Genomic DNA, 114,143 nt, shown 5'->3' with positions numbered 1-114,143 from the left:
ACGCCGATGGACGGTCGCCGGTCGTCGGGCCGCACCTGCGCCAGGGTGGCCCAGACGGTGGCCTCGGTGGGGCCGTAGGCGTTGAACATGCGCCGGCCGGGCGCCCAGCGCCGCACCAGCGCGGCGGGGAGCGCCTCCCCGGCGCAGACCAGCACGGCCAGGTCGGGCAGGGGCTCGTCGGGCAGGGTGGCCAGCACCGACGGGGGCAGCGTGAGGTGACTGATCCGCCGAGTACGCAGGGTGGCGAACAGGTCCGGCCCCGGGGCGGTGGTGGCCCGGTCCGCCAGCACCAGGGTGGCGCCCGTGGCCAGTGCCATGGCGGTCTCGAACACCGAGGCGTCGAAGCTGGACGGGGCGAACTGGAGCACCCGGTCACCGGGGCGCACCCCGAAGGCGTCGGCCTGGGCACGGACGAGGTTGGCCAGGCCGGCGTGGCTGAGCAGGGCACCCTTGGGACGTCCGGTGGACCCCGAGGTGTAGATCACGTAGGCGAGGTGTCGACCGGTCGGTGCCGGTGGCAGCGGGTCGGGTGCCGGCCCGGACTCCGCGGCGGCCCCGGCGGGGTCGATGCGGCGGACCCGCCCGGCCGGCAGCCGGTCCATGGTGTGCGCCTCGGCGACGATTAGGTCCACGCCGGAGTCGGCGAGCATGTAGGACAGCCGATCGGTGGGGTAGGACGGGTCGAGCGGTACCCAGGCGCCGCCGGCCAGCAGGGTGCCGAGAACCGCGACGACGGACTCGGTCGAGCGGTCCAGGGCGATCGCGACCGGCACGTCGGGTCCGACGCCGTGGCGGCGCAGGTGGAGCGCCACCCGGTGGGCACGGGCGGCCAGCTCGGCGTAGCTCAGCGACCGATCGGCGGACTCCACCGCGACCGCGTCGGGGTCACGGGCGGCGTGTGCGAGGACCGCCTCGTGGAACAGCACGGATTCGCCGGGCATCGACGCACCTATCCTCATCAGGCCGGTGGGGTGAACGTCCAGTGGGCGGTGCCGTTTTGCCGCAGGACCAGCCGCGAGGTGCCGCCGAAGACGAACTCCTGGTGCTGCCGCGGCGTCTCGTGCAGGTCCGTGGTGATGTCGAGGACACCCTCGGGCGCGGTGGCCGAGCCGACGAGTCCGATGTCGACACCCGGACCGGTGATCCGGTACGTCGGCGCCGCACCGGCGGCGGGATCGCCGGTGTGCTCAGGTGGGGTGGTGGTGGCCCGGTAGCCCAGCGCGGTGAGCGCGGCGGCCATCCGGGTCGCCCGTTGCGGGCGTACTCGGAGGGTGACGGCGGTGATGTCGCGCAGCCACCGCCGCCCGCCGGTCCCGAACGCCGCGTCGAGGTAGCCGCTGCGCAGCAACTCGCCGTCGGGGCCCCGGCGGGCGGACACCGAGTCGTAGTACTCGGGGGTGACCTCGTTGAGGAACATCAACAGTGGGCTGTCCTCGCCGAGGTCGGTACGCAGCATGTGGTACCAGGGGTGGAACTCGCCGGTGTCGGAGTTGGTGCGCTGGACCAGCTCGTAGTGGCCGCCGATGCCGGGGCCGGTGTCGAGCAGCTCCCGGGCGCGTTGCACGGAGCCGGGGTGTTCGAAGGAGAACACCAGGCCACCGGTGAGTCGACGCGGGCCGGGTAGCGCGCCGTCGAACAACTCCAGCAGGGTGTTCTCGCCGGCCAGCCCGAGCGCCGAGTACTGCCCGGCGATCGAGCTGGTGACATTCTTCGGCTTCACCCGGGCAAATTGTTCCCGCAGCATGGCGCAGGCACATATATCGCGGAAGGCGGCCCCGTCGAGCAGTACCACAACGTGGTCCAGAAGTGGAAAGGGGATGGTGCGCGAATTCCCCTGCGTGAATGGCACGTCGATTTCCTCTCGTCGCTTTCTGGACGTTCCACCAGGGGATGTATGCGAGATCAGCCTAATTTCGCTGCCGCGCGTCCGAGTATTGGGGGAAACCCCAACGGGCGGAACCTAGGGGGCGCGGGGCGGGTGTCGCGGTGTTAACTGGTTGCTGGTTCGGGCTCAAAGAGATGCAAGGGACTCAATATGAACCTACCCATTCGGCGGGTACCGTGACGGCCCGGTCGGCAGTGCTCGCCGGGGTAGGCGGCTGGGTGCCGCCGCGCGTGGTCACCAACGCGGACCTTTCCGCCGGACTGGACACCTCGGACGAGTGGATCCGGTCCCGCACCGGCATCGCGCAGCGCCATTTCGTCGATCCCGGCATGTCCACCTCAGACCTCGCGGTCGAGGCCGCCCGGCGCGCCCTGGTCTCCGCCGGGACGCCGGGGGTCGACGCCGTCGTGGTGGCCACCATGACGCCGGACCGGTCCTGTCCGGCCGTCGCACCCGAGGTGGCCTCCCGGCTGGGCCTGACCGGAGTGGCCGCCTACGACCTGGGTGCCGTCTGCACCGGGTTCGTCTACTCGCTGGCCACCGCAGCCGGCCTGATCGCCACCGAACTCGCCGACCGGGTCCTGGTGATCGGTGCCGACGCGCTCTCCAGCGTGACCAACCCGGCCGACCGCACCACCGCTGTGGTCCTGGCCGACGGGGCGGGGGCGGTCGTCCTGCGCGCCGGCCGACGCGACGAGCCCGGCGCGCTCGGCTCCTTCGACCTCGGCAGCGACGGGGGCGGGAGCGACCTGATCCAGGTGGCCGCCGGCGGGGCCCGGCAGCGGTTGTCCGGCCGGACGCCCGACCCGGCCGATTTCTACTTCACGATGGACGGACGCGAGGTGTTCCGCAACGCCGTCGTGCGGATGGCCGCCTCGTCCCGTACGGTCGTGCGGCGCGTCGGCTGGCAGCTCGCCGACGTCGACCGGGTCGTCAGCCACCAGGCCAACATTCGCATCCTCAACGCCCTCGCCGACGAACTCGACCTGGCCCGAGACCGGGTGGTGGCCAACATCGACCGGGTCGGCAACACCGGTGCCGCCTCCATCCCGTTGGCCCTCGCCGACGCCGGCGCCACCGGTGTGGTCGCCGCCGGTGACCGGGTCCTGATCACCGCCTTCGGTGGGGGCCTGACCTGGGGATCGACCGTACTCGTCTGGCCACGGTTGCGACCAGCCGAACGGCCGGGCGACCCGATGGGATCCGCCGCCGGAACAGCCCCGGCCACCGCTGAGCCGGTCCCGGCCCCCGCCGGGACGGAGCCCGCCCCGCTGCCGCACCACCCGATGTCCGAGCCACCGGCCACCGGTCCGGCCACGCGGTGACCGACGAACCACGAGGAGCGTGTGAGATGACCGACGTCTACCAGCGGGTCGTGCAGATCCTCACCACCCGCTTCGAGGTGGAACCGGACGAGATCGGTCCGGACGTGACCTTCGAGGAACTGGAACTGGACTCACTGTTCATGGTGGAGCTGGCCCTGGTGCTGCAGAAGGAGTTCGACCTGAAGATCGCCGACGAGGACGCCACACCACGCACCACCATCGCGGCGCTCGCCGGCGTCATCGAAGCCTCGTTGGCCCGCGCGGCGTGACCGGGATGGAGACCGCCATCACCGGCCTGGGGCTGGTCACCCCGGGCGGGATCGGCGTGGCACGGACCTGGCAGACGGTCTGCGCCGGGGTCTCCACGGCAACCCACGATCCCGACCTGGCCGGCATACCCGTCGACCTCTCCTGCCGGGTACCCGATTTCGACCCGCGTGCCGCCGTCGGCCGCCGCCACTGGCAGTACGACCGTCTCGTGCAGTTCGCGCTGGTCGCGGCCCGGGAGGCGGTGGCCGACGCCGGCCTCGACCCGGCGACCTGGGACGGCGCCAGGGTCGGCGTGGTGATCGGCTGCGGCATGTGGGGGGTGTCCACCACGGCCGCCCAGCACGCCGTCCTGGCCGCCGAGGGGGCGCAGGCGGTCTCCGCGTTGTTGCTGCCGATGATGCTGTCCAACATGGCCGCCGGCCAGGTCGGCATGGACCTGCGCGCCGGTGGGCCCAACCTGGTCACCGCCACGGCCTGCGCCTCCGGCAGCACCGCCATCGGACTGGCCCACGACCTGCTGCGCAGCCGGGCCTGCGACGTGGTGGTGGCCGGTGGTACCGAGGCCGGCGTCACCCCGCTCGCCGTCGCCGGGTTCGCGCAGATGGGGGCACTGTCGCGGCGCGCCGACCCGACCGCGTCCCGGCCGTTCGACGTCGGCCGGGACGGTTTCGTCCTCGGCGAGGGGTGCGGCCTGCTGGTCCTGGAACGCGCCGAGGACGCCGCCGCCCGCGGTGCCCGGGTGCGGGCGCGACTGCTCGGCTTCGGGGCCAGCGCCGACGCGTACCACCCCACCACCCCCGACCCGGAGGGCCGTGGTGTCCAGCGGGCCGTGCAGGCCGCGCTGAGTGGAGCGGGTCTCGTCCCGGCCGACGTGGACCACGTCAACGCACACGCCACCGGCACGCCCGCCGGCGACCTGGCCGAGGCGCGGGTGCTCAGCCGCCTGTTCGGCCCGCTGCCGGTGGTGACCGCGAGCAAGGGCTGCCTCGGCCACGCCCTCGGGGCCGCCGGTGGGATCGAGGCGGCCCTGACCGTGCTGGCGTTGCAGCACGGCCTCGTCCCACCGACCGCCAACCTCGACGAACAGGACAGCGCCATCGACCTGGACGTGGTCACCAAGGCGTCCCGAAAACAGCGCATCGAGGTGGCCCTGAGCAACTCGTTCGGCTTCGGTGGCCAGAACGCCGTCCTGGTGCTGGCCGCCACCTGACACCGCACGCCCCCCGAGCGGACACCGCACCGGGGGACATCGCACGTCGCCCGCGTGGGTGCGCCGCGTTGGGCCGAAAGGGGGCAATACACGTGGCAGCGACACCTGCCGGCACCGACGTGGTCGTCGTCGGCGCCGGCTCCGCCGGCTGCGCCCTGGCCCGCCGGCTGGTCGAACGCGGATTGCGCGTGGTCGTCCTGGAGGCCGGCGGCGAGGACACCAACCCCGACATCGGTACGCCCGGACGCCTGGCCCACCTCTGGTTCGCCAAGGAGGACTGGGCGTACCACACCACGGCGCAACCGTATGCCGGGCACCGGCGGCTGCACTGGCCACGCGGACGGGTGCTCGGCGGCTCCAGCGCGCTCAACGGCATGATCTGGGCCCGTGGCGCCGCCGCCGACTACGACCACTGGGCGTACCTCGGTAACGACGGCTGGTCGTGGGCCGACGTCCTGCCCGTGCACCGGCGCATGGAGGACCTCGACGCGGTGGCCCCGCTGCGCGGCACCGGCGGACCGATCCACGTGATGTCCCAGTACCGCCCGGATCCGATCTTCGAGTCCTGCGTCAAGGCGGCGCAGGAGATCGGGGTCGGGATCAACCCCGACTACAACTCCGGCGAACTGGACGGGGTGTCGCTCACCCAGTTGACCATCCGCGACGGCCGGCGGCAGAGCGCAGCCGGCGGATACCTGCGCCCCATCCTCGGCCACCCGGGGCTCACCGTCGTCACCCGCGCGCACGCCCGTCGGCTGCTGTTCACCGCTGACCGCTGCACCGGAGTGGAGTGGGAACGCGACGGAGCCGTCCACACCACCCGCGCCGACGTCGAGGTGATCGTGTCCGCCGGCACCATCGAGTCCCCCCGCCTGCTGATGCTCTCCGGCATCGGCGACGCCACCGAGCTGCGCCGGCACGGCATCGACGTCCGGGCGCACCTGCCCGGCGTGGGCCGCAACCTGCACGACCACCTGCTCACCCCGGTCATCTTCAGCACCAACCGCCCGGTCGGCCGCTCGCCCGACCTGTCGCCGATGCAGAGCCACCTGTTCTGGCGCAGCCGGCCCGGCCTGCCGGTCCCCGACGCGCAGACGCTGCACTTCCCGGTCCCGATGTACCAGCCCGGGATGTCGGGCCCGTCCGACGGGTTCACCCTCCAGGCCGGCCTGGTCCGCCCGGTGAGCCGGGGACGCATCCGTCTCGTCGCCGGTGACCCGCACGCCGGGCTCGACATCGACCCCGCGACGCTGGCCTGCGCGCAGGACGCCGATGTGCTCGTCGACGCGGTGATCCTGGCCCGGGAGATGGGTGCCGGTTCGGCCCTGGCCGACGAGTGGGGTGCTCGGGAGATCTACCCGGGTCCGCAGGTCCGCAGCCGTGACGACCTGCGCGCCTACGTACGCGCCACCGCCGGTACCTTCCACCACCAGGTCGGCACCTGCAAGATGGGCGCCGATGATCAAGCGGTGGTCGATGCCCGGCTACGGGTGCACGGAGTACGGGGACTACGCGTCGCCGACGCGTCGATCATGCCGGCGGTGACCACCGCCAACACCAACGCCCCGGCGATCCTCGTCGGTGAACTGGCCGCCGACTTCGTCACCGCCGAGCACACCCGGCAGGACCAGCCGTGACCCCGGCGCCGGTCGACCTGAGACAGCCCCACCCGCACCGGTGCGGCAGAGGCTGCGCACTTTGTAGAAGAAGCTCAGGTAGGTGGCGTGGTACGAGGCGCTGGTGATGCGCAGCAGCGCCTGGTCCGACGAGCGCAGCGACGAGCCGTCAAGGTTCGGGCTGCCGGTGTACACGCGCGGGGTGAGGTCGCCGTTGTAGTCGCCGTCGATCAGCATGAACTTGTTGTGCGGGCGGATGTCGATGCCTGGTGCCACGTTGACCATGCAGTGCAGCCGTTGGATGCCGGCGCCGTCCAGCATGCCCTCCACGGTCGGGTCGCTCTCCGCGTAGATGACGTCGATCCAGCACCCCTCGGCGCGCAACGCGGCGAGCTTGGTCGCGACCTGCTTGCGTGACTTGAGGAAGTGCAGCACCACGATGCGGATGTCGGTCTGGTGCTTCTTTCCGTCGGCGCCGGTGTAGCCGCAGGCGACTTCGTCCAGCGCGTTGACGATGGTGTCGCTGGTGGGGTCGTTGTACGAGGAGTCTGCACGCGGGAAGAAGTAGGCGCGGTATGTGGTGCCGGTCGGGGTGCTGCGGTAGTAGCCGTTGTCGCCGGTGCTGGAGTACCGCAGCCGCCGCTGGTCCTCGTGGTGTCTCGCGTACGCGTCGTAGACCGTCGCGTCGGTGAAGGTCACCGCATCGTTGTACGACTCCACCTTGTACCAGTCGGTGAGGTTCGACGAGGTCTGGAACACCACCTTCTGGTACGTGGTGCCGTCGTCGAACGGGCCGACCTTGGAGAACAGGAAGAACTTGTTGTGGTTGTAGGCCGGGCCGGGCGGCGCGGTGGCGATGCAGCCGCGGCTGACGTCGTCGACGCCGTCGTTGTCCTCGAACTGGTCGTCGCAGACCACCACCCACGACGGCTTGCTGTCATCCGTGCCGAGCCCGGTTGTCGGGTTGCTCAGCGTGTTCCAGGCGGGGCTGTTCTTGGGGCTGCCGTTGGCGTCGAGATACGACGAGTCGTCGAGGATCACCTTCACCCGCACGCCGCGGCGAGCAGCCGCGTTGAGCGCGTCGGCCACGGCCGCGTCGCTGAATTCGAACACGGAAGCCCGGATCTCCTCGCCCGAGGGCGTCGCGTTGACCAGCGCGATGATCTGCGTGAAGATGGCGCTCTGCTGCCCCGGCGTGCCGACCGGGTCGTTGAACACGGCGCCGTTGATCACCGGCTTGGTCGCCGCGGTCGCCGGGGTGGCGCGGCTCAGGTCGGCGACCATCAGCGCGGCGAGGATGAGCATCGTGGCGAGACAGGCTGAGGATTTGCGCATCATGTGGCGGTCCTCTCGGTGGGGGATCGGCTGCGGCGGCAACGGAGGCACGGATCGCGGCTACCGGCGTGGTCGCCGGGCCGGCCGGTGCAGCCGGCCCGCTGAACCCGAAGTACGCCTCGCTGTGCCGAGTGGCCCAGTTGGAGGCGACAACGGCGCGAGCCCGGGCCGTGTTCAGCTGACGCATGACGGGTGAGCTGCCGGCGTCCACAGTGTCCCCGACACCGCATGACCGCGCTACCTTCCCTGGGGCGTCCGTGTGTGTGGACCCTCCAGCATCGATCCCGACGCCCGCCCGGGCCGTGGCCCGGACACCACGTGAATGAGGGGCGATACCCGTCGGTCCTGACGGATACCGGTGTTCGCCCTGGTGGCCCTGCCCGGCTGGCCGGACAGCCCGATCAGCCGGTTCGGGCCCGCCGGGTGGCGAGTTCGGTGCGGTTGCGGACGCCGAGTTTGCGGAAGATGTTGCCGAGGTGGAACTCGATCGTCTTGACCGAGAGGAACAGGCGCTGGGCCGCCTCCCGGTTGCTGAGCCCGTCGGCGATCGCGGCGGCGACCCGTGCCTCGGCGCCGGTCAGCGAGGGCTGGCCGGTCCGGCTCGCGAACCTCGGCACCGCGTCGAGAGCCGGCGGCCCGTCGGCGCGGGCCGGGCCTACGGCCGAGGGTGTGGTGGTCGGCGGACCGCCGAGCAGCCGCAGGTCGTTCAGAACCAGCGCGAGCATGCCGGCGGCACCGGTTCGGGCGTACCCCGCGCACGCCTGTTCCAGCAGCCGGGCTGCCTCGCCGCGCCGGCCGGACCGTCCGTGGTGGGCGCCGAGCAGCCAGGCGATGCGGGCCGTCAGTAGCTGCTCGGCGGGCCGGGTCAGCTCGCCGAGCGAGGCCGCCAGCGCGTCCGTGGTCGCCGGCGAGTCCGGGGCGAGGATCCAGGCCCGCCATGCCGGCAGCGCCGGTCCGCCCGGCCACGACGGAGGTGGGTCGTCGACGGCGGCGAGCAGGCCGGCGGCCACCCGTGGCCGGCCGGCCAGGGCGTGGTGGGTGGCCAGTTCCCAGCGGTGCTCGTAGTGCAGGCCGGCGGTCACGCCGGTGTCGGTGGCGACCACGAGTTCGAGCAGTCCCGCCCAGGCATCCAGGTCGCCCCGGGCGAACGCCAGAGCGGCCGTGCACTCGGGGAGGTGGCGGGCGACCCAGGCGGAACCGACCCGCGCGGCCAACTCCCGGGCCTGGTCGAGGTGGGCCGTCGCCAGGTCCAGGTCGCCATGGAGCGCATCGCACTTGGCCAGCCACGATGTTGCCTCGGCCTGCACGTCGAGGCTGCCGGAGAGCATGGCGAGCCGGGCCGCCTCCCGTAGCTCGGCCTGCCCCCGAACCAGGTTGCCGGCCCACGCGTCACCGACGCCGATCATCGCGAGCATTCGCGCCCGGTCCACCGGGGCGAGGTCGAGGGCGTCAACCAGCGGGGCGAAGCGCCGCGCCTCATGCGGGCGCATCAGTGTCATCACGGCCGTCAGCGCGCACTCGACCAGAACCGGATCGTCTCCGAAGGCGTTCTCGTCGAAGATCCGTACAACGGTGTCGAGGTACTCCGGGCCGTCGGCGAGGCGGGCCCGGGTGGCCACGATCCCCACCAGCGTGCAGTAGATCAGTTCCGTCCGCGCCGAACGGCTTGCGTCACGTGCCTTCTGGACGCGGGCCACGAGCGGGAACATCTGGTGGCTGTCGGCGGTGCGGGACAGCGCGACGAACGCCTGGAACACCAGGCGCGCGGCCCGGTCCGGGTCGGCGCCGTCAGCCGCCGACAGGATGCGCTCGGCCACGATTTCGGTAGACACCGTGGAAGCGTAGAACCGGGGTCCAAGCCCAGGGATCACCCTGGTGCCCGCCGCCGCCCGCCGGCCCACACTGCTTCCTACCCGGCCGGCCGATGTCCGGTCGGCGTACCGATGTGGATAGAGGTAGGACCATGAGGCGCAAGACCGTGCGGATCGACACCATCCCCGCCGACGGGGTGGAGTTGGCCGACGAACAGCTCGCCCGGATGCTCGGCGGCCTGCCGCCGGCCAACGGGGCCGGCTCGTCGAAGACCATCGACGACATCCCCGGCGGGGGACGGCCGGACACCGACACCGACTTCTGATCAACTGTCGTCGACGGTCCGGCCGTACCGGTGTCCGGGCCGTCGACGGCGACCCGCCCGGAGTGCACATGATCCTCATCCTCACCGCCCCCGACGACGTGCACGCCGACGCGGCCGAGGCCGAGCTGCGCCGGCGTGGCGCCGCCTGGATCCGTTTCGACCCGGCCGACGTGCCGTCCCGTGCGTCGCTGTCGATCACCATCCGAGACGGGCGGCTGACCCGCACTCTCGGGTGGCACCCCGGCGCCTGCGGCACCGGCTTGGGCGGGAGCCACCGGGACGCCGCCGGCCGCCGGGTCGTCGATCTCGACGCGGTCACCGCCATCTGGTTCCGCCGCCCCGGCGTGCCGGTCGCGCCTGCCCACCTCGGCGAACCGTATGCCAGGTTCGTGGTCGAGGAGAGCCGGCAGTTCGTCGGCGACGTCTGGGAGACCCTCGACGTGCCGACCCTGCCCGCGGCCCGACCGGTGGTACTGCGGGCGCAACAGAAGGTCCGCCAGCTCCAGCTCGCCCTGCGCCTCGGCTTCGACCTGCCCGCGACAGTGGTCGGCAACGATCCGGACGCCGTGCTCGACCTGTTCGGCCACACCGGCGGCCAGTTGATCGCCAAGCAGGTCGGCCACTCCAGCATCGGTGACGAGCTGATGCGCTACACCGAGCCGGTCAGCCACCGCGACATCGGGCACGTCGACGGGGTACGGCACTGCCCGTTCATCGCGCAGGCCCGGGTGCCCAAGCAGGTCGAGCTGCGGGTCACCGTCGTCGGCGACCGGGTGTTCACCGCGGCCATCGACTCGCAGCGGTCCAACCACGCCCGCTACGACTGGCGTCGGCAGGACGACCGGAACACGCCGATGAGCACGTACGACCTGCCCGGCGACGTCGCGGCGCGCTGCGTGGCGCTGACCCGCCTGCTCGGTCTGCGCTACGGCGCCCTCGACCTGATCGTCACCCCCGACGGCCGGTACGTGTACATCGAGATCAACCCCAGCGGCCAGTACCTGTGGGTCGAGGAGGAGACCGGGCTGCCCATCACGGCCGCCGTGGTCGACCTGCTCACCGACGCCGTGCCCACCCCCGGAGCTGCCACATGACCACCCTGGAACCCGCCCTGCTCGACGAGGCCCTCGCGCTGGTACGTGAGCTGACCACCGGGCGCGCCAGCCTGCTCGACGCCAGGGACCGGCTCGCGCCCCTGCGGGAGCGCTGGCCACAGGCCGATCTCGCGGTCGTGCGTGACGAGGAGACCAGCGACGGGTCGGTCTCCTTCGACGTGCTGCTCCGCGAGCCCGCCGGCACCGTATCCGTCGCGTACAGCCCGGCGCCGGCACTGCCGTGGCCGCTGCGCGGGGCGATCCGGCATTCCGACCACCATCTCGCCCGGGTCGGCACCAGGACGCTTCGGGTGGGGGAGGCCCTGACCGCGCTCGACTTTCTCTGGTACGACCACGACGTGCTCACCCGCCTGGTCGACACCTGCCTGATCGCCGCCGAACTGGAACTCCACCCCGTCGAGATGACCGACGAGGAACTCCAGGCGGCGGCGGACGCGTACCGCCGGGCGAAGGGTCTGCTCGACCCGGCGTCGACCGCGCGGTGGCTCGCGGAGCGGGGCCTGTCCGCCGAGGACTTCGCAGACCTGGTCGCCGACACGGTGGCGGTCGGCCGGCTGCGCGAGCGGGTGGTGGGCGACCGGGTGGCGGCCTGGTTCGCGCGGCGCCGGTCCTCGTTCGACACCCTCGTCGTCGCCTGGACCGCCGAGGGCGCCCTGCCCACCAGCCGTGAGGCGGCACTCGCGGCGGTGGCCGCCGCCGTCCGCGACGGCCGGGCGGCCGGGGTGCTGCGGACGGTCGCCGCCGCAGCGGCACCCGAGGTACGCGACGCCACCGGGCCGGTGTCGACGGTGGTCGCCGGGACGCCGGTGACGGCCGTGGTGGTGGCACGGGAACCGGCCGAGCTGGACACTGCCACCCGGTCACTGGTCGAGCAGGCCGTTTTCGACGAGTGGCTGGCCGGGCGGCGGGCCGCCACCGACATCGAGTGGTTCTGGCTGCCCCGTGACCGGACGGCACCGACCAGGTGATCCGCCGGCGGCGGGTGCCGGTGGTCCTCCAGGTCACCGCCACCGACTGCGGCCCCAGCGCGCTCGCCATGCTGCTGGCCGCGTCGGGTCGGGCGGTGCCCGTGTCGCACCTGCGGGCCCGGCTCGATGTCGGCCGCGACGGGCTGAGCCTGCGCGACCTGAGGGACGCGGCGCAGGAGTTCGGGCTGCGTTGCCGGGCGATCGCGTTGCCGGCGCTGCGGGAGGACGCGACCCGCCTGCGGGAATTGGCGCTGCCCCTGGTGGCGCACTGGAACGGCGACCACTACGTGGTGGTGCAACGGATCGGCCGGCGCGGCATCGAGGTCGTCGATCCGGCCGTCGGCCGTCGGCGGCTGTCTCCCGCGCAGTTCTCGGCCGGCACGACCGGGGTGGTGCTGCTGGCCGAGCCCGCCGGCCCGGCACCGCCGCCCACGCCGACTCCCGCACCGGGGTGGGGGCTGCTCGTGCCGGTGCTGCGCCGGCACGCGGGGCTGCTCGCGGTGCTGGCGGCGGCGTCCCTGCTGATCACCGTGGCGGGGCTGGCCGTGCCGTGGGCGACGGCCGCCATCATCGACGACGCCGCGCCCCCGCAGGCGTCGTGGCTCGTCGCCGCAGCCGCACTGGCGTTGGTGACCGGAACGCTGTCGCTGGTGCGCGGGCTGGCCGTGACGGCCCTGCAACGACGGATCGGCATCCGGCTCGGCACCGACACGGTGAGTCGGCTCTTCGAGGTGGTCTACCGGTACTTCCACCGGCGGTCGGCCGGTGACCTGATCGACCGGGTCCGCGCGGTGGACTCCGTGCGGGACCTGCTGGCGTCGTCGCTGGTGGCCACGGCGCTCGACGCGCTGCTGGCCGTCGGCTACCTGACCGTGGTGTCCGTGCTGGCGCCGGTGCTGGGCCTGGTGGCCGCCGGTGTCGTCACCGTGCAGGTCGTCACGGCGCTGTGGGTCGGCAACCGATCCGGCGCCCTGCAACGGGAGGCGCTGCTGGCCTCGGGCGAGGAGTCGGCCCGGCTGGCCGACGCGTTGCAGGGCATGGCGGCGATCCGGGTCGCCGGGGCGCAGCGGCGGGTGCTGCGACGGTGGCAGGAGTCGTTCCAGCGGGGGATCTCCGCGTCGCACCGGCTGGCCCGGCTCTCGGCGGTCTCGGACGCCGTCCTCGCCGCCTGGTCGGTTGCCAGCCCGGTACTCGTACTCCTGGTGGCGGCCCGGCGGGCCGACTCGCCGGGGCAGGCAGTTGGCCTGGCGGCGCTCGCGGTCTCCGCGATCACCCCGGCGGTGGCCCTGGCGCAGCGACTGCCGTCGTTCACGTTGCTGCCGCCCACGGTGGACCGGCTGGCCGACATCGCGCAGGCGCCGGTCGAACAGCCCACGCCGGGACGGCCCGCGCCCGCGCTGACCGGGCTGGTCAGCCTGGCGGGCCTGGGCTTCCGGTACGACCGGCGTTCCCCCTGGGCACTGCGCGGGGTGACCGCCGAGTTCCGGCCGGGTACGAAGGTGGCGGTGGTCGGCGGCTCCGGCAGCGGCAAGAGCACCCTGGTCGGTCTGCTGACCGGGCTGTACGCGCCGACCGAGGGACAGATCCACTTCGACGGCCTCGACCTGGCCACGCTGGATCTGTCCTCGGTGCGCCAGCAGATCGGGGTGGTGTTGCAGGAGACCTACGTCGGAGCGGGCACCCTGCGCGAGGCGCTGACCCTCTCCCGTCCCGACGCCCCCGACGCCGCGATCGCGCGAGCGATCCGCCTGGCCGCGTTGCACCACGACGTGGCGGCCATGCCGATGGGGCTGCAGACCCGGATCGGCGACGGCGGGGCCGGCCTGTCCGGCGGGCAACGCCAGCGGGTCGCCCTCGCCCGGGCACTGCTGGCCGATCCGGCGCTACTGATCCTGGACGAGGCGACGAGCGCGTTGGACACCGTGACCGAGGCGACGGTCGAGGCCGGGCTGCGGGAGCTACCCATGACCCGGTTGGTCATCGCGCACCGGCTCTCCACGGTCGCCGACGCCGACCTGGTGCTGGTGCTCGACGGCGGCCGGCTGGTGGAGTGGGGGCCGCCCGCCGTCCTGCTGGCCGCCGGCGGCCCGTTCGCCCGGCTGGCGGGCCCGGCCACCGCATTCCACCACCCCCGTCCCCATCCGGTGAAAGGCAGTCACGACGTTGGCGATCGGGAGGCATGACCGGCGGGAAAACGGTAGCGGCGCAGCGGAACGCGGGATCTGCTTCGGAGATGCCGCAGCCGTGGTGGATCAGGCCGGGGCGCAGCGGTCGCGGAGCACCGCGACACCGTCGCCCCTGAGCTCGTCGCAGTACGTCGTACGCCCGGTCATCGCCATGGTCAGTGCCAGGGTGGTGCCGGACACGAGTGGCCCGGAGCCGATGGAGAAGGGGCCGTCGCTCGCGACGAGGCGCAGGTCACGGACCCGGCCTTTGGCCAGGACGACCTGGTCGGAGCCCTGGTAGTACCGGGCGACCTGGGTGATGGTCTCGATCGGGTAGGTCCGGCGGATGTTCAGCGGGCGGCGGATGTCCGCCCCGTGCACGATCGTTTCACCGAGCATCGCCATGGTCGGCAGTGGCGGTTTGGTCCTGCTCATGACGATGCCCCGGAATCGTTCCAGTGTCTCGGCGGCGGTCGCGCCCAATTGCTCGTTCAGCCGCATGGTCACCTGCTTGTCGAAGTCGAATCCGCAGCGGATCACGCCCGTCAGCCATTGCCAGGAGTTCAGGCTGGCCGCCGCGGTGAGGTGCGCGAGCACCTCGCGTACCGTCAGACCGGTGCACAACGACGGCGTCGCGAACTGCTGATCCGTCAGGCCCGCGAGGTCGGCTGCCAGCGCCGCGCGTTCTGCGTGGATCCGAGACCAGGTGTCGCTCCCACGATCGATGCGGGCACTTGCATGTCTCTCGGTCATGTCGAGGTCTCCTGTGGTGCTCGAAGCGTCGGCGCTCAGCAGGGCGGATCGGCGGCTGTCCGGCGGTCACCTGCCTTGCTGAGGTGTGTCGGAGTGGAGACCGCCGCTGCGGGGGAGAATCGTCGCTCATGGGCAAGGAATATTTCGGGTTGGCTGGAGATCCGGCTGCGGTGACCGCCGAGGACGCCGATCTTGGCCGGGCGCGCCAGGGTGACGACGGCGCATTCACCCGCCTGGTCCAGCCGCTGCGCCGGGAGTTGCACGCCCACTGCTACCGCATGCTCGGCTCGACCCACGATGCCGACGACGCTGTGCAGGACACCCTGCTGCGGGCTTGGCGAGGACTCGCAAGCTTCGAGGGACGCGGCTCGCTGCGCTCGTGGCTCTACACCGTGGCCACCCGGGTCTGTCTGAATGTCGTGGAGTCCCGTGGTAGGCGGGCGATGCCCGTCGACCTCGGCCCCTCCAGTGACCGTGCGGTGATCGAGGACAGGCCACTGACGGAGTTCGCCTGGCTGGGCCCCTACCCCGACGCCGGCCTCGGCGACGGTCCAGCCGGTCCAAGCTCACGGTACGAGCAGCGTGAAGCCGTCGAACTGGCCTTCGCCGCCGCGTTGCAACACCTGCCCGGCAACCAGCGAGCGGTACTGCTGCTCTTCGAGGTTCTCGGCTTCTCCGCGGCCGAGATCGCCGACACGATGAACACCTCGACCACATCGGTGAACTCCGCCCTCGCCCGTGCCCGCCGGGTCATCGCGGCGAAGGTACCGTCCCGGTCCCAGCAGCAGACCCTACGAAAGATCGACGACACCCGCGTACGGCAGATCGTCGCCGAGTTCTCCACCGCCTTCGAACGCGGTGACGCCGACGCCCTCGTTGCGCTGCTCACCGAGGATGTCACGTGGTCGATGCCCCCGATGACGCACTGGTACCGCGGGATCGAGGCCGTCGCCGACTTCGCCGTTCAGGTCCCACTGACCCGCTGCCCGAGTTGGCGGCATCGTCCGACGACCGCGAACGGTCAGCCCGCCGTCGCGTTCTACCTCGGCGACGACCAATCAGGTCCGCACCTTGCCTGGTCGATCACAGTGCTGACCTTGCGTGACGAGCAGATCGCGGAGATCACCTCGTTCCTCGGCGCGGAACACTTCCCGGCCTTCGCCCTGCCGACGTCACTACCCTGACCTGGCCAGCCGCCCCTGCTCGAGCGGCAGCCTCGATCACCCCCGAGGGTGAACACGGGAATCAGGACACTTCCGGGACCAGTTCCCGCCGGCGGTCAACCTTTCTCGCCTGTTCAGGGTCATCTTCTCGGCAAAGATGCCCAGGTGGGGCTGGAGGGTGCACGTGACGGATGATGGCTTCCGCGAGTTCGTCGAGATCCGGTATGCGGATCTGCTGCGGACCGCGTACCTGCTGACGGGCTCACGGCACGCGGCCGAAGACCTGGTGCAGAACGCGCTGATGCAGGCGATGCGCCGGTGGCGGCAGGTGGACGAACCGATGGCATACGTCCGCCGGATCATGGTGAACGAGCGGGTCAGCCTGTGGCACCGGTTCGGTTCCCGGGAGTTCCTGGCCGGCGTGACCGGTGCGTGGCGGCTGCACGCCGACCGGGGCCGGAGCCGGGACGTGGCGGACGACGTCGTGGTACGCGAAGAGGTGCGCGACGCCTTGCGCGGACTGCCGGCCCGGACGCGGGCCGTCCTGGTGCTGCGCTACTGGGAGGACCTCACCGAGGCGCAGACCGCCCAGACGCTGGGTTGCTCGGTCGGCACGGTGAAGAGTCTCGCGTCCCGCGGGATCGGCCGGCTACGCGCGGCGCTGCTGGCCTCGTCGGCACGATCACCGCTGCCGGACGAGCCGGTGCCGCTGCCGGACGACCGGCCACCGATGGTCGTGCCGCCCGCCGTGACTAGCTGGAGAGGTGCAAACGATGGCCGATGAGATCAAGGAAGCGTTGACCCGGCTCGCCGAGCCGGTGCTGCCGCGCCCCGACCCGTATCACCGGTTGCTGGTCCGCGTCCGGCGACGCCGACAGCGACGCATGGCGTTGGCTGGCGTGGTCGGTCTGGCGGCAGTGGCGGCGGTGCTGCCGGTCTTCGGTGCGACCGGCCTACCGGGGGCTAACGACGCGGCGGAGTCACCCCCACCCGCGATCGGGACGTACCAGCCGGCGAGCCGGATCGACAAGCCGATGGTACGGCGGTTGTTGGACTCGCCGACCCGGGGCAACCTCGCCGGCGACGAGGCGCTGATCGCGGACATCAAGCGGCAATACCGCGCGGCCCGCGATCAACTGCTGATCGACCCGGCGCTGGACGAGGTGAAGGTACTGCTCGCACACGACGTACCAGGCGCCCGGGCGGTCGTGGTGGCATTCCTGAACGACTCGCACGCGTCGCTCCGACACGGGCTCGGTGCTGCCGGAGCGTCCGTGCCGGAATTGCTGAAGAAGACCGGCACCCCGGACGAACCGCAACCGCTGGAACCGTACGTCTTCCTCGGCCGGCAGTCTCCGGTCGCCGGCCTCTACGTCGCCACCCTCGCGGTCGGGCTGGCACCGGCCGGCTGTCGTGTCGAGACCTCCGCCGATGGCCGGATCCAGCCGGACGGAACGATCACCCGGAGCTGGCGGGCGGTCAGCGACGACGGTTTCGTGGTCCGGGGGGCGGGCCAGGTGGCCGAACGGTGGCGGTTCACCTGCGACGGCGTCCTGCGGTACGCCGGGCCGGGGGGCGGTGGGCTGGGCGCGGTCAGGCCGGTGGGGAGGACGCCGTCGGCTTCCACCACCGGTGCACCCGGCTCAGGGGACGCCACTTTCGCCGCCGCCGCTGTGCACGAACTGCAAGGCATGCTCGAGAGCCACGGGCTCACGGGGCCGGTGCCCCAGGTGATCTGGAGCGGACGGTTGCCCGGCTGGGTGTCCGGCTCGACGGCGGCCGTGCTGGTGAGATCCTGCTCCACTGCCGGCGGCTGCGCCGCCCTGCTCATGGCCAATGCCGATTCGCCGCGGCAACCAGGGTCCGCGCCACCGGTTGACTACGTGACCGTCGCCACGGGGCAGCCTGACCTGATAGCCGTCCAGGTACGAGGCGCGACGCCCGGCGTTCTGGTCGTCGGGCCGGAGTCGGCGGTCCGCGCCGAGTTGCTCGACGGCACGGGGCGGACGATCGCCAGCGGCCGACTGGAAGCCGGTGCGGGCGCCATTCGCGCCGATCCCCGCCAGGTCAGCAGAATCAAGATCCTCGACAGGGACGGCCGGATCCTGCGAACCGAAGCCACGCCGAGCCTCAGCGCCGGCTCCAGCCAGATCGGTGAACCGACCGTCTGGGCCTGGTGACGACGGCACGTTGACCGCGTGCCCGGTCCGACCCGGCCGGGGACGGGCCGGGCACGCGGTCCCCGGCGTCGGAATTGCTGTCGGCCGGCAACGCCGATCCACCTTGTCAAATATTTACGCAGCCGTATATCGTGCCGGTGATAAGTTCCGGACCCGGACGAAGGGCGGTCGCATGGCAGCCAGAGGGGCGCCGGTGACACATCGGGCAGTCGACCGAGGTCGGTTCCAGCTCGATGGTTCACTCGATCTCAGCGCACCGTTCACGTCCGTGGCCGAGGTGACGATCGGCGGCCGACTGCACGAGTTCACGGCCGGTTCGATCGGGCTCGCAGACGACGTGGCCCGGACGCTCGGCGTCGAGAAGTTCGACGAGGAACTCACCTACCAGGGCGGAACGCTGCTGACCGCGCGCATCCGATCCTACGACCCGCAGATCCAGCTGGCCGAGGACCGGCTCGTGGCGGTCTGGCGGGGGCGGCGACACTGCTTCTTCACCGAGATGTACGGTGCGACGACCATCGATCTGCTCGGGGCGTTGCGGACCCTGCGCATCGAGGAGCACGACGACGGCCTGACCCTGCGCCCGACCCCGAAGACCGGCACCGAGTTCGCCGAACCCGCCACCGTGCTCAAAGAGGTTCCCGGGCTCGGTCTGCTGGAGATCGCACCGCTCACCAAGCAGCGTGCTGGGCAACTGCCCTCCTGGCGTGGTTTGCAGACGCAGGCGGGCGAGCTGTTCAGGGACGTGCTCCCCGACGGGCAGCCCTACTTCGTACTGGCCGCGGCGGACGTCTGGCTCAGCCTGGTGCCGTTCGCCGACACGGCCGTGGAGCAGGTGCCCGCCCTGGTGAACCAGCTCCACGTCCAGAGGGCCGGGTAGGCCGGATGTCCGGACTGCTGAGCAGCGTGGCCGCGTACACCGTCCTGTTCACCCTGCTCGTCAGCACCGCCGAGCACCTGTCGCGACCGGCGGCGCTCGCCGAGGCGTTGGCCGGGCACCGGGTGCTACCGGCTCCGGTCGCGGTCGCCGCTCTCGCCATCGCGAGCGAAGGCCTGCTCGCCGGCGCCGGGATCGTGGCGTTACTCCTCGACAGCGGGGCAGGCCTGCTCATCGCGGTCCTCGTCGGCGGCGCCGTGCTACTCGGCCTGTACGCCGGCTACGGCCTGTACCTGATGTCGACCGGGCGCACCGGGTCGTGCGGGTGCTCCCGGGTGGAACTGCCGATGACCGGTTGGGTGGTGGCCCGAGCGTCCGTCCTCGCCGGGCTGGCACTGGTCGCACTGTTCCTGTCCGGCTCGATCGTGCCGGCGAATCGGATCGACGCCTCACTCGCCGTCGTGCTGCTGGCCTCCGCCACGTTCACCGCGCTGCTGTGGCATCTGCCCGCCGCGATGTACGAGCCGGCCACGGCGCCGGCCGAGCGGCTCACGAACGCCCGGTCCATCGGCATGACAAAGGGGGGCCTGCCCGGATGAGCTTTCAGACCAGCGCACTGATCCTGAGCTGGATCGCGATCCTCCTGCTGGCTCTCACGGTCTCGGGCCTGGTACGCCAGGTGCACGCGCTGTCGAGCGGGACAGTCCAGCGTCGTCGTGAGTCGGTCGGCCTGCGGCCGGGAGCAGCGGCCCCCGGATTCGCCCGGTTGGCGCCGGCGGCACCGGAGGTTCCGCTGGTGCTGCTCTTCCTGGAGCCCGACTGCGGGACCTGCACCGAGGTGCTGGCCGAGGCCAACGGCCACGTCGACCGCCCTGGCCTGGAGTTCCGGGTCCTCTACCGGGACACCCCCTCGGGGCAGGCGGCGGGACTGCCGATCACCGTGCTCGACGGGCAGGCGGAGCTGTTCGAGCGGTACGACGTCCTCGCCACCCCGTTCGCCACCGTTGTCGACCGGGCCGGACGGGTGCTCCGCGCCGAGCCGCTCGGCTCCCGCGCGGCACTGCGCCGCCTGCTCGACGAAATCGACAGCCCAGCCGGCGGCTCCGGGCCGGCGGTCGTCACGAATCAGGGAGGTCGGGCATGACTGATCTCGATACCGTGCCCTGGCTGCGCGGAACCGACCCGGGGACCGGGCCCGCCGTCCGGCGGGTGCCGGTTCATCCGGGCGGCCGCAAGCGCGCGGGCTGGGAGCTGTCTCGACGCACCCTGCTCCGGGTGGGCACCGCGGTGGGTATGGCAGCGCTCAGCGTGTTTCCGGCAGCCCGCCGCGCGTACGCCGACGGTTACACGATCTATGCCGGGTGCCCGACGTACGCCAGCGATCACAACTGCTCGCCGGGGTGTGGCCCGAGCACGATCTTCGCCGACTCCTGCAACACCAGCGGAACGAACACCGGATTCCACAAGAACGACGGCGTCACCTGGATCCTGCGACCGAACCAGTGCTACGGCGGGACGTACGACGGCTGGCTGTGGGCCTACAACGGGGCGTGCGGCGCCTGTACCTGCTCGGTCGAACGCCGATGCCACGACGGGTACAAGAAGACCAGCTCGGGCTGGGTGAAGTCGATCTGCCGCTGGAACACCAAGTGCGGATGCCTGGGCACGGTCAGCTGGCCCACCACCCAGCGGACCAACACCGGGGTGAATGTCTACACCGTGCAGCACCTGCTGACCGCTCGGGGCCAGGCGACCGAGATCGACGGGATCTTCGGTAGCGACACCGAGGCGAAGGTGAAGAGCTTCCAGAAGGCGGCCGGTATCGGGGTGACCGGTGTGGTCAACGCGACCACCTGGCCGGCGCTCGTGGTCACGGTCCGCTCCGGGGTCACCAGTGACGCCGTCCGCGCCGCGCAGCGCCAGTTGAACAGGCGCGGTTACGTGCTGGTGGTCGACGGGGTCTTCGGCCCGGGGACCGACGGCGCGGCGCGCGACTTCCAGCGGCAGAACGGGCTGACGGTCGACGGGATCATCGGGGTCAACTCCTGGCGGACTCTGACCGGTGCCGCTGTATGACCCGAACGCTGCCGGACCCTGTGCGGGCAGTACGTCGCTGGGGCGGTGATCCTCTCGCACCCTTCCTGCTGCTCGCCGTCGGTGCGCTCGCCGCCGCCGCGTACGGGAACGTGCTCACCTGGGCGATGGTCGGAGGGCTCGCCGGTTACACGCTCTCCGGCTCGGTTTGAACGCACAACAGCGCTCACGCGCTGGCCTCGCCCGGGTGGCGAGATAGAGATCGGCAGAGCGTCGTCCTCGCACTGTTCGTCACCGGGTTGATCGTCGGTGGCTCGCTCAGCGGGCTGGTGTTGGGGTTGCTCTCCGGGCTGTCGGCTCCCCTGCCCGGCCCGTGGCGGTACGCCGGCATCGTGGCGGTGGCGGTGCTGGGGCTGCTCCGCGAGCTGGGCCTGGTACCGATCCGGCTACCGCAGAACGCCCGGCAGGTACCGCAGGACGTGCTTCAGCGCAGCCTGCGGCGCGGGGCGCTGCAGTTCGGCTTCGAACTCGGCACCGGGGTCCGCACCTACGTCTCGGCGAGTGCTCCGTACGTGTTGGCCGCCGCACTTCTCCTCGGCGGTCAGCGCCTGCACGTCGCGATGCTCGCCGGGGTCGGATTCGGTGTCGGGCGCGCGTTGACCCCGCTGGCCCGCCGTGCCGCTGGCACCGGCGACAGGTGGGACGCCGACCTCCGGGTCCGGATTCGGACGATCACCGTCGGGGCGGGCTTCGTGCTCGTGGTTGCCCTCAGCCTGCTGGCCGTGCGGCAGATCTGAGGGCGGCGCGAGGTCCCTCGGCCGCCTCGCTGAGCCGAGGCCTGTCACGCCTGGTCGAACCGATCGCGGGCCCTCAGTCGCTGGTGGGCCTGGTCGAGGAACGCACCACCTGCCTTGGTGCTGGAGGACCTGACGCAGTCGGCCTTCGTCGACGAGCGGGTCGATTGGAACGCGGAGCTTGTGCGCGGGGACTTGGGCAAGGCTGTTGAGCAGCTCAAGCGGGAGCCGGGCAAGGGGCTGTTCGTGTCAGGCGTGCAGCTTCCGCTGGCGTTGGCAGAGCTGGGTCTGATCAATGAGTACGAGTTCGTGGTGCATCCCCGGATAGCGGGTCACGGGCCGACACTGTTCGCGGGTCTGTCGAAGCATGTCGACTTGAAGCTCGTGAGCCGGCTGGAGTTCGCCTCGGGGGCGGTGGTGATGCGGTACGAGCCGATCAGGTAGCCATCGGGGTCGTCAGCCCGAGCCGGCCGCATCGTGGAACCCAGGTTCGCGGCTCTCAAACGGTCAGCGTTGCGTGAGTTGGCAGTGGATGCGGGAGATGATGCGTCCAGTCCAGCGACTGAGCTGGCTGCATTCGCGATGGCCTCGTTCACGTCGGCTGTGGCGCGGTCGTCGGTGACGCGGATGGACAGCGTTTCTGTCGACCGGAGACACATAGGTGCGGCGACGCCGACATCATTGGCCCCTGTCGGGTCGGCCCACCCTCCGTTGGCTCCTTTGGAGCTGCCCCGTTTGTGCTATCGATAGAGCGGGAGCGGGAGCGGTAGCGTGGACGGGGCAGCTCCAAAGGGGCCGAAGGGTAGGTCCCCGACCGGGTGCGGGGCGCATTTGTCAGGCCGCCACCCGACTGCCCGGCGTACGGGTTGGCATGGAGCGGCATGGGGCGGCGTGGCGGCGACCTTCCGGGGCATTCGCGGGAGGTCGGACATGGCTGAGGACGGGTGGCCCGCCGGCGTCAGCCGACGGGCCAGCATCGTGCTCGTCGGTCGGTTCAGCCCTTCAGGGGGCTGGACCAGTCCGCCGGCTTATCGACCAGCTTCAGGCCCTGGTGCGTGGTCAGCACGCCGTTCGGGCCGAGCTGTCCAGGCAGTGAGCCGGTGGCGGTCGCGTCGACCAGCACGCCTCCGCTCTTGCCGACCCGAACCGTCGTGGCGGGTCCGTCAAGGGGAAACCTGTACGCCGGCTGACCGTCGATGGTCGTGTTCGGTGCCGGGGCGAGCTTTTCCTTCTCGGTCTTGTCCTCTTCCTTCTTGTACGGAGAGACGCTGACGTCCAGCGTGTTCGTGAAGGGCTGCGCCGGGTCGATCGCCGTGCTCAGCGTGATGGATCCGCTGCTGGTAGAAGGTCGCCTTCTGGCGTCCGGGGCCGGGCTCCACCAGGTAGCTGCCGGCCATTGCCAGGGACAGGGCCAGGACGGGAACCGACCCGCGCCGAACTGTCCGTTTCCATCTCGTCATTCGTCTCTCCCTACCGAACCGATGGGGTGTTCGAGAGGGAGTCGATGTCGGGACCGGGTCGCGTTGCCCGGCGCGTCGATGATCTTTTACCGGACCGGACCGCGCGATTGGTTCGGCGAACCGCCGACCGCCAGGACCTAACCGATCCTGCGGTGTTCCAGGTGGGCGCGCAGGCCGAGGTCAGCGCCGTAGACGTCGTCCCCGGTCACCCAGCCGACCGGGTGCGCCGGCGTCCAGTGCGACGGTGATCATCTACCGGGCCAGGGCCGGGCTTCGAGTACCCCGGTGGGGTGGCCGAGCCGCCCACACCGCCGTACGCGGCAGCCGCTGCATCGCCTGCGGATCGGCGTGACCAGCCTGCTCGGCCAGGGACCAGCAGGCCCGCGGGTCGGCGACGACGAGAGCGTCGGAGTTCCCGCCCCGCCCCCTGGGGTGGGACGGACTTCATGATCGTCTGCTGATTCTGGAGAACTCGCCCGGCGTGTTGTCTCACAAATCAGCAGACGATCACGCCACGACAGGCCGCCCTGCACCCCGACGCCACCGCGCACATCGTCGCCACCAAAGGGCGGCTGCGTCGATGACTTCGACGCCGGCCCTAGCGCGCTGCGCCGCCCGGTCGACCTGGACCGGTCCCGGAGCGCCGGTGACCGACGCGGGGGGCCTGTATCACCGGGGAGTTACCGGCCGCCGGGCGGGAATCCCGCGCCGCGTCGGCCACCATCTCGTCGGGATCGCGGCCGAGGGCCTGCCGGATGTGCGGCGGGATGAACTCGGATGTCGCCATCGCCAGTCGGACCTGCACCGAACGGTCGTTGACCAGCTGTTCCAGATCCGCCTCGGCCAGTTCGACCGAGCGGACCAGTGCGACGCGGACGTCGACCACGGGATCCTGGGCGAGCGCGCTGCGCTGCTCGGCGGTGGTCCGCGGATTGCGGGCGACCCCCTTGCGAACCCGTGCGGTGCGGTCGGCCATCAGGGCGGTGATCACGTCGGGGTCGTGGGTGTGGGTGGCGAGTCGTTCCCGTACCTCGGGTGAGACGTCGTCGATCAGCCTGGCGGCCAGCTCAGGCTCCAACTCCCGCATCTCCGCGAGGAGACCACGAAGCTCCTTGTCGGATGCCTCGGACATCACCCGGCGAATCGACTCGTCACAAGCCGGGTTGCCGGCGACCGCCCACCGGACCCACCGGTCGTCGTCCTTGACGAGACGCAGGAGGTTACCGACCGAGGCCGAAGGGTTCCTCGCGACGGCCTCCCGGACCTGACGATCGTAGTCCCGGGTCAGCGGTCGCAGTGCCTGCGCGGGTGCGTCGGCCCGGGCCGCCACGGCCTTACGGACCACGGCCGACGGGTCGGACGCCAACTCGAAGAGGGCCATCTGTGGTGTTGCGGGGTCCTGCGCGAGGGCGAGCCGCGCGTCGACGCTGTCACCGGTCGTACGGTGGGCGGTGGTATCTGACCCGCTGTGACCGTCGGGCCCGCCGACGTCCTGCTGCTTCCCCATGGGCGCAATCATGTCACGGGCCCACCGGGCAGCTACCACGGCCAGCAGTAACCGTCAGTAGCGCTCGGCGACGTAGGCGTGGTCGGACCAGGGGGTCGCCGTTTCGCGTGTGTGGCCAGCCGTCATGTTTGACCTCGCCCCAGGGGCAGGGGACAGAGTCCCGATATGCCACGGTGGTTGACGAGCGGTGAGTTCCTGATTCAGTCACGACTGAGTCCGAAGGCGTTGCGCCTCTACGACGGACGGAAACTCCTGACCCCGGCGCACATCGACCCCCACACCGGTTACCGGTACTACGGTCCCGACGAGCTCGACCGCGCTCGCCGTATCACTCTGCTCCGCGCGATCGGCATGCCGCTGGCGGACATCGCCGACGTGCTCAGCGTCTCCGGCCCGCAGTCGGTCAGCAGGGTGGAGTCGTACTGGCGTGACGCCGAGACCAGCCACTCCGCCCGCCGGCCGCTGGTGAGCCACCTGTTGGAACTCCTCAACGATCAAGGAACTCCCATGGCCTACAAGGTGCATAATCGTGACGTACCCGCCCAAAAGGTGATCTTCACCCAGCGACACGTGACCGCCGATCGGCTTCCCGACTTTCTGCCCGAGGTCACGCAGTTGCTGTTCGACCACCTCACCGCTGCCCGCGGCGTGCTGTCCGGCCCGGTGTTCGTCGCCTACCACGGGCTGGTCAGCGAGGACTCCGACGGGCCCGTCGAGGTGTGTGTCCCGACGGGCGACCCGGTGGAGCCTGAAGGGCCGGTCGGGGTCCGGATCGAGCGAGCACACCGGCAGGCGTACGTGTCGCTCACGAAAGCGCAGGCGACGTACCCGGCGATCCTGCAGGCCTACGACGCGATCGGTACGTGGCTTCGCGATCACGACCAGGTGCTGAGTGCGTCAGCACGGGAGGTCTACCTCCCGAACTGGGCCACCGCCGCAGACGATGAGCATTGCGTCGACGTCGGATTCCCCTACCGACCCGCCGCGCGGGCCGTTGCGGGTCCAGACGAACGGTGAGCCACGTAGACCCCTGCGGCTGTACGACTTCTGCGCGGGAGCCGGTAGCGGGCTAGCCTACTGATGGAGATCACTAAGGAGTTGGCCATGCTGAACCTGTTGATCCGCCCCACGTCTGTCCTTCGTGCCGCTGCCGCGGCGGTGCTGACCGCCGGTGTCGCCGCATCCATGCAGGCCTGCACCACACCGGCCCCCGAGGCCGGGAGTTCCGCCGCCTCGCCGACGACATCGGCACCCACCACCGACGGCGGCGCGACCGGGAACGTGCCCTCGCCCACCGGCGGCTCAGGGTCGGAAGGCGGGTCGCAGGCGGGCAGCGCCGACCCGATCCTGCGGGGTGAACGGCAGGTCGTGTTGCGGCCGGTCGGGTCGTTCGAGTCGATCCTGGCGGTCGACGCCAAGGGTCGGCTGAACCTGACCGACGGCGACACGGACAAGAGTCTGTTCGTGTTGCTGCCGGCCAGCGGGAACAAGTACCAGATCAGGACCGCGAAGGCACACAGCGGCGGTGAGCCCGACTGTATGGGCCTGCGCGACAACGGCAGCGCCCCGGCGACGGTCGTGGCGGCCGCCTGCGACTCCAGCCGGGCCGGTCAGCTGTTCGCCATCGAGAAGACGCAGGAGAGGAACCAGGGTCGCCCGACGTACACCATCGGCGGCGAGGGCAAGGTCTACCTGCGCGCGGTGGACGGGCAGGGCCTGACCGCCCAACGGGTGGGCGAGGGCGATGCGGGTGAGGGCCGGACCTTCGACTTCGTCGACAACGGGGTCGCCCCCGCAGGCCCGGGCGAGTGAGCCCTTGACCGGTCGTACGGCCCGGACCGCCGTCGGCAGCGGATCCCGGGGTTCGGTGGGTGGGCGTCGACGTATCAGGCGGGTCGAGTTGTGTGGTCGTAGGCGTCGCGGGCGGCCAGGAGGGTGCCCATGTGCTCGTGTGCCCAGTGTCGGCAGGCTGCGACGAGGTCGAGCAGCGTGCGTCCCAGTGGCGTCAGTTCGTATTCCACTCGTGGCGGCACCTCGGCGTAGACGGTGCGGGTGATCATGCCGTCGCGTTCGAGTGCGCGCAGGGTCTGGGTGAGCACCTTGGGGGTGACGCCGTGGATGGGGACGCGAAGCTCGGAGAACCGGCGTGGGCCTTGCTCAAGGCAGACGATGATCAAGGCTGACCATTTGTCGCCGATGCGGATCGGCATGACGCTGCTGGGGCACCCGGGGTGGAACATGTCGGGGTCAAGCGGATCCATCAGTACCCTTACGGTAGTTAGATACCTTTGAAGTAACCAATATCTCATGGATACCTTCGCAATCGGCGACCCGTGCTTCGGGCCGCTGGCTTCTTACGATCGCCGAGAGCGAGGGCAGAGAGAATGCGTGCTGTTCGGTTCCATGAGTACGGTCCGCCTGACGTGTTACGTGTCGACGAGGTGCCCGACGCACGACCGGGTCCCGGGCAGCTGCTGGTCCGGGTCACGGCCGCGGGCATCGGGTTTGCCGACGTGCAGATCAGGGCCGGCCTGATGCGCTCGGTAATGCCGGATCTTCCGCTGCCGTTCGCGCCGGGATTCGAGATCGCGGGCACCGTCGTCGCGGTCGGATCCGGGGTGGATGCCACGGCGGTCGGCGGGCAGGTGGTCGGCGCGACGTCCGGCGGCGGCTACGCGGAGCTGGCGATCCTGCCAGCGGCGTCGGCGGTGCCGCTGCCCGAGGGGCTCGATGACCGGACGGCGGTGGCGTTGCTGGGCCAAGGGGCGACCGCGGTCGGCGTGGCCGAGGCTGCTGGCCTCACGTCGGCAGACACGGTCCTGGTCGAAGCAGCCGCCGGAGGCGTGGGCAGCCTTCTGGTGCAGTTGGCCAAACGCGCCGGCGCCACGGTGATCGCCGCTGCCCGAGGTGAGACGAAACTCGCGGTGGCCAAGCAACTCGGCGCCGACATCGTGATCGACTACACCGCACCCGACTGGCCCCAACTCGTCCGAGACGCGGTGGGCGGCAGCGTTTCGGTGGTCCTGGAGAGCACCGGCGGTGCTGTGTCCGAGGCCGCCTTCGACCTGCTGACACCCACGATCGGCCGAATGGTGGTCTACGGAACGACCAGCGGGCAGCCGCCGCGCTTCGACCCGCTCGCCGTCTACCAGCGGGCCGTGTCGGTCACCGGCTTCGCGTCCGTGGCCCTCCCCGCGCACCATCTGGCCCGGCTGCGCGACCACGCGTTCGCGCTGGCTGACTCTGGCGAACTACGGCCCATCATCGGCACGGTCATGCCGCTGGCTCAAGCCGCCGCAGCTCACCAGGCGTTCGAAGAACGGGCGACGGTCGGCAAGACCATCCTCACGCCCTGATCGCCCTGCACGACAGGGCCGGCCGGCGGCTCACAGGGACCAGGTCGTGAAACCGCAATTATCACCGGCCCAGCCGGCGCCGCGTACGAATGGACGCGGCGCCGGTCTGTTCCCCCGACGGGAGGGAGGCTGATTTCCCCGCACCAGGACACGGCCCGCACCCATCCGATGGCCGACCGGGCCGGGGCCACCGACCATCGAGCACCGGTTCGGAACTCATCGTGACCGGGGCGGACCCCGTTCTCGCAGGCGGCGAACGTGGTTCATCATGTGCTGACCATCGAGGAGGTCGCCATGTCCGTCCCGCATCCGGTGCCGCCCCCCGCCCCGCCGCGCGTCGACGACCGCGGCGCCGCTGACGCGCCCACCGGCGATCCCGTACGGCTGCGCTCGCGTACCTGGGTCGCGGTGGTGCTGCTCGGCATGGTGGGCCAGATGGCCTGGACGGTCGAGAACATCTATCTGAACCTCTTCGTCTACGACACGGTCACCGCCGACCCGACCGTGATCGCCACGATGGTCGCCGCCAGCGCCGCCACCGCGACGCTCGCCACGCTGCTGCTGGGCGCGCTCTCCGACCGCCTCGGGCGGCGCCGGGCGTTCGTCGCGGGCGGCTACCTGCTCTGGGGCGTCTGCACCGCCGCGTTCGGCTTCCTCACCGTGGGCGCGACGGGTGACATCGCGCCGGTGGCGAACGTCGTCCTGCTCACCGTGCTCGCGGTGATCGCGCTGGACTGCCTGATGTCGTTCCTCGGCTCGGGCGCCAACGACGCGGCGTTCCAGGCGTGGGTCACCGACGTGACCCGGCCGGCCAACCGTGGCCGGGTCGAGGCGGTGCTGGCGATCATGCCGCTGCTCGCCATGTTGGTGATCTTCGGTGGCTTCGACGGGCTGGCCCGCGCCGGTGACTGGCGGACCTTCTTCCTGATCATCGGGGCGGTGATGGCCGGGGCCGGCGTCGCCGCCTGGTTCCTGGTCGAGGACAGCCCCACCCTGGTACGCAACGACGCCGGTTACCTGCGCTCGGTGTTCCACGGCCTGCGGCCGTCCGCGATGCGCGCCAACCCGGGCCTCTACCTGGCCCTGACCGCGTGGTCGGTCTGGGGCATCTCGACGCAGGTCTTCCTGCCGTACCTGGTCATCTACCTGCAGCGTTACCTGAAGGTCGAGGGGTACGCCGTGGTGCTCGCCGCCGTGCTGGTGACCGCGTCGGTGGTCAGCGTGCTCGCCGGCCGGGTGATCGACCGGGTCGGCAAGGTCCGGTTCGTGCTGCCGGCCGCGGCCGTCTACGGCACCGGCCTGCTGCTGATGTTCCTGGCCCGGGGCACGCTGCCGGTGATCGGCGCCGGGATCGTGATGATGTCCGGTTTCATGCTGGTGCTGGCGCCGCTGGGCGCGCTGGTACGGGACCACTCGCCGCCGGAGCGGGCCGGTCACGTGCAGGGGCTGCGGATGGTCTTCGCCATCCTGATCCCGATGCTGATCGGCCCGTACCTGGGCGCGGCGGTGATCAGCAACGCCGACGGGACGTACCAGGACCTGGGGGTGGTCAAACAGGTGCCGACGCCGGGCATCTTCCTGATGGCGCTGGCCGTGCTGACCCTCATCGTCGTGCCGGTGCTGGCGCTGCGCCGCCACCGGGCCGGGAGGGAGGACGCGTGACGCTGACGACCGAGTGGGGCGAGGCGCTCGACCCCGACCAGGTGCTGCCCGAGTATCCGCGTCCGCAGTTGGTCCGGGACAGCTACCTCAACCTCAACGGCCGGTGGGCGTACGCGATCACCGACGACGCCCGGGAGCCGGCGCGCTACGACGGTGAGATCCTGGTGCCCTTCTCCCCGGAGGCGCCGCTGTCCGGGGTGGGGCGGCAGCTGCTGCCCGGCCAGACCCTCTGGTACCGCCGCACGTTGCGGCTGCCCGACGGCTTCCACCGGCCCGGCCACCGGGTGCTGCTGCACTTCGGCGCGGTGGACCAGACCTGCTCCGTCCTGCTCAACGGGGTGCCCGTCGGCGGGCGCACCGGCGGCTACCTGCCGGTGCGCTGCGACGTCACCGACGCGCTGCGCGACGGCGAGAACGTGCTGGTCGTCGCGGTGCGCGACGACAGCGACACGAGCTGGCACGCGCGGGGCAAGCAGAAGCTGCGCCGCGGCGGCATCTGGTACACCGCCCAGTCCGGGATCTGGCAGACCGTCTGGGCCGAGTGCGTCCCCGAGGCCCACGTCGAGCGGCTCACCCTCACGCCCCACCTGGCGCGGGGCTGTGTCGAGGTGACCGTGCACGCGAGCGCGGCCGTGGGCGACGCGGAGATCCGGATCCTGGCCGGCGGCGTCGTGGTCGCCGAGGCGAGCGCCGCCGCCGGGACCGCCGTGCGCCTGCCGCTGCCCAAGGTGCGCCCCTGGACACCCGAGGACCCGTTCCTGTACGACGTGACCGTCGGCTACGGCGACGACCGGGTCAGCGGCTACGTGGGCATGCGCTCGTTCGGTGTCGGGCCGGACGCGAACGGGGTGCCCCGGCTGCTGCTCAACGGGGAGCCGTACTTCCACGCCGGGGTGCTCGACCAGGGCTACTGGCCGGACGGCCTCTACACCGCGCCGTCGGACGCGGCGATGGTCGCCGACATCGCCGCGATGAAGCGGCTCGGCTTCACCATGCTGCGTAAACACATCAAGATCGAGCCGCTGCGCTGGTACCACCACTGCGACCGGCTCGGCATCCTGGTCTGGCAGGACATGGTCAACGGCGGCAGCGCGTACCGTCCGCTGGTGATCACCGCGCCGGTGCTGACGCCGCTGCGGCTGCCCGACCGGGGCGGGTGGCGGCGCTGGTTCGGCCGCGCCGACGCGGCCGGGCGCGACGAGTTCCGCGCCGAGGTGCGCGAGACCGTCGAGCACCTGCGCAACGTGGTGAGCATCGCCGTCTGGGTGCCGTTCAACGAGGGCTGGGGGCAGTTCGACGCAGCCGAGGTCGCCCGGGAGGTGAGCGCCCTCGACCCGACCCGTACCGTCGACCACGCCAGCGGCTGGCACGATCAGGGCGGCGGCGACCTGCGCAGCCTGCACGTCTACTTCCGCCGCTTCCGCGCGTCGCGGCGTCGACCACGCCGCGACGCCGCGCCGGGCGGGGGAGCGGTCCGCGTCGGCGCTGCGCCGGGCCGGGACCGCCGGGCCCTGGTGCTCTCCGAGTACGGCGGCTACCACCTGCGCGTCGACGGGCACACCTTCGGGCCGGCCGAGTTCGGGTACAAGCGCTACCGCACCGGCGCCGAACTGGCCGGGGCGTTCACCCGGCTGCACGAGGAACAGATCGTGCCCGCGATCCCGGACGGTCTCACCGCCACCGTCTACACCCAACTGTCCGACGTGGAGGACGAACTGAACGGCCTGTTCAGCTACGACCGGCGGGTGCTCAAGCTGCCCGAGGAGGTGGTCCGGCAGGTCAACGCCCGGCTACGTCACCAGCGGTTCTGAGCCTCCTCGGCCCAGCCGACCAGGCCGTCCAGGTCGACCCGCTCTTCGTCGTCGGTGGCCGCCCAGCCGGTGAAGTGCCCGAAGCACTGGTGCGTCTCGTTGGCGAGCACACCGAAGTTGGTCCGGGCGATCTTCTCGTGGAAGGGGTGGAACTCCACCGCCACCCGCTCACCGGTGATCCGCCACGGCCGCAGCCAGTCGGCACGGTCGTACTCCCAGCGCAGCTCGTCGCCGATCTTGTGCAGCCGGCCGTCGACGAAGAGGCCGTTCTCGGTCGAGCCGGTGCCGTCGGTCCACTTACCGCCGAGTTGGATCGCCCGACCCGGGCCGCTGCCGGCGGCCCAGTTCCAGCGGATCGCGTACGGCCACCTGCCGCGGCCGTGGTCGAGGACGGCGAAGGAGTCCGCCTCGGCGACCGGATGATCCACCCCGTTCACCCGGAGGGTGCCGCGAACCGGGCGGCCGACGTCCTTGACGGTGTACTGGAACCGGCGGGTGCTCCAGGGCACCACCACGCCGAGCGACTCGTGACCCGCCGGCAGCGGCACCACGAGATCGACCTCCAGACCGGGGGCGGTGGCGCGGATCGTGGTCCCCGAGGGCCCCTGGTCGATGTCGATCGAGAGCCCGCCGCCGTGGGCGCGCACGGCGCCTGCCCCGCTGACCGGCGGGAAGACCGTGCCCCGGGCGAAGGGGACCACCGCACCCCTGTCGATTTCGACCTTCGTCGCACGGTCGAGCACGTAGAGACCGTGCACGCCCGCGTAGTCCAGCGACGAGGCGACCAGGCCGATGATGTGGGTCGGGGTGACGACGCCCCAGTACTCCCAGCGCTTGTTGCGGCCCCAGCCGCGCAGGTTCGCCCGGTGCAGCGGGCGGCGGCTCCAGCCGACTGCGGCGGGCTGGAGCCGTCCGCCCGGTAGGCACAGGTCGGTCGGCTCGGTGATCTCGTTCTCGTGCGTCACGACGGCGAGGGTATCCGGTCGGCGGGACCGCGCCGGCGACGACGCGGCAGCATCGGTGCCGGCACAGCCCAACCGTGGTCGGTCAGCTCCGACTCACGATTCGCGGGACAGGGTCCGGGGCGTGAGCCGCAGGTAGTCGAGGTTGAATCCCCAGGTCTCGCAGTACAGCGTGACGACCTGGTCGCCCGCCGGCAGCTCGACGGTCGCGTGCGCCGACTGGTAGGCGGCCCAGCCGCCCGTGTCCGGCGCCGAGACCGTGGCCAGGACCCTGCCTGCGGCATCGCGCAGTGACAGCGCGTCCGTGATGCCGGCACCCGTGCCGGTGGCGACCCTGACCTCCAGGTCGTATGTGCCGGCCTGGGCGACGTCGATGCGGTACTTCAGCCACTTGCCCCCCTCGGTCCAGCCGACGTTCCTGCCGCCGCTGGCCGCCGGATTGTTCTCGATGAAGTTGCTGCCCCCCTCGGTCCACCCGTGTTGCTCGACGTATGCCTCGGCCTCGATCCGCTCGCCGATCGGTGCGCCGTGCGGCCGCACGTTCACGCGAACAGTCACCGTGTCGTTCGCCATGCCGTCGGTGACGGTGAACGTCAGGTTCTGTTCGCCGGCGACGGTCGGGTGGAGTGTCACCACGCCTGTGGCGGCGTCGATGCGGACGCCGTCCGGCAGCTCGGGCGCGTAGTAGGCGAGCCGGTCGTGGTCGCGGTCGAACGCGGTCAGCGGCACCTGAACCGTGCTGTACTGGTCGGCGACCACGTCGGCGACGTCACGCAGGACCGGGGCGTGGTTGCCTCGGGCCGACGGCAGCTCAGCCCTCCACCGGTAGGTGGCGAACGAACGCGCCGGCACCGTGACGACGAAGGACCTGTCGGCGAGCACGACGCGCGTCGTGGCGGGAGCGCCGTTGCTGTTTCCGAGGACGGCGACGAAGTTGTCCCTGTCCCGGTAGACGACGTTGTTGACGCCGCCGCTGGTGGCGCTCGATTCCACCCGCACGTGCTCACGGTTCAGGTACCTCGAGAACTGCCCGAGCTGGTAGAGCTCGTCCCGGACGGTGAAGTCCCGGGTCGAGGTGTTCACCTTGACCAGGCGGTTCGGCCACTTCGTCGTCCGGCCGACCTCCGCCCAGTCGATGTTGTTGTCGCGCGAGGGCGTCCAGTGCAACGTCCCACCGTCCTGGTCCGTGGTCTGCGCCCACATGACGTACGAACTCGCGTCGAGCCGGAAGTAGCTCAGCACCGTGGCCGGGGACAGGTCACTCGTCTCGGTCAGGTGCACCGGCTTGCCGGTCTGCTCGTACGCGTCGCGCATGACCCGTGGGTGGCCCCAGTAGGGGTGGAAGGCGATGCCGTCGGTCGCGCGGCTGACCTGCTTACCGGTCACGGAGCCGTCCGGCGCGTCGTCGAGGATGCGGTGGTAGTTCTTCGTCTCGGCGCTGTTCGGGTCGCGCCAGTCCCAGAAGTTGAAGTCGTGCACGTAGAGCTGGGTGCGCAGCCGGGCGGCGGCGAGTTCGCGCTCGATCGCGAGCGCCAGCTTCTGCTGCTGCGCCACGCTGATGTCCATGGCCGGGTAGACCACGTCCATGCCGGGCTCGTTCAGCAGCGTCAGCGCGTCGACGTGAATGCCCCGCTTCGCGTACGCCTGGACGAACTTCACGTAGTAGCGGGCGAACACGTCGATGCAGTCATCGCGCAGCTTGCCGACCTGGTAGTAGTTGGTCGTGCTGCCGGGCTGGAGCGCGACCTCGCCGGTGAACCGGTTGTTCGTCTTCATCCACGCCGGGGCACTCCAGGCCGAGGCGAAGAATGTGGCGCGCGGGTTGTAACGCTGGATCAGCTTGACGGTGTCGATGATGTGCAGGTCGATGTCGCGCTGGATGGAGAAGTGCTTGAGACCGAAGTCCTCGGTGACCCCGGGGGGAAGGTCGTCCGCCGACCAGAACGGCAGATGCTCGATCAGGTCGGGGCTGCCGATCGTCAGGCGGAACCGGTCGAGACCCGCGCCGGTCTTCGGGTCGACGAGCAGCCGGATGGCCTCCTCACGCTTTGCCGGGGTGAGCTTCCACAGGTTGGAGACGCTGGTCTCGTCCAGGGAGAACCCGATGCCCGCGTATCGCTGGCGGGTCCGACTGGGGTCGACCACGACGGTCGCGTCGACGGGTCGGCCGCTGTCGTCGCCGACGCGGACGGTCGGCAGCTGTCGCCATGCGTGTTCGGCGCCTGCGGAGTAGGTGCCGAACACGAGCGCGCCCTGTCCGGGGTGGCCGGCCGTGCCGGCTTCGGACGGCGTGCTCGTGAGCACAGCCAGGGTCGTCGATGCGGCGACCAGCGCCGTCATGGTGGAACGCCTCATGGCGCCTCCTCGATATCGGGGACTGTCCTCGTGGCCGGCGCCATTCGACGGACTATGGGGATCGATGCGGGTCCTGTCCTGACCCGAGTGCGGTCCGCCGTGAGCTGACCGGGACAGGGCAGCCCACGGCGGACCCGGTACGGCTATCCGTTGAGGACCCAGGTCTGGTTGGGCTGGGCGTGGCAGTCCCAGATCTGCAGCCGGGCGCCGTTGGAGTTGTTGACGTCCACGACGTCCAGACACCTGTCGGACTGCGGGTTGACCAGGGTGCCGGCAGTGGTGGCCGTCCAGCGCTGGGCGGCGGTGCCGTTACAGGTCGAGATCTGAACCCTGGCACCGTTGTTCGTAGCCGCTCCGCTTACGTCGAGACACTTCCCGAGCGATCGAAGCGTCCCGTCCCCGGGGCGTGACCACTGCTGGTTCGGTTCGCCGTGGCAGTCCCAGATCTGCACGGGCGTTCCGTCACCGCTCTGCTTGTCGACGACGTCGAGACACCGGCCGCCCAGACCCGTGACCGTCCCGGAACCCGTGGGCGGCGGCGTGGTCGGGGGCGGGGTGGTCGGCGGCGGGGTCGTCGGTGGCGTCGTGGTCGCGGGCGGGGTCGTCGGTGGCGTCGCTGCGCCGTTCCAGGTGAAGGTGGCCGTGGTACGCGCCGGCATGGTGTAGGTGAACGATTGGCCACCCGAGTTGACCTTGACGGGCTGGGCGTTGGCGGCGGGGTTGTGCACGATGAGCGCCTTGGATCCGTCGGTGTTGCGCCACGCGACGTTCTGCACGCCCCACGTCTCGGTGGAGTCGATCCGCTGCGCGCCGGGGCGGACGAACTTCGTCAGATGGCCGGTCGTGTAGTACTCGACGGTGTAGTCGACCTGACCGGCCCGTGCTCCGCCCTCCTGCACGGTGATCAGACCGGTGCAGACGTCGCATCCGCCGTTGTGCGGGCCGTGGTTCTGGTTGAGCGCGAGGCTCCATTTGATCAGGCTGCTGCTGTAGTTGCGGGCGTAGTTGACGATGTCGCCGAGGTCCTCGTTGTGCTGGTTGCTGATCCAGGTCCCGCCCGAGTGCTCCGTGCTGAACTGCCGCACATTCGGAAAGTCGTGGTGCACCACGGTGCCGATGTTGGGCTCGCCCCAGTAGCCGTGCCAGGCGATGCCGCCGAAGAGCGGGTCGGTCCGGATGCCCGGATCCTGCAGAAGGTTCTGGCCGAGGGTCCAGTAGTCGCCGTAGTTGAAGTCCTGCACCATCACCTTGGTGGTGAGGCCGGCGGCCCGCAGCGCGGGGTAGACGTGATTCTTGGTCAGGTCGATGAGCTGGTCGGGCGTCCAGGCCATACCCGGATAGTTCATCTCCGTGGGGTTGTCGGCCTTGCAGCAGTTGGGTTCGTTCTGCACGGAGATGTAGTTGATCGGCACGCCGGCGCGGGCGTACGACTGGATGTACTTCACCAGATACTGGGCGTAGAGCGCGTAGTACTGGGTCTTCAGCGAACCCATCTGGTCCATCCGACCGTTGGTCTTCATCCACCCGGGCGCACTCCATGGCACACCCTTGACCCGCAACTCCGGGTTGAGTTGCTTCGCCTGCTGGGTGAGCAGGCGCACGTTGGTGTCATAGCCGTTCGTGCCGAAATCGGACAGGTCGCAGCACGTGTCGTCGAGCGACGTGTTGCCCGGCCGGGACAGGTCGGAGGCGCCGATCGGGTTGCGCACGAACGACAGCCCGATGCCCGTGGTGGGACTGAACAGCTTGGTCATCACCGCATCGCGGGTCGCGGCGCTGACGACGCCGCCGCGAAGAAGGTGGGCGGTCGTGTCGGTGATCGACGCGCCGCCGCCTTCGAAGGTCTGGTAGCGGACCGAGTCGTCGACGGTGATGGTCTGGTCGGCGTTCGGGCTGCTGGCGGCGAACCCGACCGGTGTCTGCTGCTGCAGTCCGCGCGTGACCGTACGGCCGGCGGCGTCGGACGTGGTGGTGAGATGGACACCGACAGAAACCGGCGCGGCGAAGGCGGACGGGGCGGTGGCCACGGCGATCCCAGCGGCTGCCGGCACGCAGACGGCGAGCAGGGCGGTGGCCAACCCGCGGTGGCGTGGACGTCGGGTGGCGGTGGGCGGGCGGTTGGGTGGCAGGTCGTGCGGCGGATTCCCGGAGGGGGACAAGGAGGGACTCCTTCCACAGAAGCAAGGATGCAGCGGCAAGCCGACGGGACGGGTTGACTCGACGCGGCGCGGGAACGGGGCGGGACGGACGGCCATCGACGCGGCCCTTGCAGGAACATCAATGAGTGCTGATCAAAGCAACGTTCAATGGTTTAGTCAAGACGCAAAAAAAGCTGTCTGCGGCTGGTTTGGCGCGATTCGTCTTCTCGGCTTCGATGAATCGCCTCTGACGCGGGTGCGGATCGGTCAACCGGATGTCCATCCAGGTGCAGCCGGTGCTCGCCTCGACACGGTCGCCCGATGTCGCCCCGGGGCGGGCGTACGGCCACGGGCGGCCCCTCAGGTCCTTGGCGAAATGGACGTGTCCGCCGAAGGGGGTATCGAGCTTTTTCCGGACAGATCGTTTCCGTTGCCGTTCCCCGAGATATAGGTTGCTGCCACTGTCTGACTACGGGGAGGCGTCAACCATGGCCGCGATACGGGAATCTCAGTTGGTCCCAGGACCTCGTCAAGCTGCCGCCGGGCGGGACGGAACTTCCTGGAGGGGGTTCCTCCGACTGGCCCGACTGCGCTTCCTGCTGTACAACGTCCTGCCGGTCGGCCTCGCCGTGGCGGTGTCGGTACACCAGGGCTACCCGCTCGATCTCACCTGGTACGTCGTCGCGCAACTGTTCGCGTGGACGGTCCACGTCATGACCCACTACTGCAACGAGTACTTCGACCTGGAGGCCGACCGGGCGAACGTCTACTTCACCCCGTGGACGGGCGGCAGCCGGGCGCTCGTGGACGGGTCCGTCGCACCCATCGTGTCGCTCGGCGCCGCGTTCGTACTGTTCAGCGCCTCGACGCTGATGGTGGCCGTCATGCCGTCCTGGCAGGCGCGCGTGCTCGCCACCGGGGCCGTGGTGCTGGCCTGGTTCTACACCGCGCCGCCGCTGCGGCTGAACTATCGGGGCGCGGGCGAGCTGACGGTTGCCGCGATCCTCAACGGCCTGTGGCCCGCCGTCGCGGCAGTGCTCCAGGCCGGCACCGTACCGATGCTGCTGCTGGCCGTGCTGGCGCCCACCGCGGTGCTGCAGGTGGCCCGGATGATGGTGATGAACCTGGGTGACCGCCGGTCGGATGCGATGGTCGGCAAGCGCACGCTGCCCGTCATCGTCGGTTACCAGCCGGCGGTGCACATGATCGTCGGCGCGCAGTTCGTCGCGTACGCGATGCTTACGGTCCTCGCGCTGCTCGGCTGGTTGCCGTGGCTGGTCTGGGCCGCGATGGCCGCCACCGCGCCGCTCTCGGTCTGGCTCGTCAGGCAGCTCCGGGGCGGCGCGATGCGTGACCTCGATCCCAGGAGTATGACACCGGTGGTGTTCTGGGCCTCGAACCACGTGTCCCTGATCGTCGCGGCGGCGATGCTGGGCGTGATCCTGGACGCGGCGCGCCGCTCCGCCGACGCCGGTGCGCTGGCGCTGCTCGGCGCGGTCCTCGCCGGCTACGGGTTGTTGTTCGCCCACCGGCTGTGGTTGGCCCGCAGGTCCTCGGGGCAGGGGCAGGCCCGCGCCTGAGCTGCCCTGGCCGGAGCGAAGAGCGGTGGGGGGCTGGTCGCTGGCCAGCCCTCCACCGTGCGGCCTTCGGTTCCCGTGCTGGCTATCCGCCGTACTCGACCGTCCAGTTCTTGCCGTCGAAGGTGGCGACGGCCTTGGTCGCCCCGTCCGGGAACTGCAACTGGTAGGGCCTGGTCAGAATGTCCTCGCTGACGACGGTGCCGGCCTCGTAACTGCCGAATGCCAGCCAGTAGGTCGGGGTGATCTCGAATTGGACCCCGGTGTCCGGCTGTGTCGATACCACGAACGTTCCCGCTCCCGACATCCCGATGCCGACGCTTCCCTGATCGGACGAATCCGGGCCGGGGACCGTGTCGTCCTCGTTGATGACAAGCGACCCGCTGGCGGCCCCTGAGGTCGGCTTGCCGAATTCAAAACCGTCCTTGATGTACGACAGGGGAACCGTGTTCGCGGTATCGAGATCGGCTGGAATGATCTGCCCCGCATCGTAGTTGACGCCGGGCTTGAGCGTTCCGGTCTGACCCCAGACGAAGTTGTAGTCCACCGTCCACGAGAACGTGACGCTGGTGCCCGCGTGGCACATCTTCGACAGCCAGGCCAGCGAGTGCACGTCCGACGGCTGGGTCGGCTGCTGCTGGAACACGATGGCGTTCTCGTCGTCGATCGCGGAGTTGTTGACGATCGTGACGCTGTACGACGTTGCGGCGAGACCGGTGGTGCTCCGACTTTCTGACGCCGCATTCGCCGTGGCTTGCGCCGAAGGCGTCACTGCCGCGCCCAGCAGGGTCACGCCCAGGGTCAGGCCCAAGGCAGCAAGCCCCTTCCGTCGGCTCACCGACGTTTTCTCCGTCATGCGTTTCTCCTGGAATTCCGGGCACCGAAAGGTGCGTTGGGAACGCAATCACTATCGCCGTAAGCGACTACTTGGAAGTTTCAAGGGGCGCTGGCTTGGATCCTAGGGGCGATTCATCGATGATCGCAAGGGCGCTCATCGCGTGAATCGAATGGCAGACCAATCATCGATAGATTGTCAACCATCGATCGATGTGGGCGGGGTGGATGTCGCCGTTCGCAACTCGCAGACAGCACCTCGCTCGGCGCAACGGTAGGTGTCGGGGCCCCGATCTCACCGCCGGGACCGAGCGCCGCAAGAAGGGCGGACGGCCGGCCACGTCGGTCGCGTCGTCTTCGGCGTCACGGCGTCACCGCGTCACCGCGTCACCACGGATCCGTCCGGGGTGACCAGCGCGTACCGCCCGGAGTCCCGCCGCAGGACGCCGCCGTCGACGAGGAGACGCCGCAGGTGGACGGCGTCGACCGCGCCACCCGCGCACCAGGGCCGCAGGCGATCGGTGACGTGGCGTTCGTCGTACCCGTCACCAGGGGCGAAGGACGTCTCCGCGACGTGCCGCAGCACGGTTCGGCGGGCGTCGGCGTCCTCCTCCGGCAGGTGCGCGAGGACGCCCCCGCGGACGAAGCCGCGCAGTTGCGGGTCGGGCTGCTCGGCGACGGCCTGCTCCTCCTGCCGGAGGGTGGCCACCGCCGCCACGGCGGCGAGGGTTTCCTCGTTCACCGCGAGGCGACCGGGCCCGTCGGGCCTGAGCAACCCGGTCCGGAGGAGCCTCCCGATGGCCGGGGCGGCCTCCGACGCATCGAGGCCGGAGGCGGCGAGGATCTCCGTGGGGGTGGCCCCACCCAGGTCGACCGCGCAGAACACCCGACGCGGGGCGGGCTCGGAGAACAGGAGGGTGAATTCCTCAGGGGTCATGAGACGGCTCGCGTCCTTTCAACTCAACGAGTGCCCGACGGCCTGATGCGCCGGGGCGCGTACCGACAGGGTCAGCGTTGCCGCCGTCGGAGCATGTTCTCCAGGTCGCTGGAGACCGAGTGCAGGTCGGTGCTGTCCGCGCCGAGCTTGCGGACGGCGGCCGTTGCGGCCTCCTCCGCCTTCCCGAAGACGACTGCCTCGCTGTCGTCGGGGGTGACGGGTACGAGGCAGCGGAAGGTGAAGACGCGCAGGGGCCGTTCGTAGGTCACCGTGCCCTCGTCGGTGAACCTGGCCGCGAAGAGGTCGTGCTCGTCGGCCTGGGCGAGCAGTGAGGCGCGTTGCTCCTCGGTGAGCGGGGCGAACTTGCCGCGGACGATGACCTTGTAGGTGTTGCTGCTCATGGCTGCGGGATCTCCACATCGGGGTGTAGGCGGTGGTGGCCCGGCCGCCCGGGACGGCCGGCGTGGGGCGTCGGGAGTCGCCGGGCGGGCCGGCGCGGCGCGTCTGCTCCCGGGTCGGCCGTGGCAGCGATGGCGGCCTCCTCGGATGCGCCCCAAATGCAGGATCGTATTCTAATGCAATACTGTATCTGAAATGCCGGTGACTGCTACGTTGTGCAAGTGCAAGAATCCGGCAGCGGCCGACGCCGGCCAGCGATCCCGAGGTGAGGTGCCCGGTGTCCACTGTCGACCCGGAACCGCCGGCCGGCTCCGACGAGCGCCCGCCGTCCTGTGGTGACATCGTCGGACTGCTCGCCGAGCCGGCGCGCCGTGCCGCGTTCGCCGCGCTCGTGCTCGGCGCGCGCACCGTGGGGTCGGTGGCGGAGCGGGCGGGCCTGACCCAGAAGGTCACGGCGAGCGCGCTGCGCAAGCTGGTGGACGGAGGGATCGCAGCCGAGGACCGCGCGACCCACTCGTACGCCCCGGTGGAGGACGCCTTCCGCCGCGCGGTCCAGGCCGAGATCCGGGTCGGCGGCCGAAGCGGCGGGCACGGCGCGGGCGCGTACTTCCGCCGTGGCCGGATCACCGCCATTCCCGGCGACGCCGAGATCCGCTCCCGGGTGCTGGCCGTGGTGGTCGACACCTTCACCCCCGGCGAGGTGTACCCCGAGACCCGGGTCAACGCCCTCTGCGCCGAGTGGTTCGACGACTGGGTGACCCTGCGCCGTGCCCTGGTGGACGAGGGCCTGCTCAAGCGCAACCATGCCGGCACCGCCTACGAGCGCGCCTGAGCCGAGCGGTCCTCGCGGCGGCGGTCGTCGGATGGGCGAGGGGTGTCGTTTCCCAAGCCGGGCGGGTCGGTGGGCTCGTTCGCGCCGGTCCGGGCCAGGGCGGTCCAGGACCTGATCAGGAGATCCACCGCGTCCATGACGTTTCCGGCGGTGTGGTCGTCGGGCGAGAGCGCGCGTTGGATGGACAGCCCGTCGTCCAGTGCGTGCACGATCAGGGCCAGCAGCTCCACCGGTGCGGGTGGCGTGACCGAGCGGGCGGCGAAGCCCTGCGCGAGCGCCTGGGTCATCGCCTCGCGGGAACGCCGCTCTCGATCGGCCAGCAGCGGCAGCATCTCCGGATCGCGCAGTCCGTAGAGCCAGAGTTCGGTACGCAGCGCCAGCCAGCTCGCGAAATTCTTGTCCCGCTCGCGGTGCCAGCCCCGCAGGTGCTCGATCGTCTCCTCGAACGAGCCCGCCCGCAGGCTGAGCGCCTGGACCTCCTTGAGCTCGTGCTCGGTCCGCTGTTCCAGCAGGGCCAGGACCAGCTCGTGCTTGCCGTCGAAGTTGCCGTAGAACGCGCCCCGGGTGTAGCCGGCACGCTCGACGATCTGTTCGACCGAGGTGCCGTTGACGCCGCACTCGGCGAACAGCTCCGCTGCTGCCTGCAGCAGCTCCTTGCGGGTGATCTCGCGACTTTCCTGCCGCGTCAGCCTCTTGTTGATGATGATCGACCCCTTCCGTGAACTCGGATACACTATCGTATGCCGATACGATTCAGTATGTGAGTCAGTGATCAGTGAGGGTGGATTCTGTTGCAGAGAGTAACGGGAACGCAGTACCTGACTCCCTTGCGGGAGGGCGGTTCCCTACCCGGGGTGGTGGAGGCGGACGACGACGGGACGTACGTCGTGAAGTTCCGCGGAGCGGGGCAGGGCAGCGCGGCCCTGGTGGCGGAGGTCGTCGTCGGTGAACTCGGCCGCCGGCTCGGCATCCGGGTGCCCGAGCTCGCCGTCATCGGCGTCGACCCGGAGGTGGCGCGCCGCGAGCCGGACCAGGAGGTTCAGGAATTGTTGCGGGCCAGCGCCGGGGAGAACCTCGGCATGGACTTCCTGCCGGGATCGGTGGGCTACGACGGTGTCGGGTGGGAGCCGCCGCCCGAGGAAGCCGCCCGGATCTACTGGCTGGACGCACTGACCGCCAACGTGGACCGCACCTGGTCCAACCCCAACCTGCTCATCTGGCATCGCCAGTTGTGGGCGATCGACCACGGCGCCGCGCTGCTGTTCCAGCACTCCTGGCCATCGGTCGCGGCCTGGGCCGACCGCCGGTACGACCTGTCCCAGCACGTGCTCGCGGACCTCGTGACGAAGCTGGGCCCGGTGGTCCTCGCGACGTTGGACGCCGAGCTGGCGGCGATCGTGACCGCCGAGCTCCTGGCGGAGGTCGTCGCCCTGGTGCCCGACAGCTTCCTGGTGAGCCTGAATTCCGTGACGGAGGACGCCGACCCGGCGGAGCTGCGGCAGCGATACGTCGAGTACCTGCTGGCCCGGCGGATGGGCGAGCGTGGCTGGTGGCCGACGGAGGCGATCGCGTGACCGCAGGCCCGATCCCCGCCCTGGGCTTCGACTACGCGTTGCTGCGGGCTGTTCCCCGGGTCGACCGCGGCGAGCAGGTGAATGTCGGGGCCCTGCTCTACTGCCCGGGTGCGGATTTCCTCGGTGCCGCCGTCCACGTGGACGTCGAACGGCTGCGCGCGCTGGACGTCGACGTCGACGTCGACATGGTCTCCGCGGCCCTCGACGCGATCCGCGCCGTGTGCGTGGGTGATCCCGGTGCGGGCCGCATCGCTGCCGGCACCCGGCGGGCACGGTTCGGCTGGCTCACCGCGCCGCGCAGCACGGTGATCCAGACCAGTCCGGTGCACGGTGGCCTCACCACGGATCCGGCCGCTGAACTCAAGCGGCTGATGGGTCGGCTGGTGCACTGACGGCACCGGCGGAAGGTGCGTCCACGATCACGACCTGCAACCGGCGGGGGACGTGCACCCTCGTTCACCGCCGGCAAGCTGGGCGAGTTCACCGCCGGCAAGGATGGCGTCGTCGTCCTCGGTGATCCGTTCACCTTCACCGCCGAGAACATCGACAGGCTGAACTTCTGACGGGACGGACGCCTGGGAGACGCGGATGTCCAGGGGCGGACGCTCAGGGTCACCGCCCGGCCTGACCGCGATGCGGTCGCTGCCGCGGGCCACCCGGCAGATCCGCCGGTACGAGCCGACCGGCGACGCCGGGGCCTGGTCGGCTGCCGCGACGAGGCTTGCGTCCGCAACCACCTGAGGGGTTCCCCGGTTCGGCGTGGATCCGGCCCGCAGACCAGCCCCTTGAGCAACTTATGTCCGAAATGCAGTAACATGGGGTAGGTTTGCGGTCCGGTCGAGGCGACGCCCCCGACGTGTGCGCCCCGGGGGTGCCGACGACAATGAGTAGCTCGCAACCCGCGCCGCCGTCACCGGACGACCCGGCCCGGCCAGGGCCGGAGGAGTCGTACCGCGAGTTCCGTCGCCCCATCGCGGTGCTGGCGCTCTGCACCGGCACCGCGGGCTTCCTGGACGCCTTCGCGTTCCTGCGCTACGGCACGTTCGTCGCCAACCAGTCCGGCAACCTCATCTTCCTCGGTATCGGTCCGGCCGGATGGCACCCGGCCTGGCCGGCCGCGGGCGCCTCGCTGGTCGCTTTCGCCGCTGCGGCCGGCGTGGTCTCCTGGATTCGTTCCCTGCCGGGCCGCTGGTCGCCAGCCCTACGCGGCCTGGCTGCCACGACGCTCGGCCTGTCGCTCTGGACGTTCCTCAACGTCCTGCTCCACCACGGCCAGGACGGCCCGGTGTCGCGGGCCGTCCTGGCCGCTGCCGGCGGACTCGCCACGGGCGCTTTCACGACGCTGTTCGTCCGCACGGCGGGGGTGACGACCACCATCACGTACCAGTCGGGCACGGTCGTCAAGACCGGTGGGCACATCGTCCGGTGGTTCGCCGCCTCCGGCACCGACCGAAACCGGGCCAGGCAGGCATCGCTGCTCGGGCTGCTCACGCTCGTCTGCTACTCCATCGGTGGCGGCATCGGGGCCGTGGCGCAGCAGCGACCCCACTGGGTGCCGGCCTGGGGGCTGCTCGCGCTGGTGCCGGTGGCGTTGCTGGTCCGCCGGGTCCGGGCCGGGACGTGAGAGCGGTGGACGCCGGCCCCCGCGTCCGCCCGCGCAGCCTCCGGGCACCGGCCTGTCGACCCGAACCGTTCAGTGCAGGTCCGTCGCGGGCCGGACGTCCTGCACGTAGCTCTCCGACCGGTCGGCGCCGTACCGGTTGAGCACGTCCAGCACCGCGGCCGTGGCTTCCTGCCCCACCAGCACCTCGACCCGTACCCGGTCGAGGAGATCCTGCTCCTGCCAGTAGCCCCGGGGCAGCGCCAGGGCGGCCGGCGTGGCGGTGGAGACCGTGGCGTCGGAGACCACGATCGAGCTGGCTCCCGCGCCGAGCAGGGTGTCTCGCAACTCCCGGGTGTCGGGCAGCAGAACCGGATCCAGCATCGCGATGACCAGCCTGTCCCGCTGGGCCGCCCCCCGGGTGGGCCGATCGCCGGACCGGCCCCGCCCGCGCCGGTTGCCGCGCTGGGTCGCCCCCGTTCCACTCAGTCCCGCGACGCTTCCGAGGTGGTACGCGTCGGTGTCCTGCTGGGTCCGGTCGAGGCTGTCCTGCGTGTCGGCCGGGGCGCGGAGCCCGACGACCGCCTGCACGGCGGCGGCGATCGCCCAGCTGAGCACGAAGGAGAAGACCACCACGGTCACCACGCCGACGATCTGGTGCCAGAGCAGGGACCCGCCGCCGCCGAAGAAGAGACCGTCCACGCCCAGCGGGTTGATGCCGTTGTCGCCGAAGAAGCCGAGCAGCAGCGAGCCGAGCATGCCGCCGACGAAGTGGACCGCGAGGACGTCCAGCGCGTCGTCGAGCCGGAACAGGTACTTCAGCCGGAGCGCGGTATGGCAGACGATGCCGGCGATGGTGCCGATGGCGATGGCGGAGAGCGTGTTGACGTAGCCGGCGGTGGGGGTGACCGTGGCCAGCCCCGCGACCGCACCGGTGACGCTGCCCACGACCGTGCAGTGGCCGTCCTTGAGCCGCTCCGCCACCAGCCAGACGAGCATGCCGGCCGCGGCGGCGACGTGGGTGTTGATCAGTGCCTGGGCGGCCACCCCGTTGGCCTGGAGCCCGTCGCCGGCGTTGAACCCGAACCAACCGAACCAGAGGATGCCCGCGCCGATGATGGTCAATGGAATCGAGTTGGGCGGGGCGGCGGTGTGTGGCCAGTTACGGCGGCGGCCGACGACCAGCAGTATCCCCAGGACCGCGGCTCCCGCCGAGGAGTGGACCACCATCCCGCCGGCCCAGTCCTGGGCACCGAACTTGGCCAACCAGCCGTCGGGGTGCCAGAGCCAGTGCGCGACGGGCGCGTAGACCACGATGGACCAGACCGCCAGGAACAACGCCCAGCCGGCGAGCTTCAGCCGGCCGGCCGTGGCCCCGGTGACGAGCGCGGGAGTGATCACCGCGAACATCATCTGGAAGGCGATGAACGCCAGGGTCGGAATGGTCACCTGGCCGGCGGCCACATGCAGGCTGGGTGCGGGCGGGACCTTGAGATCGGTCAGCCCGAGCAGCTCCAGGTTGCCGAAGAGGCCGGTGCCGGCGTCGTCGCCGAAGGCGATCGTGTACCCCACCAGCACCCAGGTCAGGCTGACGACCCCCAGCGCGATGATGTTCTGTTGCAGCATCGCGAGCACGTTGCGGGCGGGGACCATGCCACCGTAGAAGACGGCCAGCCCGGGGGTCATGAACAGCACCAGGCCGGCGCAGACCAGCACCCAGGCGGTGTCGCCCGGGTTCACCGCGTTCTGAGCGAGCACGGGACCTCACCTCTCCTTGTGCAAGGGTTGGATGGTGCGTTTCGCCGCGGAGTCGATGGTCTCCTTGACGCTGTCGTGGTTGGGCACCTGCCCGAAGTGCCGCTGGGGCAGCAACAACAGCCAGGTGGCGATGTTGAACGGCCCGGTCAGCACGGGAATGGCCAGCGGGGTGAGCACCGTCGCGAGAGCCACGTGCACGAAGAGCGTCAAGGCGATTCCGAAGAGGGTGTAGATCGTCACGAACACACCGGGACGGTGCAGCACCGCGCCCACCGCGATCGCCGTCAACACCGCGTTGAAGCCGTACAGCCCCTTGTCGATTGACAGCCCGTCGGCCCCGAACCAGAGCGCCAGCAGGGTCGCGCCGGCGCTGCCGACGACTGCGAACAGCGCCGACCAGCGAGAGTTGATCAGCAGGGCGACCAGGATGATCAGCCCGCTGACCCAACTGTTGGTCAAATACACCTGGGAGATCCCACGGAACAGGGTCGGGATGAGGTCCCAGTCGAAACGGCCGCCGGCCAGCGGCCCCTCGCCGGGGAACTTCGGCTTCAGGCCGGTCAGGACGGTGAACCGGTTGAACTGGTACGCGCCCATCAACAGCACCCAGGTGGTCAGCACGAACGGGAAGGTGAACGCGGTCAGCCCCCAGGTCTTGAAGACCCTGTTCAGGGCCAGGGTGACCACGGTGGTGGCCGCGGCGCCGAGCACCAGGTAGAGCCACATCAACGGCCGGTCGTCGAGGAACGTCGGGACGGCGATCCCGGTCAGCAGCGGGCTGAAGCCGAACAGTCCCTTCCGAAACGAGGGCCGGTCCACCTTGAGCACGATGGCGGTGGCCGTGCCCACGACGAGACCGAGGACCGCCCCGCCGATGATCCGGGGCTGCCCGTTCTCGATCGCACCCCAGGCGATCGCGACGAGGATGAGCAGGCCGGAGAGCGGATTGTTCTGGAAGACGACCTGCGCGGCGCCGCGCAGACACGCGTCGACGAACTCGATCAGCGGATTGCGGTCGCTCAGACCGTTCCAGCCCCGCACGACCTGGGTCATGTCCCTCTCCTTCGCCTCGTCATCGCCAGCTGAATGCCGGCGGAAAGGTCCGGCCCGTCACCTCTTCGCGGGCGGCCACGCAGAAGGCGCGTACCGCGGCGCGAACCGGCTCCGTCTCCTGCCCGAGGACCTTGAAGATGAGCCCGGCGTCGTTCGGCAGCCGGCTGACCGCGCTGGCCAGCGGCGTCTCGGTGTCCCAGACCGGCGTCGCGGTTCGGTCGAAGACCCGCGCGGCCCGCTCGGGGCTGGTGAGCAGCACGACGTTGCCGAAGATGTGGAAGTGGTCCATGACCCCGGTCCGGGCCACCTCGAACCGTCCGGGGCTGACCACGAACTTCTCGACGAACAACTGCCGACCGTCGGGCCGCTCCGCGCGCAGCGTGGAGGAGAAGAGGTCGTAGGCGAAGAGTTCGCCGTCGCGGTAGTACTTCCGGCCCGGTTGCAGCACCTCGGCGTAGAGCATGGTGGCGCTCTCGGGGAGCCGCACCCGGCTGTCGGTGACGAACCGGCTGCCCCGATAGGGGATCACGGGTTCCGGAAGGTATTCGAGGTACGCGTCGTCGGCGAGGGTGAAGGTTTGGATCTGGGTGCCGTAGTTCGCGTCCATTTCCTGGATCTTGGTGGCGGCCTGGGTGACCAGGTGGGCCTGGCTGCCCGGCGCCATGTCGACGTCGATCCGCAGGCGGTCGCCCTGGAGCACGCCCCCGGAGGTGGTGAGGATCATGACGCAGGGGAGCCCCGGCATCTCCTCGTCCCAGTAGAGCGCCCGCTGCACCAGCAACGGCGACTGCCGGTAGAGGTCGTCCAGGATCGTCCGGTCGCCGCGTCGCTCGAAACCCATCCGCAGCACGCCGACCTTGCCGTTGGACGCGGCGGGCAACTGGGCGGGTTGGTCCTGGTACGGCTCCAGTTCCCGGACGGTGTCCAGTGAGATCATGCGACCACTTCGGCGTCGAACAGCGCGTTGCGGCGGACCAGTGAGACCAGTTCGTCGATGCCGTCACCCGTCTTGCAGTTGGTGAAGACGACCGGCTTTCCGTTGCGCATCAGATCCGCGTCGTGCGCCATGACGTCGAGGTCGGCGTCCACGTACGGTGCGAGGTCGGTCTTGTTGATCACGAGGATGTCGGACTTGGAGATCCCCGGGCCGTTCTTGCGCGGGATCTTGTCGCCGGCGGCGACGTCGATCACGTAGATGAAGTAGTCCACCAGGGCCGGGCTGAAGGTGAGCGTGAGATTGTCCCCGCCGCTCTCGATCAGCACCACGTCGCTGTCGGGGAAGCGGGCCTCCATGTCCTCCACGGCGGCCAGGTTCATGCTGGGGTCCTCGCGGACGGCGGTGTGCGGGCACGCCCCGGTCTCCACCCCGATGATCCGCTCCTCGACCAGGACCCCGGTCAGCGCGCGTCGCACGTGCTTCGCGTCCTCCGTGGTGACCACGTCGTTGGTGATGACCAGAATCCGCAGTCCGTTCTCCACGAGGCGGGGCACGACGGCTTCGATGATCGCGGTCTTACCGCTGCCCACCGGGCCGCCCACTCCGATACGACTTGCCGACTTCATGACGTGACCTCTGCTTCTGGAAGGTTTCACCAAATTCGGGACCTGCTGATGCCGGAATCTCTCCGGGGTGATCCGGAGGCCCGACGGGTTGGGCCAGGGGCGCTCAACTCATGAACATCCGTACGTGTGCGTGCTGGTGCGCGGCGGCCAGAACGTCGATATGGGGAGCGAAGTTCTGCATGTCGTCGAGGCTCGCCGTGCGCACCTCGCGGTAGTCGTCGGGGACCTTCTCGTTGACCGCGTAGAGGATCGACTGCGCGTCGAGGTGGTCGACCCGCATCAGCCGGAGCGCCGCGCCGAGCACCATCGAGGCCGCGCCGTACTGGTGGGCTGCGAAGGCGTCCTCCTCGCTCACCCCGAGTTCGGCGAAGAGCACGCCGAGCGCGACCGGATAGGTCACCGGCACCCCGTTCGCCGACTCGCTGATCCGCTTCTTGAGCAGCGACTCCCCGACGATCAGGGTCGATGCCTCGGCAAGCTTCCGTCCCATGCGTACGGACATGGTCCGCATCTCTTCGTTGATCTTGCGCAGGCAGACGGCCTCGTCGGCGTGCCGGATCCGGTCGAGGTCGCCGGCAGCGGCGCCGCGGTGCCCGGCGAGCAACGCGACGCCGTCCCCCGTGGCGGCGAGCCGGGTGACCGTCCGGACGAAGTCCTGCAGGGTCCTCCGGTCATGGACGACGCCGTGCTGAACGGCCATCTCCAGCCCGTTGGAGAAGGAGAAGGCACCGACCGGGAAGACCGAGTCGCCGAACTGCAACAGTTTCAGTGTCTCGACCATCGCGCGCACCGGCCGGCCCCCTCAGTTCAGGTTGGCGGGGAGGTGGGTGTGCGGCGTGGAGTCCGCGCCACCGAACAACCGCCGCGACTCGTGCGGCGCGAGGTAGGCGATGATCTCGGTGCCGGGGACGAACTCGTGGGTGATCCCGGTGAAGGCGTGGGTCCGCATCACGGAGTCCATGACCTTGCGGTCCACGGTGAGCGGGACGTACATCTTCGCGCCCTTGACCACGGCCGGCCAGTGCTGGTTGCCGATCGCGTGGCCGAGTTCGACGGCCGAGCGGATCACCAGGTCAGGTGATTCCCCGTGCAGCCCGTCGAGGTGCACGACCATCACGTCGCCGAGCCTGACCCGGGCCACCACCGCCGTGGCGGTCAGATCGTCCCAGGCCAGGATGTCCCCGTCGCGCAGCCGGACGCCACGGTTGAGCGAGACCGCCAGCTCGGCGCCGGAAGTGGTCGCCTTGCGCAGCCGGCTCTTCTGGGCGTCCCACTGGTCGAGCACGAGATCGTCGACCCGTGCCTCCTTCAGCCGGGCGATCCAGCTCGGCTCGCTCACATTGCCCAGCACCGTTTCGATGAGCACTGGTTTCTCCTTTCACGCGGGTGTGCCGGAACCGGGCACGATCGGGAAGACGTCCTGCCGGGTGTCAGCTGAAGAAATAGAGCTGACTCATAGGGAGATTCCTGGCCGGCGGCACGGTCGCGTGCACGCCGTCCATCTTCACCGCGAAGGTCTCCGGGTCCACCTCGAGCTTCGGCATCCTGTCGTTGCGGACCATGTCCCGCTTGGTCAGGCCCCGCGTCCGGTAGACCGGGAGGATCTGCCGTTGCAGGCCGAGCTGCTCGCCGATCCCGTTCTCGTGGGCGGCGCGGGACACGAAGGTCACGCAGCTCTTGGCGAGCTGGCTGCCGAAGGCGCCGAACATCGGGCGGTAGTAGACGGGCTGCGGTGTCGGCAGCGAGGCGTTCGGGTCGCCCATGATCGACCAGGCGATCAGCCCGCCCTTGAGGACGAGCTTCGGCTTCGTGCCGAAGAAGGCCGGCTCCCAGAGCACCAGGTCGGCCATCTTGCCCGGGGTCACCGACCCGAGCATGTGCGAGATGCCCTGGGTGATGGCCGGGTTGATGGTCATCTTGGCGACGTAGCGCAGCACCCGGAAGTTGTCGTTGGCGGCCGAGTCCTCGGCGAGCTTGCCGCGAACGGTCTTCATCTGCCCGGCGAGCTGGATGGTCCGCAGCCAGGTCTCGCCGACCCGTCCCATGGCCTGCGAGTCGCTCTGCATCATCGAGATGACGCCCTCGTCCAGCAGCACGTCCTCGGCCGCGATGGTCTCCGTGCGGATCCGGCTCTCGACGAAGGCGACGTCCGAGGGGACCGCCGGGTTGAAGTTGTGGCAGACCATGATCATGTCGTAGAGCTCGGACTGGCTGTTGATGCCGTAGGGGACCGTCGGGGTGGTCGAGCTCGGCAACACGTTCGGCTGGCCGGCGATCTTGATGATGTCCGGCGCGTGCCCACCACCGGCGCCCTCGGTGTGGAAGGTGTGGATGGTCCGGCCCTCGAGCGCGGCGATGCTGTCCTCGATGTAGCCGCTCTCGTTGAGGGTGTCGGTGTGGATGCTGACCTGCACGTCGTACTCGTCGGCGACGGCCAGGCAGGACCGGATCACGGCGGGCGGCGCACCCCAGTCCTCGTGGATCTTGAAGCTGGGCGCGCCGGCCATGATCTGCTCCACCAGGGGCGCGCGGCCGCTGCTGTTGCCCTTGGCCATGATGCCGATGTTGATCGGGATGGTCTCGAAGGACCGCATCATCGCCTGGATGTTCCACGGGCCGGGGGTGATGGTCACGCCGTTGGTGCTGTCGGTGGGCCCGGTGCCGCCGCCCCACAGCGTCGTCACACCGTTGCTGAGCGCCGCGTACGCCTGTTGCGGCGCCACCAGGTGCACGTGCGCGTCGATGCCGCCGGCGGTCAGGATGAGGTGCTCGCCGGAGATGGCGTCGGTGCCCGGTCCGGTCACCAGTTCGGGGGTGACCCCGTCCATCACGCGCGGGTTGCCCGCCTTGCCGATGCCGGCGATCTTGCCGTCCTTGACGCCGACGTCCGCCTTGACCACTCCGAGCGTCGCGTCGACGATGGTCACGTTCGTGATGACGAGGTCGAGGGCGCCGGCGGCGTTGGTGTACTGATTGTCGACGCCCATGCCGTCGCGCAGTGTCTTGCCGCCGCCGTACATGACCTCGTCGCCGAGGACGCGGAGGTCCTTCTCGATCTCGATGTGGAGGTCGGTGTCTCCCAGTCTGATCTGGTCGCCCGTCGTGGGGCCGTACATTCCGGCATATTCTTTGCGTGAAATCTGGCTCATCGAAGTCTCTCCCGTGCCCGAGGTCGGACAGCCCGCGAAATAGTGGAACTACTGTTTCTTGCTCTTGGTGTCTTCCTGGTTTTCCGGGCTGGTTTTGAAACCCCGGGTCTTGGCGTTGTGGATCGCCTCGGACCGGTCGGGACGGTAGCCGGGGATGGGGCCGGAGCCGGTCCAGCCCTGGACCAATCCGTTGAACCCGTAGACCCGTTGTGTGCCACCGAAGGGAATGAGCTGTACCGTCTTCTTGTCGCCCGGCTCGAAGCGGATCGACGTCGTCGCCGGGATGTTCAACCGCTTGCCGAAGGCCGCTTCGCGGTCGAACGCCAGCATGCGGTTGGCCTCGAAGAAGTGAAAGTGCGAGCCGACCTGGATCGGTCGGTCGCCGGTGTTGTGCACGACGAGTTCGGAGACCGGTCGACCCGCGTTGAGCTCCAGCGGTTGGTCGCTGAGCAGGTAGCCGCCGATGGGTCGAAGGTGCTTCGAGTTAGGGCCGGGATGTTGCTTGGCCATTTCGCCCCCGCTTTCCTGGAGAACACGTCTCCGCTTGTACCCCTATCGGATGGGTGAGTGGACGGTGACCAGGCGCGAGCCGTCGGTGAAGACCGCCTCCACCTGGATCATGGGCAGCATTTCCCCCACTCCGGGCATCACGTCGTCCGCACTGAGGACGTTGCGCGTGTCATTCATGACCTCTTCGACGGTCTTGCCGTCGCGGGCCCCCTCCATTGCGGCGGCGCAAATCACCGCGACGGCCTCGGGATGGTTGAGCTTCACTCCTCTGGCCCGTCGGGCATTGGCCACCACCGCCATGGAGAGAATGGTGAGCTTGTCGAATTCCTTCGGTGTCAGATGCACTGTCCTGATCCTTCGCGACTGTCGATCGAGAGAGCCGCCAGTCAGTCCGGGTAGGCGCGGCGGCCGGCCTGACGCGGCGGCGGACACCTCGGGCGAGACTGGGGGTATTTACCCGTTACGACTGGTTTGTCCCGGTCGCTTAACGGAGGCTATCAGTAGCCCTCGGTGTTTGTGGCTGGAGTCGAAACCTCGCAGCGGGCGAACATCGGCAGCGGCAACCCGGGCAGCCAGCGGGACGGTGCGACGCACCGCAGAAGGCACGATCGCCCTTCCCGTACCGATCAGGTCGGTGGTGGCCAGGAGCGCCGGAGGCACCCGGACAGCGGTCCCTGTCGGGCCGGCGCGGCGCTCGTGGGCGCCCTCCTCGCCTGCCGCCGCCAGCGGCGGAGCGGCCGCTACTGTCGATCCAGCGGTGCTTTGTCACGATCGGGAGTGGGGTCGATCGTGGTCCTGAAGGTGGAGGTGTCTCCGGCCCACGGGCCGGAGACACCTTGCGTCCGAGGTCGCCGAGCGGGGGGCGCCGCGGGGCGCCCACCGGTCGTCGGCGACGGGCCCGTGACGCCCGGTGAGCGTCCCGGAGTCACGGGCCGCAGTAGAGCAGACGGTTCGGGGTGCCGGCGACGACGCCGGTGACGACGCCGGCGGTCGCCCGGCCGACCAGGTAGCTGGCGACCTGGGCCGGGGTCCAGCCCGGGTTGGCCGACAGGGCCAGCGCGGCGCAGCCGGCCACGTGGGCCGAGGCCGCCGAGCCGCCGCTGATCGTGGCGGTCGCGGCGTCGCCGGTGTGCCACGTGGACGGGATGTTCGCCCCCGGGGCGAACAGGTCGATGCAGGCGCCGTAGTTGCCGTTCGGCATCCGGGCGTCGGTGGACGAGGTGCCCACCACGGTCAGCGCGGCCGGCACCCGGCCGGGCGAGTTGTTGCAGGCGTTCCCGCCCGAGCTGCCCCCGGCGGTGACGTAGGTGATCCCCCGATTGATCGAGTTGGTCACCGCCGTGTCCAGGGTGGTGGTGGCCGGGCCGCCGATGGCCAGCTCCACCACCGCAGGCCGGAGGGCGTTCGCCGTGATCCAGTCGATCCCGGCGATCACCGTGGCGGTGGTGCCGCTGCCGGTGCAGTTGAGCACCCGGACCGGGTGGATCCGGACCTCCTTGGCCACCCCGTAGCGGGTGCCGCCGATCGTGCCGGCCAGGTGGGTGCCATGGCCGTTGCAGTCGTCCGCGGGAAGGGCGCCGTCGACGAGGTCGATCCCGCCGCTGACCCGGCCGGCGAAGTCCGTGTGGGTGGCCCGGACACCGGTGTCGGCGACGTACACGTGCACGTTGTGCGCGGTGTTCGGGTAGGCGTACCGGCCGTCGAGCGGAAGGTTCCGCTGATCGATCCGGTCCAGTCCCCATGACGGCGGGTTGGTCTGCACGCCGGGGCCGATCAGCGGCGTGACCCGGTTCTGCTCGACGTACGACACCGCCGGGTCGGCGGCGAGGTGGCGAGCGGCCCGCTCCGTGAGTCGTACCTCGAATCCGGCCACGGCGCTGCCGTAGACGTGGCCGACGGTGCCCCCGTAGCGGGCCCGCAGCCGGTCGGCCGCTCTGGCGACCTCAGCGGCGGCGGCGCCCACCGACGTCCGGACCGGGGCCTCCCGGAGCACGACGAGGTAGCTGCCCGGCACGGCGTCGGCGGTGCCGGCGTAGCGGATGGTTCCCTCGGCGGCGGTCCCGGCGGCTGCCTGTCCACCCGGGAGCAGCGCGGCGCTCAGTGCGGTCGTCAGGGCGAAGGCGAGCGCCCGACCCCGCACGCGTGAACTGGTCATCGCTTCTCCTCACCGGATGGGACCGGCCCCAGGGCGGGACCGCCTCGGAGCCGGTGGGGCGACGGTGCTGATCAGAAGGGGGAGCCAGGTGCGGCAGGTGCGTCGGCGAACCCGTTCCCGGGTTGGTGATCATGCCGGTCGTGGCTTGGCTGACCAGACACGAGTGTACTGATTGAAATGAATCGATGGTAGGCGTTGAGGGGTTGGACGACGGTGGCGGGCCGTGGCGAGCGGTTCGAGCTGTCCACGACCGGTCCCGATGACGTGCTCGGGGCGGGCGTGGAGGCCGCCGACATTCGGCGACTGGTCTAAAGTCGGGTAAGCTGCACGTATGGCCGGTCTTGATCATCAAAACGCGGCCAAGTGGTACCACCAGGTGCTCCTTGAGGGCTTACGCCCTGCCGCTCCCCGCTGAGGGACGTCGACGAAAGCTGAAGGAAACGGACCACAGGCTGCCCTCATGCCGGATGAGGCGTACGGTTGCCATGTCGTCCGGGTCCCCGGTGGCCCCGCCAATTCCGCCGCCGCCAACCCCTGACGGGCAGTGAGCAACGCTCAGCTCCGTCGCGACAGCGACGGCACCCTGACTGCCGGCCCCTCGGTCAACCTGGAGATTCGCGGGCCCGCAGAGCCGGGGCCCGGCACCTGCACACCGCTACCTCCTCCGAGCCGGGAGGAGGCCACACCCGTACCCACGGTTCAACAGAGGGAGCGCAGACGATGAGGATCGCACGGCACCGGATTGTCGACGCCCTTCGCGGGCGGGACCAGCACGCCAGAGCCGACTGGGTCGAGCGTGAGCTGCCGGAGTGGGTGGACCCCGCCAAGCACACCGGGCTGCTCTCGACGCTGCATCTCGATCCGGCCGACCTCGTCGAGGCGTTATCCCCGTGAGGGTGGCTCTGCTCGGACCGGTTGCGTGGCGGACACCGCCGCACCACTACGGCCCTTGGGAGCAGGTGACGGGCCTGCTGGCCGAAGGGCTGACCACCCGAGGGGTGGACGTGACACTCTTCGCGACGTTGGACTCGGTCACCTCCGCCGCCCTCGATGGCGTCTGCCCGCGGGGGTACGCCGACGAGCCGTCGATGGACGGGCGGGTGTGGGAGGCGATGCACGTCTCGCACGCGTTCGCCCGCTCGGCGGAGTTCGACCTGGTGCACAACCACCTCGACTGGCTGCCGCTGGCCTTCGCCGAGCACTGCCGCGCCCCGTTGCTCACCACCGTCCACGGCTTCTCCGGCGCCGGCATCCTGCCCGCGTACGCCAAGGCCCGGTCGTCCTACGTGTCGATCTCCGACGCCGACCGGGTCACCGGGCTCGACTACGTCGCCACGGTGCACCACGGCGTGGACATGACCGGGCTGCCGTTCACCCCGGAGGCCGGCCCCGGCCTGGTCGCCTTCGGGCGGATCCACCCCGACAAGGGCACCCACACCGCCATCGAGATCGCCCGGCTCGCCGGTCGGCCCCTGACGATCTGCGGCATCGTGCAGGACGAGCGGTACTTCACCGAGATGGTGGCGCCGCACATCGACGGCGAACGGGTCATCTTCCTCGGCTCGGTGGGCCCCCGACGGCGCGCGGAAATCCTGGGCGCCAGCGCCGCCCTGTTGCACCCGATCGCCTTCGACGAGCCGTTCGGCCTGTCGGTGGTGGAGTCGATGGCGTGCGGCACGCCGGTCGTCGCGTACGCGCGCGGATCCATGTCGGAAGTCGTCGACGAGGGGGTGACCGGCCTGCTCGTGAACACCGTCGAGCAGGCCGTCGACGCCGTCGCCACGGTCGCGAAGATCGACCGGGCCGGGTGCCGGGAGCGGGCGCGGCAGCGCTTCGACGCGGACCGGATGGTCGACGACTACCTCGCGGTCTACGACGACCTCATCGGCCGTCCACACCGCTGAACCCGCGCAACGACCGACGACCCCTGACGAACCGGACCCCGCACCCGCGGCGGCCGGACCCGGGCCCCTTGCGCCGGCCACGACGCCGTCCGCGTGCGCTGTCACCCGCGCGGGGCACGCCCCCTGTTCCTCGGGCGGCGGCCCACAACCGAAAGGCCCAAGCCATGCCCAGCTACGGTTTTCTCAGCACCCACCCACCGACCCGGTGCGGACTGGCCAGCTTCAACTCCCTCCTGGCCGCACACCTGACCGCCGGCGGTGCCCACGGGGGCGTCGTACGGCTCACCGACAGGGGTGACGACCAGCGTGCCCTGCCCGACGTCGTGCACACCTGGGCGGCGGACGCCCCGGCGGGCTGGCGGCAGGCCGCCGCCGCCCTGAACGCCTTCGACGTGGCGATCGTCCAGCACGAGTACGGGATCTACCCCGGCGCCGACGGCCGGGAGGTTCTGCCGCTGCTGCGCCAACTCACCGTGCCGAGCATCGTGGTCCTGCACACCGTGCTCAGCAACCCCACCGCCGGGCAGAAGTCCCTGCTGGAGCAGATCGTCGCCGAGGCCGGGGCGGTCGTCACGATGACCGAAACGGCCCGCGACCGGCTTCTCGTCGGTTACCGCGTGGAACCGGCGAAGGTCACGGTCATCCCGCACGGCGCCGACGACCACGCCGGCCTCTCCGCCCCACGCCGTACCCGTCCGCACCTGCTCACCTGGGGGCTGCTCGGCCCCGGCAAGGGCATCGAGTGGTCGTTGCGGGCCCTCGCCCGGTTGCAGGACCTCGACCCGACCCCCACCTTCACCGTCGCCGGCCGGACCCACCCGAAGGTGATCGAGCACCATGGGGAGGCGTACCGGGCGGGACTGCACCAGCTCGGTGCGCAGCTGGGTGTCGCCCACACCGTGGACTACCAGTCGGAGTACCACGACCCGGCCGCGCTCGGCGCGCTGATCCGCTCCGCCGACGTGGTCCTGCTGCCGTACGACTCCCGTGAGCAGGTCACCTCCGGGGTCCTCGTCGAAGCGGTGGCCGCCGGGGTTCCCGTCGTGGCCACGCCGTTCCCGCACGCCGTCGAGTTGCTCACCCACGGGCCCGGCCTGCTCGTACCCCATGGCAATCCAGTGGCGCTGGCCAAGGCGATCCGGCGGATCCTGACCGAGCCCGGCCTGGCCGCCCGGCTGGCCGGCCGCGTCCGGCCGGCGGCTGCGGAGCTGCGCTGGCCGGCCGTGGCGGCCCGGTACGACGCCCTCGCGGAACGGCTCACCACCGCCCGCCCGCCGGTGGTCAGCGCGGCGGCGGCGTGACCCTGCCCGCAGGCCGTCCCGCCACGACGGCCGGCAGCCCGCCGCCCGATTACCGCCTGAGCGCGCCCGCGCCGAGCTTCGCTCATCTGGCCCGGTTGAGCGACGACACCGGCCTGTTCGAGCACGCCCGGCACGCCATCGTCCGCCGGGAACACGGCTACTGCACCGACGACGTCGCCCGGGGTCTGCTCGTCACGAGCCGGGAGCCGGAGCCGACCGGCGCGGTGCTCCGGCTCGCGGAGTGCTACCTCGCCTTCCTGACCCACGCGCAGGACGCCCGTGGCGCCTTCCACAACCGGCTCGGTCACGACCGGCGCTGGGCCGACCGGCCCGGGCTCGGCGACTGGTGGGGACGGGCCCTGTGGGGCCTGGGTACCGCCGCCGCCCGCAGCCCCGCGGCCTGGATCCGGGAGGAGGCGCTCGTCGCCTTCAGCGCGGGGGCCGTGCGGCGCAGCCCCGCCCCGCACGCGATGGCCTTCGCCGGGCTCGGCGCCGTCGAGGTGCTGCGCCGTCACCCCACCCATGCCGCCGCGGCAGCGCTGCTGGCCGACGCGGCAGCCGCGATCGGCACCCCGTCGGCGGAGCCGGGATGGCCCTGGCCCCAGCCGCGCCTGACCTACGCCAGCGCGGCCCTCGCGGAGGTCGTCATCGCCGCCAGCCAACTGCGCCACGACGGCCCCCTGCTCGACGGCGGCCTGCGGATGCTGGCCTGGCTGCGCGACGTCCAACTGCGCGACGGGCGGCTGTCGGTCGTACCGGCCGCGGGTTGGGAGCGGGGTGCGGCGCGGCTCCGCCACGACCAGCAGCCGATCGAGGTGGCCGCCTTCGCCGATGCCTGCGCCACGGCCGGCACGGTCACCGGCGACCCTGTCTGGGACGGCGGGGTGCGGCAGGCTGTGGGCTGGTTCCTCGGCGACAACGACGTCGGCACGCCGATGTGGGATCCGGCCACCGGTGGAGGCTACGACGGGTTGACCCCGCACGGACCCAACCTCAACCAGGGTGCCGAGTCCACCCTCGCGCTGATCTCCACCCTGCAGCACGCACGGCGGTGGTCGTGACCCGGAACCTGGCCGTCCGGCAGAACCTCACCCTGAGTCCGGACCCCAGCCGGGTCATCGTCAAGCTCTTCGTGCCCGGCGAGGACGCCGCCGTGGCCCGCACCCGCGCGCAGGCGCTCATCGACCGCGTCGCCCACCTCGACGACGAGGAGACCGGCCGGCTGCTGCGGGACACCCTCCACCGATTCGGTGGCCGGCACCGGGACCTGGCCGGCACGTTCCAGCACCACTACGACCTCGTCCGGCACCGGGCCCCCCGGGCCCGGGACCTTTCCCCCACCACCCGTCTCCTGGTCGGCGCCTACTTCACCCACGAGTACGCGGTCGAGTCCGCCGCGCTGTGCAACCCGTCGATGGTGGTCCACCCCGACCAGGACGGCCTGGAACCGGGACAACAGCGGGTCGCGATCAGTCTGCGCCAGATCGGCGAGGGACACCTGTCCTCGATCGGGTTCGCCAGCGCCGTGTTCGGACCCGACGGCCGTCTCGCCGTCGCCGGCCGCCCCGGCCCGCTCGTCGTCGGGCAGCAGATCGCCGTACGGCACCGCCGGGACCTGCTCGCCGCCGGCTTGGCCGAGGACGACTGCGACAACGAGGTCTCCGCCACCGTGCTGGACTCCCTGCCCGAAAGCTACGACGAGGCCACCTTCGAGCGGACCCTCGCCGGCCTCCCGCCCGACCTGCTCTCCCGCGGCAGCGCGCCGCACACCGTCGAACAGGTGCGACGCACCAACGCCGCCAGCTACGCCGTGACCTTCCCCGCCGACACCAGCCTGCATCAACGGGTGCTCTGGCCGGCCACCCCGGCGGAGAGCAACGGCATGGAGGACGCCCGGTTCGTCAGGTTCACCGACGAGTCCGGACCGGTGTACCGGGCCACCTACACCGCGTACGACGGCCGGCGCATCGCCACCCGGGCGCTGGCCAGCCCCGACCTGCGGCGCTTCGAGATCACCCCGATGCGCGGCCCGGGCGCCCGCAACAAGGGCGTCGCGCTGTTCCCCCGTACCGTCGGCGGTCGCCACCTCGCCCTGTGCCGCGCCGACGGCGAGACCATCGGGCTGACCTGCCTGGACGGCGACAGCCGGTGGCAGGCGCCGGTGCAGCTGCACGCCCCCGGCCGCAGCTGGGAACTGATCCAGGTCGGCAACTGCGGGTCACCCATCGAAACCGACGCCGGGTGGCTCGTACTCACCCACGGTGTCGGCCCGATGCGCCGGTACGCCATCGGCGCGCTCCTGCTCGACCTGAACCGACCGGAACGGGTCCTCGCCGAGCTCCCCGGCGCGCTCCTGGCGCCGGACGAGGCCGAACGCGACGGGTATGTGCCCAACGTCGTCTACTCCTGCGGTGGGCTCGTCCACTCCGGCCTGCTGTGGCTGCCGTACGGGGCCAGCGACGCCCGGGTCGGTTTCGCCACCGTGCCGGTGGACACGCTCATCGCGGCGATGGTCGAACTCCCACCACCGCCCGGCGGACGGCGGGGGAGTTCCGCTCGGTAGCCGCCCGGAGGCGGCGCCCACGCGTAGTGGCCGCAGCGGCGGCGAGGTGCGTCTACGGGGTACGCGATCCGACGTCGCGCAGGTGGCGCAGTGCCTCCGCCCAGGAGCGGCCCAGGGTGGTTTCGTGGTAGGCGATGTCGTGTTCGGCGCAGAACCGGATGATCAACGGCCGGGCGCGGCGAAGGTTGGGGCACGGCATGCTCGGGAACAGGTGATGCTCGATCTGGTAGTTCAGGCCGCCGAGCAGGGTGTCGAGGAACGCCCCGCCGCGCACGTTGCGGGAGGTGAGGACCTGCCGCCGCAGGTAGTCGAGGTTGTCCCCGGCGCTCAGGATCGGCATGCCCTTGTGGTTCGGGGCGAAGGAGCAGCCGAGGTAGAGGCCGAGCACGCCCTGGTTGACGAGGACGAATGCGACCGCCTGTGCCGGGCTCAGGACCACGAAGACGGCGGCGAGGTAGCCGACGAGGTGCAGGGCCAGCAGCCCGGCTTCGACAGGTCGACGCGCGGTGCGGCGCCGGCCGAAGACCGCCCGGACGCTGGCGGCGTGCAGGTGCAGGCCTTCCAGCAGGAGCAGCGGGAAGAACAGGTACGCCTGGTGCCGGACGAACAGTGCGCCGAGGCCGCGCCGTCGCCGGGCCTGGCCGCTGGTGAAGGACAACACCGCCATGCTGATGTCGGGATCTCTGCCCTCGGTGTTGGGGTGGGCGTGGTGCCGGTTGTGCTTGTCCACCCACCAGCCGTAGCTGATCCCGGTCAGGAGGTTGCCGTGCAGGATGCCGATCAGGTCGTTCATCCGGCGCGAGCTGGCTATCTGCCGGTGCCCGGCGTCGTGGCCGATGAAACCGGCCTGCGCGAAGACCACCGCGAGGGCCACCGCGACGCCCAGTTGCCACCACGATTCACCCAACCAGCCGAACAGCGCCCACAGCCCGGCGAAGGAACCGACGACGAGACCGATGCGTACCGCGTAGTAGCCTCGCCGCCGGTCGAGTAGACCCTCCGCGCGAACCTGCCGGGACAGGTCGGCGTAATCGCTGCCCCGCTGACGGTCGGTGCCGAGGCCGGTGTCGCTCATGATGGCTGCTCCCGCTGGTCCTGTCAGCCGGCCGGCTCAGCGGCGTCGGCCCGACCGACCGGTCAGGCGGGCCACCAACTGTTGAAGCTTCTGCTGAGTGCCGGGTTTGGCCGCCTGGTGGCGGCCACGCCGCATCAAATCACGCCCTCTGGGGCTGTTGAGCAGATCCTTGATCCGTCGGCTCATCGATCCCGATGTCACGGCGTGCTCCCTCCCGGCCCTTCACCAGCTGATTCTCGTGCCTCTGCACCTCCAGTCTCGTCCCATCGGTGAGCCGGCCAGGGCGGTTTGGGCTTTGTTGCGAAAACGGGACGGGTTCAGCGCGCGACGGCCGCCACGCTGGCGGCCACCAGGTCCGCGACGCGGTCGAACTCGCCGGCCGCGATCGCCGCACGGGGCACCATCCAGCTACCGCCCACGGCGAGGACCGACGGCAGCGCGAGGTAGTCGGCGGCCGAGTCGGCGTCGATGCCGCCGGTCGGCACGAAGGAGACCTGACGGAACGGCGCGGACAGGGCGGACACCGCCGCAGCCCCGCCGGAGCTGCCGGCGGGGAAGAACTTGAGCACCGTGACCCCCGCTTCGAGGGCCGTCATGACCTCCGTCGCGGTGCTCGCACCCGGCAGCACGAAGATCCCGTGCTCCTGGCACCGGCGGACGACGGCCGCGCTGAACCCGGGCGACACGACGAACCGCGCACCGGCCCGCACCGCCGCGTCCACCTGGTCGGGGGTGGTGACCGTGCCGGCGCCGACCGTGACGCCGCCATGGGCGGCCATCCTGGCGATCGCCTCGGCCGCCGCCGGGGTGCGGAAGGTGACCTCGGCGATCGGCAGGCCCCCGGTCGCCAGCGCGTCGGCCAGCGGTTCGGCCGACGCGGCGTCGTCGAGGACGACGACCGGAACCAGGCGGTGCGTTCGCAGCAACTCAGGCGTGTTCATGGTTTCCTCCGGGGGGTTCGGCGGTGGTCAGGTGCACCGGGACGTCGGCCCGGCCGGTGACACCGAACTGGGCTAGAACGGCGACGCCGAGAACGGTCGCCTCGGGCTCGTCCACGAATCTCAGTCGGCGGCGGGTGGCCTCCTGGCGCAACCGGCGCCACGTCTGCCAGCCGGCGGCCACCCCTCCGACGGTGACGTCGGTGATCTCGACGGCGCTGAGACGGCCCAGCCGCGCGGTCGTCGCCTCGGCCTCCACCGCGAGTCCCTTCAACAGGCTGGCCATCGCGTGGGCGCGGGTGACGTCCATCGGCATGGCGGCCAGTCGGGCGCGACGCACGTCGGCCTCGACCACCGCCGGGTCGACCTGGTCGACGACGCGGGCCAGTTCCTCCCACATCGTCGCGTCGGGGACACCGGTGTAGAGCATGTCGTGCCAGGCCTGGTAGTACCGGCCGGACGGGGTGGCGCGGTGCACGAAACGCAGGCCGCCCGCCACGAAGATCCCCGTGTCGAGGCCCGGTCCGACCCTGTCGGGCAGTTCGTCGACCAGCAGCACCTGCGCCTCCGAGGTGCCGACCGACACGTAGACGTCGCCGGCGGTGCGGACGCCGGTGCCGAAGGCGCCGCACATGTGGTCGTGGCCGCCGGCGACCACGGGGACACCCGCCGGCAGCACGCCGCCGCCCGACGTGCGACCCACCACGGTGGCGCTGTCGACCAGGTCGGGCAGCGCCGGCGTGGCCACACCGAGGTCCGGCAGCACGTCCGTACGCAGCAGGCCCGCGCGGATGTCGAGCAGCCCGGTACGCGAGGCGTGCGAGACGTTGAGGAACACCGGGGCCGTCCGGTCGGCGAGCAGGTCCCGGGCGACGAAGTCGGCGAGCGAGGTGAAGGTGCGCGCCGCCGCCAGCTCGTCGGGCAGGTGCTCCGCCAGCCAGCGCAGCTTGAACACCGAGAAGGTCTCGTCTGTGCCGGCCCAGCCGCTGTCACCGCCCAGGGCCACCTTGGCCTGCTGGCCGTGCCCGGCGAACCAGGCGAGCACCGGCGCGGTGACGGTGCCGTCGGCGGAGAGCAGGACGACCTCCTCCCCGACCGAACCGACGCTGATCCCGGCGAGGTCGTCGGGCCGTACCGCCGGGTCGGCCAGCAGCTCCGCCAGCAGGTCGCCGACCGCCGCCGCGAGTCGCGTGGCGTCCCGTCGGCCGCCCCACGGGTCGGGGTCGACGACGGTGGGCGCGTGCCGGAGCGCGACGAGCCGGCCCGCGTCGGTGTCGTAGCAACCGACCTTCGTCCGCGTGGTGCCGATGTCCACGCCGATGAACTGACTCATCCGTGGGCCGCCCGTCCGGCCGTCCCCCTGGTCACCGTCACACTCTCCCGCAGCCGCCCGACCAGCACCGGGTCGACGTCGGGTGCGAGCGAGGCGGCGTTCGCGGCCCCCATCGCCGAGGCCAGGGTCAGGGCCGCCGCCGGGCTCTCGCCCCGGCCGAGGGCGACCGCGAGGCCGGCCAGGAACGAGTCACCGGAGCCGGTCGCGTTGACCGTCTCGACCGTCGGCGTGTCCACCGCCAGGTCGTCGGCGCCGTCGGTCCAGACCGCCCCGTCGGTGCCGAGGGTCACCACGAAGGTGGCGCCGGTCTGCGCGTGCAGCTCGCGTACGGCGGCCATGGTGGCGGCCCGGTCCGGCAGCGGCCGGCCCAGCACGCCGGCCAGTTCCTCCGCGTTGGGTTTGACCACGAGCCGACCCGCGGGCCGGGTGCTCCGGGCGTCGTCGACGACCCGGGCGAGGGGCTCGCCGTGCGCGTCGACGAGCGCTGTCGCCCCCCGGGCGAGCGCCAGCCGGGCGACCCGGGCGTGCAGGTCGGTGGCGCAGCCCGGCGGCAGACTGCCCGTGGAGACCACGACGTCCCCCGGGCGCACCGTCGCGTCGAGTCCGGCGAACAGTTCTTCCTGTTCACCGGCGGTGACCTGCGGGCCGCGCTCGTTGAGCACCGTCGAGCGACCGGTGCTGCGGTCGATGACGACCGGCGTCACCCTGGTCTCACCGGCGATCCCGACGTGCCGGTCGAGCACGCCGAGGTCGACGCAGCCGTCACGGATCACCTGGCCGACGGCGCCACCGGCGAAGCCGTACGCCGCGACGCCCGCGCCGAGGCGACGCGCCCCCCGACAGACGATCATGCCCTTGCCGCCGGCCAGACTGTGTACCTCGACCACCCGGTTGACCTCGAACGGCCGGAACCGTTCCACCACCTGGAGCCGGTCGAGGGCCGGGTTGGGACACACGACGTGCAGCGTGAACGCCGACATCGGACTACTCGGAGTCGATCTGGTAGAGGGCGTAGAGCTCCTCGTCGCTCGCGCCCAGCACCTCGTCCTCGCGCTCGCGGAACGTCCGCACGGTGTCGCGCACCAGCTCGTCGAGCCGCTCGGGCTGCGGCGGCAGGTTCATCGCGGCGTAGGGGTTGCCGCCGGCGCCCAGCGGCTCCGCCGAGCAGTAGTTGTCGCCCCGCTGGTAGCCGATGGCGTACAGCGCCATGAGCACCACGTCGAGGTCGAGCAGGCCGTGGCCGAGCGCGTGGCGGTTGCTGTCCGCCAGGTGCAGGTTGATCATGCGGTCGCCGTGGTCGAGGATCGTGGCGCCGATGTGCCGCTCGCCGCTGAGCATGTGGTAGAGATCGCCGTTGATGTGCGCGATCGCCGGGTGGTCCACCAGGTCGAGCAGCCGAAGGGCCTGCGCGAAGGTGTGCACCACGCTGGTCTCCTCGGGCCGGATGGGCTCGACCGCGCCCCGGATGCCGGCGGCGGCGAAGTCGTCGGCCACGAGCCGCATCGTCTGCGCGGAACGCTCCAGCTCGTAGGAGTCCTGGACCGTGGGCCGGCCGACCGAACCGGCGCCGAAGAGCAGGTACGAGCCGCCGACCGCCTGGGTGAACGTCGCCTGGCGGCGGAAGTACTCGATGGCGCGGGCCCGCACGTGCGGCAGGTTGTGGGCGAACTCCTGGTCGGGGGTGACCATGCCGCAGACGCCGGAGACGGTGATGCCGTGCTCGCCGAGCACCCGCAGCGTCTCGTCGGGCCGGTACCCGAGGTCGGGGGAGTAGAGGTTGCCGTGCAGCTCGATGTAGCGCACGTCGTTCTTCTCCAGCCGCGCCGCGGTCGCGGCCAGCTCCTCGGTGCCGAACCCCCAGTTGCTCCAGCCGAACTTCAGCCGCGGCTCCGTCGGGGTGTGCTCCCGACGGGCCTCGACGAACGCGCGGACGACCCGTTGGTCGTGGAGGCGGAAAGGTTGAGGCTTCATGGTGCGGGTCCTTTCGCGAGGAAGCGGAGGTCAGGCCTTGCGGCGGATGAGCTGCTGGCGGAGGTTGCGCGGGTGCAGGTGCCCCAGGTTGCCCTGACGCCACTGGTCGAACACCGCCGCCAGGACGATGACCAGACCGATGCTGAGCTGCTGGAGGAACGGCGACAGGGCCAGCAGGATGAACGCGTTGCGCAGGACGCCCAGCAGGCAGGCGCCCAGGAAGGCTCCGATGATCGATCCTCGGCCGCCGGAGAGGCTGGCACCGCCGATGACGGCCGCCGCGATGACGTCCAGTTCGTAGCCCATGCCGGCCTGGGCCTCGGCCACGCCGACCTGGGTGGAGAAGACGATCCCGGCGATGCCGGCGAGCGTGCCGATCAGGACGAAGGTGAGCACCCGGGTCCATGCCACCGGGATGCCGCCGGTACGGGCGGCGGCGTCGTTGTCACCGATGGCGGTGACCCGCAGGCCGAAGACGGTGCGGGTGAGCAGGAGCTGGCCGATCAGGACCAGCACCAGGAAGATGATGACGCTCACCGGGATGCCGCCGAAGACCCGACCCTGACCGATGAAGGACAGCTCGCTCGGCATCGCCTGGGGCAGGCCGCCGGTGATGAGCTGGGTCAGTCCACGCGCGATGGAGAGCATGCCGAGGGTCACGATGAACGAGCTGACCCGGCCGAGCACGACGACGGAGCCGACGGCGAAACCGCACAGCGCGCCGACGCCGATGCCCACGGCCGCGGCCACCCACGGGTTGGCCCCGCTGCCGTAGACCGAGCCGGCGGTTACCGCCGAGAGGGCCAGCACCGAGCCGACCGAGAGGTCGATCTCCTTGGAGATCAGGACGAACGTCTGTCCGACGGCGATGATGCCGACCACGACCACCGTCTGCAGTACGTTGTACAGGTTGTCCTTACGGAGGAAGTTCTCGTTCGCCACGCTGACGATCAGGGCCAGCACGATGATCACGCCAAGCAGCCCGGTCTCCTGGCGCTTGACGAGTGACAGGACGCCCTCCTTCCAGGAGCGCTCCTGCCTCTGGGGGGCGAGAGTGGCACTCATGTTGATCCTTCGGTCGCGCCCATGGCCGCGGCGACGATGGGCTGGGGTCCGGCGTTGTTCGGGGCATCGAGGGTCACGCGTCCACCACGGACGACGACCACGCGGTCGGCCAGCTCGACGACCTCCTCGAGTTCGGACGAGATGAACCACACCGCCAGGCCCTCGTCGTGGGCCAGTGCGCGCAGCGTCGCGTAGATCTCGGCCTTGGTGCCGACGTCGACGCCACGCGTCGGCTCGTCGAGGATCAGCACCTTCGGCCGGGCCGCGAGGGCCCGCGCGAGCAGCACCTTCTGCTGGTTGCCGCCGGACAGCGAGGTGATGGGCGCCTCGCTGGAGGCGGCCTTGACGCCGAAGCGCCCGGTCAGTTCGCGCGCCTTCGCGCTGGTCCGGCGTGGGGAGACCCAGCCGAGCCGACCCAGGTCCGACAGCACCCGGACGGTGAGGTTGTAGCCGACGCTCTGGGCGTGGAAGACCTCGGTGCGGCGTTCCTCCGCGACGTAGGCGAGGCCGAGCCGCTGGGCCGCGCCGGGTCCGCCGATCCGCACGGGCCGGCCGGCGACGCTGATGCCACCGCCGGTCAGGCGGCGCAGCCCGATCACGGCCTCGGCGATCTCGGAACGGCCCGCGCCGACCAGCCCGGACATCCCGACGATCTCACCGCGGCGGACCGTGAAGCTGACGTCGGTGAAGCCCTCGCCGGTCAGGTTGCGCAGTTCCAACGCCACCTCGGCCTGTTCGATCGCCCCGCTCCGGTCGGCCATGACCTCCGCCACGACCGCCCGCTTCCGTTCGCCGGCCATCAACGCGACGGCCCGCTTCTGGTCGATCTCGCCGGGCGGGCCGGCGGCGATGAACGTGCCGTCGCGCAGCACGATCACGTTGTCGACGATCGAGTAGACCTCGGCCAGCCGGTGGCTGACGAGGACGACCGCCACGCCCTCGTCGCGCAGCCGGGCCATCACCGCGAAGAGCCGCTCGGACTCCTCGTGCGTCAGGCTGGAGTTGGGCTCGTCGAGGAAGAGGACCTTGGGCTGGCGGGAGAGCGCCCGGACGATGTCGACCATCTGCCGGGACGCCGCCGACAGGTTGCGGCACAGCGTCGACGGGTCGGGCAGGTAGTCGGCCATCTCCAGTCGGTCGAGCAACTCGCGGGCCCGCTGGACGTTCGCCCCGCGCCGGGCCAGCCCGAACCCGGAGCGCTCACCGAGGTCGTAGAGGAACAGGTTGTCGGCGATGGTCAGTTCGCCGATGAGCAGCGGCTCCTGGTTCACCACCACCACTCCGGCGGCGATCGCCTCCAGCGGGCTCGCGAAGGAGACGTCCTCGCCGTTGAGGGTGAGCCGGCCGGCGTCGGGCTGCATCTGACCGGAGCACAGGCGGATGAGGGTGGACTTGCCGGCGCCGTTCTCCCCGAGCAGTCCGGTGACCTGACCGGCCGGGAACTCCAGCGACACGTCGCGCAGCGCCCTGACCGCGCCGAACGACTTTGTCAGGCCGGCGGCCGCGAGGGCCGCCGGCCTGACGTCGTCCACATGGTTAGTCGGTTCCATGAGGTGGTGGCTTCTCCGATCAGGAGGCGCCCGGGGCGCCGAGCGGCTTCACCGAGGGGTCGTGCTCTGCCAGGTTGGCCTTCGTGACGAAGGGGGCGGTGGCCTCCTGCTTCACCTCGGCGGGCTGCTGGCCGGTCACGGCGGCGTTGAACAGTTCGACCGCGACGTTGTAGCCCTGACCGAACGCGTCCTGACCGATCACGCCGTGCATCGAGCCGTCCTTGACGGCCGCGATGTTCTCGGTGGTGATGTCGAAACCGATGACCTTGACGGTGTCCTGCTTCTTGGCGGCGGCGACGGCCTGGGCCGCGCCGAACGGGCCGCCGGCGGTGGCGTAGATGCCGACGAGGTCGGCGGTGGACTGCAGGTAGTTCTGCGCCGCCGCGAAGGTGTTGGACGCGGAGTCCTTGGCCTCGACGCCCTGGCTGACCGGGGTCAGCTTCGAGCCCTTGAGCCCGTCGACGAAGCCCTGTCGGCGCTGCTCCGAGCCGGGGGCCGTGAACTGGCTGACGATGATGCCGACCTTGCCGGACTTGTCACCGGCGGCCTTGATCATCTCCTGGGCCGCGGTCTGACCGGCCTTGTACTGCTCCTGGGCGTAGTTGATGGTGCCGCCGGAGGTTCCCACGCAGTCGAAGAGCGTGTTGTAGACGCCCATCTTGATGCCCTTGGCCGACAGGTTCTTGATGTCGGCGCAGTTGCCCTCGCCGGCGATGAAGAACCCGACGCCCTTGTAGCCCTGGGCGTCGGCGGCGCGGATGGCGCTGGAGACCGTCTGCACGTCGATGTTCTCGCCCGCGACGATCCAGTCCACCTTGCCCTTGTTGGAGCCCAGCACCCGGTCGGCGTAGTCGGCGCCGGCCTTCACCGAGACCCAGTACGGGTTGTTGGCGAACCCGATCATGGCGATCTTGACCTCGGAGTCCGGAGCCTGGTCGGTCGGCACGGGACGCCCGGCGATCGGGTCGGCCGGCTCGCCGCTGCCCGAGTCGTCGGCACCGCAGGCCGTGGTGGCCAGGGTGACGGCCAGCAGTGCGGCGACGCCTCGGGCGAGCGTCTTGCCGCGTGTCCGGTTGGACATCTTTCCTCCATGTTTGGTGGGGGTGGGACGTTCCCCGTGCGTTCTTCGAGGAGTCAGTGGTCCGCCATAGGGGCGCCGCCCGGGTGACCCGGGACGTATCCCTTCGGCGTCGCTGTGGTCTCTGCACGTGTGCCGTGTGCGCAGGCCCACACTTACGGAGCAACACTACATTTGACCGTCCGGATGTCAACGCTGTGTTTCCCGAACGTTAGCCGAGGGTGCAGCGATCCGGTAACTGCACTACCGCTATAAGTCCGATTTACCCGTGAAGTTCAGTTATCGCACCCCCAACCATTCCGCCAACCGAGTGAAATCAGTACGGTTTCGCTACAAACGGCACCTCGGGGCCATGCGGGTGGGTGACATCCTGATGTAATTTTGCTACAAAGTGAGCTGAGGGGCGTGCCGTACGGGTCCGCCGCCTGGGGCAGGAGGAGCACGGTGACCGCACCGCAACAGGGACCGGGCCTGGTCATCACCCCGAGGGGGATGGCCGGACGCACCGGTCGCTACGAGAAGAGGCTGGCCGACCTCGGCGGGCTCTTTGCCGACGAGGCGGCGTTCACCGCGCGCCTGGCGACCGAGGCCGACCGGATCATCTACCACGTCGACGAGTTCCGCCCGTCGACCGAGGCGGGCGACCTGATCACCGGGATCTCCACCCTGTCGCCCGGCCGGGTCGGCACCGAGTTCCACATGACCCGAGGCCACATCCACGCCCAACAGGACCGCACCGAGATCTACCACTGCCTGGCCGGCCACGGGCTGATGCTGATGGAGACCCTCGACGGTCGCACCGTCGTGACCGAGCTGCGCCCCGGCGTCGTCGCGTACGTGCCGCCGGTGCACATCCACCGCAGCGTCAACCTGGGCGACACCGACCTGGTCACGCTCTTCTGCTACCCGGCCGACGCCGGCCAGGACTACGGCATCATCGCCCGCTCCGGCGGCATGCGGCACCGGGCCGTCGCCGACGGAGCCGGATGGCGCCTCGAGGAGAACCGCTCCTATGCCGCCCGTTGAGATCACCGGCCACGCGTTGGCCCGCATGGTCGACATCAGCGCCGTGCAGGCCCAGCACGGCCGCGTGGACGTCGAGGAACTCGCCGGTCACGCCCTGGCCGGAGACTTCGTCGCCGCTCACGTGCTGCCCTCCTGGCTGCCCGTGCTGCGCCCGCTGCTCGACGGATCGAACACCAACGCCGGCTCCCCGGTCGGCTTCCCGTCCGGCGGCACGGCCACCCCGGTCAAGGTGACCGAGGCGCGCTGGCTCCTCGACGCGGGAGTGCAGGAGATGGACGTCGTGATGAACGTCGGGCTGGTCCGCTCCGGCGAACTGGCCGCGGCGACCCGCGACGTCGCCGCCGTGCTGGAGGCCGTCGACGGACGGGTACCCGTCAAGGTCATCCTCGAGGTCGGCCTGCTCGACGAGAGTCAACTGCGCGACGCGGCACGGGCCGCGGTCGACGCCGGGGCCGCGTCGCTGAAGACCGGTACCGGCTGGCAGCCCCGGCCCACCACGCCCGATCACGTCCGCGTGATCCGCGAGATCGCCGGGGCGGACCGGGAGATCAAGGCGTCCGGCGGCATCCGCTCGTTGGCCCAGCTCCACACCCTGCTCGACGCCGGGGCGACCCGGTTCGGCATCAACACCGCGTACGCCGTGCGGCTGGTCGCGCAGGCCGGGGAGGTGACGCCGTGACCCCCGACGACCTGCGGCCGGCCACCCGGCCCACCATGTACTTCATCGGCGTCAGCACCGCGTCGTCGGCGATCCACCGCGTCTTCGCGGCATGGCGTCCCCTCCTCGACCTGGACGGGGTCGACCTCGTCGGCATCGACGTGCCGGTCGGCGCGGAGCCTGCGGTCTACCGGCGGGTCGTCGAGCACCTGCGCGACGACGAACTCTCCCGCGGCGCCCTGGTGACCACCCACAAGCTCGACCTCTACGCGTCCAGCCACGACCTGCTGCGACAGGTCAACGACGACGCCGCGCGGCTGCGCGAGACCAGCGCGCTGGTCGCCCGGGACGGCTGGATCGACGGCCTGGCCCTGGACACCGTCACGAGCCAGATGGCCCTGCGGTCCATCGTCGCGGACATGGCGGATCGGGACGTGCTGGTCATGGGGGCCGGCGGAGCCGCCCTCGCCCTCTGCGACCACTTCGCCCACCGGGCCGGCGACGACGCGCCCGGGCGGGTCGTCGTCACCGACGTCACCGACCAGCGACTCGCCGCCCTCACCGCCGACGTCGCCACCGGCGACCCGGCGATCACCTGGCGGACCCACCGCCTCGACCGCGGCGAGGTGCACGACGAACTGCTGGCGGGCCTGGCCCCGGGCGCGCTCGTGGTCAACGCCACCGGCATGGGCAAGGACCGGCCCGGCTCCCCGCTCAGCGACGACGCCACCTTCCCGCACGGCGGGTACGCCTGGGAGTTCAACTACCGCGGGGAACTCGGCTTCCTGCGCCAGGCGCGGGCCCGGGCCGAGGCCGACGCGCTCACCGTCACCGACGGCTGGCGGTACTTCGTCCACGGCTGGACCAGGGCGATCGACGCCGTGTTCGACCTCGGGATCCCCACCGGCGGCCCGGACTTCGAGCGGCTGTACGACGCGGCCCAGGAGGTGCGATGACGGTACGCGCACGGTGGCTCGGACAGGCCGGCTTCTGGGTCACCACCGCCGGCCCCGACGGCGACGCGCACCTGCTCGTCGACCCGTACCTGTCGGACTCCCTGGCCCGCAAGTACGCCGGCACGACGTTCCCACACGTCCGGATGCTCCCGCCGCCGGTGACCGCGACCGGCCTGCCGCCGCTGCGCGCGGTGCTCTGCTCGCACGCGCACACCGACCACATGGACCCGGACACCCTCGTACCGCTGATGGCCGCCCAGCCGGAACTCCGGCTGGCCTGCCCCCGCGCGGTCCTCGGCGAGGCGCTGCGCCGATCCCGCGCCCCCCGGTCCCGGTTGGACCCCCTCGCCGACGGCGACCGGGCCGACTACGGGCCCTTCACGGTCACGGCGCTGCCCGCCGCCCACGAGGAACGCCTCCTGGACAGCCGCGGCGACGACCACTTCCTCGGCTACGTCGTCGAGGCCGCCGGCACCCGGATCTACCACTCCGGCGACTGCGCGCCGTGGGACGGGCAGGTCGAACGGCTCGGCGAACTCAACATCGACGTGGCGCTGCTACCGGTCAACGGACGCGACGCGCACCGGCTCGCCCACGGCGTACCCGGCAACTTCGACTTCGCCGAGGCCGTCGAGCTCTGCGCGGCTGCCGGCATCCCCACCCTGGTGCCACATCATTGGGGAATGTTTGACTTCAACACCGTCGATCCGGCCACCTTCGACCTCGACGCCGCCGCGCGCCGCGGCGTCACGGTGCGCGTACCCCACCATGGCGACACCCTCGATCTGGTGGCTGCCCGATGAACGCCGGGACCGTGCTGGAGCGCATCAACAAGGGCCTGGAGACACTGCGTCGTTCCGAGCGCAAGGTCGCCGACGTCGTCCTCGCCGATCCCCACGGGGTCGTCCGGATGACGCTGGCCGAACTCGCCGAGACGGTCGGGGTCAGCCAGCCGACCATCGTCCGGTTCGCCAACGCGATCGGCTGCGACGGGTTCCACGACTTCCGCATCCAGCTCGCGCAGAGCGTCGCGCTCGGCATCCCCGCGACGCAGTCGGTGATCGAGGCCGAGGACGGCACGGCCACCCTGGTCAGCAAGATCTTTGACTTCTCGATCACCTCGCTCGACCACGTGCGACGCCACCTGGATCCCCAGGCCCTCGACCGGGCGGTGGGAGCCATCACCGCCGCCAGCCGGGTCATCTTCATCGGGCTCGGCGCCTCGGGCATCGTGGCCATGGACGCGGAGCAGAAGTTCCCGCTGCTCGGGGTGCCGTGCTCGGCGCCGATCGACACGCACCAGCAGTTCCTCGCCGCGTCCACCAGCACACCGTCGACGGTCCTGGTGGCCATCTCGAACACCGGTCGCACCGCCTCCATCCTGGACACCGTACGCGTCGCCCGGGACCGGGGGGCGACCGTCGTCGGCATCACCGGCGGCCCGTCGCCGCTGACCGAGCTGAGCGACATCGCGCTGATCGTCGAGTCCCTGGACAACACCGACGTCTACACGCCGACGATCTCGCGGCTGGCCCAGCTCGTCGTCATCGACACCATCGCCACCATGACCCTGCTGCGCCGGGGAGAGTCGGCGCTCGGCGACGTCCGCGAGATGAAGACCCGACTGGCGCAGATGCGTACCGGGTTGCCGTACCAGGGTGGCGCGGACCGGCGGGAGGAGATATGAGCGACGTCGCGCTCGCCTTCGACCTGGGCACCGGCGGCTGCAAGGCGGCCCTCGTCGACCTGGCCGCACAGGTCGTCGGCACCGCGTTCGCCCCCTACCCCACGGCCTATCCGGCACCGGGACGGCACGAACAGCGCCCGACGGACTGGTGGGCGGCGGTCGTCGGCTCGTCGCGGGAGCTGCTGGCCGCCGACGCCGGCCGGCATCGCGTCGTCGCGGTGGGGCTGTCCGGGCACAGCCTGGCGATGGTGCCGGTCGACGCGGACGGCGCGCCCCTGCTGGACTCGGTGCCGATCTGGTCCGACACCCGTGGGGAGGACGCGGCGGCGGCGTACTTCGCCGACGCCGACGAGACCGACTGGTACGCGCGCACCGGCAACGGCTTCCCACGCGGCATGTACACGGTGTTCAAGGCCGCCTGGCTGCGCTCCGCGCACCCGGACGTCGCCGCCCGCACGACGCGGATCCTCGGCAGCAAGGATTGGGTCAACGCCCGGCTCACCGGTGTCCAGCGCACCGACCCGAGCTACGCCTCGGGCAGCGGCGCCTACGACCTCGGTACCCGCCGGATGCAGCCTGACGTGCTGGCCGCTCTCGGGCTGCCGGCCGACTGGTGGCCGCCCGTCGTGCCGTCCACCGAGGTCGTCGGCCGGCTCACCGCGGCTGCCGCGGCGGCCACCGGCCTACCGGTCGGGATACCCGTCGTGGCCGGCGGGGTCGACAACTCGTGCATGGCGCTCGGGGCGGGCCTCGACCACGCCGGTGAGGCGTACGTGTCGCTGGGATCCTCCAACTGGGTCACGGTGGCCGCGGCCGACCCGGTGCTCGACCCGGTCGGCCGGCCGTTCGTGTTCGACCACGTCCTGCCGGGCCTGTACATCTCGGCCCTGTCGACCTTCGGCGGCGGCAGCAGCCTGAGCTGGCTGGCCGCCGTGCTCGGCCGCGACGACGACCTCGACGCCCTGCTCGACGAGGCCGCCGCCGTGCCGGTCGGCGCGGACGGGCTGACCTGCGTGCCGACCCTCGCCGGCGGCACCGTCGCCGAGGGCGGCGTGGGCGTGCGCGGCGCGTACCTGGGGCTGGACCTCGGGCACACGCACGGCCACCTGGCCCGCGCCCTGGTCGAGGGCATCGGCTTCAGCCTGGCCGACGCCGCGCGCCCGATGCTCGCCGCCGTACCCGCCGCCCCGGAGATCACCGCGACCGGCGGCGGCGCCCGCGGCCGGCTGATGCTCCAGGTCCTCGCCGACCTCGTCGGCCGGCCGATCAGCCGCCCGGACGACGCGCGGCACGGCGCCGCGCTCGGCGCCGCGACGCTCGCGCTGCTCGGCACGGGCGCCTGGACGGACACCGCGATCCTGCGGGCGGCCCGGCGCGCGGCGGTGCGCGTCGAACCGCGACCGGACCTCGCCGCCTACGCGCTGCCCCGCGCCCGGTTCGACGCCGCCCGCGCGGCGACCCGCGCCCACGCCGCCGCGGCGGCGACCGACCACCACCGCACCACGACATAGGAGAAGCCGTTATGCCCCTCGCAGACCCACGCCCCCTCCTCGCCGCCGCCCGCAGCGCGCGGCACGGCGTCGGGGCGTTCAACGCCACCCTGTTGGAGCACGCCGAGGCGCTGGTCACCGGCGCCGAGGCGGCCCGCGCGCCGCTGGTGTTGCAGATCAGCGAGAACGCGGTCCGCTACCACGGTGGCCTGCGCCCCCTCGCGCTGGCCGCGCGGGCGCTCGCCGAGGCGGCGACCGTCCCCGTCGTGCTGCACCTCGACCACGCCGAGGACGTCGACCTCGTCCACCAGGCGGTGGATCTCGGTTTCACCTCCGTCATGTTCGACGGCTCCCGGCTGCCCGACGACGAGAACCGGGCCACCACCCGCCGGATCGTCGCGCACTGCCACGCCCGCGACGTCGCGGTCGAGGCCGAACTCGGTGAGGTCGGCGGCAAGGACGGCGTGCACGCCCCGGGGGTGCGGACCGACCCCGCCCAGGCCCGCAGGTTCTGCGAGGAGACCGGAGTCGACTCGCTCGCCGTCGCGGTCGGCACCTCCCACGCGATGGCGTCCCGCGACGCGGTGGTCGACCTGGAACTGGTCGCCGCGATCTCCGAGCTGGTGCCGGTGCCCCTGGTGCTGCACGGTTCCTCCGGCGTCGACGACGCGACCCTGCGGGCCGTGGTGACCAGGGGGATGACGAAGGTCAACATCGCCACCCATCTCAACAAGGTCTTCACCCGGGTGGTGCGCGAGCGGCTCGACGCGGACCCCAGGCTGCTGGACGCGCGCAAGTACGTCGCGCCGGCCCGCGACGCCATGGCGGCCGAGGTCGAGCGCCTGATCACGCTGCTCGGCCCGCAGACACCGCAGGTGCTGTCATGACCGCGCCCCGGATCCTCGTCACCCCCCGGTCGATGTCGGCACCGGGCTCGGCAGCCGTCGACCGGCTCCGGGCCGCCGGCTTCACCGTCGTCGCACCCGCCCCGGGGCGGCAGCCCACCGGCGCGGAACTCGCCGCCGCGCTGCCCGGCGTCGTCGGCTGGATCGCCGGCGTCGAGACGATCGACGCGGGCGTCCTGGCCCACGCCGACGCCCTGCGGGTGATCAGCCGCAACGGCGCCGGCCGCGACGCCATCGACGGTCCGGCCGCCGACGCGGCCGGCGTCCAGGTGCTCACCGCCCGGGGCGCCAACGCACAGGGTGTCGCCGAACTCGCCCTCGCGCTCGCCCTCATGGGCCTGCGCGGCCTGCCCGAGGCCAGCGCCGCCCTACGCGCCGGCCACTGGCGGCGCGGCACCGGGCGGGAGGCCGCCGGGCGTACCCTCGGCGTGGTCGGTCTCGGCGCGATCGGGCGCCGCCTCGCCCACCTGGCGCGCGGCCTCGGCATGCGGGTCGTGGCGCACGATCCTTTCGTCACCGACGGCGGCGACGTGGCGCTGCTGCCGCTGGAGGCCCTGCTGCGCACCAGTGAGGTCGTGTCGCTGCACGTCCCGCCGTCACCGGCCGGGCCGCTGCTCGGGTCCGCCGAACTCGCCCTGCTCCGCGACGACGCCGTCCTGCTCAACACCGCACGGTCGACCCTGGTCGACGAGGCGGCCCTGCTGGCGGAGCTGGAGTCCGGCCGGATCGCGCTGTACTCGGTCGACGCCTTCGACCGCGAACCGCCGGAGCCGTCGGCCCTGCTCGCCCATCCCCGGGTGGTGCCGACGCCACACCTCGGCGCCGCGACGACCGAGAGCGTCCGCCGGGCGTCGGACGCCGCGGTGGACAACCTGCTCGCCGCCCTCGGCGTCGAGGGCGGGGGTCGCTGAACCGCCGCACGGACCGGAGGTCAGGCGTAGTCCTCGCAGAGCTGGCCGCGCAGCTTGGCGAGCGCTCGGGTGATGAGCCGGGAGACGTGCATCTGGGAGACGCCGATCCGGTCGGCGATCTGGGCCTGGGTCAGGTTGCCGTGGAAACGCATGCTCAGGATCCTGCGTTCGCGTTCCGGCAGCGTGGCGAGGGCCGGGCCGAGGGCGACGCGGATCTCGGCCAGGTCGAGGCCGTGGTCGTTGGCGCCCAGGGTGTCGCCGAGTTCCCTGCTGCCGTCGGCTCCGACCGGGGTGGACAGCGAGGTGGCCCGGTAGGCCCGGGCCCCTTCCAGTCCTTCCAGGACCGCCTCCTCGGTCAGGTCGAGGTAGGTCGCGATGTCGGCCACGGTCGGCGAGCGCCCCAACGTCTGGGTGAGGGTGCTGTTCGCCTCGCTGATGGTCAGGCGTAGTTCCTGCAGGCGGCGGGGCACCCGCACGGCCCAGGTGCGGTCACGGAAGTACCGCTTGATCTCGCCGATGATGGTGGGGATGGCGTATCCGGTGAAGTCGACGCCCCGGGTGGGGTCGAAGTTGTCGACGGCCTTGATGAGCCCGACCGCGGCGGTCTGGGCCAGGTCCTCGTCGTGTGCGCCGCGTCCGGCGTAGCGGCGTGCCAGGTGGCGGGCGAGTGGCAACCACGCCTCGATGGCGCGTTCCCGCAGTGCCGGTCGGCGGGGGTCGTCGGCCGGGGTGGCGGCCATCGCGGCCAGGAGGTCGTCGGCGCTCTCGGCGTTCTGCGCGCCGCTTCGTCTGCCGAGGCGGGTGCTGGTCGCCGGTTCGAGGGTGGTGGCCATGGGGTGGTCCTTCCGCACGTGCCCGTGGATCGGATCGACCGGAAGTTCTCCGAACCGGCTGTCGCCGGAGCACACGTACGGGCGGGTGCGCTGTCGCAAGGCCACGATCACGGGCCTCGCCACCGCGTCATGTCGTCCAGATGATGTCGCGAACACTACCCGAAGGATTGGCTAATTACTAGCCGAACGGACGATGTGGGGCGGTGCGTCTTTCGCCTTGTCCTGAACCGGATCTCGGGGGCGCGGGAGTTGGCAGAGCCTGCGCCGGCTCGGCCGCCGATCGGTGCCCGCCTCGTGACCACCGGCGGTCCTGCCGGGGTGTGCGGGGCCGTGCCAGGATGTGGCGGTGTCGTACCCTCCTCATCCGTCGTACCCACCCATGCCCGGCGCCGTCACGCCGCTGATGGCCTACCCCCACCCGATTTCGCCGCCCCCGGGCCACGCGGTGCTGGCCGTCTCGGTCAACCGCGGGCCGTACATTGTGCCCGCACCGACCACCAGCAAGTTCAAGGTCGACCGTCAGACGGTGCCGATCCCCGGCGAGGGCACCTGGTACGTGGCCGTCCCGGCAGGGCCGCACGACGTCCGCTACACCGACTTCATGGGCATCCCCGTCATGACCACCGCGCTCGTCGCCCACCCCGGGGCCCTGCACGCCCTGTCGTTCCGCTTCGGCGGTTGGCGCAACCGCGTCCACGACGGGCACGGCACCGACGTGACGAAGTTCGGCATGTGGTCGAACTACAGCGTCCTGCTCGTCACGCTGGTCGTGTTCGGGCTGCTCTGCTGCGGTGGTTCCGCGCTCGTCGCCACGCTCTCCACCTCGCCCTGACCACCTCGCCCTGACCACCTCGGCCGCCGGCCACTGAGGACAGCTTTCGTCCGACCCGGGCGACGTCCTCAGTGGCCGGCCCGGATCAGCCGTCGTCCCGGTTGCGCAATCTCGAAGAGGACCGGCACGCCTCGGTCGCCTACCGTCTCGACCATGGTCCGCGCAGGCAACGCCGTGGTACTGGGCGCCAGTATGGGCGGGCTGATCGCCGCCCGGGTGCTCAGCGACGCGTACGACACCGTCACGATCGTCGACCGCGACATCCTGCCCGAGGCGCCGGCGCCACGGCGCGGGGTGCCCCAGTCGCGTCAGCTGCACGTTCTGCTGGCCCGCGGGCGGCAGGCGCTCGACGAACTGTTCCACGGTCTCAGCGACGAGCTGCACGCGGCCGGCGCACCCCTCGTCGACCTCAACGGGCAGGTGCACTGGTGCAACGACGGCTACCCGATGCGCCGCTCCCCGTCCCAGCTCATCGGCGTGGGGGTCAGCCGCCCCCTGCTGGAGCGCACGGTGCGGGCCCGGGTGGAGAAGCTGGGGAACGTCCGTTTCCAGCCGCCCGCGGAGGCGACCGGTCTGCTGAGCACCGACGACCGTCGCCGGATCACCGGTGTCCTGGTGACGCCGCGCGACGGGGCGGCCTACCGGCTCGACGCCGATCTGGTGGTCGACGCCTGCGGCCGGGCGTCGCGTACCCCGGGGTGGCTGACCGCGCTCGGCCACCCGGCCCCGGAAGAACAGCGGGTCGCGGTCGACGTCACCTATGTCACCCGCAACTACGAGCGCGACCCCCGCCACCTCGACGGCCTCCTCGGCGCGCTGACCAACGCCGTTCCGGGGCGTCCGCGCACCGGCATCGTCGCCGCCCAGGAGGACGGCCGCTTCGGGGTGGCCCTCGCCGGGGTGCTCGGCGAGCAGCCGCCGCTGGACGACGAGGGCTACGCGCGGTTCGCCGAGTCGCTGGGTCTGCCGCTGATCAGCCGGTTGGTGCGCGAGGCCACCCCCGTCGGCGAACCGGCCCTGATGCGGTATCCGGCGAGCGTCCGGCGGCGCTACGAGCGGCTGCGCCGCTTTCCGCTCGGCTACCTGGTGTTCGGGGACGCCCTGTGCAGCTTCAACCCCGTCTACGGTCAGGGAATGACGGTCGCGGCCACCGAGGGCCTGCTGCTGCGGACCCTGCTGGCGGGCGACCGGGACCGGCTGTGGCGGCGGTTCTTCCGTGGGGCCGGCAAGCTCATCGACGGCCCGTGGTCCATCGCGGTCGGCACGGATCTGCGCTTCCCCGAGGTGGACGGGCGCCGGACGGTGCGGGTGCGGCTCGTCAACGCGTACGTGCACCGGCTCCACGCCGCCGCCCGCACCGACGCGGTGCTCGGCACCGCCTTCCTGCGGGTCCTCAACCTCGTCGACCCGCCGCACCGGCTGCTGCGTCCGGCGATCGTGCGTCGGGTGCTGCGGGGCGGGGCCTCGCGGTCCGCGCGCGATGCCCGGCCCGGAGCCGCCCCCGGGAGCTGATCCGGCCGCGACCGCCTCCCGGCTGACGGTCGGGCGACCGTGCCGCCCCCCGGGGCGGCGGCCGGCGACGTCCGTAGGGTGCCCAGCCCGCCGGCCGGGATGACCCCGGCCGGCGGTGCGGGGCCCTACGGGCTGGTCGCGGAGGCCGCCGCCCGGACGAGCGTGACCTCGCCGCGGCGCGCGACCGGGACGATCAGCGCCGACGCGACCAGCGCGGCCACCGCGATGCCGAGCCAGCCCCAGAAACCGAAGGCGATGACCAGGCCGGACAGCACGGCCGGACCGATGATGTTCTGCGTGATCACGTGTAGGTCGAACGCGCCGAGGTACTCGCCCTGGGCGTGCTCCGGGGCGAGGCCGAAGGCGAGACCCCACCCCGAGGCGGCCTGCATCACCTCGGCCACCGACAGGATCAGCACCGCGGCGACGATCGCGACGGACACCAGCACGACGTCGTCGTTGAGGGCGGTCACCGCGATGACGGCGCAGCCGCCGGCCAGCCAGTAGCCGGAGCGCCGGGCGAGCCTGCCGGCACCGTCCACGGTGTCCGCGCCACGGCTGGCCCGCACCTGGAACAGGATGACGAACACCGTGTTGAAGATGAGCAGCAGCGGGATCAGGAAGTGCGGCAGCGAGGTGCGGTTGAGCGCCCACAGCGGCATCGTGACCAGGATGACGGTGACGTGGGAGGCGAGCACCGTCGAAACGCCGACGACGGAGAGGAAGCGTGGGTCGCGTACGGCGGCGAAGCGCTTGAAGCCCACCGGAACGGGACGCGACGGCGTGTCGGGCAGGCGGGTGACCAGCAGCGCGGCGCTGGCCATCAGCGCGGCGGTGGTGAGCGGGATCAGCACCAGCAGCCGCTGGCTGAGCGCGGCGACGGCGGCCACGCCGATGCCGATGCTGAAACCGATGTTGAACACCGACCGCATCATGGCCTTGAGCTTGACCCGTTCCTCGGCGGGCACGAGATTGCCCACGAGAGCCCCGTTGGTCGGGCCGGTGCCGTACTCGATGAAGCCGACGGCGACCACCAGGGCGAAGAAGTGGGTCGCGTTGTCCACCAGGGCGTAGAGCCCGAATCCCACCGTCAGCGCGGCGAACAGCATGACGAGCAGCCGGCGCGCGCCCACCCGGTCGGCGATCACGCCGAACAGGACCGATGAGATGAAGGCGGACATGCCCGCCGCGGACAGGCCCAGGCCGACCTGCTTGGGGTCGAGCCCGACGCGGAGCGTGAAGTAGACGACGCTGCCGCTGAGAAAGACTCCCTTGCCGATCGATTCGGCCAGCCGGATCGCGATCAGTTTCCTGCGTAGCGGATCGGTCGGTACCAAACGGGTTCCGGATTCAATCAATCGCGAAAAGGGCATATTCGCACATCCTGGTGTGGGGGAGCGGTCGGCGTCAATCATCGCGGTGGCGGCGTCGGGCGGGACAGGGCGTTCGGTGGGCCGGAGGGTGGGACGAATTCCTGGGTCGACCGGGACGGTTGCCCGTGGACGCCCGGAGCGCGGTGGGCTAGTTGCGCGGCCCGACCAGGGCGGGCGTCCCGAGTCGTGCGAGGCGTTGAGCAGGCGGTCCGCGGGTTTCGCCCCGGCCGTCCGGTCCGATGTGGGTCGTTTCGTCGTCGAGAAGCTTCCTTCGATCGTTCATATTAATTTGATCACTGCAATTGCGTCAGAAGATGGACATGGATACCGTACGGCTAAGTACGCATGTTCTTCTGTTGGTGGTCATCAGATGTTCACGCCGATGCGGAGTCGGCGATTCCGCGACGCCTCCACGGAAGGGAGGCGTCGCGGGCCAGTTAGGACGGGTGAGGTGTTGTGATGGTCAGCGTGGGCTCGACCACCGAATCGGCTCTTACGATGAGGCGGGAGCCAGGAGGTGTCGCGTACGAGGCAGGATCGCGTGCCGTGACAGTTGTGCTGGCCGACGCCCAGCCGGTGGTGCGCAAGGGCCTGCGTGCCCTGCTGTCCTCCTCGGCCGAGGTCACCGTGGTCGCCGAGGTGGGTACCGCGCGGGAGGCGATGAAAGGGGCGGCGTCGCTGCGCCCCGACGTGCTCGTGCTCGACATCGAGCTGCCGGACTTCCAGGCGGGGGTGACGCTGCAGGAGATCGCCCGGCTCTCGCCCTCGACCGCGGTGCTGGTCTTCACCGCGGTCGAGGACGAGGGGTCGGTCTTCGCGGCCATGCGTGCCGGCGCGCGGGGCTACGTGCTCAAGAGCTGTCCGGGCGACGGCATCGTGCGGACGATCCGGGGCCTCGCGACGGGCGAGGTGATCCTTGGACCCAGGGTGGCCGACCAACTCATCGCGAAGCTCGGCCGGGAACCCCGCAACCAGCAGCTCTTTCCGGAGCTGACGGCGCGCGAGCGGCAGGTGCTGGAGCTGATCGCATCGGGCATGCGCAACGGGGCGATCGCCACGCAGCTGCACCTGTCGCCCAAGACGGTCAGCAACCACATCTCGACAATTTTCAACAAGTTGAACGTGTCGGACCGGTACGAGGCGATCGAGGTCGCCCGGAAGGCCAGGCTGGAGCGTCCCGCGCCGAGTCCCGACCGGGTGTCCGGTGGCAGCGTCCCGCTGGCACACAGGTGGGGCGCGACACCCTTGCCGAAGGTGGGCGACTCCGCCGAGTACGCCGACGCGCGATCGACGAAGAGGTGAGTGGGATGGTCCTTGATCTGGAAGCGATCACGAATCGGCTGGAGCCGAGGTTCGGCAAGGCGGCGCACCGCTGGGTCGGCACGTTGACCCAGCGGCTGGACGAACTCGTCGAGCAGTGGGGGCTCGACCTCGGCGACCAGCTCAAGTCCGGCAACTCCTCGGTGGTGTTCCGGTGCCGGGGCCCGCAGGGAGACGCGGTGCTGAAGCTGTCACCCGACAGCTACGCCGTGCGGGAGGAGGTCGACATGCTGCGCCAGTTCGCGGCCAGCGGGCGGGTGCCGGCGGTGCTGGCGGTGGCCAAGGGCGCGGTGCTGCTTGAATCGATCCACCCGGGCACGTTGGTGGAGAAGATGCCGCAGCCGCCCTCGCCGGCGGAGTACGCCGCGTTCCTCAACGACCTGCACGGCGTCGGGGACCCGGCGGCCGCGCCGCGGCGGCTGGAGGACTGGATCGACGTGCTGTTCAACTCGGCGGTGCGGCGCGGCGCCGACCTCGCCGGGTCGAAGCGGCTCCGCGACGACCTGTTCGCGGCACCCACCGACACCGTGCTGCTGCACGGCGACCTGCACCTGGGCAACGTGCTCAGCGGCGGTGCGAAGGGCCTGGTGGCCATCGACCCGATGGCCTGCGCCGGTGACCCCTGCTTCGACGCGGTCGACTACGTGCTGGAGGGCCTGGACCGTGCGGAGATGTTGCGCCGGCGTGACGAGTTGGCAGCGGCGGCCGGCATCGACGTGGAGCGGCTCGACATGTGGTGCCGGGTGACCGCCCCGATCGGGGCGACGTACGTCAGCAACCCGGGGCACTCCGCGGAGCTGGCCGCTTTCGGCCGCGGCGAGTACTAGCGACGTTCCACGGCGGTGCGCGAATCCCGACCGGCCCCCGGTCCGACGGCTGACCCCGTCGGGCCGGGGGCCGGGCCGCGTCCGGCGGAGGCGTCAAAGGTGCCGGGAACCCGACCCGGGAGGTTTTCCCCGGGGAGCGGGGAACGATGCTCTGTCGGGTGGGACGTCCGGCGGACCACGCTCGATGCATGGTTCGTACCGGTCCTGCTTCCTTCGCTCAGGAACGACTCTATTTCCTCAACCAGCTTCAGCCCGGCAACCCGGCGTACGTGGTGGCCTTCGCGGTCCACCTGCACGGCGCGCTGCGACCCGAGGTGCTGCGCGGGGCGCTCACGCGCGTCGTCGCCCGGCACGACGCGCTGCGCACCACGTTCGCGCTGGTCGACGGTGTGCTCACCCAGCGGGTGTCGCCCACCCCGCACGCGGACATCGACGTCGAGGTGGGCGGGTGGGCCGACCGGGACACCCAGGAGACCTTCCTGCACACCCTGGTCGCCGAGCAGGCCCGGCGTCCCTTCGGGCTCGGCGACGGGCCGGTGCTGCGCGCCTTCCTGCGTTCCTGGGGCCCGGACGAGCACACGCTCGCGGTGTTGGTGCACCACATCGCCTGCGACGGCTGGTCGGTGGGCCTGCTGCTGCGGGACCTCGCCGCCGAGTACAACGCCGCGCTGTCCGGAACCGCCGCCGCCGCGTACGCCGAACCGCCGCAGTCCCACCTGACGTACGCGCGGCGGCAGCGCGAGTCCTGGGAGCGCGACAGCTCCGGGCTGGACTTCTGGCGAGCCCGGCTGCGTGACGTTCCGCAGCTCGCGCTGCCCACCGACTTCCCCCGGCCGAGTGTGCTCAGCGCCGACGGCGTGGTGCTCCGCCGCCCCGTCGAGCCCGCGCTGGTCGAGCGGCTCACCGGATGGGCCAGGGAGCGGGGCGCAACGCTGTTCGCGGTGACGCTTGCCGCGTACGCCTCGGTGCTGTCGCGGTACGCGCGCCAGGACGAGGTGGTGATCGGCGTGCCGGTGGCCAACCGGATGGACGAGGCCGAGGAGCGCGTCGTCGGCTGCCTGGTCAACACGCTGCCGATCCGCCTCGACGTGTCCGGCCGGCCGAGCTTCGCCGAACTGGTCGACCGGGCCCGCGGGGCCAGCATGGCCGCGTTCGCCAACCAGGACGTGCCGTTCGAACAGATCGTGCGGGCCACCGTGGGGGAGCGGCAGCTCAGCCACGCCCCGCTGTTCCAGACCTCCCTGACGGTGCAGAACTTCCCGTTCGCGTTCCCCGAGTTCGACGGGGTGAAGCTGACCGAGGTCGACGTCGAGATCGACGTCACCAAGTTCGACCTGGGCCTGACCCTCGACGTCTCCACCGCCACGCCGTTCCTGCGTGCCGAGTACAGCACCGAACTGTTCACCCCGGCGACCGTCGAGACGCTGCTCAACCACTACCTGACCTTCCTGAGGTCGGTCGTCGACGAGCCGGGCGACGAGCCGTCCATGGTGGCGGAGGCCGAGCGGCTGCTGCTGACCGAGGGGGTGAATCCGCCGGTCCCGCAGCGGCCGGTCGAGCACCCGTCGGTGCTGCGCCGGTTCGCCGAGCACGTGGCGCACACCCCGGACGCGGTGGCGGTGCGCCACCGGGACGTGGAGGTCACCTACGCCGAGCTGGACCGGTGGGCCGGGCGGATCGCGGCGGGCCTGGCCGATCGGGGCGTACGGCGCGGCGACCGGGTCGGGCTGCTGCTGCGCCGCTCGCCCGCGATCGTCGCGGCGATCCTGGGCGTGTGGAAGCTCGGCGGCGTCTACGTGCCACTGGACCCCGAGTACCCGCAGCAGCGCCTCGACCTGATCACGGCCAGCGCCGCGATGCCGTTCATGCTGGTGGAGGCCAGCACCGCCGACACCGCCGGGGCCCTGGCGCAGGACCGCGACATCCGGCTGGCCGACGCGCACACCCTCAACGGGACGTCCGTGGTCGCGGAGACGTTCCCCGGGCCGGGTGACCAGGCGTACATCATCTACACCTCGGGCTCCACCGGGGTGCCCAAGGGCGTCATGGTCGGACACGGCGGCCTGGACGCCCTGCACAGCCCGACCCCGGCCGGCCTCGACGTCACCGCCGCCGACGTGTGGCTGGCGGCGAGCTCGTTCTCGTTCGACGCCTCGGTGTGGGAGATGTGGGGAGCGCTGACCACCGGCGGCCGGCTGGTCGTCGCCGACCAGGCCGACCTGGTGGACCGGCAGCGGCTGGCCGCGTTGGTACGCCGCGAGGCCGTCACGGTGGTCTTCCAGACCCCGGGTGCGCTCTACCGGCTGCTGCCCCCCTACCTGCGGCTGCTGGGCGCGCACGAGGTCTCCAGCATCCGCTACGTCATCCTGGGCGGCGAGGCGCTGAGCTGGTCGCGGGTCACGTCGCTGGTCGCCGGCACGCCGGGCATGCGCGCGGTGTTCGTCAACATGTACGGCATCACCGAGGGCACCATCCACGTCACGATCTTCGCGGCGCCCGCCGCGGACCTGGCCCGGGTCAGGGAGGGCAACGTCGGTGTGCCGTTGCCGTCGGGGCGCTGCTACGTCCTCGACGACGACCTGCGGCCGACCGGTCTCAACGTGCCCGGCGAGCTGTACTGCGGCGGCGTGCTCGTCGCGCACGGCTACGTGGACAACCCGGAGCTGACCGGGGCGCGCTTCCTGCCCGACCCGTACGGCGGGGGCGTGATGTACCGGACCGGCGACGTGGTCAAGTGGGGCGTCGACGGGAACCTGGTGTACCTCGGCCGCAACGACACCCAGGTGCAGCTGCGCGGCTACCGCGTCGAGCTGGCCGAGGTCGAGGGCGCGTTCCTGACCCACCCGGCGGTGCGTTCGTGCGCCGTGGCGGCGGAGAACGACGAGCTGGCCGCCTTCGTCGTCGGCGAGTTCGGCCCGGACGCCGAACGCGAGCTGCGGGCCTACGTGCGGGGGACGTTGCCGGCGTACATGGTGCCGTCGCGGATCCTGACCGTCGCGGCGATCCCGCTGACCGCGCACGGCAAGGTGGACACCGCGCGGCTGCTGGCCGACAGCCGCGCCGCGCGCACGGCCGCCGCCCCCGCGGCGCGGCGCGACCGCACCGCCGGCACCGGCCTGGAGGAGCGCATCCGGGCCTGCTGGGGCGAGGTGCTGGACCGGGTCGACATCGGGCTGCACGACAACTTCTTCGACCTGGGCGGGCACAGCTTCACGCTGATCGCGCTGCAACAGCGGCTCTCCGAGGAGGGCCTGGACGTCTCCGTGACGGACCTGTTCCGCTCCGGCACGGTCGCCGGCTGCGCCGCGCACCTGCAACAGGAGGCCCCGGTGCTCGCCGACGCGAAGGTGGCGCAGCGCCGTCAGGGCCGCGCCCTGCTCGCCGACCGGCGCCGCACCGGAGGCGGCCGTGGCTGAACTCGACGACAGCGCGGCGGTGGCGGTGGTCGGCATGGCCGTACGGGCCCCGGGCGCCGAACGCGACCTGGACCTGTTCTGGCACAACGTGGTCAACGGAGTCGACGCGGTCACCTTCTTCACACCCGAGCAGCTCGTCGGCTGGGGCGTGCCCAAGGACGTGGTGGAGCGGCCCGACTTCGTGCCCGCCCGGGCGGTGCTGCGCGACGCGGACCGCTTCGACCACCGGCTGTTCAGCTACTCGCCGTCGGACAGTGCGCTGATGGACCCGCAGCAGCGGATCCTGCTGGAGTGCGCCTGGACCGCGCTGGAGCACGCCGGCCACCCGCCCGTCGCCGCCGACGGCAACCGGATCGGCGTGTACGTCGGCACCGGCCTGAACGTCTACCTGCTCGACAACGTGTGGCCCAACGAACGCGCGGTCGAGGCGGCCGGCGGCCTGGGGCTGATCATCGGCAGCGACAAGGACTTCGCGGCCACCCGGATCGCGTACAAGCTCAACCTGCAGGGTCCGGCGCTGGCCGTGCAGACCGCCTGCTCGACGTCGCTGGTCGCGGTGCACCAGGCGGTGCAGGCGTTGCTGACCTACGACGCCGACGTGGCGCTGGCCGGGGGCGCCACGGTTGCCCCGCCGACGCGGCGCGGGCACCTGTACGAGCCCGGCGGGATCTTCTCCGCCGACGGCCGGTGCCGGGCCTTCGACGCCGCGGCCGACGGCACCGTTCCCGGCGACGGCGCGGGTGTGGTGGTGCTCAAGCGGCTCGGGGACGCGCTACGCGACGGCGACACCGTGCACGCCGTGATCCGCGGCTCCGCGGTCAACAACGACGGCTCCCGCAAGGCGGGCTTCACCGCGCCCGGCCCCACCGGCCAGAGCGGTGTGATCTCGGCGGCGCTGAGCGTGGCCGACGTCGACCCGGAGACCGTCGGCCTGATCGAGACCCACGGCACCGGCACCGCGCTCGGCGACCCGATCGAGGTGGCGGCGCTGCGACAGGTCTTCGACAGCGTTCGGCCCGACCGGCTGCCCTGCGCGCTCGGCGCGGCCAAGTCGGTCGTCGGGCACCTGGACACCGCCGCCGGGGTGATCGGCCTGATCAAGACCGTGCTGGCGCTGAAGCACCGGGTGATCCCGCCGATCGCCCACCTGCTCACACCCAGCCCGGCGGTCGAACTGGACGGTTCGGTGTTCGAGCTGCCGGCGACGGCCCGACCCTGGGAGCCGATCGACGGCGTACGCCGGGCCGGGGTGAGCGCCTTCGGCATCGGCGGCACCAACGCCCACGTCGTGCTGGAGCAGGCCCCGGCCGTCCGGCCCCGGCCGCGCCGCCACGTCACCGAGCTGGTCCTGGTCTCCGCCAAGACCGCCGTCGTGGCGCAGGACAGCCTGGACCGCGCCGTCGCCCACGTGGCCGGGACGACGCCCGGCGAACTGGCCGACCTCGCGTACACGCTGCGGACCGGCCGGGCCGAGCTGCCGTGGCGGGCCGCGTTCCTGACCGGAGCACACGGCTCGCCGTCGACGGTCCGGCAGGCCGGCGCGAAGGCGCGGGCGCGCGGGGTGGCGCTGCACCTCACCGGGGCCGGCGAGCTGACCGGCAACCGGCCCAACTACGACGCCGACCCGGTGTACCGCCGGGTCGTCGACGAGGGCGTGGCGCTGCTGCGCGATCACGACCTCGACGAGGCCGTCCGGGAGCGCTGCGACCGGCTGCTGGCCTGTGTCGGCCTGGCGCAGTCGCTGCGCAGCCGGGGGCTGGCCCCGCGCGCCGTGGCCGGCGCCGGCATCGGCGCGGTGGCCTGCGCGGTCGTGGCGGGGATCATGTCCGTCGCGGACGCGCTGGGGCTGATCCGCGGCACCGGCGTCGACGGCATCCGGCTCGGCCCGGCCGACCTGCCCGTCCACGCCTCCGACGGGCAGCCGCTGACCGGCGGCGGCGACCTCGCGTACTGGCGGGCGCGGGCGGCCGAACCGCCTGCGCCGGCGACGCTGCCCGTCGACCTCGACCCGGTGTTCTGGATCGAGGTCGGCACGAGCGTCACCCCGCACCTGGGCCCGGACCAGCCCGTGCTGCCCGCCGACCGGCACGCCCGGCTGCTCGCGACCGTCGGCGCGCTGTGGCAGCTGGGTGTCATCGGCGCCTGGGACGGCGTGCACGACACCGGACGGCGTCGGCTGCCCGCCCCCACCTACCCCTTCGCGGCCACCCGGCACTACCTGGACGCCCCCGCGACCCACCTGGACACAGAGAGGCACCACTGATGCGCGACGTACACGACCGGACCTGGGTGGCCGAGTTCGAGGAACTGTGGATGGAGGTGCTCGGCGTCGACACGGTCGACGACGACGACGACTTCTTCGACCTCGGCGGCCACTCGCTCAGCGCGCTGCGGCTGAGCACGCTGATCCGTCAGGAGCTCAACCTCGCGGTGATGTTCGGCCACGTCCTGGAGAACCCCCGCCTCGCCGACCTGCGTGACGTCGCGAGCCAGGTGTCGCCGGACAAGCCCGTGGCGGAGAGCGTGTGATGGCCGCCCGCGACCTCACCACCTGGACGCCGCTCGCCGCGCGGGTGCTCGGCCTCACGCCCGAGCACCTGCGCGACGCGGCCGGCACGGAGTCGTTCGTCGCCCTCGGCGGCACCTCGCTACAGGCCATCGCGTTGGTCTCGCTGGGTCAGCGTGAGCTGCGGGCGCACGTGGACAGCGCCCGGCTGCTGTCGGCGCTGCCGCTGGCGCGGGCGCTGGCCGGCGCGGTGGACTACGTGGACACCGCGCCGCCGGTGGCCGCGCAGCGACCCGCCGAGCTGGAACTGCTGCCCGGCCAGCGGTCCATGCTGGCAGCGCACCTGCTCGACCAGGACGCGCCCTACCACCTGATGTTCACGCTGGAGGCGGACGGGCCGCTCGACGAGGACCGGACCCGCTCGGCGCTGCGCGAGTTGGCGACCCGGCACGAGGCGTTGCGCACCCGGTTCGTCCGGGACCCGCATCAGGCCCGGATCGTGCTGCCCGCGCCGTACGAGCCGAGGCTGCTGCACCAGACGTTGCCCGACGACGACGCGGTACGCGCCGTGCACGAGCTCTACGGCCGGTCGGCCGCGCGGTTGCTGCGCCCCTTCGAGCAGCCGCCGGTCGTCTTCGTGTTGACCCGCGCCGGGCAGCGTGACCTGCTGACCATGCTGGTGCACCACACGATCGCCGACGGCTGGAGCGTCGGCGTGCTCTGGCGCGAGTTCGCCGAGTTCTACGCCGGCGCCGGTCCGGCGGGCGCGGCGCCGTCGCCGGACTGGGTCGGCTCGCGGCTGGCCGCGCAGGAGGCCTCCGGGGCGTTGGACGGCGCGCTGGCCCGGACGGCGGCCCGGCTGGACGGCGCGCCGTTCACGGTGACGCTGCCCACCGACCTGCCGCCGGTCGTCGAGGCCGACGGTCACGGCGCACGGCTGCATCTGCACCTCGACGCCGAGGCAGCGCGGGCCGCGACCGAGCTGGCCCGGCACTGCCGGGTGACGGTGACGTCGGTGGCCATGGCGGCGTGGGCACTGGCCGTGTCCCGCCGCGCGGGCCTGAGCGACCTGGTGCTCGGGGTGCCGGCGGCGGGCCGTTTCGAGGCGGGCATGGACGGCATCGTGGGCCTGTGCACCCGGGTCGTCCCGGTGCGCTGCGCCGCGGCCGACGACGTCGACGCGCGGGACTACGTACGCGGCGTGGCGGCGGCGCTGGCCGAGGCGGTGGCCGACGCCGACGTGCCGTTCGAGCGGGTCGTCTCCGGGCTCGGCGTCCCCAGCGACCCGGGCCGCAACCCGCTGGCGCAGTTCGGCTTCGCCGCCCACCACGAGCTGGTGCCCGACGAGCTGGCCGCCGGCGGTCGCACCTGGCGGGTCCACGAGGGCCACTGCCACGGCGCGGTGTTCGACGCGCTGCTCTACCTCCAGTCGTGGTCGTGTCGTCCCCGGTTCGCCCTGGAGTACGCGACGTCGGCGCTCACCGCCGCCGACGCCGGGGAGCTGGCCGAGTCGTTCCGGGCGACGCTGCTGGAGCTGGCCGCCGGTCCGGGCGCGGCCCTGCGCGACGTCACGACCCTGTCGGCGCGGCAGCACGCCCGGCTGCGGGAGCTGGGCGCGGGCGGCTCGTACGACACCTCCGGCGACGTGTGGAGCCGGTTCGCGGCGCACGCGGAGTCGGCGGGCGAGCGGATCGCGCTGGTCGACGCGCACGCCGGGCTCACGCTGACCTACCGTGAGCTGCACGACCATGCCGTCGAGCAGTCGCGGCTACTGCACGCGCACGGCGTGCGCGCCGGTGACGCGGTGATCCTGGAGCTGCCGCGCTCGGCTGCCGAGGCCGTCGCGGTGCTGGGTGTGCTGCGGCTGGGCGCGCACTACGTCGCGGTCGACCAGCACGCCACCGGCGAGTGGCGGGCGCACGTCGCCGCCGCCGTCGCGCCGCGGGCCCGACTCGGCGCGGACGCGCCCGGCCCGGAGTGGTCGGGCGTCGCCGAATGTGCCCTGGCCTGCTCGGCGACGCCGCCGCGGGGCGGGGCGGACGGCTCCGGCGCAGGGAACGGCGACCGCCCGGTCGGGGCGGCCCCGACCGACCCGGCGCGGACCGCGTACGTCTCCTTCACGTCGGGCTCCACCGGGGTGCCCAAGGGCGTGGTCGTGCCGCACCGGGCGGTGCTGCGGCTGGCGGACGATCCCCACCTGTTCGCCGACCCGGCGGGCATGCGGATCACGCGGCTGTCCCCGCTCGCGTTCGACGCGTCCACGCTGGAGCTGCTGGTGCCGCTGGCCAACGGCGACACGGTGGTGGTGTTCCCGCCCGGGGAGCCGACGCCGAGCGGGCTGGCCGATTTCCTGCGCACCGCCGGGATCACCCACGTCTGGCTCACCTCGGGCGTGTTCCACCTGGTCGCCGACCACCGCCCGGACGCGTTCGCCGGGCTGCGGCAGCTGTTCACCGGCGGCGGTGTGGTCTCACCGCCGCACGTGCGCCGGGTGTTGCGGGCCTGCCCGGGGCTGCGGGTCACCAACGCCTACGGCCCCACCGAGAACACCACGTTCACCACGACGTACCCGGTCGACCACGCCGACGCGACGCCGGACCCGCTGCCGATCGGCGCGGCGGTGCACGGCACCGACCTGTACGTCGTCGACCCGTCCGGACGCCTCGTCGCGCCAGGTGCGGTCGGCGAGCTGTGCACGGCGGGGACCGGGCTCGCCGACGGCTACCTCAACGACCCCGTACGCACCGAGGCGTCGTTCGTCCGGCACCGGGACCCCGGGGTGCGTTTGTACCGCACCGGGGACCTGGTGCGCTGGGGCGCGGACGGGCAACTGCGCTTCCTGGGCCGCAACGACCGCCAGGTGAAGATCGCCGGGCACCGGGTGGAGCTGGTCGACGTCGAGCGCAGGCTGCGGGCGCAGCCCGGGGTACGCGACGCGGTGGTGTTCACCACCGGCGACCCGGTGACGGGCGTACGCCTGTGCGCCGCGCTCAAGCCGGGGCCCGACGGCCTGGACGTGGCCGGTGTGCGCCGGGCGGTGGAGGCTGAACTGCCCCCCTACGCCCGGCCGCAGCAGTGGGTGACGGTGGCCGAGTTCCCGCTCGACCGCAACGGCAAGGTCGACCTGCGGGCCGTGGGCGCGCTGGCCGGCGTGCCGCAGCCGGCCGACCCGACCCGGGCCGACCCAGCGGTGGCCGACCCGGCGGTGGGGCGGCCGGCGCGGATCCCCGCCCGGGGCTCGGTGTCGCTGGCCGAGTTCGAGGAACTGGTGACGGTGGCCTGGGTGGAGGCGCTGGGCACCGACGACTTCGACGTCGACGAGGCGTTCTTCGACGTCGGCGGGGAGTCGCTGCGGCTGGCGATCGTGCGCCGGCTGCTGCAGGAGCGGCTGGCCGGCCGGGTCATCCCGCTGACCGACCTCTACCGCTTCCCGACCGTCCAGACGCTGGCCAGGCATCTGCACGCACAGACCGAAGGAGCAGGCGCATCCTCATGAACGGCGACATCGCGATCGTAGGCATGGCGGGCCGGTTCCCCGGCGCTGCCGACGTCTGGGAGTACTGGTCCAACGTGGTCGCCGGGACGATCACGATCAGCGAGCTGACCCGCGGCGAACTGCTGGCCGCGGGCGTGTCCGCCGACCGGCTCGACGACCCGACGTACGTGCCGGCGCGGGGCGTGCTGGCCGACCCGGACCTGTTCGACGCCGCCTTCTTCGGCATCACGCCACGGGAGGCCGAGACCATGGATCCGCAGCACCGGCTGCTGATGCAGACGGCGTGGGCCGCGTTGGAGTCCGCCGGGCTGGCCGGCCAGCAACCGTTCGGGCGGGTCGGCGTGTTCGCCGGGGCCGGCTTCAACTACTACGCGCTGCACCACGTGTTCACGCAGCCCGGCCTGGTCGAGACCCAGGGGCTGCTGTCGGTCGTGCTGGGCAACGAGAAGGACCACCTGGCCGCGAAGATCGCGTACCGGCTGGACCTGGGCGGTCCGGCGGTCACCGTGCAGACCGCCTGCTCGACGTCGCTGGTGGCGGTGCACCTGGCGTGCCAGAGCCTGCGCGCCGGCGACTCGGATGTCGCGCTCGCCGGCGGAGTGTGTGTGGCCGTGCCGCAGCAGGCCGGCTACCTCTACGAGACGAAGGGCATCATGTCGGCCGACGGCACGTGCCGGCCCTTCGACGCCTCGGCCGACGGGACCGTTCCCGGCAACGGCGTCGCCATGGTGACGCTCAAACGCGCCGAGGACGCCCGCCGCGACGGGGACACCGTGTACGCCCTGATCAAGGGGTCGGCGGTGAACAACGACGGGGGCCTGAAGGTCGGCTACACCGCGCCCGGCGTCGCCGGGCAGATCGACGTGCTGACGCGCGCGTACGCCGCCGCCGCCGTCGACCCCGCGAGCGTCGGTTACCTTGAGTCGCACGGCACCGCCACCGAGGTCGGCGACGCGATCGAGCTGGCGGCGTTGACCGAGGTGTTCCGTCGGGGCGAGCAGCCGTGCTCGATCGGCTCGGTCAAGGCCAACGTCGGCCACCTCGACGCGGCGGCCGGTGTCGCGGGCCTCATCAAGGCCACGCTGGCGCTGCACTTCCGGCAGATCCCGCCGCTGGCCGGCCTCAAGCAGGCCCGGCCCGAACTGCTCGACGGGTCGACCCCGTTCACCGTGGACAGCGTGGCCCGACAGTGGGACACCGCCGGCGGGCCGCGCCGGGCGGCGGTCAGCTCCTTCGGCCTGGGCGGCACCAACGCCCACGTGGTGCTCCAGGAGGCCGACGGGCCGGCCGTGCCCGGTTCCTCCACGACCGACGGCGACGCCGAGCTGATCGTGCTGTCCGGGCGCAGCCCGGAGGCGGTCCGTGCGGGCGCCGAGCAGCTGAGCGAACACCTGCGGCAGCGCCCCGACCTGGCCGTCGGCGATGTCGCGCTGACGTCGCAGACGTACCGCAGGCACTTCCCGCACCGGCTCGCGGTCGCCGCGCGGGACGTCCCGGCGGCGCTGACCCGGCTGCGCAGGGCGCCGGTCCGCGAGGCGGCCCGCCGGCCCAGCGTGGTGTTCCTGTTCCCGGGCCAGGGCGCGGAGTTCCCCGCCATGTCGCGGGGCCTCTACGACCGCTACCCGTCCTTCCGCGCCGACCTCGACCACGGGGCGGGGCTGCTGGCCCCGGACCTGGGGCTGGACCTGCGCGACGTGCTGGTCGACGTCGACCCGCACGGCGTCGTGCACCGCACCGACATCACCCAGCCCGCGCTGGCGCTGCACGAGCTCGCGCTCGGCAGGCTGCTGGTGTCGTGGGGCGTACGCCCGGCGGCGCTGATCGGCCACTCGATCGGCGAGTTCGCGGCCGCGGCGCTGGCCGGTGAGATGGCCGCCGAGGACATGCTGCGCCTGGTCGTGACCCGCGGCAGGCTGATGCAGGACGCGCCCGAGGGTGGCATGCTGGCCGTGCTCGCGCCGGTGCCCGCCCTCCAGGAGCACCTGGCGGGCCTCGACGACCTCGACGTGGCCGCGCGCAACGGCCCCGAGGTCACCGTGGTGGCCGGGCCGGTGGCGCAGCTCGCCGCGTTCCGGGAGCGCCTGGATGCGGCCGGGATCCGCTGCCGGACGTTGCCCGCGCAGCGCGCCTTCCACTCGCGGATGATGGCCGGGGCGGCCCGGCTGCTCGGCGTCGAGGCGGACCGCATCGCCCAGCGACCCCGCACCATCGCGGTGGTCAGCAGCATCGACGGCGGGTTGCTCGGCAAGGGGCTGCCGCGCGCCGAGGGCTACTGGGCCGCGCAACTGCGCAGCCCGGTGCGCTACCACGACGCGCTGCTGACCGGGCTGGGCCTGCCCGATCCGGTCCTGGTCGAGGTCGGGCCGGGCACCGCGCTGACCGGCGCGGCCCGGGACACGCCACAGGACGGGCGGCGGGTACCCGGGTTCGCCCTACAGCCCCGGCCGACGCAGCGGGCCGACGCCGGTGACGTGCTCGCCGGACTCGGCGGGCTGTGGACCGCCGGAGCGGCCGTGGACTGGGCCGCGGTGCGCGGCGACAGCAGGGCGCGGCGGGTCGCGCTGCCCACGTACCCGTTCGCCCGTACCCGGCACTGGCTCGACGCCGCACCGGCGCGACCGGCCGAGGACCCTCCGCAACCGGCGGCGGACCCCGCCGGTGAGGGCGGGGACGAGGTGCTGAAGGAGATCATTGAATTGTGGGGCAGGATGCTCGGCTCTCCCGAGATCGGGCCGGACGCGAACTTCTTCACGCTCGGCGGTGAGTCGCTGCTGTTCATCCGCATGATCAGCCAGGTGCAGCGCAGGTTCGGGGTGCGCGTGCAGACGGAGGCACTGTCCGCCGACCCCACCCCGCGCGTGCTGGCCGGGCTGGTGACGGCATGACCGGCCGGGTCGATCCGACCCTGGCCGCGGCGGTGGCGGCCGTGCTCTGCCACCGCCTGTCGGCCGCGACCTCGGTCGCCGTGCACGGCCCGTGGGGCGACAGCCTGGTGCGGGTCCTCCCGGACAGCACCATGATCCAGGTACGCGAGCAGACGCGCGGCCCGCAGCCGGGTCCCGCCGTCGTGGTCCCCACGTCGGACGAGCCCTCGGCGTCCGTCGCGGTGGACGTCGGGCCGGCGGCGCCCACGACGGGCGACGCCGGGGCGTCGGCGGTGCTGGGCGGAACACCGGTGTGGTTCGCCCGCGGCCACGGCGATCCCGCACACCTGCAGGAGCGCCTGGACACCCTGCACGCCTGGCTCGCCGCCCACCCGGACCGGCCGGTACGGGAAGCCGCGCTCCTCGGCCCGGGGGAGCGCCGGACGTTGCTCGGCTTCAACGCCGCGCCGACCCCCGCGCCGCGTACGCCCGTGCACGAGACGATCTGCCGCCAGGCGCAGCTCACCCCCGATGCCGTCGCGCTGCGCGGCGGCGGACGCGACCGCACCTATCGCGAGTTCCTGGACGAGGCGGCGGCGCTGGCGGGGCGGCTGCGCGCCGAGGGCGTGGGGCCCGGGTCGGTGGTCGGCCTGTGCACCGAGCGAAGCCCCGAGATGGTGGTCGCGGTGCTCGGCGTCCTGCTGGCCGGCGGGGCGTACCTGCCGCTGGATCCGTCCCACCCGCGCCCCCGGCTGGACCTCATGCTCCGCACGGCCGACGCGGCGCTGGTGCTGGCCGACGACGCGGGGCGGACCGCGCTGGGCTCCGGCGGGGAGCCGTCCGTGCCCGTACGGCCGCTGGCGGGCGGTGACCTGCCCGCCGCGCCGGTCGACTGGCGCGGCTACCGGGCGCCGGAGGAGGTGGTGCGGGGGCTGTCGTACGTCATCTTCACCTCCGGCTCCACCGGAGCGCCCAAGGGCGTGCAGATGACGCACCTGTCACTGGCCAACCGGCTGGTGTGGATGCGCGACGAGTACCCCATCGGCCCGGGTGACCTGGTGCTGCAGAAGACGCCGTACACCTTCGACGTGTCGGTGTGGGAGCTGTTGTGGGCGTTCATGACCGGCGCGACCCTGGTCACGGCCGAGGCGCAGGCGCACCGCGATCCGCAGGAGATGGTCGAGGTCGTCGCCCGCCAGTCGGTGACCACGGTGCACTTCGTGCCGTCCATGCTCGCCCTGTTCGTCGAGGAGAGCGGGTTGGGCCGGTGCACCGGCCTGCGCCGGGTGATCTGTAGCGGGGAGGCGCTGCCGCCGAAGCTGGTCAACAAGCTCACCGCCGCTCTGCCGCAGGTCGAGGTGCACAACCTGTACGGGCCGACCGAGGCGGCGATCGACGTCACCGCCTGGCCGTGCCGGCGGCCCGAACCGGGCGACACGGTCCCCATCGGCCGGCCGATCACGAACGTCGCCGCGTACGTCCTCGACGAGCGCGGCGAACTCGCGCCGCTGGGCGTGCCCGGGGAACTGGTCCTCGGCGGGGACTGCCTGGCCCGGGGGTACGCCGGGCGGCCCGACCTGACCGCGGAGCGGTTCGTCGAGGTCGACGTCGCCGGGTGGCCGCAGCGGGTGTACCGCACCGGCGACCTGGCCTGGTGGTCGCCGAGCGGGCACCTCAACTACGGCGGGCGCATCGACACGCAGGTGAAGATCCGCGGGCAGCGGGTGGAACTCGGCGAGATCGAGTCTGTGCTCAACCGGCACCCGCTCGTCGCCAACAGCGTCGTGCTGCTCCGCGACGACCTGGGCGTCGCGGCGACCCTGGTGGCGTACCTGGTGGCCGAGCGCGACGCCGACCCGCGGCGGCTGGCCGAACCCGCGCTGCGCGCCCTCATGGCGCAGCAGTTGCCCGACTACATGGTGCCCCTGCGGTACGTGGTCCTCCCGGAGTTGCCGGCGACCGCGAACGGCAAGGTCGACCGGGGTGCCCTGCCCGCCCCGCCGGCCCGGGTCCGTCGGCCGGTCGTGACCGCCGACGCCGCGGTCGGCCTGTCGGACGCCGGGCGTCGATGACCGGACCGTGCAGGCGGCGCGGCCCGCCGCCGCGCCGCCGCCTCCGTCGGGCACCGCGACCGGGTGGGTCCTCCACGGGGCGGTGCCCGGAAGCCGGTCAGCGCGGCGCGCTCGTCGGCGTGGCACGGCTGGCGCGGAACGTGTGGCGGTAGGTCGTCGGCGACACGCCGATCGTGGCGGTCAGGTGCTGGCGTAGCGAGGCGGCGGTCCCGAACCCCGCCTCGCCGGCGACGCGGTCCACCGGGAGATCGGTCGACTCCAGCAGGCGGCGCGCGTGTGCGACGCGTTGCTGGGTCAACCACTGGCCGGGGGTCGTCCCGACCTCGTCGCGGAAGCGCCGGGAGAACGTTCGCACGCTCATCCGCGCATGGCCGGCCAGCTCGGACAGGGTCAGCGGTCGATGGAGCCGGTCGAGCGCCCAGTCGCGGGTCGTGGACGTGGTGGCCGTGGAAGGCTCGGGCACCGGACGTTCGATGAACTGCGCCTGGCCGCCCTCGCGCCAGGGCGGCACGACGCACAGCCGAGCCACCCGGTTGGCGACCTCGCTGCCGTGGTCGCGGCGAAGGAGGTGCATGCACAGGTCGACCCCGGCGGCGACCCCCGCCGCCGTGAGCACGTCTCCGTCGTCGACGAACAGCACACCTGGGTCGACCTTGATCCGGGGGAACATCCGTTGGAAGCGGTCGGCCTCGTTCCAGTGCGTCGTCGCCGTGCGGCCGTCCAGGAGACCGGCGGCGGCGAGGACGTACGACGCGGTGCAGATCGACACGATACGGGCACCCCGCCGGAGGCGGGTCAATGCCTCGGCCAGCTCGTCAGGAAGCAGGTTCCGGTCCTCCGGGGGACCGCACACGAACGGGGGGATCACCAGGGTGTCCGCCGTCTCGAAGACCTCGGCCCCGTGCCGCACCGCGACGACGAAGTCCGCGCTCGTCGCGACCGGAGCGCCGTCGAGGCTACAGGTGATCACCTCGTAGAGCGGCTCGCCATCCTCCCCTGTCGCGCTGCCGAAGATCCGCACCGGGATGCTCAGCTCGAACGGATAGACACCCTCAAGAGCCAGGACGACGACGCGATGCATGGCCAGATCCTTTCACATGTTGGCGATCTGGCCACTCGAAGCACGTACCCGCCTCCCGCAGTGTTGGCCGTACGCCGATCGGCGACTCGTACGGGAGCAAAGGAAAGATCATGCGTGCTGTCAGTCAGGATTCGCTCGGGGGGCCCGAGGTGTTGAAGGTGGTCGAGGTGGACCGCCCGGAGCCGGGGATCTCGGAGGTGCTCGTCCGGGTCCACGCGGCCGGCGTCAACCCGACCGACTGGTGGCACCGGGCCACCGGGGGACTGCTGGGCGAGACGCCGGTCAGGCTGGGGTGGGACGTGTCCGGCGTGATCGAGGCGGTCGGGCTCGGGGTGACGATGTTCAGGCCCGGCGACGAGGTGTTCGGCATGCCGCGCCTACCGCAACCGGCGGGCACGTACGCGGAGTACGTGACCTCCCCGGCCCGGCACCTCACCCGCAAGCCGGCCGCGCTCTCCCACGTGGAGGCCGCCGCGCTCCCGGTGGCGGCGCTCACCGCGTTCCAGTCGCTGGTCGACACCGCCGAGGTTCGCCCGGGTCAGCGGGTACTGGTCCATGCCGCGGCGGGTGGCGTCGGCCACCTCGCCGTCCAGATCGCCAAGGCCCACGGCGCGTACGTCATCGGCACCGCCCGCTCGGCCAAGCACGCCTTCGTGTACGGCCTCGGTGCCGACGAGGTCATCGACTACACGCGGGTCGACTTCGCGTCGGCGGTGAGCGACGTCGACATCGTGATCGACACCATCGGGGGCGACTACGGGCCGCGCTCCCTCCAGACGTTGCGCGACGGCGGCATCGTGGTGTCGCTCGCTGCGCCGGCGGAGGCCGATCTGGCGTCGAAGGCGCGCGAGCGCGGCGTACGGGCCGGCTTCACGATCGTCGAACCCGACCACGCGGGGATGAGGGCGATCGCCTCGCTCGTCGAAACGGGGCGGCTGCGCCCCGAGGTCGAGGTGGTCCTGCCGCTTGAGCAGGTGGCCAGGGCGCACGAGATCGGCGAGACCGGCCGCACGACCGGCAAGATCGTCCTTGCCGTCATCGGCTGATCGAGGTCGGGTCCGGGGCGGTCCTCGCCCCGGACCCGACCCGGTGGTGCCGTGGCGGTTGCAGTCGTCCGCGGGAACGAGGACGTGCGACACAGTTCTAGCCGACCGTCTGGTCGGTTGAGCTATGTTCGACGAATGGTAGAAGCAACCGAGCCTTCTCGGGGCGCCGGTCGGCGGGAATGGGTCGCCCTCGGTGTCCTGACCCTCGCGGTGGTGCTGCTCGCCGTGGACGGGACCGTGCTGGCCCTTGCCGTGCCGGCGTTGACGGCGGATCTGAACCCGTCCGCGACGCAGTTGCTCTGGATCGGTGACATCTACTCGTTCGCGCTGGCCGGCCTGCTGGTGACGATGGGCAACCTGGCCGACCGGATCGGCCGGAAACAGTTGCTGCTGATCGGCACCGTCGGGTTCGGGCTGGCATCCGTCCTCGCCGCGTTCGCGCCGTCGGCCGAGTTGCTCATCGCGGCCCGGGTCCTGCTGGGCGTGAGCGGTGCCACTCTGATGCCCTCGACCTTGTCGATCATCCGCAACATGTTCGAGGTCCCGGCCCAGCGCACGCGGGCGATCGCGATCTGGTCCGCGGGCGCCACCGGAGGCGCGGCGCTCGGACCGTTGGTGGGCGGGGCGCTGCTGGAGCAGTTCTGGTGGGGTTCGGTCTTCCTCATCAACGTCCCCGTCATGGTCGTTCTGCTGATCGCCGGAGCGCTCCTGCTGCCCGAGTCGCGCAACCCCGACTCGGGGCCGATCGATCTGCTGTCGGCCGCGCTGTCCGTGGCGACGATCCTGCCGGTCGTGTACGCGGTCAAGCACACGGTGTCCGCGGGCTTCGATCTCCAGGGTGTTGGGGTCGCACTGATCGGCCTGGCCGCAGGGGTCTGGTTCGTCCGGCGTCAGCGTCGACTCACGTACCCGCTCGTCGACGTCTCGCTGTTCCGGATGCCCGCCTTCGCCGGCGCGGTGAGCGCGAACACGATCTCGATCTTCGCCTTCAGCGGACTTCTGTTCTTCTTCTCCCAGTACCTGCAACTGGTCCGTGGCTTCAGCCCGCTGCGGGCAGGCATCGCCGAGCTGCCCTCGACGATCGCCGCGATCGGGGTGATCTTCTTCGTCGGCGCGATGATCACACGGCTCGGCCGTGGACCCGCGATCGGAGCCGGACTTCTGGTCGCCGCCCTGGGGCTCGTCCTGCTCGCGGTGGCGGAGGGCCTGCCGACCTATCTGTGGATCGCCGTCGCCATCGCCGTCATCGGACTGGGCGTGGGTGTCTCGATGACCCTGGCAACCGACGCCGTCATCGACGCCGTGCCCCGTGAACGTGCCGGCGCGGCCTCGTCGATCTCCGAGACCGGCTACGAGTTGGGTATCGCCCTCGGCATCGCCGTTCTCGGTTCCATCCAGACGCTCTTCTACCGGCTCCGGCTCACGGTTCCCGCCGACGTGTCACAGCAGGACCGTGAGGCGGTGACCGAGTCACTCGCCTCCGCGACCCGCGTCCTCGCGGACCGTGGCCCCGAAGCCATGGCGCTGCTCGAACAGGCACGGCACGCCTTCACCGGCGGCATGCAGGTCACCGCCGTCATAGCGGCGGCGCTCACGCTCCTCGCCGGCATCATCGCCTGGCGCGTGGTACCCCCCGTAGGAAAGCGTCAGGTCCAGCCAGCCGACCTGCGGAAGAAAAAGTAGGGCAAACGATGGCAAGTGATCAGACGCCGCACACCCGGAACACCGAACGAACCCGCCGGGCCGTCCTCGACGCCACAGCCCGCGCGCTCGCCACCCACGGGGGCGGCGTCACGCTGGTCAGCATCGCGGAAGAAGCAGGCGTGTCCAAGGGCGGACTGCTGCACCACTACCCCACGCGCAACGTGCTCCTGCTGGCGGTCGCAACCGACGTGCTGGAACGATTCCGAGCGGAGGTCATGAGGTTCCTAGACCTGTCCGAGAACCACCCCGGCAAGGTCCTGCGCGCCTACGTCCGGGCGCTGTGCGGCGGCAGCGCCGAGGCGATGAACTTCTTCGCCTACTCCGGGCTGTGGAACAGCGTGCACATGGTGCCCGGCGTGACCGAAGCCGCCCAGGCCGACGCCGAACAGTGGGCCGACGCCTTCGCGCAGGACGGCCTGCACCCCGACTGCGTCCTCGTCGTCCAGTACGCAGCCGAAGGCATGGCGGCAGCCGCGCACTACGACCCGTCGATCACCGCCGACCGGCTCGCGCACGCCCGCGAACTCCTCATCGCCCTCACCAATCGCAACGCTCCGTGACAAGATGCCGGGCCGCTGACGGGCGTACGCTGCCGCGATGAGCGCACCATCTCGCATCCTGATCTACGGGGTGTACGGCGCGGGCAAGTCCACCCTCGCGGAGCGGCTGGCCGAGCGCCTCGGGGTGCCGTGGTACCCGGTCGACGACCTGCTCTGGCAGCCCGGCTGGGTCGAGGTGCCGGTCGCGCAGCAGCGCAGCCGGATCGAGGAGATCTGCCGACGGGACCGCTGGATTATCGACGGGGCGTACCACGGGTGGCGGGATGTGCCGCTGGCTCGCGCCGACCTGGTGGTCTGCCTGGACTACCCGCGTCGGTGCTCCGCGTGGCGGCTGCTGCGCCGTACCGTGCGTCGGCTGGTGACGGGGGAGGAGATCTGCAACGGCAACCGCGAGTCGCTGGGCAGTGTGCTGTCCCGGGACTCGATCCTGGTGTGGCACGTCACCGCGTTCGGCCGGGCTCGCCGGCGGATGCGGGCCTGGCAGACGGATCCGTCCGGGCCGCCGGTGTTGTTGTTTCGCTCCCCGGCAGCCCTGGACCGCTGGCTGGCCGGTCTACCTGGCCGCTGAGAGGTTCGCCGGCGACGCCATCGGCCGGTGGCGGCGGTGACCGTGTCGTGGGTCCGTCGTTCGGCCTGGTCGAAGCGCATGGGTAGCAGTGGTGCGGTCTGGTCGAGGGCCTGGATCTGGGATTTCTCGTCGACGCAGACCACCACGGCCTTGTCCGGGGGGTCGAGGTAGAGCCCGACCACGTTGCGGATCTTGGCTTCCAACTGCGGGTCGGTAGAGAACTTGAACGTCTCGGCCCGGTGGGGTTGCAGGCCCCAGTCCCGCCAGATCCGGGCGACCTCGGCGAAGCTGACCGGCGTGCCCGCCCTGGTCAACTGGTCGGCCAGAGTTCTGGCCGACCAGTGCGTGATCCCCAGGCCCTGCGGTGGTGGATTCAACGTCGCGCTCACCACGGCGGCCTCATCGATGACCGGCGGGCGCCCAGGGCGCGGCAGGTCCGCCAAGGCGTCGATCCCGCCGGTGACGTACCGGGCCCGCCACCCGATGACGGTCTGGCGGTCGCCCCGACCCGCCGCGCGATCTCCGCGTTGGGCAGCCCTTCCGCCGCCAGCAACACCATCCGCGCCCGCTGCACATGCCCGGCCGGCGCGGTAGACGAACGGGTCAACTCACGGAGACGAACACCATCACCCGGACGGAGAAGCAACGGCGCAGCTACAGAAACGCCTCACTCTCCCGCAACCCAACCGTAAAGCCACTTCAGACACGCGACACTAGGGCTATCTCGTGGATTTTGGTGGAGCGAGGCTGAGTCCGGGCGGTGATCAGGCAAGGCGGAGGTTCGTCCGGATAGCGGTGTCGTATCCGGACGAATTGTTTGGCGAACAGGGCGAGGTCGTGGGCCGGGCCGATCGCAGCCGACAGTTCAGGCTGGGCCGGGCGCGACGAAGGAAGTTTGCCGATCTCCGCGTTCGAACGCCGGCCGCCAACTGGTGCGGCACTTCCAGTTCGCGCGAGCTGAGCGGCTCGGCGGGCTTGTGCTGCACCCGGCTGGCGGCGGACAACGCTCCCTGACGATGCACTAGAACCGCTGTGCTATTTTTCGCACCACAACGTTGGCATAATAGACCTGCAGGCGAGGCCCAGCGGGCGGCGTGGAGATGTCATGCAGACACTGCACATTGATCCGGTCCGGAGCAGTAAGGGTGACCAGGGCGGTGATGCTGGTGCTTTCATAGGAGCTGGCGAAAACCGAAACGGCATCCCCTCTCAGCAATCCGCCGGCCCCATTGAAGAGGCCACATCTCAGGGTGTCCGTCTGCGTAGTGGAATTGATGAGCATGGTCCCCATGGTGACGTCGTAGTGGCCGGCCGGCAGTACCGGTCCTGGCAGGACCGTGGTGAGACCGCCAGCGCCCTGTGCCAGGAAAACCGGCGCGGACGTCTGGTACTGCGTCGCCGCGGTGCCCGCCGACGGCCAACTCAACGGTCGCTCGGTGGAGTCGCACGCCTGGCCAGCCTCGCTGTCAATCACGCGGAGCGCACCAGACCCGATCGTGTAGCAGGCGCTGATCTGGCCGGAGCCGGAGTGGGGAATCGCCGCCGAGGCAATCGTGGGCATGATCGCCAGAGTTGTCGCCAACAGCACCGCACCTGTCAGTAGACGCCTCGTTCTGCGGGGTCGGGGGGACTGAAGGGTCATCACCTACTCCTTCGTGGTTCTCGAGGGATTCCGACTCGTTCTACATAGACTCACGGCGACAGAGGGCCGTCAGGGCACGTCCTGAGGTAATGACCTGTAGCGCAACTCGACGACTCCTGAAAGGTATCCCACATCTCGCGCGACCCGGTCAACAGCAAGATGTTCGTATTTACGTCTGTCGATAAAGATGCCTCTGGATCGATGGTCTCGATCTCGGGCATGCTGAAGCCGATCACTGGCTCGCCGTCCGGACCGTTACCCTTTTACGGGATTTCTCCGCTAGTGTCGCGTGTCTGAAGTGGCTTTACGGTTGGGTTGCGGGAGAGTGAGGCGTTTCTGTAGCTGCGCCGTTGGTTCTCCGTCCGGGTGATGGTGTTCGTCTCCGTGAGTTGACCTGTTCGTCTACCGCGCCGGCCGGGCATGTGCAGCGGGCGCGGATGGTGTTGCTGGCGGCGGAAGGGCTGCCCAACGCGGAGATCGCGCGGCGGGTCGGGGCGACCGCCAGACCGTCATCGGGTGGCGGGCCCGGTACGTCACCGGCGGGATCGACGCCTTGGCGGACCTGCCGCGCCCTGGGCGCCCGCCGGTCATCGAAGCACCTTCACCAGCGCGCCGGACCTGATCAACACGATCCGCACCTTCATCGACGCCTACAACGAACGCTGCCAGCCGTTCGTCTGGACCAAGACCGCCGACCAGATCCTCACCAAGACCAACCGTCAAAGGAGCTCAGACACGCGACACTGGCAGCCCTCGCCCAGTCCTGCGCTCGGGGCTGGGTGACTATCTGGGTGACGGGTAGAGGCGGCGGTGGACGTCCACGGACCACGGTGGATGGCTGTGCCAGCCGGGGCCGATGCTGCGGCAGGCAACCACCCGGACGTCAAAGCCTGGCTCGCCAAGAACCCGCGGATCACCATGCATTTCACTCCGACCAGCGGATCCTGGATGAACATGGTCGAGAATCTTCTTCGGCATCATCGCCCGCCAAGCCATCCGCCGCGGCACCTTCACCAGCGTCAGCGACCTGCCGCCGCGATCCGCACGTTCATCGGCACCTACAACCAGCGCTGCGAACCGTTCCGCTGGGCCAGAACCGCCGACCAGATCCTCAGCAAAGCCAGCCATCGAAAGAACTCAGACACACGAAGCTAAAGGGCAACCACGTACTGGATGAAACCGCGGTTTTCGGCGACCTGGTCGTACAGCCGCCGGGCCGTGTGGTTGTCCTGCTTTGTCGTCCAGTACAGCCGATCACAGCCTTGCTGGCGAGCCCACGCCTCGGTGGCCCTGATGAGCGCCCGGGCGACTCCCTTGCCGCGCGCGTCGACAGCTGTGAACAGGTCTTGCAGATAACACACGTCGGGCGACGTCGTGCTGGCGTGGACCAAGAAATGGGCAATACCGACCAGTCGACCATCCAGCCGTGCCCCAAGCGCGTGCACTCGGTCGCCGCGCCGGAATTCCTGCCAGGCATGGTCATACCGCTCCGCGGGCCACGTGCGTCCATAGAAGGCGTTGTAGCCGCAAAACAGCTGCTCCCACACCGGACGGTCATCTGACTGGAGCGTGGTGACGCTGATCATCGGTCCCTTCCTCATCCAGTGAACAGGGGTGTGATCCCGTGAGCTCATGGCCACTCCGAGCGTCATCGTCCGGGACGCAGCACCACCCGTGTGGCAACCGGACCCTACAGTTCCCCACGTTCAGCGTCAAAACATTGCAGGCGCAGATACTAGGCTTATGGCTCATTCGAATTCGATCTCCGCGCGTTGAAGTCAAGTCCGCATCCGAAGCATTTCTGTAAGACTCATGAGCGCAATGACTGCAGTGGCTTCCAATGCGGCCACAATGAGGCAGGCTGTAGACGATAGAGGTTAGTTCCTGACGGGACTGCGCGGAGATCCGGTCACGGTCGAGGATGGCGACGGCACGGTTGGCGAGGGCTTGTCCGGTGGTGGGGTGATCGTGGACGAGTCCGCGTCGGGCGGTGAGCAGTGCCCACAGGTTGTGGATGTTGAGGTCGATGAACGGGTGGCTGGCATCGAGGCGTTCGACCAAGTGGCGCAGGAGTCTGGTTGCCGCGCCATGCGGTGCTGGTGGTGGGCATGAAGGAGTCGTTGGATTGGCGGTAGGGGATTTCGCCGACCCAGTAGGCCGAGTAGTTGAGGGCCGCGCGTTGGCAGGCGTCGTCGGGGTGCGCGCGGGCGATGAAATCCCGGAGTGGTTCGGGGGGCGCTGTTGCGTTGGCGGATCGGTGGGCACGCCGGTGATCCCTGCCCGACACCGCGCTCGACCAGCAGTTCCTCCACATCCCGGTAGGAGAGGTTGAATCGCAGATACCAACGGACCACCAGCACGATCACCTCAGGCGGAAAACCGGAATCCGACGAACGCCGACGGCGGCGGGGACCAGGACCGGACGCGGGACGACGACCACACCGGCCAAGCACGCCACACCCGGCAAGCCGAATTGGATCATGCTTTCGCCCAACGCAACAGACCCCCCCCGGGGCCGGTTGCCTACCGCATTCAACACCGTAAATGCATGAATAAAAGTAACGACAGTTCGAATGCCAGTGGCAGATATTGACAAGCCTAGGACTGGTGGGCACACTCGTCAATGCTCGGTGCGCTCGGATGGCGGCGCTCGCCGCGCCGCGCCGTCGGGCCCCAGCGGTCTTCGCCGTCCCTCTCCCGGAGGACTCACATGCCCCTGCCCAGGTTCCGGCGACCGCTGCTGGCCGCCGTCGCGGCGGTCGCGCTCGCCGCCCTCGGCGCCGTCGCCGCCCCCGCCTCGGCCGCCACCCCGCAGCCCGTCTACGCCCCGGCCGGCGGCATCGCCGACCCCGGAGTGGTGCGGCACAACGACAACTTCTTCGTGTTCGCCACCGGCGGTCGGGCCCCGCTGTACCGCGGCGGCACCGCTTCGGGGCCGTGGACCAGCCTCGGCACGGTGCTCGGGTCGGTTCCCGGATGGGCCGAGAGTGGCGCGGTGTGGGCACCGGATGCGGTGCACACCCCGGCCGGCTGGGTGCTGTACTACTCGGCCCCGGCCAAGGGCAAGAACGGGCAGCGGTGCATCGGCGTCGCGACCTCCGACACCGTCGGCGGGACGTACCAGCCGGTCGGCGACGCCCCGCTGATCTGCCCGGGTGGCACGCATGGTGCCGACGACGCCGCGCCGGGCCGGCCGGTGGCCGCCGCCGGCGTCATCGACCCGGCGCCGTTTGAGGACACCGAGGGCCGCCGGTTCGTGCTGTACAAGACGCAGCAGACGCCGTCGTCGATCCGGATGCTGCGGGTCAACGACAACGGCACCCGCTGGATCGGCAACCCCAGCGCCGAACTGGTCCGCAGCGCCGGCATCATCGAGAACCCGGTGCTGCGCCAGCGGGGCTCCACGTTCGTGCTGTTCGCCTCCCGGTACGGCTACAACAACTGCAGCTACGCCACGGTGTACCTCACCTCCACGGACCGGTGGAACTTCCACGGCCAGGCGGAGCACCCGCTGCTCACCACTGGCAACACCGGCATCTGCGGCCCGGGCGGCGCGGACCTCGTCCCGGCCCTAGTCGAGGACGAGCAGCGGATCTTCCTGCACGGCTGGGTCTGCTCCGGCACCACCCCGTGCCAGCAGCGGGCCGACGGCTCGCTGCCCGCCGGGGCCCGCCGCGCCCTGTACGCCGCGATCCTGCGCTGGGACGGCGCGACGCCCCGCGTCGGCGCGTTCCTGTGACCCACCACCGAGCAAGAAAGGACGACATGCGCATCAGAGCACGCATCGCCGGCCTGCTGGCCGCCGTGCTGGCCGCCGGGGCACTCACCATCGTGACGTTCACGGGGCCGGCGTCGGCCGCCGCCATGGAGCTGCGGGTGGTGACCGCCAACCTGGCGTTCCGCCAGGCCCCCGGCGTTCGGCAGGACTGGACGAAGATCGGCCCGTACGCCGACATCGTCTTCTTCCAGGAGGCGAAGAACGTCCGGCTCGCCGACGTCCTCGGCGACGGGTGGATCGTCCGGCAGGACACCTCCGCGGAGGACCGGCAGGGCAGCGCGGTGGCGATCCGCCGCGCGCTGGTCGCCGAGATCGTCGACTTCGAGCTGGTCAAGGGCACCGACGGCGCGTCCTGCGGCGGCGAGCCCATCATGACCCGGTGGATCACCAAGCTGCGCCTGCGGCTCACCAACGGCCGACCGGTGCGGCTCGCGTCGCTGCACATGCCGCCGCCGCGCTGCCAGTCCGGGCCCGGCAGCCCGTATGCCGTGATGGCCGACAACGTGGTCGAGTTCGCCAACCGGTCCGACGTGCTGACGATCCTCGGCGCAGACTGGAACAAGATCGTCGACCAGGACCCCAACGAGATCGGCGCGCGCACCGGCCTCAAGCCGCGCGGCCCGAACAGCGGCCTACGCATCGACGGCTTTTACGTCTCGCCTGCCATCACCACCCGGGACGTGCGCCACCTCGAACAGACCGGCAGCGACCACCGGCCGGTCCAGATGCACGTCGGGATCCCGCCGGCGTAGTACCCGCCGGCCGGCGCGGCAGCCCTGGCGGCGCCGCCGCCGGTCAGAGGGCGGATGGCCCGAGACCACGACGCATGACCAGAACGGCTAACGAATCAACTCGAACGAGGCCATCACGGAGGTCAACGTCGATTCGTCTGGGTCAGTGCGTCCGGCCAGGTAGGTGCCGAGCATCGTGTACACGCTGCGCAGACCGACTGGCGAGTGGTCCGGGGCCTCGGTCACCACGGCGATCTGGCGCGGACCGCCTGCGGCGAAGCCGTCAGCGCCTCGCCGCCCTGTATCGCCGTCACCCGCGAGCGCCTTGCGGCCGGGGACATTGACCCCGTGGACGCCGTCGCCGAAGCCCTCTGGCATCACCGCCATGCCCGTAGGGCGGACGGTGACCGATGGGAGCCATCTACACCTCGGCGGCCTTCCGCGAGTACGTCAGGGCGCAGGTGGCCTACGCGGACATCCTGCTGACCAAGCACTCCGAGTCGGCCCTGAGCCTGTGCCGCCGCGGCCGACTCCATCCCTGCGACGATCGCCGACACTGGCTGGAGATGCGAACCCACTTCAGGCAGTTCCTCGTCGGGGAGCAGTACAGCAGCGAAGTACAGCAACCCAGCCCACCGAACCCGACCCACCGAACCCAACCCGAAGCGACCCCAGCACGCCGGACAACCTCGAATGACACCCGATCCGACCGGCCTGCCGAGAGTTCGGGACGAAGAGGTCGTCGGTTCGAATCCGGTTACCCCCGACAGAGGTCAGAGGAAATATCCTCGATGAATGTGCCCTCCGGTGCTGCTATGCAGCAGACGGCACGGCGGACATGACACAGGTCGAGGCCCGGACGGATTGGCGGCGAGCTGCGAGGCCCACGCGGTTTAGGGTGCGCGACGGCTGAAGCCACGCGCGCTGGTAGCGTGACGCGTCTCGCGCGAGAGGTGGAGTTTGCCCGGTGCTCAGGATGGCGCTGCGTAGGTCAGTCGCGGTGGTGGCCGTCTGCATGGCGACCGCGTGCGGTTCTTCAACGGTTCATACAGCGGATCGATCAGGGGGCGAAACGATCCCCTCCACGGCGCAGGCGACGGGCTCGGCCACAGCCACGAAGCCAGCCTCCCCCGCAGTTCCGGCGACCGGCGGGTCCGGCTACTCCGCGACGCTTTCCGCACGCTTGCTGACCCCGGACTCACTGCCGCCCGGATTCACTGTGGATATCGCGACAGTCATGGCGTCGGATGCTGGAGATCAACGCTCAGGCGTCGACGTGCCCTGTTCGGAGAGCATGATCCCGCTGCTGTCGGCCACGCGCCTAACCGGGACTCCGTCCGCGATGGCCGCAGCCACCCTCAGCTATGGCGCGGATCCCGATGACCCCTGGGTGGGAACCGAAGTCCTCCGGACCTACGCCGACGACGGCGCACGACGAGCAATGACCGACCTGCGAACCTTCATCAGCCGTTGCCCCAGCGTCGCGTCGTCCCGCTTCGGCGACAGCTACCGCTACGCAACGGCACCAGGGCCGAGGCTGGGCGATGACAGTATTCACGTCAGCTGCAGCATGACGTCCGGTTCTGGCACGCTGGAATCCGGCAGCATACTCGTCCGGATCGGAACCACTCTGGTGGCCGTCCAGGAGGTGGGCAACTTATCCGGCGACCGCAAATTCCTCACCCAGCTCGTTGAAGCTGCGCTCCGCAGATACCAGACGACCGGATCCTGAACGGCGTTACACGCCCCGGACGACGGGGGCTGTTTGTGCAGGTGGGTGGCTGTGGCGCTGCTGGTCAAGATTGCTCGTTGGTTGCTTGGCGGTCAAGGCGTCTATCTGTGAGACAGTGGCCAAGTGGGTCGCATCTATCCGGAGTTCCAGTTCGACGCACCCGGCGAGCACCGGGAGTGCTTCCATGACATCGCGCTTGCGATGGTGTCACGGCATGGGGTGACGTACGAGGAGGCGGTACGCGTGATCAGTCGTCTCTGGGGGGAGCAGGACCACTTCGGCGAGTACAACTGGCCGATCTTCCATGGGAACCCCGAATACTGGGCGGATCACCTGCACAGACTCCGCATCGATTGGTGATGGCGAAGGGCGTCCGGCGGGCTGGGGCACGCAGGGGCACAAGACACCGTGAAACGTCGTCAACCAGCGAGCAACCATGGCAGCCCGCGACGCCATGTGAGCAGGTGTCGGACAACATCGCCGCCACGACACGCCGCGCTCGTGCAGGATCCGCCGCACGGTCTCGACGCTGCCTCCGCGACGTGGCCGGCGGCGACCAGATAGTCGCGCGGCTTGGTCAGGGACCAGCAGGAGAAGGATCGGCCGAGGAAGTGGGGGTCGCACCGGGCGATGACGCAGATCCAGTCTCAGGTCTGCGTCATCGATCCGTCCCGGTGCGCTTGCCGCTCCACCGTGGGTTCAGCGCGTCGAACCCCGATCGTTGAAGCGTGGGTCACGTACCGGACCTCTGGACGTCTACCCACCGGCCACCATCCGCCACGCGGGTCGCAGGAAACAGCCTGCGCGACACGTCCTCAGAACCGACGGATTACCCGGTCAACGTTCAAAGACGCGGCACTAGATGCTGGCGTTCCACCGCGTGAAGATGGGGTACGGGGCGCTGCCGCCACCGCAGACCTCCTGGTGCGCCTTCGACTTGTACACCAAGGCGTACACGGCTGCGCACCCGCCGCTGTGCATGGCCATCAGGTATCCGCTGGACGAGTCGTAGAGCCACTGCTGGTTCGGCACGTTCATGCAGATGTACTGCTGGACGACCGCGCCGGCGGCACTGCTCGTGTCGCGGACGTCCAGGCACTTCTGGCTGGCGACGTTGCGTAGCTGGCCGTAACCGGCGGTCGAGCCCGGGATGTATTCCCACTGCTGGTTGGTGCCACCGTTGCAGTTGTACTGCTGGACCTGCAACTGGTTCGAGGTGGAACCGCCGGGCACGTCCAGGCACATCGGATTGCCCACCACGATCGTCGCGCGGTTGACGATGGTCGTGGTGGTGAACATCGGCCCGATCGTGGATGCCGGTGCCGCGGACGTCGGCGCAGATCCGGCGACCACGCCGGTGGCCGCGGCGAGGACGGCCATAAGGGCGGCGGACAGGCTCTGTCTGAAGTTGAACATGATGCTCCTCTAGAGGCATGTCGAGGCTGTGGCGCGAGGCCACTGACGAACAGGATTGGTTGCGTTTCCGGATGTTTCGCCGGCGCGGTCAGCATTCGGGCCGCAGGGTGCGGTGGAGTCGATGAAACTCCCGGCGAGGTGGCGGCCGAGGGGAATGGCGGCAATGGCAACCCGGCCGTGCCGGGTTGGATATGCGCATCCCGGAACACGTAACCCCAGGTGCAGGGTCTCCGGTCGACACCTACCTTGTCTGCCAGGCTCGCTGGGCGCGCACCCGCCGCTGGGCAGTGCCTTTCGTCGCGGACGTCGAGGCATTCATGGCTGTGTCTGGCGAGGCGGTTCCGCCGGACGCGTCTTGGCGCATCCCGCCCACCCAGATTGGCGATGGAGGTGTGCGCCGTCGAGGCTGAAGCGGTGACGGTGCTGGGCGGGGTGCTCGCGGTGGCGGCGGCCGGAGCAGGGAGCAGCCGCGAGCACTGTTTGTTCACCCCGGTCTCATAAGATCCTTTCGGAGGTTCGAAACGTCTTTGCCTACCGATTGATAATCACCAACTCCTCGGCAGGCGAAAAAGTAACATGACCGTAACGCTCGCCGCAAGTATTCGTCATATCGACCCTGCGTCATGTTGATCGTGTCCGAGTGGTGTGGCCAGTGAATCCATGCGCTGTGATGCGGCCATTGATCGACTGCTCCGGACCGCTGCCGGAGCCTGCCGTAGCCACTCGCCGCACTTGTCCTGGTCCGCACATTTACCGACAAAGAGCGGTGCGCGTCGGTGTGGGCTCGCAAGCGGTAGACCAAGTTCTCTTGCCATGCTATTTGCCGTCGAGCCGCCCATTTAGGATGCGTCCCGGCGTGATCTTCAACCCCGCGTGTCGTGGTCTCGGGCTATTCGAGGTCTTCGTTCTCTCGGTGCTGTTGTTCGGCTGGTGGCCGGCGGCGGCGGCGACGCTGTCATCCAGCAGCGGATTGAACAGATCGAGCTGGCGCGATGGCGTAGAAGGTGGTGGTGAAACCGTCGAGTCGTACCTGACCCGGGTGTTCCGCAAGACCGGGTCACCTCCCGGGCGGGTCTGGTCGCCCGGTTCGCGGCACAGACCGGTGCGGTCCCCCCGAGCGGGGAGCGGTGAGGCCGACACCCCGGGCAGGGGGCGTCAGCGCGGCGTCTCCCCGGTGTTCGGCATGTGCCGCGCCGCGTCGCGGTGGCCGACGCTGTCGGCGGTGGCGGCGATCAGGCACATCCCGGAGCTGCCCAGTCGCGGTGCGGAGGGTGTGAAGCCGGCCCGGGTGAGCAGTGCGTGGTATTCGGCGGGCGTGCGGTCCTGGCCGGCGAAGAGCACCATCATCGTCAGATCCCGTAGCGCCGCCTGCGGGTCGGCGCTGTCGTGGGCCTTCTCGACCAG

Annotated in this window: 102 protein-coding genes and 4 pseudogenes (2 of these 106 cut by a window edge); 63 read left to right on the top strand and 43 right to left on the bottom strand. The window is 71.1% G+C overall.

What is annotated here, in order from left to right; translation table 11 throughout:
* Both ACH4T9_RS18510 and ACH4T9_RS18505 read right to left on the bottom strand, forming a co-directional pair.
* Nucleotides 1-941, bottom strand: the beginning of a protein-coding gene (locus tag ACH4T9_RS18510; protein WP_396672218.1) for an amino acid adenylation domain-containing protein. It extends 4,210 nt beyond the left edge of the window; 941 of the gene's 5,151 nt are visible here — the first part of the coding sequence; it begins with the start codon at nt 939-941; its stop codon lies beyond the left edge, outside the window.
* A 17-nt stretch (nt 942-958) separates the two neighbouring features.
* Nucleotides 959-1,849, bottom strand: coding sequence for a DUF5829 family protein (locus ACH4T9_RS18505; protein WP_396672219.1), 891 nt, complete (start codon nt 1,847-1,849; stop codon nt 959-961).
* A gap of 170 nt (nt 1,850-2,019) precedes the next feature.
* Here ACH4T9_RS18505 and ACH4T9_RS18500 point away from each other — a divergent pair, with 170 nt between their 5' ends.
* The 4 genes from ACH4T9_RS18500 to ACH4T9_RS18485 all read left to right on the top strand — a co-directional run bounded on the left by ACH4T9_RS18500 (nt 2,020) and on the right by ACH4T9_RS18485 (nt 6,327).
* Entirely contained in the window at nt 2,020-3,210 is a 1,191-nt protein-coding gene (locus ACH4T9_RS18500) for a beta-ketoacyl-ACP synthase III (protein ID WP_396672220.1), read from the top strand.
* Nucleotides 3,211-3,236: 26 nt separating this feature from the next.
* Nucleotides 3,237-3,479 (top strand): acyl carrier protein, encoded by a 243-nt coding sequence (locus ACH4T9_RS18495; protein ID WP_396672221.1) that lies wholly within the window; start codon nt 3,237-3,239, stop codon nt 3,477-3,479.
* Entirely contained in the window at nt 3,476-4,690 is a 1,215-nt protein-coding gene (locus tag ACH4T9_RS18490; protein WP_396672222.1) for a beta-ketoacyl-[acyl-carrier-protein] synthase family protein, read from the top strand. Before ACH4T9_RS18495 ends, ACH4T9_RS18490 begins: the two co-directional genes overlap by 4 nt.
* Before the next feature lie 92 nt (nt 4,691-4,782).
* A complete protein-coding gene (locus ACH4T9_RS18485; RefSeq protein WP_396672223.1) occupies nt 4,783-6,327 on the top strand; it encodes a GMC family oxidoreductase in 1,545 nt (514 codons plus the stop codon).
* 78 nt (nt 6,328-6,405) lie between these two features.
* Here ACH4T9_RS18485 and ACH4T9_RS18480 read toward each other — a convergent pair.
* Nucleotides 6,406-7,590: pseudogene (locus ACH4T9_RS18480) on the bottom strand (phospholipase D-like domain-containing protein); the annotation flags it as partial.
* A gap of 452 nt (nt 7,591-8,042) precedes the next feature.
* Nucleotides 8,043-9,473: a LuxR C-terminal-related transcriptional regulator gene (locus ACH4T9_RS18475; protein WP_396672224.1), complete on the bottom strand. Its 1,431-nt coding sequence runs from the start codon at nt 9,471-9,473 to the stop codon at nt 8,043-8,045.
* A 131-nt stretch (nt 9,474-9,604) separates the two neighbouring features.
* Between ACH4T9_RS18475 and ACH4T9_RS18470 the strand changes: the two genes are divergently transcribed.
* From ACH4T9_RS18470 to ACH4T9_RS18455, 4 genes are all read left to right on the top strand, one after another.
* Entirely contained in the window at nt 9,605-9,778 is a 174-nt protein-coding gene (locus ACH4T9_RS18470) for a putative ATP-grasp target RiPP (RefSeq protein ID WP_350888557.1), read from the top strand.
* Nucleotides 9,779-9,846: 68 nt separating this feature from the next.
* Nucleotides 9,847-10,872: a RimK family alpha-L-glutamate ligase gene (locus tag ACH4T9_RS18465; protein ID WP_396672225.1), complete on the top strand. Its 1,026-nt coding sequence runs from the start codon at nt 9,847-9,849 to the stop codon at nt 10,870-10,872.
* On the top strand, nt 10,869-11,861 hold the full coding sequence (locus ACH4T9_RS18460; RefSeq protein ID WP_396672226.1) for a TIGR04500 family putative peptide maturation system protein: 993 nt from the start codon (nt 10,869-10,871) through the stop codon (nt 11,859-11,861). The genes ACH4T9_RS18465 and ACH4T9_RS18460 overlap by 4 nt, the downstream gene beginning before the upstream one ends.
* Nucleotides 11,858-14,044, top strand: a complete 2,187-nt coding sequence (locus tag ACH4T9_RS18455) for a peptidase domain-containing ABC transporter (protein WP_396672227.1) — start codon at nt 11,858-11,860, stop codon at nt 14,042-14,044. Before ACH4T9_RS18460 ends, ACH4T9_RS18455 begins: the two co-directional genes overlap by 4 nt.
* A gap of 69 nt (nt 14,045-14,113) precedes the next feature.
* Here the strand turns inward: ACH4T9_RS18455 and ACH4T9_RS18450 are convergent, their stop codons facing one another.
* Nucleotides 14,114-14,779 (bottom strand): maleylpyruvate isomerase family mycothiol-dependent enzyme, encoded by a 666-nt coding sequence (locus ACH4T9_RS18450; RefSeq protein WP_396672228.1) that lies wholly within the window; start codon nt 14,777-14,779, stop codon nt 14,114-14,116.
* A 128-nt stretch (nt 14,780-14,907) separates the two neighbouring features.
* Between ACH4T9_RS18450 and ACH4T9_RS18445 the strand changes: the two genes are divergently transcribed.
* The 10 genes from ACH4T9_RS18445 (at nt 14,908) to ACH4T9_RS18400 (ending at nt 22,271) form a co-directional block, all read left to right on the top strand.
* On the top strand, nt 14,908-15,963 hold the full coding sequence (locus tag ACH4T9_RS18445) for a sigma-70 family RNA polymerase sigma factor (protein ID WP_396672229.1): 1,056 nt from the start codon (nt 14,908-14,910) through the stop codon (nt 15,961-15,963).
* 163 nt (nt 15,964-16,126) lie between these two features.
* On the top strand, nt 16,127-16,726 hold the full coding sequence (locus ACH4T9_RS18440; RefSeq protein WP_396672230.1) for a SigE family RNA polymerase sigma factor: 600 nt from the start codon (nt 16,127-16,129) through the stop codon (nt 16,724-16,726).
* On the top strand, nt 16,716-18,122 hold the full coding sequence (locus tag ACH4T9_RS18435) for a hypothetical protein (protein ID WP_396672231.1): 1,407 nt from the start codon (nt 16,716-16,718) through the stop codon (nt 18,120-18,122). Before ACH4T9_RS18440 ends, ACH4T9_RS18435 begins: the two co-directional genes overlap by 11 nt.
* 268 nt (nt 18,123-18,390) lie before the next feature.
* Nucleotides 18,391-19,002, top strand: a complete 612-nt coding sequence (locus tag ACH4T9_RS18430; RefSeq protein WP_396672232.1) for a hypothetical protein — start codon at nt 18,391-18,393, stop codon at nt 19,000-19,002.
* Between the two features lie 5 nt (nt 19,003-19,007).
* Nucleotides 19,008-19,598, top strand: a complete 591-nt coding sequence (locus ACH4T9_RS18425; RefSeq protein ID WP_396672233.1) for a MauE/DoxX family redox-associated membrane protein — start codon at nt 19,008-19,010, stop codon at nt 19,596-19,598.
* Nucleotides 19,595-20,143, top strand: a complete 549-nt coding sequence (locus tag ACH4T9_RS18420) for a hypothetical protein (RefSeq protein WP_396672234.1) — start codon at nt 19,595-19,597, stop codon at nt 20,141-20,143. The genes ACH4T9_RS18425 and ACH4T9_RS18420 overlap by 4 nt, the downstream gene beginning before the upstream one ends.
* Nucleotides 20,140-21,075, top strand: coding sequence for a peptidoglycan-binding protein (locus tag ACH4T9_RS18415; RefSeq protein WP_396672235.1), 936 nt, complete (start codon nt 20,140-20,142; stop codon nt 21,073-21,075). Before ACH4T9_RS18420 ends, ACH4T9_RS18415 begins: the two co-directional genes overlap by 4 nt.
* Nucleotides 21,076-21,095: 20 nt before the next feature.
* On the top strand, nt 21,096-21,245 hold the full coding sequence (locus ACH4T9_RS18410) for a hypothetical protein (protein ID WP_387022996.1): 150 nt from the start codon (nt 21,096-21,098) through the stop codon (nt 21,243-21,245).
* A gap of 87 nt (nt 21,246-21,332) precedes the next feature.
* On the top strand, nt 21,333-21,830 hold the full coding sequence (locus ACH4T9_RS18405) for a hypothetical protein (RefSeq protein WP_396672237.1): 498 nt from the start codon (nt 21,333-21,335) through the stop codon (nt 21,828-21,830).
* Between the two features lie 117 nt (nt 21,831-21,947).
* On the top strand, nt 21,948-22,271 hold the full coding sequence (locus tag ACH4T9_RS18400; protein WP_396672238.1) for a dihydrofolate reductase family protein: 324 nt from the start codon (nt 21,948-21,950) through the stop codon (nt 22,269-22,271).
* Nucleotides 22,272-22,821: 550 nt separating this feature from the next.
* Here ACH4T9_RS18400 and ACH4T9_RS18395 read toward each other — a convergent pair.
* A complete protein-coding gene (locus tag ACH4T9_RS18395; RefSeq protein WP_396672239.1) occupies nt 22,822-22,950 on the bottom strand; it encodes a hypothetical protein in 129 nt (42 codons plus the stop codon).
* Between the two features lie 935 nt (nt 22,951-23,885).
* Nucleotides 23,886-24,794, bottom strand: a complete 909-nt coding sequence (locus ACH4T9_RS18390) for a hypothetical protein (protein ID WP_396672240.1) — start codon at nt 24,792-24,794, stop codon at nt 23,886-23,888.
* Between the two features lie 165 nt (nt 24,795-24,959).
* On the opposite strand from ACH4T9_RS18390, the gene ACH4T9_RS18385 reads away from it, so the two are divergent.
* Together ACH4T9_RS18385 and ACH4T9_RS18380 are read left to right on the top strand one after the other, a co-directional pair.
* Complete coding sequence (locus tag ACH4T9_RS18385) at nt 24,960-25,811, top strand: MerR family transcriptional regulator (RefSeq protein ID WP_396672241.1); 852 nt, start codon at nt 24,960-24,962, stop codon at nt 25,809-25,811.
* A gap of 63 nt (nt 25,812-25,874) precedes the next feature.
* A complete protein-coding gene (locus tag ACH4T9_RS18380) occupies nt 25,875-26,606 on the top strand; it encodes a hypothetical protein (protein WP_396672242.1) in 732 nt (243 codons plus the stop codon).
* Between the two features lie 74 nt (nt 26,607-26,680).
* Here ACH4T9_RS18380 and ACH4T9_RS18375 read toward each other — a convergent pair whose 3' ends face one another.
* Entirely contained in the window at nt 26,681-27,055 is a 375-nt protein-coding gene (locus tag ACH4T9_RS18375) for a winged helix-turn-helix transcriptional regulator (protein ID WP_396672243.1), read from the bottom strand.
* A 162-nt stretch (nt 27,056-27,217) separates the two neighbouring features.
* Here ACH4T9_RS18375 and ACH4T9_RS18370 point away from each other — a divergent pair, with 162 nt between their 5' ends.
* The 3 genes from ACH4T9_RS18370 (at nt 27,218) to ACH4T9_RS18360 (ending at nt 31,623) form a co-directional block, all read left to right on the top strand.
* Nucleotides 27,218-28,150, top strand: a complete 933-nt coding sequence (locus tag ACH4T9_RS18370; protein ID WP_396672244.1) for a zinc-binding alcohol dehydrogenase family protein — start codon at nt 27,218-27,220, stop codon at nt 28,148-28,150.
* A gap of 294 nt (nt 28,151-28,444) precedes the next feature.
* Entirely contained in the window at nt 28,445-29,812 is a 1,368-nt protein-coding gene (locus tag ACH4T9_RS18365; protein WP_396672245.1) for an MFS transporter, read from the top strand.
* The gene (locus ACH4T9_RS18360) at nt 29,809-31,623 is read left to right on the top strand and encodes a glycoside hydrolase family 2 protein (protein WP_396672246.1); all 1,815 of its coding nucleotides are present in this window, start codon (nt 29,809-29,811) and stop codon (nt 31,621-31,623) included. The genes ACH4T9_RS18365 and ACH4T9_RS18360 overlap by 4 nt, the downstream gene beginning before the upstream one ends.
* On the opposite strand, the gene ACH4T9_RS18355 is transcribed toward ACH4T9_RS18360, so the two are convergent.
* The 3 genes from ACH4T9_RS18355 to ACH4T9_RS18345 all read right to left on the bottom strand — a co-directional run bounded on the left by ACH4T9_RS18355 (nt 31,608) and on the right by ACH4T9_RS18345 (nt 37,099).
* Complete coding sequence (locus ACH4T9_RS18355; protein WP_396672247.1) at nt 31,608-32,588, bottom strand: DUF2804 domain-containing protein; 981 nt, start codon at nt 32,586-32,588, stop codon at nt 31,608-31,610. The genes ACH4T9_RS18360 and ACH4T9_RS18355 overlap by 16 nt on opposite strands.
* 93 nt (nt 32,589-32,681) lie before the next feature.
* On the bottom strand, nt 32,682-34,940 hold the full coding sequence (locus ACH4T9_RS18350) for a carbohydrate-binding protein (protein ID WP_396672248.1): 2,259 nt from the start codon (nt 34,938-34,940) through the stop codon (nt 32,682-32,684).
* A 143-nt stretch (nt 34,941-35,083) separates the two neighbouring features.
* A complete protein-coding gene (locus tag ACH4T9_RS18345; protein ID WP_396672249.1) occupies nt 35,084-37,099 on the bottom strand; it encodes a ricin-type beta-trefoil lectin domain protein in 2,016 nt (671 codons plus the stop codon).
* 614 nt (nt 37,100-37,713) lie between these two features.
* Between ACH4T9_RS18345 and ACH4T9_RS18340 the strand changes: the two genes are divergently transcribed.
* Nucleotides 37,714-38,658 carry a prenyltransferase gene (locus tag ACH4T9_RS18340; protein WP_396672250.1) on the top strand — a complete coding sequence of 315 codons (945 nt, stop codon included), beginning with the start codon at nt 37,714-37,716 and terminating at the stop codon, nt 38,656-38,658.
* An 82-nt stretch (nt 38,659-38,740) separates the two neighbouring features.
* Here ACH4T9_RS18340 and ACH4T9_RS18335 read toward each other — a convergent pair whose 3' ends face one another.
* The 3 genes from ACH4T9_RS18335 to ACH4T9_RS18325 all read right to left on the bottom strand — a co-directional run bounded on the left by ACH4T9_RS18335 (nt 38,741) and on the right by ACH4T9_RS18325 (nt 40,827).
* Nucleotides 38,741-39,511: a hypothetical protein gene (locus ACH4T9_RS18335; protein WP_396672251.1), complete on the bottom strand. Its 771-nt coding sequence runs from the start codon at nt 39,509-39,511 to the stop codon at nt 38,741-38,743.
* Nucleotides 39,512-39,868: 357 nt separating this feature from the next.
* Entirely contained in the window at nt 39,869-40,426 is a 558-nt protein-coding gene (locus ACH4T9_RS18330) for a DUF2087 domain-containing protein (protein ID WP_396672252.1), read from the bottom strand.
* Nucleotides 40,427-40,497: 71 nt separating this feature from the next.
* On the bottom strand, nt 40,498-40,827 hold the full coding sequence (locus ACH4T9_RS18325; RefSeq protein WP_396672253.1) for a DUF6204 family protein: 330 nt from the start codon (nt 40,825-40,827) through the stop codon (nt 40,498-40,500).
* Nucleotides 40,828-41,102: 275 nt separating this feature from the next.
* Between ACH4T9_RS18325 and ACH4T9_RS18320 the strand changes: the two genes are divergently transcribed.
* Nucleotides 41,103-41,657 carry a DUF2087 domain-containing protein gene (locus tag ACH4T9_RS18320; RefSeq protein ID WP_396672254.1) on the top strand — a complete coding sequence of 185 codons (555 nt, stop codon included), beginning with the start codon at nt 41,103-41,105 and terminating at the stop codon, nt 41,655-41,657.
* On the opposite strand, the gene ACH4T9_RS18315 is transcribed toward ACH4T9_RS18320, so the two are convergent.
* Nucleotides 41,642-42,391: a TetR/AcrR family transcriptional regulator gene (locus ACH4T9_RS18315; RefSeq protein WP_396672255.1), complete on the bottom strand. Its 750-nt coding sequence runs from the start codon at nt 42,389-42,391 to the stop codon at nt 41,642-41,644. The genes ACH4T9_RS18320 and ACH4T9_RS18315 overlap by 16 nt on opposite strands.
* A 57-nt stretch (nt 42,392-42,448) precedes the next feature.
* On the opposite strand from ACH4T9_RS18315, the gene ACH4T9_RS18310 reads away from it, so the two are divergent.
* From ACH4T9_RS18310 to ACH4T9_RS18295, 4 genes are all read left to right on the top strand, one after another.
* A complete protein-coding gene (locus ACH4T9_RS18310) occupies nt 42,449-43,231 on the top strand; it encodes a HipA family kinase (RefSeq protein ID WP_396686839.1) in 783 nt (260 codons plus the stop codon).
* A complete protein-coding gene (locus tag ACH4T9_RS18305) occupies nt 43,228-43,623 on the top strand; it encodes a DUF3037 domain-containing protein (protein WP_396672256.1) in 396 nt (131 codons plus the stop codon). Before ACH4T9_RS18310 ends, ACH4T9_RS18305 begins: the two co-directional genes overlap by 4 nt.
* A 15-nt stretch (nt 43,624-43,638) precedes the next feature.
* Nucleotides 43,639-43,794 (top strand): hypothetical protein, encoded by a 156-nt coding sequence (locus ACH4T9_RS18300; protein WP_396672257.1) that lies wholly within the window; start codon nt 43,639-43,641, stop codon nt 43,792-43,794.
* Nucleotides 43,795-44,114: 320 nt separating this feature from the next.
* Complete coding sequence (locus ACH4T9_RS18295; protein ID WP_396672258.1) at nt 44,115-44,855, top strand: DUF1275 family protein; 741 nt, start codon at nt 44,115-44,117, stop codon at nt 44,853-44,855.
* Nucleotides 44,856-44,924: 69 nt separating this feature from the next.
* Here ACH4T9_RS18295 and ACH4T9_RS18290 read toward each other — a convergent pair whose 3' ends face one another.
* From ACH4T9_RS18290 to ACH4T9_RS18245, 10 genes and pseudogenes are all read right to left on the bottom strand, one after another.
* Nucleotides 44,925-46,589, bottom strand: coding sequence for an ammonium transporter (locus ACH4T9_RS18290; protein ID WP_396672259.1), 1,665 nt, complete (start codon nt 46,587-46,589; stop codon nt 44,925-44,927).
* Nucleotides 46,590-46,595: 6 nt separating this feature from the next.
* Nucleotides 46,596-47,642, bottom strand: a complete 1,047-nt coding sequence (yut, locus tag ACH4T9_RS18285; RefSeq protein ID WP_396672260.1) for an urea transporter — start codon at nt 47,640-47,642, stop codon at nt 46,596-46,598.
* Nucleotides 47,643-47,661: 19 nt separating this feature from the next.
* Nucleotides 47,662-48,579 (bottom strand): urease accessory protein UreD, encoded by a 918-nt coding sequence (locus tag ACH4T9_RS18280; protein WP_396672261.1) that lies wholly within the window; start codon nt 48,577-48,579, stop codon nt 47,662-47,664.
* Nucleotides 48,576-49,205, bottom strand: coding sequence for an urease accessory protein UreG (ureG, locus tag ACH4T9_RS18275; protein WP_396672262.1), 630 nt, complete (start codon nt 49,203-49,205; stop codon nt 48,576-48,578). The genes ACH4T9_RS18280 and ureG overlap by 4 nt, the downstream gene beginning before the upstream one ends.
* Nucleotides 49,206-49,308: 103 nt before the next feature.
* Entirely contained in the window at nt 49,309-49,986 is a 678-nt protein-coding gene (locus ACH4T9_RS18270; RefSeq protein ID WP_396672263.1) for an urease accessory protein UreF, read from the bottom strand.
* 21 nt (nt 49,987-50,007) lie between these two features.
* The gene (gene ureE / locus ACH4T9_RS18265; RefSeq protein ID WP_396672264.1) at nt 50,008-50,571 is read right to left on the bottom strand and encodes an urease accessory protein UreE; all 564 of its coding nucleotides are present in this window, start codon (nt 50,569-50,571) and stop codon (nt 50,008-50,010) included.
* A 64-nt stretch (nt 50,572-50,635) separates the two neighbouring features.
* On the bottom strand, nt 50,636-52,354 hold the full coding sequence (locus ACH4T9_RS18260; protein WP_396672265.1) for an urease subunit alpha: 1,719 nt from the start codon (nt 52,352-52,354) through the stop codon (nt 50,636-50,638).
* 174 nt (nt 52,355-52,528) lie between these two features.
* Nucleotides 52,529-52,864: pseudogene (locus tag ACH4T9_RS18255) on the bottom strand (urease subunit beta); the annotation flags it as partial.
* Between the two features lie 42 nt (nt 52,865-52,906).
* Nucleotides 52,907-53,209 carry an urease subunit gamma gene (locus tag ACH4T9_RS18250; RefSeq protein WP_396672266.1) on the bottom strand — a complete coding sequence of 101 codons (303 nt, stop codon included), beginning with the start codon at nt 53,207-53,209 and terminating at the stop codon, nt 52,907-52,909.
* Nucleotides 53,210-53,789: 580 nt separating this feature from the next.
* Nucleotides 53,790-55,019: a S8 family serine peptidase gene (locus ACH4T9_RS18245; protein WP_396672267.1), complete on the bottom strand. Its 1,230-nt coding sequence runs from the start codon at nt 55,017-55,019 to the stop codon at nt 53,790-53,792.
* Nucleotides 55,020-55,739: 720 nt separating this feature from the next.
* Here ACH4T9_RS18245 and ACH4T9_RS18240 point away from each other — a divergent pair.
* The 5 genes from ACH4T9_RS18240 to ACH4T9_RS18220 all read left to right on the top strand — a co-directional run bounded on the left by ACH4T9_RS18240 (nt 55,740) and on the right by ACH4T9_RS18220 (nt 60,787).
* A complete protein-coding gene (locus ACH4T9_RS18240; protein ID WP_396672268.1) occupies nt 55,740-55,913 on the top strand; it encodes a hypothetical protein in 174 nt (57 codons plus the stop codon).
* Nucleotides 55,910-56,923 (top strand): glycosyltransferase family 4 protein, encoded by a 1,014-nt coding sequence (locus ACH4T9_RS18235; RefSeq protein WP_396672269.1) that lies wholly within the window; start codon nt 55,910-55,912, stop codon nt 56,921-56,923. Before ACH4T9_RS18240 ends, ACH4T9_RS18235 begins: the two co-directional genes overlap by 4 nt.
* A gap of 164 nt (nt 56,924-57,087) precedes the next feature.
* Complete coding sequence (locus tag ACH4T9_RS18230; RefSeq protein ID WP_396672270.1) at nt 57,088-58,224, top strand: glycosyltransferase; 1,137 nt, start codon at nt 57,088-57,090, stop codon at nt 58,222-58,224.
* Nucleotides 58,225-58,319: 95 nt separating this feature from the next.
* Nucleotides 58,320-59,285 carry a glycosyltransferase gene (locus tag ACH4T9_RS18225; protein ID WP_396672271.1) on the top strand — a complete coding sequence of 322 codons (966 nt, stop codon included), beginning with the start codon at nt 58,320-58,322 and terminating at the stop codon, nt 59,283-59,285.
* Nucleotides 59,282-60,787 (top strand): glycoside hydrolase family 130 protein, encoded by a 1,506-nt coding sequence (locus tag ACH4T9_RS18220; protein ID WP_396672272.1) that lies wholly within the window; start codon nt 59,282-59,284, stop codon nt 60,785-60,787. The genes ACH4T9_RS18225 and ACH4T9_RS18220 overlap by 4 nt, the downstream gene beginning before the upstream one ends.
* 52 nt (nt 60,788-60,839) lie before the next feature.
* Here the strand turns inward: ACH4T9_RS18220 and ACH4T9_RS18215 are convergent, their stop codons facing one another.
* The 8 genes from ACH4T9_RS18215 to ACH4T9_RS18180 all read right to left on the bottom strand — a co-directional run bounded on the left by ACH4T9_RS18215 (nt 60,840) and on the right by ACH4T9_RS18180 (nt 69,800).
* Entirely contained in the window at nt 60,840-61,862 is a 1,023-nt protein-coding gene (locus ACH4T9_RS18215; protein ID WP_396672273.1) for a fatty acid desaturase family protein, read from the bottom strand.
* Nucleotides 61,863-62,179: 317 nt separating this feature from the next.
* Nucleotides 62,180-62,803 carry a bifunctional 4-hydroxy-2-oxoglutarate aldolase/2-dehydro-3-deoxy-phosphogluconate aldolase gene (gene eda / locus ACH4T9_RS18210; RefSeq protein ID WP_350885478.1) on the bottom strand — a complete coding sequence of 208 codons (624 nt, stop codon included), beginning with the start codon at nt 62,801-62,803 and terminating at the stop codon, nt 62,180-62,182.
* On the bottom strand, nt 62,790-64,133 hold the full coding sequence (locus tag ACH4T9_RS18205; protein WP_396672274.1) for an L-fuculokinase: 1,344 nt from the start codon (nt 64,131-64,133) through the stop codon (nt 62,790-62,792). Before ACH4T9_RS18205 ends, eda begins: the two co-directional genes overlap by 14 nt.
* Entirely contained in the window at nt 64,130-65,113 is a 984-nt protein-coding gene (locus tag ACH4T9_RS18200; protein WP_396672275.1) for a 1-phosphofructokinase family hexose kinase, read from the bottom strand. Before ACH4T9_RS18200 ends, ACH4T9_RS18205 begins: the two co-directional genes overlap by 4 nt.
* A 4-nt stretch (nt 65,114-65,117) precedes the next feature.
* Nucleotides 65,118-66,104: a sugar phosphate isomerase/epimerase family protein gene (locus ACH4T9_RS18195; RefSeq protein ID WP_396672276.1), complete on the bottom strand. Its 987-nt coding sequence runs from the start codon at nt 66,102-66,104 to the stop codon at nt 65,118-65,120.
* A 30-nt stretch (nt 66,105-66,134) separates the two neighbouring features.
* The gene (locus ACH4T9_RS18190) at nt 66,135-67,169 is read right to left on the bottom strand and encodes an ABC transporter permease (RefSeq protein ID WP_396672277.1); all 1,035 of its coding nucleotides are present in this window, start codon (nt 67,167-67,169) and stop codon (nt 66,135-66,137) included.
* On the bottom strand, nt 67,166-68,719 hold the full coding sequence (locus ACH4T9_RS18185) for a sugar ABC transporter ATP-binding protein (RefSeq protein ID WP_396672278.1): 1,554 nt from the start codon (nt 68,717-68,719) through the stop codon (nt 67,166-67,168). The genes ACH4T9_RS18190 and ACH4T9_RS18185 overlap by 4 nt, the downstream gene beginning before the upstream one ends.
* Before the next feature lie 19 nt (nt 68,720-68,738).
* Nucleotides 68,739-69,800: a sugar ABC transporter substrate-binding protein gene (locus ACH4T9_RS18180; RefSeq protein ID WP_396672279.1), complete on the bottom strand. Its 1,062-nt coding sequence runs from the start codon at nt 69,798-69,800 to the stop codon at nt 68,739-68,741.
* A gap of 441 nt (nt 69,801-70,241) precedes the next feature.
* On the opposite strand from ACH4T9_RS18180, the gene ACH4T9_RS18175 reads away from it, so the two are divergent.
* The 8 genes from ACH4T9_RS18175 to ACH4T9_RS18140 are packed head-to-tail and all read left to right on the top strand — an operon-like array spanning nt 70,242 to nt 77,430.
* Nucleotides 70,242-70,823: a glucose-6-phosphate isomerase family protein gene (locus ACH4T9_RS18175; protein WP_396672280.1), complete on the top strand. Its 582-nt coding sequence runs from the start codon at nt 70,242-70,244 to the stop codon at nt 70,821-70,823.
* On the top strand, nt 70,810-71,502 hold the full coding sequence (deoC, locus tag ACH4T9_RS18170; RefSeq protein ID WP_396672281.1) for a deoxyribose-phosphate aldolase: 693 nt from the start codon (nt 70,810-70,812) through the stop codon (nt 71,500-71,502). Before ACH4T9_RS18175 ends, deoC begins: the two co-directional genes overlap by 14 nt.
* Nucleotides 71,499-72,437, top strand: coding sequence for a hypothetical protein (locus ACH4T9_RS18165; protein ID WP_396672282.1), 939 nt, complete (start codon nt 71,499-71,501; stop codon nt 72,435-72,437). The genes deoC and ACH4T9_RS18165 overlap by 4 nt, the downstream gene beginning before the upstream one ends.
* Complete coding sequence (locus ACH4T9_RS18160; protein WP_396672283.1) at nt 72,434-73,240, top strand: MBL fold metallo-hydrolase; 807 nt, start codon at nt 72,434-72,436, stop codon at nt 73,238-73,240. The genes ACH4T9_RS18165 and ACH4T9_RS18160 overlap by 4 nt, the downstream gene beginning before the upstream one ends.
* Nucleotides 73,237-74,124: a MurR/RpiR family transcriptional regulator gene (locus ACH4T9_RS18155; protein WP_396672284.1), complete on the top strand. Its 888-nt coding sequence runs from the start codon at nt 73,237-73,239 to the stop codon at nt 74,122-74,124. Before ACH4T9_RS18160 ends, ACH4T9_RS18155 begins: the two co-directional genes overlap by 4 nt.
* A complete protein-coding gene (locus ACH4T9_RS18150; protein ID WP_396672285.1) occupies nt 74,121-75,635 on the top strand; it encodes an FGGY-family carbohydrate kinase in 1,515 nt (504 codons plus the stop codon). Before ACH4T9_RS18155 ends, ACH4T9_RS18150 begins: the two co-directional genes overlap by 4 nt.
* A gap of 11 nt (nt 75,636-75,646) precedes the next feature.
* Entirely contained in the window at nt 75,647-76,501 is an 855-nt protein-coding gene (locus ACH4T9_RS18145) for a ketose-bisphosphate aldolase (RefSeq protein WP_396672286.1), read from the top strand.
* Entirely contained in the window at nt 76,498-77,430 is a 933-nt protein-coding gene (locus ACH4T9_RS18140; RefSeq protein ID WP_396672287.1) for an NAD(P)-dependent oxidoreductase, read from the top strand. Before ACH4T9_RS18145 ends, ACH4T9_RS18140 begins: the two co-directional genes overlap by 4 nt.
* A gap of 20 nt (nt 77,431-77,450) precedes the next feature.
* Here the strand turns inward: ACH4T9_RS18140 and ACH4T9_RS18135 are convergent, their stop codons facing one another.
* Nucleotides 77,451-78,263: an RNA polymerase sigma factor SigF gene (locus ACH4T9_RS18135; protein WP_396672288.1), complete on the bottom strand. Its 813-nt coding sequence runs from the start codon at nt 78,261-78,263 to the stop codon at nt 77,451-77,453.
* 346 nt (nt 78,264-78,609) lie between these two features.
* Between ACH4T9_RS18135 and ACH4T9_RS18130 the strand changes: the two genes are divergently transcribed.
* Nucleotides 78,610-79,095, top strand: coding sequence for a hypothetical protein (locus tag ACH4T9_RS18130; RefSeq protein ID WP_396672289.1), 486 nt, complete (start codon nt 78,610-78,612; stop codon nt 79,093-79,095).
* A 153-nt stretch (nt 79,096-79,248) separates the two neighbouring features.
* The gene (locus tag ACH4T9_RS18125) at nt 79,249-80,607 is read left to right on the top strand and encodes an FAD-dependent oxidoreductase (RefSeq protein ID WP_396672290.1); all 1,359 of its coding nucleotides are present in this window, start codon (nt 79,249-79,251) and stop codon (nt 80,605-80,607) included.
* Between the two features lie 125 nt (nt 80,608-80,732).
* Here the strand turns inward: ACH4T9_RS18125 and ACH4T9_RS18120 are convergent, their stop codons facing one another.
* The gene (locus tag ACH4T9_RS18120) at nt 80,733-81,944 is read right to left on the bottom strand and encodes an MFS transporter (protein WP_396672291.1); all 1,212 of its coding nucleotides are present in this window, start codon (nt 81,942-81,944) and stop codon (nt 80,733-80,735) included.
* A gap of 582 nt (nt 81,945-82,526) precedes the next feature.
* Here ACH4T9_RS18120 and ACH4T9_RS18115 point away from each other — a divergent pair.
* The 8 genes from ACH4T9_RS18115 (at nt 82,527) to ACH4T9_RS18080 (ending at nt 98,481) form a co-directional block, all read left to right on the top strand.
* Nucleotides 82,527-83,282, top strand: coding sequence for a LuxR C-terminal-related transcriptional regulator (locus tag ACH4T9_RS18115; RefSeq protein WP_396672292.1), 756 nt, complete (start codon nt 82,527-82,529; stop codon nt 83,280-83,282).
* 5 nt (nt 83,283-83,287) lie between these two features.
* A complete protein-coding gene (locus ACH4T9_RS18110) occupies nt 83,288-84,127 on the top strand; it encodes an aminoglycoside phosphotransferase family protein (protein WP_396672293.1) in 840 nt (279 codons plus the stop codon).
* Nucleotides 84,128-84,315: 188 nt separating this feature from the next.
* On the top strand, nt 84,316-87,543 hold the full coding sequence (locus ACH4T9_RS18105; RefSeq protein ID WP_396672294.1) for an amino acid adenylation domain-containing protein: 3,228 nt from the start codon (nt 84,316-84,318) through the stop codon (nt 87,541-87,543).
* A complete protein-coding gene (locus ACH4T9_RS18100; RefSeq protein ID WP_396672295.1) occupies nt 87,536-89,806 on the top strand; it encodes a beta-ketoacyl synthase N-terminal-like domain-containing protein in 2,271 nt (756 codons plus the stop codon). Before ACH4T9_RS18105 ends, ACH4T9_RS18100 begins: the two co-directional genes overlap by 8 nt.
* Nucleotides 89,806-90,072 (top strand): phosphopantetheine-binding protein, encoded by a 267-nt coding sequence (locus tag ACH4T9_RS18095; RefSeq protein WP_396672296.1) that lies wholly within the window; start codon nt 89,806-89,808, stop codon nt 90,070-90,072. Before ACH4T9_RS18100 ends, ACH4T9_RS18095 begins: the two co-directional genes overlap by 1 nt.
* Nucleotides 90,072-93,545, top strand: a complete 3,474-nt coding sequence (locus ACH4T9_RS18090) for an amino acid adenylation domain-containing protein (RefSeq protein ID WP_396672297.1) — start codon at nt 90,072-90,074, stop codon at nt 93,543-93,545. Before ACH4T9_RS18095 ends, ACH4T9_RS18090 begins: the two co-directional genes overlap by 1 nt.
* Nucleotides 93,542-96,430: a beta-ketoacyl synthase N-terminal-like domain-containing protein gene (locus tag ACH4T9_RS18085; protein WP_396672298.1), complete on the top strand. Its 2,889-nt coding sequence runs from the start codon at nt 93,542-93,544 to the stop codon at nt 96,428-96,430. The genes ACH4T9_RS18090 and ACH4T9_RS18085 overlap by 4 nt, the downstream gene beginning before the upstream one ends.
* Nucleotides 96,427-98,481 carry an amino acid adenylation domain-containing protein gene (locus ACH4T9_RS18080; protein ID WP_396672299.1) on the top strand — a complete coding sequence of 685 codons (2,055 nt, stop codon included), beginning with the start codon at nt 96,427-96,429 and terminating at the stop codon, nt 98,479-98,481. Before ACH4T9_RS18085 ends, ACH4T9_RS18080 begins: the two co-directional genes overlap by 4 nt.
* Before the next feature lie 97 nt (nt 98,482-98,578).
* On the opposite strand, the gene ACH4T9_RS18075 is transcribed toward ACH4T9_RS18080, so the two are convergent.
* Complete coding sequence (locus tag ACH4T9_RS18075; protein WP_396672300.1) at nt 98,579-99,562, bottom strand: GlxA family transcriptional regulator; 984 nt, start codon at nt 99,560-99,562, stop codon at nt 98,579-98,581.
* 110 nt (nt 99,563-99,672) lie between these two features.
* Here ACH4T9_RS18075 and ACH4T9_RS18070 point away from each other — a divergent pair, with 110 nt between their 5' ends.
* From ACH4T9_RS18070 to ACH4T9_RS18055, 4 genes are all read left to right on the top strand, one after another.
* Nucleotides 99,673-100,608 carry an NADP-dependent oxidoreductase gene (locus ACH4T9_RS18070; RefSeq protein ID WP_396672301.1) on the top strand — a complete coding sequence of 312 codons (936 nt, stop codon included), beginning with the start codon at nt 99,673-99,675 and terminating at the stop codon, nt 100,606-100,608.
* Nucleotides 100,609-100,743: 135 nt separating this feature from the next.
* Nucleotides 100,744-102,291: an MFS transporter gene (locus tag ACH4T9_RS18065; RefSeq protein WP_396686838.1), complete on the top strand. Its 1,548-nt coding sequence runs from the start codon at nt 100,744-100,746 to the stop codon at nt 102,289-102,291.
* A gap of 8 nt (nt 102,292-102,299) precedes the next feature.
* Nucleotides 102,300-102,872 (top strand): TetR/AcrR family transcriptional regulator, encoded by a 573-nt coding sequence (locus ACH4T9_RS18060; protein WP_396672303.1) that lies wholly within the window; start codon nt 102,300-102,302, stop codon nt 102,870-102,872.
* A 37-nt stretch (nt 102,873-102,909) separates the two neighbouring features.
* Nucleotides 102,910-103,440 carry an AAA family ATPase gene (locus ACH4T9_RS18055; protein WP_396672304.1) on the top strand — a complete coding sequence of 177 codons (531 nt, stop codon included), beginning with the start codon at nt 102,910-102,912 and terminating at the stop codon, nt 103,438-103,440.
* A 53-nt stretch (nt 103,441-103,493) separates the two neighbouring features.
* Here ACH4T9_RS18055 and ACH4T9_RS18050 read toward each other — a convergent pair.
* Nucleotides 103,494-103,928: pseudogene (locus ACH4T9_RS18050) on the bottom strand (helix-turn-helix domain-containing protein); the annotation flags it as partial.
* 533 nt (nt 103,929-104,461) lie between these two features.
* Nucleotides 104,462-105,022 (bottom strand): hypothetical protein, encoded by a 561-nt coding sequence (locus tag ACH4T9_RS18045; protein WP_396672305.1) that lies wholly within the window; start codon nt 105,020-105,022, stop codon nt 104,462-104,464.
* A gap of 454 nt (nt 105,023-105,476) precedes the next feature.
* Here ACH4T9_RS18045 and ACH4T9_RS18040 point away from each other — a divergent pair, with 454 nt between their 5' ends.
* Genes ACH4T9_RS18040 through ACH4T9_RS18030 form a run of 3 tightly spaced genes read left to right on the top strand, consistent with a single transcriptional unit; the run spans nt 105,477 to nt 106,237 of the window.
* Nucleotides 105,477-105,704, top strand: coding sequence for a helix-turn-helix domain-containing protein (locus ACH4T9_RS18040; RefSeq protein ID WP_396672555.1), 228 nt, complete (start codon nt 105,477-105,479; stop codon nt 105,702-105,704).
* Nucleotides 105,599-105,865 carry a hypothetical protein gene (locus ACH4T9_RS18035; protein WP_396672306.1) on the top strand — a complete coding sequence of 89 codons (267 nt, stop codon included), beginning with the start codon at nt 105,599-105,601 and terminating at the stop codon, nt 105,863-105,865. The genes ACH4T9_RS18040 and ACH4T9_RS18035 overlap by 106 nt, the downstream gene beginning before the upstream one ends.
* Before the next feature lie 51 nt (nt 105,866-105,916).
* Complete coding sequence (locus tag ACH4T9_RS18030) at nt 105,917-106,237, top strand: hypothetical protein (RefSeq protein WP_396672307.1); 321 nt, start codon at nt 105,917-105,919, stop codon at nt 106,235-106,237.
* Here ACH4T9_RS18030 and ACH4T9_RS18025 read toward each other — a convergent pair.
* Complete coding sequence (locus tag ACH4T9_RS18025) at nt 106,234-106,668, bottom strand: GNAT family N-acetyltransferase (RefSeq protein WP_396672308.1); 435 nt, start codon at nt 106,666-106,668, stop codon at nt 106,234-106,236. The genes ACH4T9_RS18030 and ACH4T9_RS18025 overlap by 4 nt on opposite strands.
* Before the next feature lie 247 nt (nt 106,669-106,915).
* Nucleotides 106,916-107,357 (bottom strand): annotated as a pseudogene (locus ACH4T9_RS18020) (transcriptional regulator); the annotation flags it as partial.
* Between the two features lie 435 nt (nt 107,358-107,792).
* Here ACH4T9_RS18020 and ACH4T9_RS18015 point away from each other — a divergent pair.
* Complete coding sequence (locus tag ACH4T9_RS18015; RefSeq protein ID WP_396672309.1) at nt 107,793-108,821, top strand: glycoside hydrolase family 43 protein; 1,029 nt, start codon at nt 107,793-107,795, stop codon at nt 108,819-108,821.
* A gap of 26 nt (nt 108,822-108,847) precedes the next feature.
* On the top strand, nt 108,848-109,612 hold the full coding sequence (locus tag ACH4T9_RS18010) for an endonuclease/exonuclease/phosphatase family protein (RefSeq protein WP_396672310.1): 765 nt from the start codon (nt 108,848-108,850) through the stop codon (nt 109,610-109,612).
* Nucleotides 109,613-109,699: 87 nt separating this feature from the next.
* Here ACH4T9_RS18010 and ACH4T9_RS18005 read toward each other — a convergent pair whose 3' ends face one another.
* On the bottom strand, nt 109,700-109,978 hold the full coding sequence (locus ACH4T9_RS18005) for a hypothetical protein (RefSeq protein ID WP_396672563.1): 279 nt from the start codon (nt 109,976-109,978) through the stop codon (nt 109,700-109,702).
* Between the two features lie 832 nt (nt 109,979-110,810).
* Between ACH4T9_RS18005 and ACH4T9_RS18000 the strand changes: the two genes are divergently transcribed.
* Together ACH4T9_RS18000 and ACH4T9_RS17995 are read left to right on the top strand one after the other, a co-directional pair.
* Nucleotides 110,811-111,323, top strand: a complete 513-nt coding sequence (locus ACH4T9_RS18000; protein WP_396672311.1) for a hypothetical protein — start codon at nt 110,811-110,813, stop codon at nt 111,321-111,323.
* Nucleotides 111,324-111,446: 123 nt separating this feature from the next.
* Nucleotides 111,447-111,683: a hypothetical protein gene (locus ACH4T9_RS17995; RefSeq protein WP_396672312.1), complete on the top strand. Its 237-nt coding sequence runs from the start codon at nt 111,447-111,449 to the stop codon at nt 111,681-111,683.
* 498 nt (nt 111,684-112,181) lie between these two features.
* On the opposite strand, the gene ACH4T9_RS17990 is transcribed toward ACH4T9_RS17995, so the two are convergent.
* A complete protein-coding gene (locus ACH4T9_RS17990; RefSeq protein WP_396672313.1) occupies nt 112,182-112,739 on the bottom strand; it encodes an RICIN domain-containing protein in 558 nt (185 codons plus the stop codon).
* Between the two features lie 1,155 nt (nt 112,740-113,894).
* Nucleotides 113,895-114,143: the 3' portion of a methyltransferase gene (locus ACH4T9_RS17985; protein WP_396672314.1), read on the bottom strand. It continues 816 nt past the right edge of the window; the window shows 249 of its 1,065 coding nt (coding positions 817-1,065); the start codon falls outside the window, past its right edge; its stop codon occupies nt 113,895-113,897.

Origin of the sequence: Micromonospora sp. NPDC020750, assembly GCF_044334565.1 — a bacterium.
In the GTDB taxonomy this organism is placed as follows: domain Bacteria; phylum Actinomycetota; class Actinomycetes; order Mycobacteriales; family Micromonosporaceae; genus Micromonospora.
This window is presented reverse-complemented; position numbering and strand designations above follow the sequence as displayed.

Excerpts from the sequence above, each read along its gene's own strand:
- ACH4T9_RS18500 (WP_396672220.1), top strand. The coding sequence starts at position 2,020 with ATGCAAGGGACTCAATATGAACCTACCCATTCGGCGGGTACCGTGACG.
- ACH4T9_RS18495 (WP_396672221.1), top strand. The coding sequence starts at position 3,237 with ATGACCGACGTCTACCAGCGGGTCGTGCAGATCCTCACCACCCGCTTC.
- ACH4T9_RS18470 (WP_350888557.1), top strand. The coding sequence starts at position 9,605 with ATGAGGCGCAAGACCGTGCGGATCGACACCATCCCCGCCGACGGGGTG.
- ACH4T9_RS18465 (WP_396672225.1), top strand. The coding sequence starts at position 9,847 with ATGATCCTCATCCTCACCGCCCCCGACGACGTGCACGCCGACGCGGCC.
- ACH4T9_RS18460 (WP_396672226.1), top strand. The coding sequence starts at position 10,869 with ATGACCACCCTGGAACCCGCCCTGCTCGACGAGGCCCTCGCGCTGGTA.
- ACH4T9_RS18450 (WP_396672228.1), bottom strand. The coding sequence starts at position 14,779 with ATGACCGAGAGACATGCAAGTGCCCGCATCGATCGTGGGAGCGACACC.
- ACH4T9_RS18445 (WP_396672229.1), top strand. The coding sequence starts at position 14,908 with ATGGGCAAGGAATATTTCGGGTTGGCTGGAGATCCGGCTGCGGTGACC.
- ACH4T9_RS18435 (WP_396672231.1), top strand. The coding sequence starts at position 16,716 with ATGGCCGATGAGATCAAGGAAGCGTTGACCCGGCTCGCCGAGCCGGTG.
- ACH4T9_RS18425 (WP_396672233.1), top strand. The coding sequence starts at position 19,008 with ATGTCCGGACTGCTGAGCAGCGTGGCCGCGTACACCGTCCTGTTCACC.
- ACH4T9_RS18420 (WP_396672234.1), top strand. The coding sequence starts at position 19,595 with ATGAGCTTTCAGACCAGCGCACTGATCCTGAGCTGGATCGCGATCCTC.
- ACH4T9_RS18415 (WP_396672235.1), top strand. The coding sequence starts at position 20,140 with ATGACTGATCTCGATACCGTGCCCTGGCTGCGCGGAACCGACCCGGGG.
- ACH4T9_RS18390 (WP_396672240.1), bottom strand. The coding sequence starts at position 24,794 with ATGGGGAAGCAGCAGGACGTCGGCGGGCCCGACGGTCACAGCGGGTCA.
- ACH4T9_RS18385 (WP_396672241.1), top strand. The coding sequence starts at position 24,960 with ATGCCACGGTGGTTGACGAGCGGTGAGTTCCTGATTCAGTCACGACTG.
- ACH4T9_RS18380 (WP_396672242.1), top strand. The coding sequence starts at position 25,875 with ATGGAGATCACTAAGGAGTTGGCCATGCTGAACCTGTTGATCCGCCCC.
- ACH4T9_RS18375 (WP_396672243.1), bottom strand. The coding sequence starts at position 27,055 with ATGGATCCGCTTGACCCCGACATGTTCCACCCCGGGTGCCCCAGCAGC.
- ACH4T9_RS18365 (WP_396672245.1), top strand. The coding sequence starts at position 28,445 with ATGTCCGTCCCGCATCCGGTGCCGCCCCCCGCCCCGCCGCGCGTCGAC.
- ACH4T9_RS18350 (WP_396672248.1), bottom strand. The coding sequence starts at position 34,940 with ATGAGGCGTTCCACCATGACGGCGCTGGTCGCCGCATCGACGACCCTG.
- ACH4T9_RS18335 (WP_396672251.1), bottom strand. The coding sequence starts at position 39,511 with ATGACGGAGAAAACGTCGGTGAGCCGACGGAAGGGGCTTGCTGCCTTG.
- ACH4T9_RS18330 (WP_396672252.1), bottom strand. The coding sequence starts at position 40,426 with ATGACCCCTGAGGAATTCACCCTCCTGTTCTCCGAGCCCGCCCCGCGT.
- ACH4T9_RS18325 (WP_396672253.1), bottom strand. The coding sequence starts at position 40,827 with ATGAGCAGCAACACCTACAAGGTCATCGTCCGCGGCAAGTTCGCCCCG.
- ACH4T9_RS18295 (WP_396672258.1), top strand. The coding sequence starts at position 44,115 with ATGAGTAGCTCGCAACCCGCGCCGCCGTCACCGGACGACCCGGCCCGG.
- yut (WP_396672260.1), bottom strand. The coding sequence starts at position 47,642 with ATGACCCAGGTCGTGCGGGGCTGGAACGGTCTGAGCGACCGCAATCCG.
- ACH4T9_RS18280 (WP_396672261.1), bottom strand. The coding sequence starts at position 48,579 with ATGATCTCACTGGACACCGTCCGGGAACTGGAGCCGTACCAGGACCAA.
- ureG (WP_396672262.1), bottom strand. The coding sequence starts at position 49,205 with ATGAAGTCGGCAAGTCGTATCGGAGTGGGCGGCCCGGTGGGCAGCGGT.
- ACH4T9_RS18270 (WP_396672263.1), bottom strand. The coding sequence starts at position 49,986 with ATGGTCGAGACACTGAAACTGTTGCAGTTCGGCGACTCGGTCTTCCCG.
- ACH4T9_RS18260 (WP_396672265.1), bottom strand. The coding sequence starts at position 52,354 with ATGAGCCAGATTTCACGCAAAGAATATGCCGGAATGTACGGCCCCACG.
- ACH4T9_RS18245 (WP_396672267.1), bottom strand. The coding sequence starts at position 55,019 with ATGACCAGTTCACGCGTGCGGGGTCGGGCGCTCGCCTTCGCCCTGACG.
- ACH4T9_RS18240 (WP_396672268.1), top strand. The coding sequence starts at position 55,740 with ATGAGGATCGCACGGCACCGGATTGTCGACGCCCTTCGCGGGCGGGAC.
- ACH4T9_RS18230 (WP_396672270.1), top strand. The coding sequence starts at position 57,088 with ATGCCCAGCTACGGTTTTCTCAGCACCCACCCACCGACCCGGTGCGGA.
- ACH4T9_RS18215 (WP_396672273.1), bottom strand. The coding sequence starts at position 61,862 with ATGAGCGACACCGGCCTCGGCACCGACCGTCAGCGGGGCAGCGATTAC.
- eda (WP_350885478.1), bottom strand. The coding sequence starts at position 62,803 with ATGAACACGCCTGAGTTGCTGCGAACGCACCGCCTGGTTCCGGTCGTC.
- ACH4T9_RS18205 (WP_396672274.1), bottom strand. The coding sequence starts at position 64,133 with ATGAGTCAGTTCATCGGCGTGGACATCGGCACCACGCGGACGAAGGTC.
- ACH4T9_RS18200 (WP_396672275.1), bottom strand. The coding sequence starts at position 65,113 with ATGTCGGCGTTCACGCTGCACGTCGTGTGTCCCAACCCGGCCCTCGAC.
- ACH4T9_RS18195 (WP_396672276.1), bottom strand. The coding sequence starts at position 66,104 with ATGAAGCCTCAACCTTTCCGCCTCCACGACCAACGGGTCGTCCGCGCG.
- ACH4T9_RS18190 (WP_396672277.1), bottom strand. The coding sequence starts at position 67,169 with ATGAGTGCCACTCTCGCCCCCCAGAGGCAGGAGCGCTCCTGGAAGGAG.
- ACH4T9_RS18185 (WP_396672278.1), bottom strand. The coding sequence starts at position 68,719 with ATGGAACCGACTAACCATGTGGACGACGTCAGGCCGGCGGCCCTCGCG.
- ACH4T9_RS18180 (WP_396672279.1), bottom strand. The coding sequence starts at position 69,800 with ATGTCCAACCGGACACGCGGCAAGACGCTCGCCCGAGGCGTCGCCGCA.
- deoC (WP_396672281.1), top strand. The coding sequence starts at position 70,810 with ATGCCGCCCGTTGAGATCACCGGCCACGCGTTGGCCCGCATGGTCGAC.
- ACH4T9_RS18160 (WP_396672283.1), top strand. The coding sequence starts at position 72,434 with ATGACGGTACGCGCACGGTGGCTCGGACAGGCCGGCTTCTGGGTCACC.
- ACH4T9_RS18155 (WP_396672284.1), top strand. The coding sequence starts at position 73,237 with ATGAACGCCGGGACCGTGCTGGAGCGCATCAACAAGGGCCTGGAGACA.
- ACH4T9_RS18150 (WP_396672285.1), top strand. The coding sequence starts at position 74,121 with ATGAGCGACGTCGCGCTCGCCTTCGACCTGGGCACCGGCGGCTGCAAG.
- ACH4T9_RS18145 (WP_396672286.1), top strand. The coding sequence starts at position 75,647 with ATGCCCCTCGCAGACCCACGCCCCCTCCTCGCCGCCGCCCGCAGCGCG.
- ACH4T9_RS18140 (WP_396672287.1), top strand. The coding sequence starts at position 76,498 with ATGACCGCGCCCCGGATCCTCGTCACCCCCCGGTCGATGTCGGCACCG.
- ACH4T9_RS18135 (WP_396672288.1), bottom strand. The coding sequence starts at position 78,263 with ATGGCCACCACCCTCGAACCGGCGACCAGCACCCGCCTCGGCAGACGA.
- ACH4T9_RS18125 (WP_396672290.1), top strand. The coding sequence starts at position 79,249 with ATGGTCCGCGCAGGCAACGCCGTGGTACTGGGCGCCAGTATGGGCGGG.
- ACH4T9_RS18110 (WP_396672293.1), top strand. The coding sequence starts at position 83,288 with ATGGTCCTTGATCTGGAAGCGATCACGAATCGGCTGGAGCCGAGGTTC.
- ACH4T9_RS18105 (WP_396672294.1), top strand. The coding sequence starts at position 84,316 with ATGGTTCGTACCGGTCCTGCTTCCTTCGCTCAGGAACGACTCTATTTC.
- ACH4T9_RS18095 (WP_396672296.1), top strand. The coding sequence starts at position 89,806 with ATGCGCGACGTACACGACCGGACCTGGGTGGCCGAGTTCGAGGAACTG.
- ACH4T9_RS18090 (WP_396672297.1), top strand. The coding sequence starts at position 90,072 with ATGGCCGCCCGCGACCTCACCACCTGGACGCCGCTCGCCGCGCGGGTG.
- ACH4T9_RS18085 (WP_396672298.1), top strand. The coding sequence starts at position 93,542 with ATGAACGGCGACATCGCGATCGTAGGCATGGCGGGCCGGTTCCCCGGC.
- ACH4T9_RS18080 (WP_396672299.1), top strand. The coding sequence starts at position 96,427 with ATGACCGGCCGGGTCGATCCGACCCTGGCCGCGGCGGTGGCGGCCGTG.
- ACH4T9_RS18075 (WP_396672300.1), bottom strand. The coding sequence starts at position 99,562 with ATGCATCGCGTCGTCGTCCTGGCTCTTGAGGGTGTCTATCCGTTCGAG.
- ACH4T9_RS18070 (WP_396672301.1), top strand. The coding sequence starts at position 99,673 with ATGCGTGCTGTCAGTCAGGATTCGCTCGGGGGGCCCGAGGTGTTGAAG.
- ACH4T9_RS18065 (WP_396686838.1), top strand. The coding sequence starts at position 100,744 with ATGGTAGAAGCAACCGAGCCTTCTCGGGGCGCCGGTCGGCGGGAATGG.
- ACH4T9_RS18060 (WP_396672303.1), top strand. The coding sequence starts at position 102,300 with ATGGCAAGTGATCAGACGCCGCACACCCGGAACACCGAACGAACCCGC.
- ACH4T9_RS18055 (WP_396672304.1), top strand. The coding sequence starts at position 102,910 with ATGAGCGCACCATCTCGCATCCTGATCTACGGGGTGTACGGCGCGGGC.
- ACH4T9_RS18030 (WP_396672307.1), top strand. The coding sequence starts at position 105,917 with ATGGCTGTGCCAGCCGGGGCCGATGCTGCGGCAGGCAACCACCCGGAC.
- ACH4T9_RS18025 (WP_396672308.1), bottom strand. The coding sequence starts at position 106,668 with ATGATCAGCGTCACCACGCTCCAGTCAGATGACCGTCCGGTGTGGGAG.
- ACH4T9_RS18015 (WP_396672309.1), top strand. The coding sequence starts at position 107,793 with ATGCCCCTGCCCAGGTTCCGGCGACCGCTGCTGGCCGCCGTCGCGGCG.
- ACH4T9_RS18010 (WP_396672310.1), top strand. The coding sequence starts at position 108,848 with ATGCGCATCAGAGCACGCATCGCCGGCCTGCTGGCCGCCGTGCTGGCC.
- ACH4T9_RS18005 (WP_396672563.1), bottom strand. The coding sequence starts at position 109,978 with ATGGCGGTGATGCCAGAGGGCTTCGGCGACGGCGTCCACGGGGTCAAT.
- ACH4T9_RS17990 (WP_396672313.1), bottom strand. The coding sequence starts at position 112,739 with ATGTTCAACTTCAGACAGAGCCTGTCCGCCGCCCTTATGGCCGTCCTC.